This is a genomic window from Paeniglutamicibacter sp. NPDC012692 (assembly GCF_042901625.1).
Classification (GTDB): domain Bacteria; phylum Actinomycetota; class Actinomycetes; order Actinomycetales; family Micrococcaceae; genus Paeniglutamicibacter.
The window spans coordinates 1612615-1724169 of the sequence record NZ_JBIBDE010000001.1; the positions used below are offsets into that span (position 1 = coordinate 1612615).

The window sequence follows — 111555 nt, forward strand, 5'->3', positions numbered from 1 at the left end:
CCCCGATTTCCCCGCCGGCCGCATCGCCGATGCCTCGAAACCACAGCTCTCGGTGCTGGACCAGGGCGCCACCCGCGGGGACGGGGTTTTCGAATCCATGCTCTACACCGGCTCGGTGGTCCGCAAGATCGAGGCGCACCTGTCCCGCCTGCGGGTGTCGGCCGACGCCTGCGACCTGTCGATCCCCGCCGAGGAAGCCTGGCGTGCAGCCATTGCCACGGCCGTTGAGGTATTCGACGCAAGCACCCCGTGCGAGGAAGCCGTCGTGAAGCTGATCGCAACGCGCGGCACCGAGGGAACCGGCCACGGAACCTGCTGGGTCGTGGTCTCCGCGGCCCCCGAAATCGGGCGAGTCCAGCGCGAAAGCGGGGTCAGCGTGATCCTGCTCGACCGCGGCTACGACTCGATGGTCGCCGAGCGTTCGCCGTGGCTGCTGATGGGCGCCAAGACCCTTTCCTACGCCGTGAACATGGCGGCCCTGCGCCACGCCAAGAAGAACGGCGCCGACGACGTCATCTTCACCTCCAGTGACGGCATCGTCCTGGAAGGTCCGACCTCCACCGTGCTGCTGGCCCACCGCGACGGCGACATCAAGCGGCTGATCACCCCGACCCTGGAAACCGGCATCCTCCCCGGAACCACCCAGGGCGCAATCTTCGATGCTGCCAAGGCCGCCGGCTGGGAACTGGGCTACGGCCCGCTGACCCCCGAAAACCTCATGGACGCGGAAGGCGTTTGGCTGGTCTCCAGCGTTCGCCTGCTGACCCCGGTGAATTCCATCGACGGCGTCGGCATTGCCCGGGACGCGGAGCTTCACGCGGAGCTCACCGCCATGGTCAACTCGATCGGCTAAGGGCGGGCATGGGCAATGGATTCGCAGTGGTTCCGGCCGCCTACATTCTGCTGCTTCGCGGCGGCCGGGTCCTGCTGCAATTGCGGCAAAACACCGGCTTCATGGACGGGCATTGGGCCTGCGCCGCGGCCGGGCACGTGGAAGCCGGGGAATCGGCCCTCGATGCCGCGGTGCGTGAGGCCATGGAGGAAATCGGCGTTTCGATCTCGCCTGATGCCCTCACCCCGTTGACCACCCTGCACAGGACCAACGGCGGGACCAGGTTGTTGGACCAGCGCGTTGATTTCTTCTTCGCCTGCGACAGGTGGGAGGGTGATCCCGGCATCCGGGAACCGGAGAAATGCGCGGACCTGCGGTGGTTTGGCCTGGACGACCTTCCGGAGCTGATGCCACCCCATGAGCGCTATGTGCTCGAGGGGTTCCGCGAAGGAACCCTCGCACCGATCGCATCGCTCGGATTCGACGCCTAGCTTCACGCTGAGGCAACGCGGCCCGTCTGGATCCGGCGGCCAAACCGACAGGGGCCTTGGCCCGGGAAATCATGCCCGGGCCAAGGCCCCCTGTGGTTGGAACAGCTTGCTGGAACCGCGCGCGTTTAGGTCCAGACGAGGTTCCAGGTGCCCGTGAGCACCGCACCGAGAATCGCCGCGGTGCCGAGCAACAACCCGAAGATCACGATCCAGAGATCGCGCGCGGTGAAGACCGAATCGCGCACCCAGGTCCGTGCCGACGTGCCGAACCCCTTGGCCTCCATGGTCACGGCAAGGCGCGAGGCACGACGGATGGCCTGAACCAGCAGCCCGAAGACCTGCCCCAGGTTCGCCCGCACGCGTTGGCCGAGCGATCCGCGGCTTCCCACGCCGCGGGCCCTGCGGGCCATGCCCAGGGTCGTCCATTCCTCGATCAGCAGCCCCAGCAACCGCATACCGGCCAGCGCCCCGAGGACAAAGCGGTGCGGCAGTTTCGCTTTTTGCGCCAGGGCATTGGCAAGGTCGGTGGGGTCGGTGGTGAACAGCACCAGCACGGCCGGCACGGCGACTGCGAAGGCACGCAATCCGGTGGCGGCACCCGCGGCGGCCGAACCCTCGGTGATGGTGAAGATCCCCAGGTTCAGCAGCACATCCCCGGAATCGTTGCCCACCAGGGCGGTGCCCCAGGCGGCAAAGATCGCGGCCAACAGCAGCGGCCAGGCCCGGGAGAGGAACCGCCCCAGCGAAAGCCCCGCCAGCGGCAGGAGCAACACCGTCGCCACGACAACCAACCCGCTGCTGACCCAGTCCATGCTGGCAACCAGCGGGATGGTCGCCAGACCCACGGCCAGCAACTTGGACAGCGGGTTTGCCTTGCCCAGGAAACTGGCACCGCCGCGCGCATCGGCTTCCAGCAATCCGGTGCGGCCCTCAACGTTTCCGGCTTTGCGTGGTTCGGCGCTGATGAAGAATTCCTCGGCGCCCAAGGCCCTGGCAAAGTCCACGTCGTGGGTCACCGCAATGATCGCCGTGCCGCGGGCCAGCTCCTCGCGCAACAGCATGGCCAGTTCCCGCCAGGTGTTTGCGTCCTGTCCGAAGGTCGGCTCGTCGAGGATCAGGATGGCCGGGCTGGATGCCAGCACAGTGGCCACCGACAACCGCCGCTTTTCGCCGCCCGAAAGGGTGAACGGGTTCGCCTCGGCAAGGTGCTCGAGCCGAAGCCGCTGCAGGAGTTCGTCGACCCGCTGCTCGATGGCCCCGTCGTCGAAGAGCGGTTCCCTGGTTCCGGGTTTCACCGCGTGCCTTGGCCCGAAGGCCAGTTCCTCGCGGACCGTGGCGGCCACGAACTGGTGCTCCGGTTCCTGGAAGACCGAACCGATGCGGCCGACCAGCTCGGTTGCACGCCAGTTGTAGGGGCGGGCCTCGGTGCCGTCGGCAAGGTCGCCGGTGGCCAGCAGGACGCCCGAGGCCTGCGGCAGGAGTCCGCCCAGGGTCAGCGCAAACGTCGATTTGCCGGCGCCGTTGGCCCCGCGGATGCACCAGGCGTTGCCGCCCGTGATGCGGAGGTCCAGGTTGCCGGCGGCAACCGATCCGCCCTTTTTCCGGGTGACCGACAGGTCCTTTGCCTCCAGCAAGACGGGGGCGCCCGCCGGGGCCGAATTGATGGCCCCGATCGACGGCGAGTACCCGGGCACCCAGACGCCGGCCGCGACGAGTTCATCGCGCACCGGGCCCGGGGCAAAGAGCAGCTCCGGGCTCCCGTCGTGCGACACTCCCCCGCCGGGTTCCAGCACGATGACCCTGTCCATGTGCGGCGCCCAGGCATCGAGGCGGTGTTCGACGATCAGCAGCGTTGCCCCGGTGGAATCCAGCGCCCTGATGACCGCATCGCGGACCTCAAGGACCCCGGCCGGGTCAAGGTTTGCCGTGGGTTCGTCAAGCAGCACAAGTCCCGGTCCCATGGCAAGGATTCCGGCAAGGGCCAGCCGTTGCTTTTGCCCGCCCGAAAGCGCGCTGGTCGGATGATCCAGCGGAACTTCCAAACCAACCGCGTCGAGTGCCTCGACGATCCGTCGCTGGATCTCTGCGGGCGGCACCGACAGGTTCTCGGCGCCAAAGGCCACGTCGTCCCCGACCCGGGCCTGGACCACTTGGGTTTCGGGATCCTGCTGCATGAGCCCCACCAGCCCGCGGCCCTCGGACGCGGGTCGGCCGTCGAGCAGGAGCTCACCCGAGGAATATGCCTCGTCGTCTTCGTGGAGGACGCCGGCCAGGGCGTAGAGGAGCGTTGATTTGCCGGCACCGGAGGCGCCCGCCAACAGCACGCGTTGCCCCGCGGGAATCTCCAGGTCAAGTCCCCACAGTGCCGGGTTGGTCCGGTCGGCGTGGCGCCACCCCCAGTCCTTGGCGGTGACCGATACTGCTGCACCGTGCTTGTTCGGCAACGAGGTGCCGGATCCTTGGTGCAGCGTTGAAGGGGTGTTCATGGGTTCGGGCTTCCTAGCCGAATGTTGGTTCGGTTGCCGCCTTGCGGCTGGCCAATGCTCCCAGTGCACCGGTCTTGGCCAGGGCGCGGGTGGCGTAGAAGGACAGCAGGCCCGCAATGACCAGGCCGGAGACGGTCATGAAGGCGACGTAGGTCAGCTGCATGGCCACGGTGTACTCGGGGAACCAGCGGAAGATGAAAGCGTCGTTGATGCCGCCGAACAGGCCAGTGGCTGCGCCGGCCAGCAGTGCCACGGGCAGGTTCCAGCGGCGGTAGCGGAACGCGGCGAAGACGGCTTCGGCGCCGAGGCCCTGGACCAGACCGGAAGCCAATACCGTCAACCCGAATTCCGAGCCCAGCAGCGAGCTCACCATTGCCGCGACAAGTTCGCAGAAGAGCGCGGCTCCGGGCTTGCGGATGATGAGCGCTCCCAGGACCGCGGGGAACAGCCACATGCCCGCAACCAGTGCGGAGGATGGCGGGAATGCGAGGAACAGGAAATCCAGGACGTGGTGGGTGTTGTTCCAGGCCCAGAAGATGACGCCCGAGGACACCGCGATGACCGCGGCAATGACGATGTCGACGACACGCCAGGAACTGGTCTTGGGTGCTGCGCTGCTTTGGCCGTTGCGGCCTTCGATGGTGCTCATGATGATGATCCTCCTTGGATACAAGGAGGGGAGGGAATGCGTTTTTCTCAGCGCACCCCTGAGAACTCGACTTCCTTCGCCGGTACTAGCCGGGGCAGGTTCGAGGGTCTGCGGTTTTCCGCACTCTCAGCGCCTCGGCATGGCCTAAACCGTGCGGCGCTCCCCTGTCGTAAATGTTTCAGTCCTGTCATGCTACCGCAGGCTATGCTGGTGCAGGTACCGTTGCCGCAACATATTGGGAGTACCCGTGAACAGCATGATGAAACTAGTTGGCCCGCTGATCTCCATCGCCGCGGGATTCCTTGGCGGGAAAATCGTCGACAAGCTGTGGGTCGGGTTTACGGGCCAGCAGCCGCCCAAGCACGGGAACAAGGAAGCCCAAGCCGAGGCCACCATGCGCCAGGCCATCGGGTTTGCCCTCCTTTCGGCAGTCACCGCGGCGCTGATCCAGGTGCTCACCGACCGTGGCACCCAAAAGGCGATTGCAAAGTTCACAAAGAACTCGTAACTTACTGACTTCTAGGACCCGAAGATTCTTCTTCGGGTCCTTTGTCTTGCGCAGAAGCCTATGGGTCCGGCTGTCGCGAATCGGTGCCACCGGAGCCGACTCGTCGTCGGGATGTGCTTTATCCACCAAACGGGGTTGGCAGTCACGCCCCACGCGACAAGACGGAGGAGCACCCTAGGGTGCCCCTCCGTGGAGTCTGCCGGACGGGCCGGCGTTACCCGCCATCCCGGCTATGCTTGTTCCGCCTAGGACAGCTCGGCACAGAGGTCCCGTTGTGTCCCGGAAGCACTGAGCAGAGTAGTACGGCCGTCATCGAGGTCGAAGGTGAAGACGATGCGTCCCGTGTACTGGATTGCTGACGGCGCTTCTACGCCAGGAACATTAGAGGCATCCGGAGGCGGAAACAGGATCAGGCCGGTGCTTCCCCTCGACGTGATGGTCACGACGTTTTCAGCGTCGGGGGCCGACGTGTGCTCGGACGTTCCGTTGGTTTCGAAGGACACGGATTTCCCGGTGTCCGCGTTCGTGTAGGTCAGCAGATAGCCCTTGCCCGAGATGATCTGGCTGCCGTTTGCGAATGTCTTGATGCGCGCCTTGGCGCCGGTCCCGGCAATCCCCAGCGCAAAATCACAGGCAGCCCCGGCGGGAACCACCACCCCAGGCGGAAAGTCCGGCCGGGGCGGCGGAGGTGCGGCGACAGCTGCCGACGATACGGCGAGCAGTGCGGAGGTAAGCAGGGCAGCAGGTGCAATTCGACGAACGGTGGTGCGGTTCATGGGTCTCTCCGTTGTTCGGGGGGCCGTTGCAATAACCTGGCAGCCGGGCCCATGGAAACCTTGGGTTCCGAGGCCCTGGCATGCCCCAAAGTCAATCTCAGCGACAGTTCCCCTACAAGGGTGAGATGTACTCGTTTTTTTGTTTTCCCACGTGCTGGATCCAGCAAATGCACCCTACAAGCACTGAACTCCAAGTCATTGACTGGTACCACAGCTGTCCGGGACTTGGAGCGTCACTGCCTCGCCGCCGATGACGGTCTGGGGCATTTGTTTTCAGTTGCGGCTGGTCGCCGAAGACCAGCTGCATCCGCACTTAGTCCATGAAGTCGGTGCGGTCCGTGGGCGGGTTCTCGCCCTGGTCCCGGCTTTCGCGCCTGCCCGCTTCCTCGACCACCGTGGCCAGTTCGTCGGCGACAAGCGTGTCGCGCTTGAGGTGGCGGGTGCGGTAGCCGGCGCGGCCGACCATGTGCGCCGAGACCGGCGCGGTGAGCAGCTGGACGATCCAGGCCAAGAGCAGCACCGGGACCACGGCCCAGCTGCGGAGCTCCAGTCCCAGCGCGGAAAGCAGCAGGAACAGGCCCAGCACCTGCGGCTTGGTCGCCGCGTGCATGCGTGAAAGCAGGTCCGGGAAGCGGAGCAAGCCGATGCCCGCGGCGAGGGACATCAGGCACCCCAGGATCATGAAGACGCCGGCGACAATGTCGATGATCGTGTCGTGCATCAGGCGTTCCTTCGATCCGTGACATAGCGGGAAACCGTGACCGAGCCGATGAACCCGACGAGGCAGGCCAGGACCACGAACACCAGGTTGTTGGTGTGCTTGTTCACCGTCATCTCAAGGCACAGCGCCGCCGAAACGATCAGCAGCAGCACGTCGGTGGCGATGACGCGCTCGAGGATCGAGGGTCCCTTGACCAAGCGGATGATGGCCAGGAAAGCGGATACCGAAAGAATGGTCCCGCAAATCCACAAAACTACGCTCATCGCGTCCCTTCCTTGCCGGTTGCGGCGCTCCGTGTTTCGGCATTCAATGCGGCCAGTTCGTCCTTGCTGCCCATGATGCGGATCAGCTTGGCCTCGAGGTCCAGCACCTCGGTGCGCGCCCTGTCGACGCCGGCCTGGTCCTTGACGTTCAGCACGTGCAGGTAAAGCGTGGATGAGCGCCTGTCCACCTCCACCACGAAGGATCCCGGCACCAGCGTCAGGGCATGCCCCACCGCGGTGACCATCAGGTCCGATTCGGTGCGCAGCGACACGGCAACCACGGCGCTCTTGGTCTCCGGCCCGCGGAACACCGCAAGGAACATGACCTCGAAGCTTGCACGCACGACGTCCCACAGGAACGACACCGCAAAGGCGAGGGCCCGCAGCACGTTGAAGCGGCCCGACAGGATCACCGGCGGCAGCTGGAAGAGGTTGACGACGATCAGCGAGAGCAGCAGCCCGAACACCAGGTTCCCCGGCGCGAAGTCCTGCCACAGGGCGCCCCACACCAGGACCATCCAAACCAGCAGCGGGAGTTCCTGGCGCAGCGTGGCGCGCTGGCGCTTGCCGCTTTCGTTCTTGGCATCGCTCAGGCGCTGCTGTGGACTCATGGCGAGACCTCCGTCGTCGATCCGAGCACTGCCTCGATGTAGTTGCCGTTGTCCATGATCTGGGAAGCGGATCTGTCGCTGAACTCGAAGATCGGTCCGGCGAAGACGGTCAGCGCCAGGCCCACCAGGACCAGCGCGGCCGTCATGGCGACCATGCCGTTGGGTAGCAGCGCGGTGTCGCCCCGGTCGCTGTAGCGGCTGGCGGGTTCGTCCGCGACGATGTCGTAGGTGGCCCCGCGGGCGCCGTGCACGCCGACCAGCAGCAGCGGGTCGGGGTCGGTGGCGTCCTCGGCCTTGCGCCAGAACGCCCTGTTCCACACGCGTGCGACGGCCAGCAGCGTCAGCAGCGAGGTGAGCAGCGAAACGCCGATCAGCGTCCAGGCCAGCGGCGTGCCGGCCTCGGCGCCGCCCTGGACCAGCCCCAGCTTGCCCAGGAAGCCGGAGAACGGCGGGATGCCGCCGAGGTTCATGGCGGGGATGAAGAAGAGCAGCGCAAGCACCGGGGAGATCTTGGCCAGCGAACCGAGCCTGTCGATGTTCGAGGTGCCGCCGCGGCGTTCGATCAGGCCCACCACCAGGAACAGCGAGGTCTGGACCACGATGTGGTGCGCCACGTAGTAGATCGTCGCGGCCATGCCCAGCTGGTTGCCCAGCGAGACACCGAAGATCAGGAAGCCGATGTGGCTGGTCAGCGTGAAGGAGAGCATGCGCTTGATGTCCGTCTGCGCCACGGCGCCCAGGATTCCCACCAGCATGGTGAGCCCGGCCGCGACCATCAGCAGCGTCGAGAGCTTGTTCCCGGGGAACAGCAGCGTCTCGGTGCGGATGATCGCGTACACGCCGACCTTGGTCAGCAGGCCCGCGAACACCGCGGTCACCGGGGCCGGGGCTGTCGGGTAGGAGTCCGGAAGCCAGAAGGACAGCGGGAACACCGCGGCCTTGATGCCGAAGGCGACCAGCAGCATCACGTGCAGCACCATCTGGGTGCCCTCGGAAACCTGCGGCAGCTTCACCGCCAGGTCGGCCATGTTCACGGTGCCGGCGGCCGCGTAGATCATCGCGATCGAGATCAGGAAGAGCAGCGAGGAGGCCACGGAGACCACCACGTAGGTGGTGCCGGCGCGGATGCGCGCGTTGGTCCCGCCCAGGGTCAGCAGCACGTAGGAGGCGGTCAGCAGGATCTCGAAGCCCACGTAGAGGTTGAAGAGGTCCCCGGCCAGGAAGGCGTTGGACACGCCCGCGACCAGGATCAGGTAGGCCGGGTGGAAGATCGATACGGGACCGTCCTCGTCGCCGTCGGCCATGCCCTGGCTGGTGGCGTAGAGCAGCACGGCCAGCGAGACGATGGTGGAGACCACCAGCATGAACGCGGAGAACCCGTCGACCACCATCGAGATGCCGAACGGCGGGGCCCAGCCGCCCAGGGTGACGGAGTACGTCCCGCCGTTCCAGACGGTGGCGAGCATCCAGGATTCCAGGGCCAGCGTGAACACCAGGACCCCGATGGTGACAAGCCGCTGCGAACGCTTGTGGCGGCGCAGGATGAAGGCCAGCGCGGCGCCGAAGATCGGCAGCGCGACGGCAAGCGGTGCAAAGGACACCGCGGTGAGCGGGGCATCGATCATGCGCGGGCCTCCCCCGGGTCGGTGTTCGTCTCGGTGTTGGATGCGAGGACCGCTTCATCGCCCTCGAACTCGGTGGTGTCCTCGGGGACCGGCGAGTCTTCCTCGAAGTCGAAGGGCGACTGCTGGGAGACGCGCAGGTCCTCGTCGTCGTCGGCGACCACGTCGGCCCGGGAGATGACCCAGGACCTGTAGATGATGCCGAGCATGAACGCCGTCACCGCGAAGGTGATGACGATCGCGGTGAGGATCAGCGCCTGCGGCAGCGGGTCCGAGTACTCCGCCGGGTCGGTGCCCTTTTCGTAGAGCGGGGCCAGGCCGCTGCGCCCGCCCGTGGAGAGCATCAGCAGGTTCACCCCGTTGCCCAGCAACACGATGCCCAGCAGCACCCGGGTCAGGCTGCGTTCGAGCAGCAGGTAGATGCCCACCGCAAAGAGCACGCCCATCACTATGAGCAATGTGACATTGGTACTCATCGTCCCACTCCCGTGTCGGCGTCAGATACTTGGTCGTGCAGGTCGGTGGGGCTGCGGCCCTCGGAGCGCTCGTCGATCTCGGAGCCGAGCGAGCGCAGCACGTCGATGACCAGCCCGATGACCACCAGGTACACCCCGATGTCGAAGATCGTGGAGGTCACGAACTTGTGCGTGCCAAAGAGCGGCAGCGTGAACTCGAAGGCGGCGGAGGTGAACATCTGCAGGCCGAAGAGCAGCGGCGCCACGGCCGTCAGCGAGGCCAGGCCCAGCCCGACGCCCATCATGGTGCCGGGGCTGATCGGGGTCGATTCGGCGAGCTCCACGCGCCCGCCGGCCAGGTAGCGCATGGTCAGCGCCAGGCCGGCCAGCAGGCCGCCGGCAAAACCGCCGCCGGGGGTGTTGTGCCCGGTGAGCAACAGGTAGAGCGAGGCCAGCAGGATGGTGTGGAAGAGCAGCCGGGTGACGACCTCGAAGGTGATCGAGCGGCGCTCCGGGGCCAGCGTGTGGCCGGCGACCAGCCAGGAGTCGTGCGTGGAACGTGCGAAGTTCCGGGCCACGGCCAGCCCGGCCTTGCTGCGCCCGTGGCTGCCGATGGCCTCGGAGCCGAGGTCCACCGACCCGGTGGCGACGGCCGAGGCCCGCAGGCGCGAGTCCCCGCGTCCGCGCACGAAGATCAGCGAGGCGACGCCCGTGGCGGCCGCGGCCAGCACGGTGATCTCGCCGAAGGTGTCCCAGGCGCGCATGTCCACGAGCGTCACGTTCACGATGTTCTTGCCGGCGCCGCCCGTGTAGGCCAGCTCCGGGTAGGCCAGCGAGATCGGCTCGGCGATGCGCGAGGCCATGGCCGTCGCGGCGATGTACACCATGGAGGCGCCGAAGCCGATGCCGATCAGGGCGCGGCCCAGCCGGTGCCCGGTGGGGTTCTTGGCCCAGATCTCGACGGGCAGCGCGCGCAGCGCCAGCACGAAGGCGACCAGCACGATGGTCTCCACCAGCAGCTGGGTCACCGCGAGGTCCGGGGCGCCCTGCAGGGCGAAGATCGCGGCCATGCCGTAGCCGGTGACCGAGACCATGAGCACCGCCAGGAAGCGGCGGTCGGCCTGCACCGCGCCGATGGCACCAATGATGATGATCAGCCCGATCACCAGCTGCGCCGGGGAATCGAAGGCGACGAAGTTGCCGGGTGCCGGGGTGGTGAACCAGACCGAGACGAACGTCGGGACCACCAGCGCCACGGTCAGGATCACGACCAGGTAGAAGGAGAGCGAGCCTCGCTGGGTCCGGCCGGTGAGCCAGATCGCCAGGTTGTCCACGCCATTGACCAGGTGCTTGTAGTCGCGGTCGGCATCCAGCAGCGCCGGGACCTTGGACTGGACGGCAAAGACCCTTTCGCGGGCCAGGAACAGCCCGGCGCCGGCGAGCATGGTCAGCACGCTCAGCCCCAGAGCCGGGGTGAAGCCGTGCCAGAGTCCCAGGTGGATGGGGTGTGCGGCGGCCGGGAAGAGGCCCACGTAGGGGTCGATGATGTCCTCGAGCACGCCGGGCACCCAGGCGAAGACCACCGTGGCGACGGTGAGCACCAGCAGCGGGGCCAGGAAGAGCGCCGGGACCTTCGGGAAGGGCGTGGGTGCCAGGCCCTGCTTGGTGGCGAACCCGCCCCAGAGGAAGCGCGCGGAGTAGGCGAAGGTCATGATCGTGCCGAGCACCACGCCGACCAGCAGCAGCGTGCCCGTGGTTCCGTTGTCGGCCGCGTACTCGAGCAGCGCCTCGTAGACCGATTCCTTGGCGACGAAGCCCAGCAGCGGCGGGAAGCCGGCCATCGAGGCCGCGGCAAGCGCCGCGACAACGAAGAGCAGTGGGGAGCTCCTGTAGAGCCCGGAGAGCTGGTGCAGGTCGCGGGTTCCGGCCTTGTGGTCGATGATGCCGACCACCAGGAAGAGCGTCGCCTTGAAGAAGCCGTGCGCCAGCATCATGGCCATGCCCGCCAGCGCCGCGTTCGCGCCGCCCAGACCCAGGATGAGGATCAGGAAGCCGAGCTGGGAGACGGTTCCGTAGGCCAGCACCAGCTTCAGGTCGTGCTGCTTCAGGGCGCGCCAGCCGCCGATCAGCAGCGTCGCCAGGCCCAGGACCAGCAGCATCGGCTCCCAGAACGCGGTCTGGTTGAAGCCGGGCGCCAAGCGCGCCACCAGGTAGACGCCTGCCTTGACCATCGCGGCGGCGTGCAGGTAGGCCGAGACCGGGGTGGGCGCGGCCATGGCCCCGGGAAGCCAGAAGTGGAAGGGCACCAGGGCCGACTTGGAGACGGCGCCGACCAGGACCAGGAGGATCGCCACGTCGATGAACGTGCCCATCGAGACGAGGTCGGGGGCCATGGCCATGATCTCGGAGATGCGGTAGGTGCCTGCGGCCTGGCCCAACATGACCAGGCCCACGAGCATGGTCAGCCCGCCGAACGTGGTCACGATCAGCGCGGTCAGCGCCGAACGCCGGGCGCTCATGCGGGTGCGGTTGAAGCCGATCAGCAGGTAGGAAAGGATCGTCGTCAGTTCCCAGAAGATGAACATCAGGATCATGTCATCGGCCGTCACCAAACCGAACATGGCGCCGGCGAAGGCCAGCAGCTGGGCGCCGAAGGTGCCGATGTTCGCTTCTTCGCTCTTGAAGTACCTGGCGCAGTAAAACAGCACCAGGGCCCCGACGCCGAGCACCAGCAGGCAAAGGATTGCTGCGAGAGCGTCCATCCGGAAATCCAGGTGGGTGTTCAGCGGCCCGATCCACTCGTAGAGCTCGGAGGGAGGCGCGTTGGGGAGCCCGCTCGCGGCCGACTGTTGTGCGTTGGTGAAGGACGGGAAGTTGCCCAAGAGCCATACGAAGGCGATGGCAGGAACGGCCGCCAGGACGTAGAACGTTGAACGACCCAGTTTCCGGAAGATCAGCGGAGCAATTCCGGCCACGGCAAAGAGCGCGAACAGGACGAGGAGCACAGTATCTCCTGAGGTCGGCGCGGCCAGGATCCTGGCAACAAGTGGTCAATGTATGGCTTTTAACCCTACCAGCCGAGCCCTTCTCCCCCGTGCCCGACCGCGCCCCAACGACCCTTTTCAGGCGCGGGAATACTGCGGGCCCGAACGGTGTTAACCCGGCCCGACAAGGTCGGTGCGCGACACGGAAGCCGTCATGGCGCAGCATCGTTAACCCGGCGGAAGCCGGAAGCGGTTACGATGCAGCCATGAGCGAGTATTCCGTCGGGACGCCGGACCCGGCCATCAAACCCAAAGTTGTCAATAAAACCACGCTGGCGTGGGCTTCTTGGGACTGGGGCTCGGCCGCGATCAACGCGGTGATGACAACCTTTGTCTTCACGGTCTACCTGACGAGCGAGCTGTTCGGCGACAAGGACGCGAACTCCGTGGTGCTGGGCAACGCCCTGGCCATAGCCGGGTTCGCCATCGCGCTGCTGGCCCCCGTCATGGGGTTGCGCTCCGATGCGGGCGGCCGCCGGCGTTTCTGGCTCGGCGTCAACACCGTGATTGTCGCGGTACTCACGGCTGCCTGCTTCTTCGTCTTCCCCGAACCGCGCTTCCTGGTCCTGGGTGTCACGCTCATCGCCCTCGCCTCGGTCTTTGCCGAGTTCGCCGGGGTGAACTACAACGCCATGCTGCCGCAGATCTCCACCCCCGCGACCATCGGCAAGGTCTCGGGTTTCGGTTGGGGAATGGGCTACCTCGGCGGCATCGTGGCCCTGGCGATCGTCCTGTTCATGCTCGTCACACCGATCTTCCCGTGGGCAGGTGCCTCCGAGGAAAATGCGCTGAACCTGCGCCTGGTTGCGGTGTTCTCGGCGGTGTGGTTCATGGGCTTCGGGTTGCCGGTACTTTTTGCCGTCCCGGAAATTCCGGGCACCGCGGGTGGCCCCCGCTTCACGGTGCTACAGTCCTACAAGGAACTCTTCTACCGCGTGGTGGCTCTTGCCCGCGCCGACCGCCACACCGTCTACTTCCTGATCTCCAGCGCCGTGTTCCGCGACGGGCTGGCCGCGGTCTTCACCTTCGGCGGCGTCATTGCCGCGGGCACCTTCGGGTTCCCGCTGACCCAGGTGATCATCTTTGCCATTGTCGGAAACGTCGTTGCGGCGATCGGCGCCATGCTCGGCGGCTGGCTCGATGACAAGGTCGGCCCGAAGAACGTCATCGTCACCTCGTTGATCGGACTCGTTGTTGCCGGCCTCGGGGTCTTCTTCTCCCCCGACGCCACGGGATTCTGGATCTTCGGGTTGATGCTTTGCCTGTTCGTGGGGCCCGCGCAGTCCTCCAGCCGGGCCTTCCTGGCTCGGCTGGCACCGGCCGGGCAGGAGGGTGAGCTCTTCGGACTGTACGCCACCACCGGCCGCGCGGTGAGCTTCCTGGCGCCGTTCCTGTTCGCGACATCCATCGCGCTGGCAAAGCCGTTCGTCGACGACGCGCAGCGCTACGGAATCCTTGGCATCATCCTGGTCCTGCTGCTGGGCCTGGCGTTGCTGTTGCCGGTGCGCGCGCCCCGTCGTCTGGGCGTGGAGCAGCTCGCCTGACCGGGTGTCATGGCGCTCCCGATCGGGCCCCGGCTACTGACACCGGCTTAACCGCCGTGGTTCGATGGGACCATGAGCGCACACACCCCCGTGACAGTGACCGTGACAGGAGCGGGCGGACAGATCGGCTACGCCCTGCTTTTCCGCATAGCCTCCGGCGCCATGTTGGGCCCGGACACACCGGTGCGCCTGCGGCTGCTTGAAATCCCGGCCGGCCTCAAGGCCGCCGAGGGAACCGCCCTTGAACTGCAGGACTGCGCCTTCCCTGCCCTGCGCTCGATCGATGTCACCACCGACGTTTCCGCCGGGTTCGAGGGGACGAACATCGCCCTGCTGGTCGGGGCGCGCCCGCGCGGCCCGGGCATGGAACGCGGGGACCTGCTGCAGGCCAACGGCGCAATTTTCGCGCCGCAGGGTGCCGCCATCAATGCCCGGGCCGCCAACGACGTGAAGGTGCTGGTGGTCGGCAACCCGGCCAACACCAACGCGCTCATTGCCTCGGCGCACGCACCCGACGTCCCGGACGAACGGTTCACCGCCCTGACGCGCCTTGACCACAACCGGGCGCTTGCGCAACTGGCGCTGACACTTCAGGTGCCGGTCAGCGCGATCGGCAACGTCACCATTTGGGGAAACCATTCGGCCACGCAGGTTCCCGACATCGCACACGGCACCGTCACGGATTCCCACGGGGTGACGCGGGCCCTTCCCGAGGCACTTGCGGCGGTGTTGGGCAGTCCCGGTGAGGTCGAGGCCTGGCTGGATGAAACTTTCATTCCCCGGGTGGCCAAGCGCGGCGCCGAGATCATCGAGGTCAGGGGCTCTTCCTCGGCGGCATCGGCCGCGGCCGCGGCGGTGGACCACGTGCACGACTGGGTGCTGGGCACCGGATCTTCCTGGACGTCCGCCGCCCGGGTTTCCGACGGCTCCTACGGGGTCGAGCCGGGGCTGGTCAGCTCGTTCCCGGTGCGCAGCAACAACCAGGCCTGGGAGATCGAGCAGGGGCTGGCGGTTTCACCCGCGGTGCAGGCACGCATCGACAAGTCGGTCCGCGAGTTGCAGGACGAGCGCGACATGGTCCGAAGCCTCGGGCTGATCCCCTAGCCGGCTCCGTGCCGTCCAGTCCTGACCGTGGATCGCAAATGCCGACGACGATTAAGCAGCGAATGCCCGGACCAGGTGGTCCGGGCATTCGGCAAGGCGTACTAGTTTTCCAGCGTCGTCCGGTGGAAGTTCAGGTGGCTGCGCGAGGCGGTGGGCCCGCGCTGGCCCTGGTAGCGGTTGCCGTAGGCACCGGAGCCGTAGGGGTGCTCGGCCGGGGAGGAAAGCTTGAAGAAGCAGAGCTGCCCGATCTTGGATCCGGGCCAGAGCTTGATCGGGAGCGTTGCCATGTTGGAAAGCTCCAGGGTCACGTGGCCGGAGAACCCGGGGTCGATGAATCCCGCGGTGGAGTGGGTCAAAAGGCCGAGCCGGCCGAGCGAGCTCTTGCCCTCGAGGCGCGCAGCGATGTCGGTCGGCAGCGTGACGGTTTCGTAGGTCGAGCCAAGCACGAATTCACCGGGGTGCAGGATGAACGGCTCGTCGGGCTCGACCTCCACCAGGCGGGTCAGCTCCGGCTGGTCCAGTGCCGGGTCGATGTGGGCGTACTTGTGGTTATCGAAGAGCCGGAAGAACCGGTCGATCCTCACGTCAACGCTTGCCGGCTGAACCATCGCCGGGTCGAAGGGGTCCAGCTTAATACGGTCGGCCGCGAGTTCGCGTCGAATATCACCATCAGAAATCAGCACAACACCCAAAATATCCCATTTACCGCTCCTGTCAGGCATTGGCAACGTGGTTGTGCCGTAGATGACCCCGCCGCAGGATCCCTCCCACACCATGCAGGGGGTGGTCGCGCAAGGATTATCCAAGGTTCAGCGGTTATCCTGAAACTGTTCCTTGGTGTTTCAGTTCGTGAAAGGGCATCGTGTCTTCGTTTCGTCTTGGCGTTCCCGCGCTCCTGCTGGGCGTCAGCCTGCTGGTTTCCGGCGTCGCCGCAGCTCCGGCGGCCATGGCTGCCCCGGGCACCCCTTCGGTTGGCTCGGAGAAACAGCCCAAGGCGCCCACCGCGAATGAGCTCACCAAGGACCCGGCCTCGCTGCTGGTTTTGGTCAACCGCGACAACGCCCTGAAGCCGGCAAACTACAAGCCCAAGGATCTCCGCACGGTCGCGGGCAGCGACTCGCAACTGCGTGACGAGGCGGCCACGGCGTTGGAAAGCCTGCTCGATGCCGCCCGCAAGGATTCCCTTTCACCGACGGTCCTGAGCGCCTACCGTTCCTACGACCGACAGGCTGCCCTCTTCAACCAGTACAAGGCGCGCTACGGGGTCGAGTTCGCAACCCGCATTTCGGCTCCCGCGGGCACCAGCGAACACCAGCTTGGACTCGCAACGGACTTAGGATCGCGCAACACGGCCTGTGACCTGAAGGCCTGCTTCGGTGACACGCCCGAAGGCAAGTGGCTGGCCAAGAACGTCGAACGCTTCGGCTTCATCGTTCGCTATCCCGCCGACGGCGAAAAGGTCACCGGCTACAAGCACGAGCCCTGGCACCTTCGCTACATCGGAGTCGATCAGGCACTGGCCATGAAGGCAGCCAAGGCCACGACCTTCGAGGAATACCACGCGAGCTTGGTCAAGGCCACGAAGGTGAAGCCGTTGACCGCCGAGGAAATGAAGCAGCAACGCGAGTCCCTGCTGATCCTGCGTTTCCTTCCCCCGTACCGCGACTGGTCCATCGGCTACGACTTCGCCCGCTGACCTCCGGGGCAATTCGACACGGAGCGGCGCTTGCCCTGCCGCAAGGCGTCAGCCATCGTCGGAAACATGTTGCACAGACTGTTTTAGGCATGGCTAAAAAACGCTACTCTTTAGTCATGCCTAAAAATAATTTCGGCGCCGCCGTCGCCGCCGAAACAACCCACGCATCGACGGCGCTGCCGTCATCCCGGCGCCTCCTCTGGTTGCTTGGCCCGGCCCTGGTCGCAGGCGTCGCCTACCTGGATCCCGGCAACGTTGCGGCAAACATGAGCGCCGGCGCCCAATACGGGTACCTGCTGGTGTGGGTGGTTGTCAGCGGCAACGTGATGGCATGGCTGGTCCAATACCTTTCGGCCAAGCTGGGCGTGGTCACGGGCATGTCCCTTCCCGAGGCGCTGCGCGACCGCTTCGGGACCCGCGCGGGCAGGATCGCCTACTGGCTGCAGGCCGAGGCGGTCGCCATGGCCACCGACATCGCAGAGGTCATCGGCGGGGCCGTGGCCCTGTACCTGCTCTTTGACCTGCCGCTGTTGCTCGGTGGATTGATCACCGGCGTGATCTCCATGGGCCTTCTCTTGGTGCAGACCCACAAGGGCCCCTGGGTCTTCGAACGCATCGTGATTGCACTGCTGCTGATCATCGCCGTCGGGTTCTGCGCCGGGGTCGTGATCGCACCGCCCGAGGCCTCCAGTCTGGCCAGCGGACTGGTTCCGCGCTTCGCCGACGCCAACTCGGTGCTGTTGGCCGCGTCGATTCTCGGGGCAACGATCATGCCCCATGCCATCTACGCGCACTCCTCGCTAGCCCGCGACCGCTTCGGCCGGGCCCCGAGCCAGCTCAGCATTCCCCGCCTGCTGAAGGCGACACGCTGGGACGTCTCGATCGCCATGCTCATCGCGGGGTCGGTCAACGTGGCCATGTTGCTGCTGGCAGCCGTCAACCTCTCCGGGATCGAGGGAACCGACTCGCTGGAGGGAGCCCACGCCGCACTTGAGACTGCGCTGGGCCCGGTCATCGCCACGCTCTTCGCCGTGGGCCTGCTGGCCTCCGGCCTGGCCTCGACGGCCGTTGGCGCCTACGCCGGGGCCGAGATCATGGACGGGCTGCTGCACCGGCGCATCTCCATCGTCGTCCGCCGGCTCATCACCCTCACGCCCGCGCTGATCATCCTTGCCGCGGGCGTCGATCCGACATTCGCCCTGATCCTGAGCCAGGTCGCGCTGTCCTTCGGCATCCCGTTTGCGCTGATCCCCCTGGTGAACCTCACGGCCCGCCGCAGCGTCATGGGCCACCACGCCAACAAGTGGTTCACCACCGCCGCGGGCATGCTGGTTTCAGCGTTGCTGATCGCGTTGAACGTAGTCCTGATCGTGCTGACCATTCGCGGTTAGGCCACCGAGCCGAAGCCACGGGGAAGAACGAGATGAACCTTTCCGACGACATCTGGGATGCCGGCAGAAAGGTCCATCTCGTTATGGAGGGGGGTGTTTCACTACCCGTTCGGCATCAGGCCGATATGCTTTCCTTCTTCGTCCGCTCGGATTGGGCCTTTGTAGGATCAAGTTGCAGGAAACAGGCAGCCACGACGGCAATGAGCAGCAGCGCGATGGCGAACCACAGGCCGCCGAGTCCGCTTCCCGTCGTTGCTTCAACAGCGCCCATGATCGTCGGTCCGAAGAATCCGCCTGTGATGCCGATGGTGTTCATCAGGGCCAGGCCGGAGGCCAGAGTGACGCCGTTTAGCCGGGTGCCAGGCACGGAGAACATGATCGGTTGAACGACGAACCAGAACAAACCCGCCAGCGCGAATCCAACTAGGCTCAACACCGATCCGCCCAGCACACCGATGGTCGTGCCGACGCTCATGGCAATCAGGCCAATAATCACGAAGTTCTTGGTCTTCTGCGGTGTGTTGGCCCGCGGCGTGATCAGCAGAGCGCCCAGGGCACCGAAGAACCACGGGACCGAAGCCAGAGAGCCGACCAACCACGGGGCCATATCGCTGGACTTGGCGATGACACTGGGCAGGAAGTAGGTCACCGAGTACAGCGAAACCTGGTGGGCGAGATTGATGAAGATCGCCAGCATGACCGTCCGGTCTTTGAAGATCGCCCAGAACGAATGCGTGCCGGAGGCGCCGACGGATTCGGCTTGTTCAGCCGCGAGTCGCGATTCCAGTTCCGAAGCTTGCTCGACGGTCAGCCACTTGGCATCCCGCGGACGGTCCGGCAGCATCTTCCACACCACGACGGCCAGCAGCACCGCAGGAAGTCCCTCGATCAGGAACATCCACTGCCAGCCGTGCCAGCCGCCGACCCCGTCCATTTCCAGCAGCAGTCCACCCAGCGGTCCACCCGCGACGACCGCAATGCAGGCACCGATGAGGAAGTAGCCGTTGGCCCGGGCCCGCACGTCACGCCCGAACCAGTAAGTCAGGTACAGCATGACTCCAGGGAAGAGGCCCGCTTCGGCGGCACCCAACAGGATACGCATGATGTAGAACGAGATGTCATTCACAACGAAGGCCATGCAGGCGGACAAGATACCCCAGGTGACCATGATGCGGGTGATCCAGAAGCGCGCGCCGACTTTGTGCAGGATCAGGTTGCTGGGGATTTCCAGAGCGGCGTAGGCAAGGAAGAACAGGCCGGCGCCCAGCCCGTAGGCCGCGGCACTGATGCCGAGGTCGATTTCCAAACGGCCCTTGGCCATTCCGATATTGGTGCGGTCCAAGAAGGAGATGATGTAGGCCAGCATCAGCAGCGGCATCAACCGGCGGAAGTTGAGCTTGTTCATGGCTGCCACGTAGGCCGGGTTACCGGGCTTCAGTGAAGCGAGTGCTTTCATGAGATTCCTTATGTCCGGTGTAGGTGGCAACCACGCACACTAGATTCTATTTTCGGTTCGGAAGGGTTGACTAAAGCAAGATGGAGAGCGGATTTTCAATCCGTTCCTTGAATGCGGCCAACAGCCGCGCGGCGACGGCACCGTCGATCACGCGGTGGTCGGCGGAGAGCGTGCAAGTCATTTGTGTAGCGATGGCCAGCTCACCGTCGAGGACGACAGGTCGGGCCTCGGCGGCTCCGACAGCGAGGATTCCTGCCTGCGGCGGATTCAGGATCGCGGAGAATTCCTTGGTCCCGAACATGCCCAAGTTCGACACTGTGAACGTACCCCCGGTCAGCTCGTCCGGACGGATCTTCCCTATTTTGGCCCGCCGCGCATAGTCCTCGATGGTTGCCGAGATCCCGGTGATCGACGTGATATCAACGTTTCGCACGATGGGGGTCAGCAGCCCGGTTTCGGTGGCAATCGCAACCGCGATATCGGCATGCGCATGGCGGATGATCGAGTCCCCCGCCCAGACCGCATTGGCCTCGGGAACCTCGGTCAGGGCCAGACCGATGGCGCGCACTACCAAGTCATTGACCGTGATGTTGCGCGGCGCGCTGGTGTTGGCCTGCTTGCGCAAGGCCACTAGGTCGTCCATGCGCACGTCCACAGTGAGATAGAAGTGCGGAACGGTGGTCTTGGATTCCGTCAGCCTGCGGGCGATGGCCTGGCGCATCCGGGTGAGTTCGATGCGTTCGGCTCCGTTCGGGAGTCCGGAATGCTCAGCGGCAGGAGCTACGGGGGCTGCGGCGGGGGTTTCGAAGACGACCTCGGGGGTCTTGCGCGACGCGGTCTCCACGTCCTCGCGCAAGATTCGGCCAGAGGGGCCGGTGCCCACGAGATTGGCCAGATCGACATCCAGTTCGCGGGCCCGGCGGCGAGCCAGCGGCGAGCTGAAGATCCGCCGGCCATCGAATTGGGCTTGGGCATCGGCTGGCACCAGCACAGGTGCCTCCGCGGGCGCGTCGGAAGGCACTACTCCGGAGTCCGCCAGCAGCGCTTCGATGGCGGCCTCGTTGTCGTGGGCCAACGCCAGCACGGCGATGGGTGTGCCGACCTCGACGCTGCAGCCGGAGGGCACCAAAATCCGGGCCACAGTTCCTTCTGCGTCGGCCGCCATCTCCACGGTGGCCTTTTCGGTTTCGATTTCGGCCAGCGGATCCCCGGTTTTCACGGTGTCGCCAACCTGCTTGAGCCATGAGGCCAGGAATGCCGAATCGGCATCGGCAATGACGGCGGGCATTTTCACGAAGGTTGCCATGGGTTTTTCCTCCAGTTTTCGGAGGGCCTATCGGCCCAGATTGGTTGCGGCGGCGGCCAGTGCGGCGGCGATTTCCTCGCGGCCGGTATACGCCGCGCGCTCAAGGACCTTGGAAATGCTCGGCGAGGATTCGGCGCCGGTGAGACGCTGCACCGGCGAATCGAGGTGGTCGAAGAAGCGGCGCTGGATTTCGTCGGAGAGCCAGTCCCCATACGAGGTTCCGCGGGCGCCCTGTTCGACGATGAGCACGTTGTTGGTCTTCTTGAGGCTCGCCCCGATGGTGTCCCAGTCGATGGAGGCGCGGTCCAGCCAGCGCAGGTCAATGACTTCGCTGTCCAGGGCGGCGTCGGCAGCAGCGGCAAGAGCCGGCTCCACCATGGCCAGGTACGTCAGCACCGTCAGCTCGGTCCCCTCCCGGCGTATCGCCGCTTTGCCCAGCTCCAGCTGGTAGTCGAAGTCCGACACCGGAGCGACGCCAGTGGAGGCGTAAAGATCCACGTGCTCGATGATGACCACCGGGTCGTTTAAAGCGAGGGCCGCGTTCATGGCACCCACGTAGTCGAACGGGGTCGATGGGGCGATGATGCGCCAGCCCGGCTGCGTGGCGAACACGCCCGCCGGGTCCATCGAGTGCTGGGAGCCGTAGCCCGTGCCCAAGGCGACCTTGGAGCGAAGCACCAGCGGCATCGTGCCCTGGCCACCGAACATGTGGCGGGCCTTGCCGATCTGATTGAACAACTGGTCTGCAGCGACCCACATAAAGTCGGCGTACATGAACTCAACGACCGGCTTGTAACGGCCGTCCATGGCCAGGCCGCCGGCCAGGCCGGTGAACGCGTTTTCCGCGATCGGGGTGCCCAGAACGCGGTCCGGATGGGCGTCTACCAGCCCGCGGGTGGCGCCGTTGGTACCGCCCTTGAGCCGGTGCACGTCTTCACCCATGACCACGATCGAGTCGTCGGACTTCATCCGCGCGCCCATGACGTCGGCGACGGCGTCAATGAAACGGCGTTCGGCGGTTTCCCCGGTGAAGGTCGTTGCCTCGGCTGTGCGGACGCCGGACAGTTCACCGGCGTCTCCGCGGATCCCGACGTCCACGAACGAGGGGTCGGGCCACAGCCCGGGGCGGATGCGGCGGCGTTTTTTGGTTGATTCGGGGTCCTGTTCGGTCAGGGCGGCCACCGCATCGGCGCAAGCGGCACCAATCTTCGCCGCCATGGCAACGATCTGGTCGGCGTCCATAAGCCCGCGGCGCTGCAGCTCGGCGGCCACCCGCAAGATCGGGTCGCGTTCGCGCCAGGCTTTTTCCTCGTCCTTGGACCGGTAGCCGAAGGCGCTGCCCGGGAATGGGCCGTTCTGGTGGAAGTAGCGGTACACCTCGGCCTCAATGAGGGCCGGGCCCCGGCCGGAACGCATGTGCTCGGCTGCCTGGGCGGTAGCCAAGTGCACGGCCAGCGGATCCATGCCGTCCACGCGCCAGGAACGGATGCCGAAGCCGGGACCACGCCCGGAGAGCCTCGCCTCGCCGGTGACGTCCGTGACGTGAGTGGAGACTGCGTAGAGATTGTTTTCAATGAAGAATAGCAACGGCAGTTTCCAGGCCGCGGCGAGGTTCATGGTTTCCAGTGTGGAGCCGATATTCGTGGCTCCGTCGCCGAAGTAGGTGGCGGTCAGGTCGCTGGAACCGGCCCCGGCATCGGCGTGGCGCTGGGCCCAGGCGTTGCCTGCGGCCAGCGGGACGCCGCCGCCGACGATGGCGTTGGTACCCAGAGCCCCGGCCTCCAGCCATTGAAGGTGCATGGAGCCACCGCGGCCGCGGCTGAATCCCTGTTCCAGGCCAAGGATCTCGGCCAGTGTGCGCTGCAACAGATCCTTGAGCTCAGCGGAGACCGGATTCGACGGATCCATCCGCCCTTGTGTCCCACGGGCCAGGTAGGCCATGGCTTTCGCCAAGAACTGGTGGTGTCCGCGGTGGGTGCCGTTAACTCCATCCCCGGGGCGCATGTCGATGGCCGAACCTACTGCGCCACCCTCCTGGCCGATGCTCGAGTGTGCGGGTCCATGGACCAGGCCCTCGCCGGCAAGTTCCAGCACTGCCTCTTCAAAGGAGCGTATGACCTGCATCTGCACCAGCATGGTGCGCAGTAACGCCGGGTCGGCGGCGTCCCAGTCGGCCGTCGTGGTCGCCAGTTCGACCCATTCCGCGTCGGGTGTCAGCGGGTTTACTTCTGCCATTGGGTCTCTCCACAGGGTTCTGCCTGGCACTGTCCGGCCGGCTGGATGAATGAACGTGACTTCCGTCTCAAGAAACCAATGTAGCCGCAGATTGGATCCAACACAAACAAAAATCGCACTCAAATCGCATTTTGATGGCAAGATAGTGGAAGAATGGATCCAATCAAAACTTTTGATCCGAAAGCTGTCACTCGTCCACACAGGAGAATCAAGCATGTCAAGCCACCAAGTAGAACGGCCGGTTGCGGCCGTGACCGGCGGCGGAGCCGGCATCGGCCTCGCCTTCGCACAACGCTGGGTCGACGGTGGTGGCCGCGTTGTGCTCCTTGACGTTTCCCCGGAGCACTTGGCGGCTGGCGTAACTCAGCTTGGCGCGGACAACGCCCGGGCCGTCGAGGTTGATGTAACGGACGATGCCGCGGTTAGGGACGCATTCTCCTCGATCACGACCAACGAAGGTGCACTAGACGCGTTGGTGAATTCGGCAGGTCTCTCCCGTCCCGCACCCAGCCATCTGGTGGATCCTGCATCCTTCAATCACGTTTTGGATATCAATCTCACCGGCACTCTGCGCGCCTGTCAGGCCGCCTTCGGTCTACTGTCGGTCTCACCCCGAGGCGCCATCGTGAACCTCGCCTCGGTTGCGGCGCACTCCGGAATGCCCGGCCGTGCCAGCTACACCACCTCGAAGGCCGGCATCGTGGGCCTGACCAGGACGCTGGCCGTGGAATGGGCGCCACACGCGATCCGTGTCAACGCGGTGGGCCCGGGGTATGTCCGCACTGCGCTGACCGCCACCCAGATCGAAGCCGGACTGATCAAGACAGAGCCCATCGAAAAGCGCACCCCCTTGGGCCGATTTGCCGAACCTCAAGAAATCGCCGAAGTTGTCCATTTCCTCGCATCCCCCGCCGCCTCCTACGTCACGGGCCACCTGATGATGGCCGATGGCGGCCTGACCATAGACGGGAACTGGTACGCATGAGCATCCCCGCTTACGACTTCACCCATAAGACCGGCCTGATCACAGGTGCCACCGGTGGCATCGGCCGCGACGTGGCCCGGCTGCTCTTCGATGCCGGGGCCAACCTTGTATTGCTCGACCTGGACCCTGGATCTCTGAACGCACTTGCAGTGGAACTGGGCGACGACGCCCGCGTGGCTGCCTTAGCCGGGGACGCGTCCTCCCCGGAGATCATCGACGGGGCCCTGGCCCTGACCACAGCGCGCTTCGGGGCCCTGGACTTCGTCGTTCCGGCCGCCGGCATCTACCCGGAGTCGCCAGTCACGGAAACCAGTGACGAGCTGTGGCGCAAGGTCATGGACATTAACCTCGACGGAGTCTTCCGGCTGCTTCGCGCCGCAACGCCGGTAATGGCCGACGGTGGTGCCATTGTGAACTTCGCGTCGCTGGCCGGCCATCGGGGCAGCAAAAACCACGCCCACTATGCTGCAAGCAAGGCCGGGGTCATCGCGCTTACCCGCTCGTTGGCCCACGAACTAGGCCACCGGGGCATACGGGTCAATGCGGTCTCCCCGGGCACGATTTCTACCCCCATGGTCGAGGCGCTAGTGGCCGAACGCGGCGAATCCATGCTCTCGGGAACCCCACTGAACCGTTTTGGCAACTCGATGGAGGTCGCCCAAGTGGCAGCGTTCCTCTGCAGCGACGGCGCGAGCTTCATCAATGGGGAAACGATCCACGTCAATGGCGGTCTCTTCATGGCCGGCTGATCCACACCGTTGCCGACCGCGGGAGCGCGATTGAGCACGAAGCGCCCCCGCGCCTTAGGCTGGAGGGAATCCAGCACGTAAGAATTGGGGTCCTTTAGTGAAGAAATCAGCGAGCCTGCGCATTGCCACCTCACTGCGGGAGGAAATTCTCGATGGGGTGCGCCAGCCAGGCGAAAGGATCCGCCAGGAAATCGTCGCCGAGGAATTCGGCGCCAGTCGCTTGCCGGTACGCGAGGCCCTGCGCATGCTCGAATCCGACGGGCTGGTCACTCTGGTGGCCAATACCGGGGCTTGGGTCACCGCCATGGACCTGGCCGAATGCACTGAGACGTACCTGATCCGTGAACGGCTCGATTCTTTGTTGCTCTCCTGCGCCGTCGTCCGCTACACCGATGAGGACGTCGAGCACCTGCACCGGCTCCTGCTGGCGATTGAGCAGGCCACCGACGTGACTACTTATCTGGCCGCGGACCGCGAGTTCCACCTCGAAAGCTATAAGCCCGCCAAGATGGAGAACCTCTACTCCATGGTGAAGCGCATGTGGGACTCCACGCAGCACTACCGTCGCACCTACTCGCAGCTCATCGGCTGGGAGGGCCTGCAAATCACGCACTCGGAGCACAAGCTGCTCTTCGAGGCCTTCAAACACCGCGATGCCGAGGACGCTGAACGCCTCATGTTCTCGCACCTGCGCCGCACGCGCCTGGAACTTGCCCGGCACCCGGAGATCTTCGAACGCAAATCAAACTAGACAATTTGTAGCAGGGGCACAGGCAGCGCCCGCCTCCCGGGATTAAGCGGAAGGGCGGATGCGACCAAGCTTGGTCGCATCCGCCCTTCCTGTGTTCATGCAGCCGTCGCTCCCTCGCGGGGGCCGACTGCTACTTGGTGCGGATCGGCAGGCCGGTGAAGGTCGGCTTCGAGGATTCCGCGAAGAAGTCGTTGCCCTTGTCATCGACGACGATGAACGCCGGGAAGTCCTCGACCTCGATCTTCCAGATCGCTTCCATGCCGAGCTCCTCGTATTCGACGACCTCGACCTTCTTGATGCAGTCGAGCGCCAGGCGGGCCGCCGGGCCGCCGATGGAACCCAGGTAGAAACCGCCGTGGGTGTTGCACGCGTCGGTGACCGCCTTGGAGCGGTTGCCCTTGGCCAGCATGATCATGGAGCCGCCGGCCGCCTGGAACTGGTCCACGTAGGAGTCCATGCGTCCCGCGGTGGTCGGGCCGAAGGAACCCGAGGCCATGCCTTCGGGGGTCTTGGCCGGGCCTGCATAGTAGACCGGGTGGTCCTTGAGGTACTGCGGCATGTCTTCGCCGGCGTCCAGGCGTTCCTTGATCTTGGCGTGCGCGATGTCGCGGGCTACCACCAGCGGTCCGGTGAGCGACAGGCGGGACTTGACAGGGTGCTTGGTCAGCTCGGCCAGGATCTCGTCCATCGGCTTGTTCAGGTCGATCTTCACCACGGAGGATCCGCCGGTGCCGGAGACGCCACTGGTTTCCTCGTCGTGGGCGGCGATGGCCGGGTGGTCGGACTCCGGCATGAAGCGTGCCGGATCGGTTTCCAGCTGCTCCACGAACACGCCCTCGGGGGTGATCTTGGCAAGCATCTGGCGGTCGGCCGAGCAGGACACGGCGATGGCCACCGGCAGCGAGGCGCCGTGTCGCGGCAGGCGCACCACGCGCACGTCGTGGCAGAAGTACTTGCCGCCGAACTGGGCGCCGATGCCGAAGTTGCGGGTCAACTCCAGGACCTTCTCTTCGAGGTCGATGTCGCGGAAGCCGCGGCCGGTCATCGCGCCGGTGGTCGGCAGGTTGTCCAGGTACTTGGCCGAACCGTACTTGGCGGTCTTCAGCGCGAACTCGGCGCTGGTGCCGCCGATGACGATCGAGAGGTGGTACGGCGGGCAGGCCGCGGTGCCCAGCGAGCGAAGCTTCTCATCCAGGAAGCGCAGCATCGAGTTCTCGTTCAAGATGGCCTTGGTCTCCTGGTACAGGAACGACTTGTTGGCCGATCCGCCGCCCTTGGCCATGAAGAGGAACTTGTACTGGTTCTCGTGGCCCGGGGTGGTGTCCGCGTACAGCTCGATCTGTGCGGGCAGGTTGTTGCCGGTGGACTTCTCTTCCCACGTGGTCAGCGGGGCCAGCTGCGAGTAGCGCAGGTTCAGCTGGGTGTAGGCGTCGTAGATGCCCTTGGACAGGTCCTTCTCGTCCGGACCCTGGGTCAGCACCTGCTGGCCGCGCTTGCCCATGACGATCGCGGTGCCGGTGTCCTGGCACATGGGCAGGATGCCGCCGGCGGCGATGTTTGCGTTCTTCAGCAGGTCCAGTGCGACGAACTTGTCGTTCGGGCTGGCTTCCTCATCGTCGAGGATGTTGCGGAGCTGCTGCAGGTGCGCCGGGCGCAGGTAGTGGGAGATGTCGTGGAGCGCGGTGGTGGCCAGCAGCTCCAGTGCTTCGGGGTCGACCTCGAGGTACGTTCGGCCGCCCGGGCCCTCGACGGTGCGGACACCCTCGGTGGAAATCTGGCGGTAGGTTGTCTCGTCCGCCCCGATGGGCAGGAGGTCTTCGTACTGGAATTCGGGCATGAGGTTTCCTCGCAAAAGATTCAAAACGTATGCCCCCAGTTTAGGACGGTTGGGGGAACAACCGGGCATCGGGTTGCGCCGCCGGTCGTAAAGTCGACATGCTTGGGGGCATGAGCGAAGAGAACCAGCAATCCCAGAACGCCTCGGCCACCGAGGAAAACCCCGCCGCGACCGCAAGCGTCACGGATCCCAACGCCCCCGTCACCCACTTTGAGATGATGATCCGCGCCGGGCAGAACGACCCCGCCCTCAGCGGCCAGGTCATCGCGTCCTTCATGGCCTCCGAGGTCTTCTTCCTGAGCCGCGAGAAGGTCACCGGCGACAGCAAGAACGCCCAGCCGATGCTGTTGCAGAACGCGGCCGGCCAGCCCGTCATCGCACTCTTCACCCACCTGGCCCGCATTCCCGGAACCTACATCGACGCGGCCCCCTACGGTGTCCAGGTCCTGGGCGCGACGATCGTGCGCTCGCTGATCGACACGGGCTTCGTGATCAACCCGGGCCACGAGCTGAGCTTCGAGATCGACGCCGATGGCGTGAAGACCATCCGCGAGGACTTCAACCCCGACGGATCGCTGAAGAACCAGCAGGCATAATTCGTTACCCCGGTGCCCCGGCATCCGTGGTGCCGTGGTACTAGAGTTAAGCCATGAATTTTGAAGATACCTCGCTGCCCGGTCTCGGTGTCCGTCGTGAAATCACCCTCGCGTCGGGCCGCCGGGTTGGGGTGGTCATCCTGCGTGACGGATCCATGCAGCTGATCATCTCCCAGCGTGAAGATCCCGATGCGTGCGCCGCCGCGATTCCGCTGAGCGTGGATGAAGCGGGGGCCATAGGCGCCATGTTGGGCGCCCCGCAGCTGGTCACCCAGCTGACCGACCAACACCGGGACCTGCCGGGGGTCAATACCCAGCAATTCGTGGTCAGCCACGAGAGCCCCTACGTGAACCGGACCCTCGGCGACACCAACCTGCGCACGCGCACCGGTGCGTCGGTTGTCGCGATCTCCCGCAGCGGAAACGTCTTCCCCTCACCGGAGCCGTCCTTCGAGCTCAATGCCGGTGACGTGCTTGTCATTGTCGGCACCTCCAGCGGCCTTGACAGCGCCGCCCGCCTGATCAACGACGGATAAGGCGAAGGATCATGGGGGAAACAGCAGTCATTCTGATTGAGCTTGGAGCCGTCTTCCTTGGCCTTGGCCTCTTGGGACGCATGGCCGCCAAATTCGGGATGTCGCCGGTTCCGCTTTACCTCGTCGGCGGCCTGATGTTTGGGCACGGCGGGTTGATCGATCTGGGCGGAATTTCCGAATTCGGTGAAATCGCCAGCGAAATCGGCGTGATCCTGCTCCTGCTGATGCTGGGGCTTGAATACACCGCCCGAGAACTGGTCACGGGGCTCAAGGGGTCCTGGTTTGCCGGGATCGTGGATTTCCTCTTGAACTTCACCCCGGGGGCAGGCCTTGCCTTGCTCATGGGCTGGGGTGCCACCGGGGCCTTGGTCCTGGGCGGCGTCACTTATGTTTCGTCGTCCGGAATCATCGCAAAGGTCCTCTCCGACTTGGGTCGATTGGGTAACCGCGAAACGCCGGTTGTCCTTTCGATCCTGGTCCTCGAAGACCTGGCCATGGCCATTTACCTGCCCGCGCTCACCGCAACCCTGGCCGGCCTGAGTTTCTTTGGCGGGTTGCGCACGGTGGGCATCGCCCTGGCCGCGATTACAGTGGTGCTGCTCGCGGCACTTCGGTTCGGCCCGCAGATTTCCCGGCTCATACACTCGGCCGACCAGGAGAATTTCCTGCTCAAGCTCATCGGGGCGGCGCTGTTGGTTGCCGGTGTGGCTTCGGCCCTTCAGGTTTCCGCGGCGGTGGGGGCGTTCCTTTTGGGGATCGCCATTTCCGGGTCGACGGCGAGTTCGGCCACCAAGGTCCTCGAGCCCCTGCGCGACCTGTTCGCCGCCATGTTCTTCGTGGTCTTTGGGCTCAACACCGACCCGACAACGATTCCCGCCGTCTTGCCCATGGCCATCGGCCTCGCAGTGGTCACCTCGGCGACCAAGGTCCTCACCGGCGTCTGGGCCGCGAAACGCGCAGGCATCGGCGTTCCCGGCCGCTTGCGTGCAGGCGTCGCATTGATCGCCCGCGGCGAATTCTCCATCGTCATTGCCGGCCTGGCGGTTGCCTCGGGCGTGGTCACCGGCGAGCTGGCCGCACTGGCAACCGCATACGTGTTGCTGCTCGCCGTGCTTGGACCGGTGGCCGCGCGTTTCGTGGAACCACTGAGCAGGCCGTTCCTGCGCAAGCGGACCCGGCCGTCCCCGACACGCCCCGACACCCCCTTCGTCACCGATTAGGTTTCGGGGGCCCACTTTGGGATATGCTGTCTGTGCCCGGGCGGTCAATAGGCTTCTCGGCGCATCGCGGGCGTAGCTCAATGGTAGAGCGCCAGCTTCCCAAGCTGGACACGCGGGTTCGATTCCCGTCGCCCGCTCGTGATTGTTGAGACCCGGCCGTTGGCCGGGTCTCAATGCGTTAAACCGCAATGTGTTGGATTCACTGGGACAGGGAAATCCCCGACCTGCGGTTCGTTCCACACGGGAAGGTGCCACAACTCATGGTCGGTGTACTCTCTGGTTTTGCCGTGGTCTGGACGGTGATCGCCGTTGGCTACCTGGTGGGACGCACCGGGGTGCTGGGTCCCGATGCCCGGTATGTGTTGAACCGACTGACCTTCTTCGTCGCCAGCCCGGCCCTGCTTTTCACCACCCTGGCGGGCTCGGATCCGGTCGCGGTGTTGGGCCCCTATCTGGGCGTCGCAGCGATCTCCGCGACAGCCACCGCACTTGCCTTCGTGCTGGCCACCCGGTGGTGGCTGCGCCGCGACGTCACCGAGACGACCATCGGCGCCATGAGCGCTTCGACGGTGAATTCGGCCAACTTGGGCCTGCCCATCGCCCTATACGTGCTTGGCGATATTTCCTATGCGGCTCCGGTGATTCTGTGGCAGCTGGCCCTCTACTCCCCCGTTTGCCTGGCCATCCTGGATGCAAGCACCTCACGGCATCGCACGACGCCCCTGTCGATGCTGGTGCAAACGGTGAAGAATCCCATGATCGTGGGCTCCCTGGCCGGATTGGCGTGTGCGCTGTTCGACGTGCAGTTGCCCCAGCCTCTGGCGGACCCCATCGAACTCATCGCCGGTGCGTCCATTCCGGCAATGCTCATTGCCTTTGGCATTTCGTTAGTCGGTTCCAAGCCGCTGGAGGCTTCCGGCGGCCGCAAGGCCGACACCGTCGTTGCCACGTCGCTGAAATTGGTGTTCCAGCCTCTGGCCGCGTGGGTCGCGGCCCGATGGATTTTCGGGTTGGAAGGCAACGACGTCTTTATCGTCGTCATTATGGCGGCGCTCCCCACGGCCCAAAACATCTTTGTCACGGCCTCCCGCTATGACCGCGGGGTCGTCCTGGCAAAGGACACGGTGCTGCTCACCACGATCGTTGCGGTTCCTGCCATGATGCTGGTTCCGCTCTTGCTGACCTAGCGGCGACAGACCAAACCCAGGGGTTCCGCGCCTGCAAGGGGTCGGAAGTCATTCGGCATGTTTATCCCCTTCCGCAAAGTTGGTTTCCGTTGCGTACGGGAGGCGTCCCATTGTTACGAACATATCGGTCCTGGGTTGGCCATTTTCAACGGATCACGCCCACTCGGCAAACATTTTCGACGCACTTCGGAACATAGCACTTATGCCGACCGGGCCGCCGTGTTAGCGTCGCATCATGGTTCGCATCGGCAGGCGTTTTGTTCCACAAGACGCAGCCCGCCCTTGGTGCGGACATTTTTGTTTTCGAAAGGATCGTACCGCCCCATGAAACGTCAAATTTTTGCGTTGATGACCACCGCCGTGATCGCTGTGACGCTTACTGCCTGCGGAGGATCCTCAGGACCGGCCGCGACCTCGGGAGCTGCCGGCGCAACGGGAACAGCTAGTGGCCTGACCTTGCAGCAGGTCAAGGACGCAGGGGTGCTCAAGATCGGAACCGAAGGCACCTACAAGCCCTTCTCTTTCCATGAGGGAGGCACCGGCCCGCTGACCGGCTTCGACGTGGAAATCGCCACGGCGGTCGCCGGCAAGCTTGGCGTTGAAGCCAAGTTTGAGGAAACCCAGTGGGACGCCATTTTTGCCGGCCTTGAGGCCGGCCGCTTCGACGTGATTGCCAACCAGGTGTCGATCACCCCCGAGCGCAAGGCAAAATACCTCTTCTCCACTCCCTACACGGTGAGCACTGGCGTGATCGTGACCAAGGCCGACAACACCGATATTTCTTCCTTCGCCGACCTCAAGGGCAAGACCACTGCCCAGTCACTGACCAGCAACTGGTTCCAGCTGGCCAAGGACTCGGGCGCAAAGGTCGAAGCTGTCGAGGGCTGGGCCCAGGCCGTCACGTTGCTCAAGCAAGGCAGGGTGGATGCGACCATCAACGACAAGCTGACCTACCTGGATTCGCAGAAGACCAAGAACGATCCGAGCATCAAGATCGCGGCCGAAACCACCGACAAGTCCGAAAGTGCGATCACTTTCCGCACCGGCAGCGAAGACCTGGTCAAGGCCGTTGACGGCGCATTGGCCGAGCTGAAGGCCGACGGGACCCTGGCAAAGATCTCGGACAAGTACTTCGGGGCCGACGTCACCAAGTAGGTTTGATCATTGCTGTCGAATGTCTTGCTTCATAGGGTCTTCCGACTAGCTAAGGAGAACGGTCGATGAACATCGATTGGAACCTGTTCCTCGATTCTCTCGGGCCCATCGTGCTCGGCGGAATCTCGGGAACCATTCCGCTTTCCTTGGCCAGCTTTGCCATCGGGCTGGCCATCGCCCTGCTCATGGCGCTCATGCGACTGAGCAACAATCGCTTGGTTTCCTTCATTGCCCGGGCCTACATTTCGGTGATCCGGGGAACCCCGTTGCTGGTCCAGCTCTTCGTGATCTTCTACGGGATGCCTTCCCTCGGGGTGACCCTGAACCCGTGGCCCAGCGCCATCATCGCGTTTTCCCTCAACGTGGGAGGATACGCTGCCGAGGTTATTCGAGCAGCGATCCTCTCCGTTCCACGCGGACAGTGGGAAGCCGGGTACACCATCGGCATGTCCCGGGCCACGACGTTGCGGCGCCTCATTCTGCCCCAGGCCGCACGCGTTGCGGTCCCGCCGTTGTCCAACACCTTTATTTCCCTGGTGAAGGACACCTCCCTGGCGTCGCTGATCCTGGTGACCGAGCTCTTCCGCAAGGCGATGGAAATCGCCGCCTTCAGCGGGGAGTTCCTGCTCGTATACATGGAGGCCGCGCTGGTCTACTGGGTCTTCTGCCTGGTGCTCTCCACCGGCCAGTCGCGTTTGGAAGGAAGGCTCGATCGCTATGTCGCACACTAGACCCCCGGCGGACGCCCCGGTGATGCTGCGTGCCGACGGCCTGCAGAAGAGCTTCGGTTCGAACCAGGTCCTCAAGTCCATCGACCTTGCCGTGCGCAAGGGCGAGGTGCTTGCGCTGATCGGTCCTTCCGGGTCCGGCAAGACCACGGTGTTGCGCTGCCTGAACGGGCTGGAGATCCCCGACGTGGGTGCCGTGGCCTTCGACGGCGGCCCCGAAGTCACGTTTGACTCCAGGACCACGCAGAAGCAGGCGCAGGTCCTGCGCACGCGCAGTGCCATGGTGTTCCAGAACTACAACCTGTTCCCCCACAAGACGGTGTTGGAGAACATCATCGAGGGCCCGGTGCAGGTCCAGAAGCGCAAGCGTGCCGAGGCAGTTGCCGAGGCAACGGAACTCCTGGCGCGGGTGGGGCTGGCCGACAAACACGACCAGTATCCGCACCAGCTTTCCGGCGGGCAGCAGCAACGTGTGGGAATCGTCAGGGCGCTGGCGCTGAAGCCCTCGCTGTTGCTCTTCGACGAGCCGACCTCGGCCCTGGATCCGGAATTGGTGGGCGATGTCCTGAGGGTCATCAAGGAGCTCGCCGACGAGGGGTGGACCATGGTCTTGGTAACCCACGAGCTGGCCTTCGCCCGCGAAGTGGCCGACGAGGTGGTCTTTATGGACCAGGGTGTGGTGGTCGAACGCGGACATCCCGACGTGGTCCTGCGCGCCCCGGAGAACGAACGTACCCAGCAATTCGTTCACCGCCTGCTCAACCCGTTCTAAACGCATCTAAAACGCACGGAATCTTGGAATGGCCGGGCCGGCTGCATCTCGCAGCTGGCCCGGCCTTTCCAGTGTGTGGGTCATTAATCCTTGAGCCCGGGAGGGTTCAGTTGGGACTTGGGAATCGCTTCCTCGCCAAGCGCCCACTTGTCCAGGATCGTCTTGTAGAGACCGGATTCGATCAGGCCGTTGATGCCTGCCTGCGAGGCCTCGGCCAGACCGCTGCCCTTCTTCACCGTCACCGCGATGCTTGCGGCATCCGGCCAGCCGCCGGGCACCAGGCCCACGAGCCGTGTCTTCCCGTCGGTGCTGGCCTTGTAGGCACCCGAGGCGTTGGGGCCAAAGGAGGCGTCCGCGCGGCCCGAGGTCAGCGCGACGGCCGCCAGTGCGTCTTCGTCGTAGTACTGGAAGGAGACGGGTTTCAACCCTGCCTTCTTGTTCTGCGCATCCCACGAGAGCAGGATCTTCTCCTGGTTGGTGCCCGAACCCACCGTGATCCGCAGGCCCGCGACGTCCTTGGGCGCACGGATCTCCTTGATCTCGGAATCGACCGGGACATAGAAGCCAAGCTTGTCCTCGCGATAGGTGGCGAAGTCGTACTTCTGCTTGCGCGCCTGCGTCACCGTGACGTTGCTGATGACGGCCTCGTACTTCCCCGATTCGAGCCCGAGCGGCCAGTCCGCCCAGGAAACCGGCACGAGGTCCGCTTCCAGCCCCAGTGACTGGGCGAGCGCCACGGCGATGTCCGCCTCGTCGCCGATCAGCGTCTTGTTGTCGGTGGCAAACATGGCAAGTGGCGCGGATCCCGGGGCCATGGCCACGGTGAGCTTGCCGTCTTCCTTGATGTTTGCCGGAACGATCTTGGTTGCGGCGGCGACCGGCTCGGCCGCCTGGCGGTTCTGTTCCGGGGACAGGTTGAACCCCTGCTTGGAAACCGTTCCCGCCGTGGCAGAGCTTCCGGGGTCCGAGCAGCCCGTCAGCATGAGTCCCAGGGCAGCAGCCCCGACGATCAGTCCCGTGGTCGTTCGCTGGTTCATACCGCTACCTCGTATCGAGTGTTGTTTTCGTTCGACGCCGCGGGCGCGGCATCGGTTGGGTCTCCAAGACCCAGGTTTTCGCGCAGGGTGTCCCCCGCGTAGTCGGTGGGATAGATCCCGCGTTCCTGCAGTTCCGGGACCAGGTGGTTGACGATGTCGTCAAGCCCCGAGGGGATCAGCCACGGGGTGATGTTGAAACCGTCGACGGCGCCGGACTCCGCGTACTGCTCCAGCGTGTCGGCCACCCGGGCATAGGAACCCACGAAGGAACCGCCGACCCGCCCGGACTTGCCGCGCACGAACTCCAGGATGTTCAGTCCTCGATCCTTGGCCGTCTCGCGCCAGGCACGGGTCAGTTCGACGGCCTTGGCACCCTGGAAGCCGCTGCCTCGGGTCACATCGGATTCGCTGATCTTGGGGTCGAAGTCGGGCAACGGCCCTTCCGGGTCGAGACCTGCCAGGGACTCGCCCCAGAACTGTTCCAGGTAGGCAAGTGCCTGTTGCGGCCCGATCTGCTGCTCGCGAACCCAGCGGTGCTTTTCCGCAGCCTCCGATTCCGTGGCGGCCAGGATGAACTCGCTTCCAGGCATGATCTTCACTGCCGACGCGGGACGGCCGGCCTTGAGCGTCCGGGCCGTGATGTCGGCGCGGAACACCTTGGCCGCTTCCAGCCCGCCGTGGGCGGAGAAAATGACGTCTGCCTGGCGTGCCGCGAAATCGCGGCCCTCCGCGGAGTCTCCCGCCTGGAAGAGGACGGGGCGGATTTGCGCGCTGCGTGGCAGGCGCGACGCATAGCTGATGCTGTAGTGCTTGCCCGTGTGTTCGACGGGTTCCGGGGTGTCTCCGGCGAACCACGCCTTTTCGGATCCGTTGGCGGCGATGTCCTCGCGCCCCCAGGAATCCCAGATGCGCTTGGCGGTGTCCACGAAGGCCTCGGCGTGCGTGTAGCGGTCCGCATGGTCAAGGTACCCGCCTCGTCGGAAGTTCGCGCCGGTCCAGGCGTTGTCGGTCGTGACGATGTTCCAGGCCGCGCGACCGCCCGAGATCAGGTCCAGGGAGGCGAGTCGGTGGGCCAAATCGGCCGGGTCGTTGTAGGTGGTGTTCTGGGTGGCAACCAAGCCGATCCGGTTGGTCACGGCGGCCAGCGCGGCCAGCAGGGTCTGTGCGTCCGGCCGGCCGGCAACGTCAAGGTCGTGGATCTGTCCGAGGTGTTCGCGCAAACGCAGTCCTTCACCCAGGAAAAAGGCGGAGAAGATCCCGCGTTCCGCGGTCTGGATGAGCCTGCGGAAGGATTCGAAGTCCGTTTGCGAGCCCGCCTCCGGGGTTTTCCAGACGGTGCCGGAGTTGACGCCTTGAAAGAAGACGCCCAGTCGTAGTTGGTTTTTTGGTTGGTTCCGTGTGCTCATGTTGAAGACTCCAATGCGTGAAGTGGCGGTGGACGGGCTGTATGCCGTTAGCTGGCTGCGAACCGGTTCCGTGCGGCCGGCAAGCCCAGGGTTTCGCGCAGGGTGTTGCCGGTCCGGGTCGGCTTTAGCGCCCCGGCAAGACGCAGGGCCGGAAGCACGAGTGCCGCGAATTCCGGGGCATCCTTGTGGAGTTCGGCGGGGTGCAGGCGCACGCCGTCGGCATGGCCAAGCAGCTCGAGCAGGTAGTCGGTGAAGTCCGTTGCCGTGCCGGTGAAGCGGGCACGCGGCGATTGCCAGGGTTCCCGGCCGTCAAGTGCCTCCACCCGGTCCGCGGCCGGTTCCCCCGCGTGGTCCAGCACGAAATCAAGTTCGGCAATCCGGATCCCGGGGAAGCCGTTGCCTTGTGCTGCGGCAAGCGACCCCTCGAGGCCCGGGGCGCCAAAGAGTGTTGCGTCGCTGTCCGCATCCAGGGGTTGGGCGGCGAACACCGGGATCTGTCCCTGGATGGGTCGCGGGCTGATGGAGGATCCCCTGACGGAGAAGCGCTTTCCCACGAAGTCCGCGTAGTGCACCTTGGACCTGTCGAGGTAGCGGCCCGTCGCCACGTCCTTGATCACCGCGCCGTCCTCCCAGCTGTCCCAAAGACGGCGGCTTGCCTCCAGCACATCGGCAACTTCGCCGGGCAGCTCCCCCGAAGCCACGGCTTCTCGTCCCACCGCCGCGCCCTCGGCCGCGGTTCCGCCCGCCGAAACGATCCAACCGGCACGGCCGGCGGAGACAGCGTCGAGGGCCGAGAGCTGGGTGGAAAGGTGGAACGGTTCGGTGTAGATGGAATCTGCCACCGGGATCAGTCCGATGCTGTGGGTCAGCGGGCTCAGGAAGGCCGCACGTTGGATGGCATCGAGGCGTGCCCCCGGGCCGTTGCCCGGGGCCTGGCGGCTGTCCTCGATGCTGACGGCATGGAACCCTGCCGATTCCGCCGCAAGGACCGTCTTGGCGATTCGTTGCGCGTCAAGCACAGACTCCGGGGTTTGCTTGTCCAGCCGCCAGGCGGCGGGGTGCGCCCCTGCCCCGTCCACCTCGAGGATGAGGGTTGCGTTGCGTTGGTGTGCCGTGGTCATCGTGTGGCTCCTAGGGAATTCGTGTGGGCAATGCGGGATCGCTCGGCAATCCGGCCGATTACTTGCTGGTGTAGTTTTCCGCCGTTACAGCCTTGGAAGTTTTCACTGCCTCGTCCTCGAGGCCCCAGCGCTGGAGCACCTTGGCGTAGCTGCCCTCTGCAATGAGCTCGTTGATCGCGGCGGATATGGGTTCGGCAAGTCCGTTGCCGTGTTTGGTTGTGGCCGCCACGAGGGTTTCGGATGGCCAGCCGGCGTTGATCTTGCCCACCACCTTGGTGTCGTCCCTCGAATTTTCGCGGTAGACGGTGGTGGGGTACGGGGCAAGGTTCAGGTCCACGCGGCCCGAGGACAAGGCCAAAATGGTGTCGGCGTCCGAGGAGTAATACTGCAGGTTCGCCGGTTCCTTGCCCTGTGCTTCCAGTTCCTTGTTCCAGGCCAACAGGATTTTTTCCTGGTTGGTTCCGGCGCCGACGGAAACCTTCTTGCCCGATACGTCGGCGGCGTCCTTGACGGTTCCCTCGAACTTGGTGGTCGCTTCGAACCCCATGTAGGCCGCGCGGTAGGGAGCGAAATCGTATTTCTTGATGCGTTCGGCGTTGATCCCCACGTTGGAGAAGACGGCTTCCACTGCACCGGAGTCGGTTTGCAGGGGCCAGTTCTCCCAGCTCGTGAGCTGCAGGTCCAGTTCAAGGCCCAATTTGTCGGCGACGAGCTGGGCGATGTCGGTTTCGGTGCCGATGAGGGTGGCGTTGTCGCTGGCGTGGAAGGTCAGGGGAACCGAGCCGGCGCTTGTGGCCACGGTGAGTTTGCCGTCCTGGGCCAGGGCCGCAGGAACGCTGGCCGCAAGCTTGTCGTCCTTGGTGGAACGGATCCTGTCCTGTTCGGGCGAGGTGTTGTACCGGACACCGGCCGGGGTGGTTTGGTCCGAGGGGCCTTCGGCCGTGCCTGCATTGGCGCTGCCGGTCGGGTCGGCGCAACCCGAAAGGCTCAGCGACAGCACCGTGCCGAGGCCCAGCGCAAGGAGTGTCCGGTTGGCGTATCGATGGGTGGTGGCTTTCATTTGTAGTCAGTCCTTTGAGGCGGGGCCTCGATCGAGGCGGGTTCTTAGAGGTGGAAGGCGGGTTCGATGACCTTGGAGAGGAACTCCTTGGTGCGCCGGTGTTGCGGGGAACCGAAGATTTCCGACGGCGTTCCCTGTTCAATGACGTGCCCGTCGTCCATGAACACCACGCGGTCGGCCACATCACGGGCGAAGCCCATCTCGTGGGTGACGATGACCAGCGTGGTTCCGTCCTTGGCGAGTCCCCGGATCACGTCGAGCACCTCGCCGACCAGCTCGGGGTCAAGCGCGGAGGTTGGTTCGTCAAAGAGCACGACCTTGGGGTTCAGGGCAAGGGCCCTGGCAATGGCGACGCGTTGCTGTTGCCCGCCCGAAAGCTGGCGGGGATACGCGTCGGCCTTGTCGGCCAGGCCCACCCGCCGCAACAGCTCCAGTGCCCGTTCTTTCACCTCGTCGCGGTTGCGTCCCTGGGCGTGGATGGGGGCCTCGGTGATGTTGGCCAGTGCACTCAAATGCGGAAAGAGGTTGAAGTTCTGGAAGACCATGCCCACGTGGGTGCGTTGGCGCAGCACCTCGTGTTCCCGCAGTTCGTGCAGGCGCTGGCCCCGCACCCTGTAGCCCATGAGTTCGTCATCCACGCGGATGGTTCCCCCGTCGAGCTTCTCCAGGTGGTTGATGGTGCGCAGCAGCGTGGATTTCCCCGAGCCGGAGGGGCCGAGGATGGCCACGACCTCTCCGGGGTTGATGGTCAGGTTGATGCCCTTGAGCACTTCGTGGTTGCCGAAGGATTTGTGGACGTTGCGGATGTTCACAAGCCCGCGGGTCGCGTGCGTCGTGGCGGCGGTGCTCATCGGGTTCCGATCGGGTTCTGGGTGCGGATGGTGAAGAAGCGGCGCAGCTTTTGCAGCGGGGTTTCGGGCAAGGTGCGCACCGCCCCCTTGGAGTAGTGGCGTTCGATGTAGTACTGGGCGATCGAGAGCACCGAGGTGATCACGATGTACCAGCAGGTGGCGACCAGCAGCAGCGGCAGGACCTGTTGGGTGCGCGAGTAGATGACCTGCACGGTGTAGAAAAGCTCACCGTAGGCGAGCACGTAGACGATCGAGGTGCCCTTGACCAGTCCGATGATTTCGTTGAAGGCGGTGGGCAGGATCGCGCGCATGGCCTGGGGAAGCACGATGCGCGTGGAACGGCGCCAGGGCGGGATGCCCAGTGCCGCTGCGGCTTCGAGCTGGCCGTGGTCCACCGAGTGGATGCCGCCGCGGATGATTTCGGCCGAATAGGCGGCCTGGTTCAGGGTGAGCCCCAGGACCGCTGCGCCGAACTGACTGATCAGGGTGGTGGTGGAGACCTCGAAGAAGGTGATGTTGGTGAACGGGACGCCCACCGAAATCGTCTCGTAGAGGTAGCCGAGGTTGTACCAAAGGAGCATCTGGACCAGCAGCGGGGTGGAACGGAAGATCCAGGAGAAGGTCCAGGAGACCGAGGAAAAAAGCGGCGAGCTGGAAAGCCGCATCAGGGCCAGCACGAATCCCAGGACGAATCCGAGCACGCCGCAGATGACCGTCAGTTTGAGTGTCTCCCCCATGCCGCGGATCACCGATTCGGAGGTGAACCATTGGGCCACCACGTTCCATTCCCAGCGCGGGTTGGTGGTCAGCGAGTAGAGGATTCCGGCGAGCGCCAGCCCGACAACCACGGTGCCGACCCAGCGTCCGGGGTGCCTGGCCGGCACGATGCCCTTGGCGTAGTAGTAGTCGACGTCGTCCTCGCCGCTACCGTCGGCGTCGTTGGCTGGGACGGGCTTCCCCGAGGGCGCCTTCGGACCCGTTTGCCGATCCGGTGTTTCCTGCTCGTCGGCGGCCGGCGATGTGGACGCGGCCGTTGCCCCGGGCTCGTCATCGACTTCGGTTGTTGGTGTTGCGGCACCCATGTGCCACCTCCTTCGCGGTACACCGGTGGACGGTGTTGGGGTGATGTTTGGCTTTCGTGAACGGCTTGAATGATTCGTTCTGCCCTCACGCTAGGAGCCGAAACTCGACTCTCACAAGGCGCTAGTCCATGCCAAGCAACCTCGTGCAATGCGACGCAACAATGAAATTTCAGGGGCTTTCGTCCGAGGCGAACTGTGACGCTTCGTCACTTCCCATTGCGGTGTATCACGGCAGGTGAAGCGCACCTTTAGCCGCCCAAGCTTGGGTGCCTAGGCTGGCATTCACTTCACGGGGCGCAGTCAGGCGCGACGAAGCGAGAGATCAAGGGAGCACACATGAGCCTGCCACCGAGGACAACACACGGACCTGTCGGGCGTTCTTCGATCGACAACCCGGCGTCCAGTCTTCTGATCGTCGGCGGCGGCCCGCGTGCCGCCATGCTGCTGGAACGGGTGGCGGCAAACCATCGGGAACTCGGTGTCGACTCCCTGCATATCGACGTGGTCGATCCGTTCCCGCCCGGGGCCGGGCGCATCTGGCGCGGCGACCAGTCCCCGCTGCTGAAGCTCAACTCCATGGCCATGGACGTGAGCATGTTTACCGACGCATCCGTGACCTGCGAGGGGCCTGCGGTACCCGGACCCTCGTTGTGGGAATGGGTGTGCCAGGTGCGCGCCGGCACCTGCCCCGGGATCGACACGGCATCGTTCGCTCCCGGCAGCGCGCTGGGCGAGGAGATTGCAGCGCTCGGGGCCGATTCGTTCCCCACCCGCAAACTGCACAGCCACTACCTCGAATGGTTCCTGGCACGCGCGGTGGCGGCCCTCCCGGATGGAATCGAGGTGGCCTTCCGACAAGATACGGTCGTGGACATTCTTCCCGGCGCACCCGGTGCGCTACACCGCATAGAACTGGCATCCGGGGCCTCGCTGGAGGCGGACCAGGTGGTGCTGGCCCAGGGACACACCGATGCCCTCCCGGATGCCCCCTCCCGGCGCTTTGCCCGCTTCGCGGCCGACAACCAGGCACGGCTGACGTACATACCGCCCGACTACACCAACGACGTCGACCTGTCGGGGCTGCGGCCCGGAACCGACGTGCTGGTCTCCGGCATGGGCCTGGCGTTCGTTGACCTGTTTGTGCTGCTGATGCAGGGTCGAGGCGGCAGCTTCACCGCCCGGCCCGACGGTTCGTTGACCTATGAGCCATCGGGCAAGGAACCGCGCTTGTTGGTCGGCTCCCGGCGCGGCGTCCCCTACCTGTCAAAGATCCGCGGCGGGTTGCGCGGGGAACCCGGAAAGGGGCTGCGCTTCCTGACCGCACAGGCCGTCGACAGGCTGCGGCAGCGTCACGGGCTCCTGGACTTCAGGATCCATCTGTGGCCGTTGGTGGCCAAAGACGCCGCCTACGGGTACTACCGCGAATTGCTCACGGCGTCCCCCGAACGCGCGAATGTACCCTGGACGGAGTTCGCCGACCTGTTTGCGCCCCTGGACTGGTACTCCCCCGAGCGCGAAGCGCTGGTGGACCGGGCCATCCCGGATCCCAGGGACCGGCTCGATTTCGAGGCCCTGGACCACCCCCTGGCCGCACGGGAATTCGTCACTCCGGACCAGGTCCAATCGGCCGTGCGCGAGGCCGTGGCCACGGACATTGCCCTGCGCGACGGCGGAGAGAATTCCGAGACACTGGGGCTGTTCCTCGGCCTGCTCGGTTGCTACATGGAGTTGGGGCGCATCATCTCCCTGGACGACCTGCATGAATCGAGCCGGCGCGACGTCTCGGGCTGGTGGCACGGCTTCTTCAGCTACGTTGATTCCGGTCCCCCGGCGAGCAGGCTGCGGGAGCTCCTGGCACTTGAAAGGGCCGGGCTCATCCGTTTCCTCGGGCCCCGAACGACATTCGACATCGATCCGGACGGCCGCTGCTTTGTTGCCCGTGGCGCCGTGGACGGCCACGTGGCGCGGGCAGAGGCATTCGTGGAGGCGCGTCTGCCGGCTTCCACGCTGGAAACCACCAGCAATCCGCTCCTGCTCGCGCTCTTTGCCCGCGGCCTGATCACCCAGGAACCCAGCGGGACCGGAAAGCTGTTGGTGGATGACGAGTACCGGGCCGTGGACGGCCAGGGGTCGGCATGCCCCTGGCTGTATGCGGTGGGCGCCGGGATCTCGGGGTGGAGCGCGGGAGCGTTTTCTCGGCCGCTCTCCAACGCGGCGCCGTTCCGGGACACCGACGCCCTGGCCCGTCTGGTCCTCACAAGCATCCCGAAACCGGTTGCCCGTCCCGAACCCACATTCATGTCGGAAACGGCCTTGGCCGCCTGCATTGATTCAGTCCACCGCTACGTAGGGTAAATATCATGAGTACAACGTCCCCCCAGTCCAGCCGCAAACAGGTAGTCGTTCGGGCGTCCCTTGACGATCCGCGCGCCGAACCGCTCATCGCCGGCCTCACCCTCGAGTACACGCAACGCTACGGGGATTTCTTCGGCGGCACCGAGCAAGAGATGCAGCGCTACCCCGCCACCGAATTTGCCGCGCCGGTCGGCAGCCTGCTGCTCATGCAGGAGGGCGGCCGGACCATCGCCGGGGGCGCCTTCAGGCGGTACAAGGCGGGCGTTGCCGAATTCAAGAGGATCTGGACCCACGAAGACCACCGTCGCCGCGGGCTGGCCCACATGGTCCTGCACGCATTGGAAGAGGAAGCCCGAAACTACGGGTACCGGAGCGTGTACCTGACAACCGGTCCCCGCCAGCCCGAGGCCGTACGGCTGTATCTGAAGGCCGGATACACCCCTCTTTTCGATCTCGAGGCCGATCCCGAGACGGTTGGCCACCTCCCCTTCACCAAGGAACTTGTAGCCTCCGTCGCATGACATGAGCCGTCGTCAACACAATATTTGGCGTGCCAACCACACCTTGCGGCATCCAGAACGTAGGCTATGGGCATGGCCAAGATGACAACAGCTCAGCATGTAGAAACCATCGCCGCCGGCTACTCGTTCGAGGGGCTGGCAGTCAATTTGGGCGCGGCCCTGGTCGATGGCCAGGTCCATCCCGAGGCGCAGGTGCGATTGCCCGTCCGCATGATGAATCGGCACGGTTTGGTTGCCGGCGCCACCGGAACCGGCAAGACCATCACCCTGCAGCTGATGGCAGAACAGTTGTCCGGCCACGGCGTCCCCGTGTTCCTCGCGGACATCAAGGGAGACCTCACCGGGCTGTCCACCCCCGGACAGCCCTCCGAGAAGCTCCTGGCTCGCACCGCCTCGGTGGGCATGGAATGGTCCGCCAAGTCATTTCCCGTCGAGTACTTTTCCCTCGGCGGCGACGGGGCGGGCATCCCCATCCGGGCCACCATCTCATCCTTCGGCCCTTTGCTGCTCTCCCGCATCATGGAGCTGAACGAGACCCAGGAATCCTGCCTGCAGCTGATCTTCCACTACGCGGACACCAAGGACCTTGAGCTGTACGACCTCAAGGACCTGCGCGCCGTCATCCAGTACCTGACCAGCGACGAGGGCAAGCCCGAGCTGGAGAACCTCGGCGGCGTTTCCAAGGCCACCGCCGGTGTCATCCTGCGCGAGCTGGTGACCCTCGAAGCCCAGGGCATGGACAGCTTCTTCGGGGAACCGGAGTTCGACACGTCCGAACTCCTGCGCGTGGCCCCCGACGGCCGCGGCGTGATCAGCTGCCTCGAGCTGCCCACCCTGATGGAAAAGCCCGTGCTCTTCTCCACGTTCATGATCTGGCTGCTCGCCGACCTGTTCGCCGAGCTGCCGGAAGTCGGCGACCCGGAAAAGCCCAAGCTGGTGTTCTTCCTCGACGAGGCCCACCTGCTGTTCCGAGGCGCCTCCAAGGCGTTCCTGACCTCGATCACCACCACCGTGCGGCTGATCCGTTCCAAGGGCGTCGGAGTGTTCTTCGTGACCCAGACTCCCAAGGACGTCCCGTCGGACGTGCTGGGCCAGCTGGCCAACCGCGTGCAACACGCGCTACGCGCCTTCACCCCTGATGACGCCAAGGCGCTGAAGGCAACCATTTCGACATTCCCGACCAGCGACTACGACCTGGAAGAGGCGCTCACCCAGGCCGGGACGGGCGAAGCCGTGGTGACGGTGATGAACGAAAAGGGCGCGCCGACCCCGGTGGCCTGGACGCGCATGTGGAGCCCCGAATCGACGATGGGGCCCTCCAACCCCGCGACGGTTGCGGGAATCATCCAGGGCTCTGCGTTGATGCAGGTCTACGGCACGTCCGTGGATCGGGAATCGGCGTTCGAGAAGCTCACCGCGGCACCGGCAGCCACGTCCGTCCTGGCGCCGAACGCCCCCAGCGCGGGTTTCCCCGGCGTGACGGCCCCGGTGCCCACGGGCGGCTCGGTGGGCGGGCGGATCCCGGGTGCCGGCCAGTCCCAGGCCGACATCGATGCCGAGGCGCGCAGGATCGAGGAGTCCATCCTCGGCAAGCCCTCCTCGCTGCCGAGCTCGGCCCCGGGGCCTGGTGCCGCCGACTATTCCATGCCCGAATTCGAGGACGAAAAGCCTGCCAAGAAGTCGGCTCCACGCACGCGGTCCGCTCCCCCGGCGCAGCCAGCCCAAGCCGGGAACCCACTGCTGGACATGGCCTTGCAGGCGGCAAACGCGATCGGCAGCGAACTGTTGCGCGGAATGTTCGGAACCAAGAGGCGCAGGCGCCGCTAAGGACACGCAGGTCATAGCCGCTTCAGATTCCCGGTAGCCTAGAGGATCATGAGCGAACGACTTTCCCCCACCAGGGTCGCAGCCATTTGGGCGGCGGCCCTGGTGCTGCTGGCCGTAGCAGCAGTATCCGTCATCATCTTGGTGAACCACACGACCTTCGGACCGAGCCAGAAGGTCAGGGAGCTGCAGGCGCACCTGGTGGCCGGCGAGGGCGCGCAGGCCCTGGGCATGCTCAATGCGACGGTGCCCGAAGGCAACGGCCTGCTGCTCGACGGCGACGGGCTGCGTGCCGCCAGCGCCGAGATCAGGGACTTCACGGTGGGCAAGCCGGAGCATCTCCCCGGAAGCGGGAAGGTGGTGCAGGTGACGGCGAGCTACACCGTCCACGGCACGGAACAGCAGACCAGCTACAGCTTGCAGTCGGTCGGCCGCAGCTGGCTGTTCTTCGACCGCTGGAACTTCGTGCCCTCGATCCTGCCCACGGTGGAAGTCTCGGCGAGCACCACCAATGAAGTGGACATCAACGGCTTGCCCGCGCCGCTGGAGAACGGCAAGACGACGATCCCGGTGTTTGCACCCTCGGTGGTCAACGCCGGCTTTGAAACACAGAACTTTGCGGCCGATTCCCGCGGCATCGCGGTCACCGACCCGAACGCGCAGGGAACCGCGGTGAAGCTCCAAACCGAACCTACCAAGGCCCTGGTGGAAGAGGTCAACGGGCAAATCAAGAAGTACCTGGATGACTGCGCCAGCCAGCAGGTCCTGATGCCGGCAAGCTGCCCCATGAGCTACTCCACCTCGGCCCGGGTCCGCTCGGATTCGATCCACTGGAGCATCCTGGATTACCCGAAGGCCGAGATCGTCTCCTACAACGGGGAGTGGGCCCTGCGCCCGCTGACGGTCAAGACCCGGCTCCAGGTTACCGAACAAGACCTGCGCACCGGCGCCTCCTCCGAGCATTCGTTCGACGAGGCTTTCGGCTTCACCGCGGAGCTCAAGGCCGGCACCACCAAGGCCCGGGTCATCCCCGTGGCCAGCGAGTGACCCCGCTGCCTTAGTGGCCCATGGCCGGGACCAGCCGGTATCCGCGGCGACGCAGTTCCGCCGGCGTCCTCGACTTGAGGTGGCGCTGGTGCAGCACGATCGCCACGGCGATCAGCCCGGCGACCAGCGAAATGATCGCACCGCTTCCCACCGACCAGCGGGCGCCGAATTCGGTTCCCAGCCAGCCCACGAACGGTGCGCCGAAGGGCGTTCCGCCCTGCACCACCACAACGTAGAGCGCGATGACCCGGCCTCGGTAGGCGGGATCCACCGAAAGCTGGATGGTGGTGTTCGAGCTGTTCAGGAACGTCAGCGACGCCAACCCCACGGGAACCATCATGACCGCGTACCAGAAGAACGTCGGCATGGCGCTTGCAATCAGGGCGGCCAGCCCGAAACCGACGGCGCCGCCCAACAGGTAGCGCATGCGCGGCCGGGCGCGCCGGGCCGCCAGCAGCGCCCCGGCGAAGGTTCCGACGGCCATGAGGGTTCCCAGCAGGCCGAACTCGCCCGCGCCGACCCCGAAGACGTCGGTGGCCATCATGGCGTTGGTCAACTGGAAGTTCAGCCCGAAGGTGGAAACCACGAAGGCGAGGCCGAAGATCAGCAGCAGGTCGGGCCGCTTGCCGACGTAGGCGAGGCCTTCCCGGATCTGCCCCTTTTCCCGGGCCACCAATGTGGTCGGCTGGAATTGTTCCTTGCGCATCCGGCTCAGCGAGAAGATCACGGCGCCGAAGCTTGCCGCGTTGATCAGGAAGGCAGGTGCCGTTCCAAGCAAGGCAATGATTAGGCCGGCCACGCCGGGGCCCGCAAGCCGGGCGAGGTTGAACGATGCGCTGTTCAGTGCCACCGCGTTGGGCAGGTCGTCGGCGGGGACGAGTTCGGAGACGAACGCCTGGCGTGCCGGTGCGTCGAATGCGCTGGCGACGCCCAGACCCAGCGCCAGGAGGTACACGTGCCAGAGTTCGGCGGTGCCGGTGACAACCAGCAGGCCGAGGCAGAGGGCGAAGAACCCCATGGCCGTTTGGGTGATCACCAGCAGCTTGCGCTTGTTCATCCGGTCCGCGAGCACCCCGGCAAAGGGCCCCAGGAACAGGATGGGGAGGAATTGCAGGCCGGTGGTGACGCCGGCCGCGGTCCCGTCGTGGTTGGTGAGCACCGTGAGGACCAGCCAGTCCTGGGCAACGCGCTGCATCCAGGTGCCGATGTTGGACACCAGGGCGCCGGCCGTCCAGAGGCGGTAGTTGGGGATCCTCAGGGCGCGGAACATCTTGCTCATTTCGCGCTCATTTCCTGCAACAGGGCGGCGGCCCTTGCAAGGATTTGTCGGTCGTCCTCCCCCAGCTGGTCGATCCGACGGGCCAGCCACGCTGTGCGCTGGCTGCGGGCTCCGACGAAGGTGCGCATGCCCTCCTCGCTGATGTCGATCATCACCTGGCGGGCGTCCTGCGCGTTGGAGGTGCGGGTCACCCAGCCGGACTCGACCAGCGACTTCACGATGCGCGTCATGGAGGGCGCCGCGACCTGTTCGCGCTGGGCCAGCTCACCGATGGTGTGCCCCTCTGTCTTCAGCGCGGCCAGCACCGAGTACTGGGCAGGGGTCAGCATTTCGGAGCTGGATTCCGTGCGCAGCCGCCGGGAAGTCTTCATGATGGCCACGCGCAGCTCGGCGGCCAGGTCCCCGGTCTTGGTTGCGGGTTTCTTGCGTGTGGCGCTTGTTCGTACGGGTTTCGGTTCGTTTTCAGTTGCGTTCTCTTGATCCGGGGTGGTCACGGATCCTCCTTCGGCGAGCCCTGCGTGTGGGCGTCTTTGGTTTCGACCTCGATTAGTTCCTTAGCATTGCTAACAATACTTCGGCCGAATTATTCCCGCCATGACGCCGATCACCATCGGCGGATCATCCCGCGTGAGACGCCCAACAACGCGCGGCGGCAAGCGAAAGGCCCCCTGGGTGTCGACCGGAAAATTCCGGAAAACACCCAGGGGGCCTCGGCTCGACTGCTAGGCCGCAGGTCAGTCCATGCCGCGCAGGTCCAGGACCAGCTCGGTCTCGCCCTCGGCATCCAGGATCACCGGGATGCCCCAGTCCTGCTGGTACAGGTGGCAGGCGGCGTGGTCGGGGATTTCGCCGCCGGGCTCGCCGTCGCAGGCAGCGGCGCGCGCGGTAATGTGCAGCACGCCCTCGGAGACCTCCGGGTTGAGCTGCAGGGTGCGCTTCAGGCCGGTGGAGGTTCCGCCGCCGCCCAGCAGCAGCTCCTCCGGGGACGAGGAAATCTTCAGCTGCGTGGGATCGCCCCAGCGGTCGTCGAGCTTCTGTCCCTTGGGTGCGGAGAAGCGCACGGTCAGCTCGTGCGCCCCGGCTGCAACCTTCGTCTTGGGGCGCTGGGTCTGCGCCGCGCCCTCGTCGACCACCAGAGCCTCGGCCGGCAGCGGCAGTCGCACCAGCTGGTGGCTGTTGGTCTCGACGACCAGCAGCACCGGCTCGCCGTCCACGGTGTCGTCGAGCTGCACGTCCGCGGGTTCGTTCAGGCCGCGGGCCAGCGTGCTGACCATGGCGGTGGCCGGGTCGTAGCGGCGCACGGCGCCGTTGTAGGTGTCAGCGATCGCGACCGAGCCGTCCGGCAGCACGGCAACGCCCAGCGGGTGCTGGAGGCGTGCCTGGTCTGCGGCGCCGTCGCGGAAGCCGAAGTCGAAGAGCCCTGCGCCGATGGCCGACTCGACGGCCTCGACCGAACCGTCCTCGGCCAGCACCAGGCGGCGCAGCGCGGAGGTCTCGGAATCGGCAACCCAGATGTTTCCCTGGGCGTCGGAGGCCAGGCCCGAGGACTGGGCGAACCAGCTCTCCCCCGGCTTGCCGTCGGCCAGGCCCTCGAGCCCGGTTCCGGCGAAGACGCGCAGCGCCAGGCTGGACGGGTCGAAGGAGAAGATCTGGTGGGTTCCGGCCATGGCGATGACGACCGCGTTGGCCTTGTCGCTCCACAGCACGTCCCACGGCGAGGACAGCGAGGTGTTCAGCGGGTCGTTGCCCAGGTCGCTGATCCAGGCGTCCGCGTCGGCCGCGTTGTCAGCGGCGGTGCGGGCCTGTTCGGCGTCGAGCAGGCGCTGCACGCCGTTGCCCGCGAGCGTGCCCACGGCGCCGGTTTCCAGGTTGAGCGAGCGCAGGCGGTGGTTGACGGTGTCGGCGACGACCACGTGGTAGCCGAGGCTTGCGGCCAGTTCGGCCGGCAGCAGGGTCAGGCCCTGCGGCTCGTTGAACTGGGCGGTCTGCGCGTCGCCGTCGGCGAAGCCCTTGACGCCGGATCCGAAGGTGCGCACCACCGAGGTCAGGTCGTTGCCCAGTTCCACGATGCGGTGGTGGCCGGAATCACCGACCAGGAAGTTCCCGTTTTCCAGCGCGACGGCCTTGCCCGGGAAACGCAGGTCGCCCTCGCGTGCCGGGGGCGCCACGTAGGGTCCGTCCCCGCGGTGCAGGGTCCCCTTCTCGGTGTGCTCGGCGATGAGTTCCTCGATCAGCGATTCCATGCCGCTGGCGTGGCCCTCGCCGGAGAGGTGGGCGACGATGTAGCCCTCGGGGTCGACGACCACCAGGGTCGGCCAGGCGCGGGCCGCGTAGGCCTGCCAGGTGACGAGCTCCGGGTCGTCGAGCACCGGGTGGTGGATTTCGTAGCGCTCGACGGCCGCGGCTAGCGCCACCGGATCGGCCTCGTACTCGAACTTCGGCGAGTGGACGCCGACGGTGACCAGGACGTCGGAGTACTTCGCCTCAAGCGGGCGCAGCTCGTCCAAGACGTGCAGGCAGTTGATGCAGCAGAAGGTCCAGAAGTCCAGGATCGTGATCTTGCCGCGCAGGTCCTCGAGGGACAGCTGCTTGCCGCCGGTGTTCAACCAGTTCCGGCCGACGAGTTCGGAGGCACGGACCTTGTAGGAGGTGCGGACCGATTCGGTTCCGGTGTTTGAGGGGGCTGTCATGGGGGGTACTCCTTGAGCTTGTCGGCTGACGCGGTGCTGCACCCCATTATCCAGCTTTTGCGGCCCCGTCGGCGACATCATGACCCGATGCTACTTCCGGCCCCGGCAAGGGATCCGGCACCGGGCTGATTGCACGCTTTGCCTCACCGGGACAAGAACCGAAAGCAGCGCGGGAGCATGCCCTGCGGCTACAAGCTCTCCCCGGTGCTGGCCAGTTTGCCGTCGGCATCGACATACCGCTGAAGGCTTTCCTGCTCGTATGCGGGCCGATGCGCCCTGATTTCATCGGCGGTGGGAATCCATGGCCCGCCACCCCGCCGGATGATCTCCAGGGTCTGGGCAAGCTCGGTGGTGAAAAACGGATCATCCAAGACTTCGAGGGCAATGTCCGGGCATCTGTACATGTTGAGCATTGCAAAGTCCCGTGCACCGCCCCGAGGCAAGTCCATGATGATCGCCGGGATGAGCTCTCGCGCACACCGGAGCCTGCCAAGTGCAGTCTCCCCCTCGGCGAAAGATTCCGCAACGTCCAACCGTCCCTGTCCCACGAGCTTGTCGACGGTGGTGTCGGCCTCGGTGTTGTTTGCAAGCTCGGTCAGCTGCTTCAATGCCGGGTCGAAAAATTCCTTGCGCACAGTGTCAAGAATTGCATTCCGGTGTTGCCGCAATAGGCCGAACACCCGCGTGACCATTTGATCAATGGCTTCCTCAAGATGGTTTTCCACCACGGGCTGCAGCGCCAACGCGGCCACTGCAGCCATGTCTATGGCCTCCTGTTCAACGATGTTCTCGACGATTGCACCGGATAAGGCGCCGGCTCTTTGGGTCTCCGCCGCCAATGCCTCCAGCCGCTCCAGCTTTCCGATGGCGGAAGCGACCTCGTTCGGAAGCTTGAGGTCTTGATTGTTGCGTATGACGTGCACTGCTCGGGCAACCGGGTTGTATCCCATTCGCGACATTTTGATTGTTCTCCTTTCCGAATCCTGAATGGAGCAATTTTGGGAATGCCGAACAAAGAATCCGCCAGCCCCGACTTGACCGGCCCCGGGCTCGCAACGGCAGGCGTGGTCTGGCGTTCTACGGGTTGGCTGACCGGTGAAAGACGGACCCGCGATTTCGCTGATGCTATGCAAGAGGTCACGACGAATCAAGGGATCATTGTCTTTTGCTGACGTTGCGATTGCGACGTCGCGGATCCCTGAAGATGGGCGTGGCCGATTCGCGGGGCCGGTTGCGGCGTGGCCGGCGCATCCACGCCACGGCGTCAACCACACGGACACGTGCCCAGGGGCCGCTGATGTCAGGGACGATACAGCACCGTCGCCGACAGGGGCCCGCAAAAACCGTCCGTCAAGGCGCGCGGGCATCCCGCAACATCTACCCGTTGGACCTCCCGGCCGGCAACATCGCGACCCGATGCTACTTCCGGCCCCGAACGGGGCCCGGAGCCGACCGTCCCTAGCGGGCCTGGGTCAGTGCCGCGTTGAGGATTTCGCCGGCCATCTGGGTGAACTCGGGCGAGTCCAGCCCGTCGGAGGCGATGAACGAAACCATGCCGACGTAGTCCCCCTGTGTCTTGACCAGCACCAGGGCCTGCTGACGCATGGCGTGTCCCGGCTTGGCGCGGGTCCACAGGATGGCCGAATCGGCCTGGTCCTCCTTCACCGCGGGCTTCTGCGTGGTGAACGGGACGGTTTCCGATTCCTGGTGCAGGGAGATCTTGTTGCATTCGGTGAGCATGCGCAGCACCGTGCCGTAGTGCTTCTCCAGCGCCGGCTTATCGGTGATCTTTGCGACCTCGACCGATCCGGTGGCCGCGATCTTGTCGGTCAGGAAGTCGGTGCGCGCGCCCTCGGCCCCCATCTGCACGGGAGACCAGTTCAGCGACTCGATGACCTCGGAGCACTGCGAGGGGATGACGACCACGCCGTTGAGCGAGTCCTGCGGGGCTTCCTTGAGGGATTCAAGTTCCTGGCCGTCGATGACGCGTGCCTGGTCGAAGCCCAGCCGAGCGGCCATGGAGATGCCCGAGGCGACGGCCAGCTGCGCGGTGGTCAGCTGATCCTGGGCGCCGGACGAGGCTGCGGGCGCGCTGGGGCTGGCGCCGGCGCTGGAGGGGAGCGGCGCGTGGCCCGCCGGGAGCTCGAGTCCCGGGTCCTTGGCCGCGCAGCCGCCCAGCAACAGGCCCAACGACGCGGTCAGGGCGAGGGCGCGCAGGGCACCCATCTTGTTCTTAGCGGCCACGTCGTTCAATCTCCTGGTCTTGTTGTTTCAGCTGGGCAAACATCTGGTTGTAGGCCTGCAGCTCCGCGTCGTTGTCACGGTCCGCCTTGCGGTCCGAGCGCTTGGATTCCCTCGCGTCGTCGCGGCTCCAGGCCACCATCACGCCCAGTGCCAGCAGCAGCGTGGGGACCTCGCCGATGCCCCACATCGCGGCGGCCCCCAGTCGCTGGTCCTCCATCGCGGGCTCGCCCCACGGGCGACCCAGGTTGCCGAACCAGTCGGCCTGGATCAGCGAGGTCGACCCCATCAGGGACACGCCGTAGAACGCGTGGAAGCTCATGGTGGCCAGCAGGATCACCAGGCGCAGCGGGTAGGGCGCGCGCTTGGGCACCGGGTCGGTGCCGATCATGCTCAGCGCAAAGAGGTAGCCGGTGAGCAGGAAGTGCACGTTCATCAGCTCGTGGCCCACGTGCTGGCGCAGCGCAAAGCCGAAGAGGTCCGTGTTGTAGAAGATGATGATCGACCCGGCGAAGTTGGCGGCGGCGAAGATCGGGTGCGTGATGATCGCCGAGTACTTCGAGTGCACCAGCACCAGGATCCACTCGCGCGGGCCGCGGGTGCCGTCGGTGCGCGATGCCAGGGCCTTCAGCGCCAGCGTCACGGGGGCGCCCATGACCAGGAACAGCGGGGCGACCATGGTCAGGGCCATGTGGTCGACCATGTGCATGGAGAAGAGCACCATGCCGTAGACGGCCGGGGCGCCGGAGGTGATGTAGAACAGGGCGGCCAGGCCGACCATCCAGACGGCCAGGCGCAGGATCGGCCACTTGTCGCCGCGGCGGCGCACCTTGACGGTCGCAATCACGTAGAGCGCGGCCAGGATGATGATGATGGCGACCCACAGCCAGTCGAGGCGCCATACGGTGAGCCAGCTGTCGCTCGTGAGTTCCGGCGGCAGCTCGTACCCGCTGAGCAGGCGCGCGGGGCTCGGAACTTCCGGCGGGGAATCCGGGGTCGGCGGCGCGGTGCGGCCCAGGACGGTGCCCAGCGACATGACCACCGCCATGATGAGCGCTTCGATGCCGACCACGCGCCATGCGGCATTCAGCGCGCCGACCTGGCCGGCCTCGAGGCGGGGAATGACGTAGCGGCGGTGGGCCAGGCCGAGCGCGCCCAGGCCGATGGTTGCGATCGCCTTGGCGATGACCAACCAGCCGTAGGGGCTGTTCAGCTGCTCCCAGCTGGTGATCCGGATCGTGGCGCTGACAACGCCGGAACCGGCGACCAGGAAGATCGAGATGGTGGCCAGCGCGGAGAACCTGCGCAGGACGGTGCCGGCCAGGATGGGAGCGGTTCCGCCGTGGCGTCCCGGGGCCTTGCCCTGCAGCAGCGGGGCCAGCGCGGCGAGCACCGCGATGCCGCCGAACCAGAGGGACACGCCCACCAGGTGCAGGCCTATCGCGTTGACGGCTCCCCAGTGGTCGTCGCCCCCGGCGGCGTGGCCGATCAGCGACATCGGCAGCACCCCCGTCATGGAGAATGCGGCCGCGGCGCCCACCCATGCCGGGGAGCGCACGCCGAAGGCCAGCGAGGAGGTGATCGCCGCGATGACGATCATCCAGGCCCAGGCCCGTCCGACGGAAATCTGCAGGACGAAGTCGAGCATTGCCGTGGTGTAGGTGGGGTCCAGGCTCATCGGCTTGCCGACGAGGTCCCAGAAGCTGAAGACCAGCACCGCGGCGGCCGCGAGGGTCCAGACCATGCCCGAGGCTGCCGCGAGGTTCATGGCGCGCACGAACGCCGGGTGGGCCTCGCCGCCGTCGGTGTCGTGCTCTCGCTGGGCGGGGCGCTTGGGTTTGGTGGAGCGCGGCAGGATCGCCGCGGCGAAGACCAGCGCTGCGATGGTGATCGACATTGCCGTGTGGTGCATGGCCTTGGCGATCGGAAGCGCCCAGCGCACGAAGGCACCCGGGTCGCCGAGCTGGCTGGCCGCGGAGGTGCCCGCAAAGACGCTGGCGGCCACCAGGGCGATAAGCCCCAGCAGAATGGCGGGAAGGGTCAGGACCGGCCAGAGCCTGCCGACGGAGCCCCCGGAGGTCTTTGTTTCATCCCGGAGTCCGGTGTTCTGTGACTTGTTCACAATGTCCTTTCAACTTCCACGCTTGATCATTCTCCCATCGTTCGGCGCCCGCCGTGGTGCCGTGGTGTTGTGCGCCACCACGGCACCACGGCACCACGGCGGGCACGCAATCAACCGGCGAACAATTCCTTGCCCAGGTACGAGCCCTCCGCGCACCCCGGAAGGATTGCGTAGACCGCCGACCCTATGGCCGTTGTCCATTCGTTGAGCATGTCGGACTCGGCCAACCGCCTTTGGATGGGCAGGAACTGGCGGTCGACATCGCACTGGTAGGAGGCGAAAAGCAATCCCGCGCTGTCCGGTTCCAGGTAGTTGTAACCGCGGCGCAGAATGATTTCGTCGGCCTCGCGCGGCTGGGCACGCGCAACGTGCGAATCCGGGGAGATGACGGGCAACCCCAGCTCGTCCGTGGCGCGCAGGTCCGGCGAATCGAACTCGTGGCTGCCGGTCAGCGGAGCACCGGTGTCCTGCCGCCTCCCCAGGGAGAAGTCCCGCCCCGGACGGTCCACCTGGTCCCAGGTGTCGAGGTCCATCTCGATCCGGCGCAGCACCAACGAGGTGCCGCCTGGAACCCAGGGTTCCAGGTTGTCGCCGCCCCAGAGCGCTCGTTCAAGCATGTCACCCCTCGGGTTTCCGGTGCCGTCCAATTGCCCGAAGAGGTTGCGCATGGTGGCCGCCTCGTCCTGGGAACCACGCGAATGGCGGAACCCCTCCTGCACCCAGTGGGGCGTGGCAAGAGGCTTCAGGTCCTTGAGCAAGGCGCGCGAGGCGTGGGCCAGCGACATCCTGTCGTCCCCGCAGATCTGCAGGATCAGGTCGCTCTGGCCCCATGCGGAGTCCAGCTTGTCCGCGGGGAATGCTTCAAGGTCCTTGAGCCAGCCCGGCAGCAGACCGGGGTTCAAGGTTTTCACCGCGAGCGGCCCCAGTCCCATGGTGACCGTCAGCCGGGCCGGGTTGGCCGCGAGTTCCGGTTCCGTGTCGGCCAGGATGCCCCTCCCGGCCATGAGCCGGGACGCATCGTCGCTGACGAGCCGGAACACACGACGCAGGATCTCGCGTTGCTCGACCTGGCTTGAGGCCTCGGGCAGGATCAGGTTCAGTGCCAGGAAGGAAACGAAGGCCGGGGCCGGTGTCTGGATTCCCGGCTGCCTGTCACCGTGGAAGGCAATGGTTTCCTGCCCGTGCAACGGGCCGCCGGGCTGCGTTTCGGCTGCCTGCGCGGTTCCTGCGCCGGATCCGGCGGCAAACCCCGCGGCGGCACCGGCGACGGTGGCCGCACCGCCAAAGAGCAAGGCGCGCCGCGACGGGGCGCTTGTTTGGTTGGTTGTGGTTGTCACCACGATCAGTGATCCCCGTGCTCGGAGTGCTCTGCCTCCGGTGCATAGGATTCCTTGGCCCCGCCGAACTCCTTGATCTCGAAGTCGACCTTGTCGGTGCTCTGGTCCGCGTAGGTGAAGACCACGGTTGCAGTGGAACCGGCCTTCAGTTCCTCCTTCAGGCCCATGAACATGATGTGCTTGGCCCCCGGTTCCAAGGCGACCGTCGAGTTGGCCGGAATGACCAGCGGGCCGTCGAGCTTTTCCATGGTCATGGATGTCCCGGTTCCCTTCATGTCATGCAGTTCGACGCTCTCGGCCACGGCCGAGGAAACCGAAACAAGGGCCTTTTCCTGGCCCGTGGTGTTGTGCAACTGGGCGAAGCCGCCGGTCATTCCCTTCGGCGCGGCCTTGATCCAGGCTTCACTGACGTGAACCGCGCCTTCCTGGGCTGTTGCATGCGTGCCGTGGCTTGCCGCATCGGGAGTGTTGGCGCTGGCGCAGCCGCTCAGCAGGGCCGCCACGACGGCCGCCACGATGCCTGCGCGAGCGAAGCGGGAGGTCGGGTTGTTCAGAATGCTGGTGTTCAAGGACATGGGAAATCTCCAGGGTACGGGCGGAGCATCCGGGCTCTGCCTCAGGGGCCGCCAACGGAATCCGCGCGGCATCCAGCGGGCGCGGTTCGCAGGGCTCGACCGCAAGAGAGCATGCGGCGGCCCGGGAAACGGGACACGCGTGGGTGCCAAAAAATGTGTGTGTACGTTCGGCGACGATCGTTCGCCGGGACGTGTGTGGGGTGCCGTTGCCGCACTACGTTTGTGGCAAGGACTCCCTGATGGCCTACTTGCCTTGGCGGCGAACCTTCAACAGGACCATGAGCACCGAGCCGAGAACGACGACACCGGCGATGAGCCAGACAACGGCCGTGGGAAGCCCTGCCAGCTGCTTCGCGGGGCTTTGCTGCTCGGTCGCCGGAACCGTTGCGGCTTCGGAGCTTGGGGCCGCGCTGGGGGCCTGCGTGGCGGCGGGGGTCGGTGTAGCGGAATCGACGGCCTTCGGATCCTTCACGCTGAACGTCAGCTTCTTGTCGATGGGGTGGCCGTCGGAGGAGACGACCCGGGTCACCAAGGTGTAATCGCTGTTGGGCAGGGTGGCTGCGGGCGTGACGGTGAGGTCCCGGCCGGCGATTTCGAAGCTCGTCTGGATGCTCCGGCCCTTCTCGTCCTTCAGCTCAACGATGGTGCCGATTTCCTTCAGATCCCCGCTGAAGGTCAGTACGAACTTTTCCGGGGAGGTCTTCAGCTCCGCACCGTTTGCCGGCGTTGTGGCCACCAATTCGTCGTGGGCCTGGGCGCTGCCGACTCCGAAAACCGTCATCAGGCTGAGTAGTGCAATGGCAAGCAGGGCGGCAAAGCGTGCCTTGGAGCCCGCATTCTGGGTTGAAACGTTCATGGTTTTTTGGTCCTTGTCCACGCCGTACATGGCGGGGTTCCTGTGTCGAGGGTTCTGCGATTAGCAATAAGCGAAAGCAGGACCGACAGGAGGACCGCGACGGCGCAGTGCGGGCAACAAGACGTCCAGGCGAGCCACGGGCATCGGGGATGAGACAACCCGGGACCGCAGCGCAACAAGTGGCTGCCAGGCGCGGGCATAGAGGATGCGTCGCGGAACGTACAGCAAAATGCCGTCCACGAGGGAGCGGACAGCCAGCTCACCCTTGCGCAGGGCCGCGATGGTCAGCAGCGCGGCAAGCAGGTGCGAAACCGGCATGAGGTAGCCCAGCGGTGATTCGGCAACAGCGCTGGGCGGCAGGACCTCTTCAACGTTCAGAACCATGGAATGCGCACCGTGTCCGGGCATCGCCCCGGATTCCTGCAGGTGCCCCGTTGCAGACTGGTGCCCGAAAAGGCCGAAGACCGCGTGATAGAGACCCTGACTCAGGACGACGGCAATCGTCGTGCGAATCAGCGAAAAGTTGGTCGAGGCCAGTGCGGTGCACACGGCACCCGATACCGCCAGGACAAGGCCGACAATCGCCAGGGGCGGCATCATGCCGTCGGCCACGGTGTGGGAGGCAACGGCAAGGCACGTGCACACGAGCGCACCAATCCAGCCACGCACAATGCGCAGGCCGCGATCTTCCATGCCTAGTCCCTCCAACCGGTTTGTCCGTGGGCGTTCGCGCCCTGGCAGCCCATTCTACGCGATTCTACGAAACGTAGAACTCAAGGCGCCATTCGGACTTCCTTCATTAAACCAAACGGCCCCGCGCAACAGGTCCGAAGACCCATCGTGCGGGGCGGTTAGAAAGCTTCTGCGGGAGCGCAGACTACTTGCCGGTAACGGCAGCCTTCAGCTTGGAGCCAGCGGTCAGCTTGACCGAGTGGCCGGCTGGGATCTGGATGGCTTCGCCGGTCTGCGGGTTGCGGCCGGTGCGAGCTGCACGGTCGGTGCGCTCAACTGCGAGCCATCCCGGGATCGAAACCTTTTCGCCCTGCGAAATCTGGGAAACGAATACCTCGAACACGGCATCCAGAACGCCGTTGACGGCTACCTGGGAGTTGCCGGTCTTCTCGGCGACGGCTGCAACAAGTTCACTACGGTTCATAGCCAAAGTATGTCCTCCTGGACTTTTCTTCCCGACCGATTTCGGTTCAGGACGCCTCGCATTCGCGGGGACTTCTGTGTGAGAACTTACCAAATGTTCAGACGCGAAACGCCCGAAATGGGGCGAGTTCCCGGGATTTTTTTGAACTTTGGCAGGTTTTTCACGTTCAACGGCCAGTTTTAAGCCCAAAGAGAGATGAAGGGCACTTTTTTGGGCCGGATCCGACCACGCCGCGCACACCCGTTTTCGTGGTGTTTCGAGGCTCGATCCGGACCCGGTTTTCGGATCGTTCCGTCCAGGTGTCTCCCTGCGCCGGGGTGTACTTCACTCAAGAAAGCAGAGTGATTCCCGTTGCATTTTCGGCCTCTTTCCAGATGGCTGCGGCGGCCCGTGGATCGGTCGTGATTCGTGCCGGTTTCGATCGGACCGGCGCCCCCTTGAGCCAACCCTTGGGACCGAAGAACACGGCTCCGTCGTTCCGGAATGCCTGTGGATCCAGCGCAGCGCGCACGATCGGCAACGCACCTCGGTTCTTGCCCTGGGTAAATGGCGCCTGCAACGAGTCCGCGAACAGCTTTCCCCTGCTTGGTTCATTGACACCGGGAACCACCGGCGTGCGGCCCGAAATCGAGTAACCGGGATGCGCGCTCAACGCACGCACCGGGCTCCCGGCGGCCTGCAGCCTTCGGTCCAGTTCGAATCCGAAGGACTGCATCATGATTTTCGACTGCGCATACGCTTGCCAGCCCGAATACCCCTTGCTCAGCTGCAGGTCATCCAACCTCGGCTTGACCATGAGGGTGGACAGCGAACCCAGGGTGAGCACACGGCTTCCGGGAGTCCGTTCCAGCACGGGCAACAGGCCTGCAACCAGCGCGAAGTGTCCAAAGAAGTTGGTGGCAGCGACCAGTTCCAGCCCGTCCGCGCTTTGCTTACGTGCCTTGGGCGTGTGGACCACGCCTGCGTTTGCAATGAGCACGTCGAGGCCTTCCAGCTCGCTAAGCCGTTCGACCGACCCTGCGACGGACTCGAGGCTTGCCACGTCCATCGTCACCGAAGACACCTTGGCGTTCGGCACCCGCGTACGGATGGCTTGCACCGCGGCATCTGCCTTCGACTGGTTCCGGCATGCCAGAATCACCTCGGCACCCCGTTGGGCCAATTGCAGGCTGGTCCAGAAACCGATGCCGGCGTTGGCACCCGTCACCAGGATCCGTTTGCCCGAGGCATCCCCCACAGCGCGGCGGCCGTGCGCCGTGGAATCGCCAGGGTGCGGATCATGGTTTGTGGTGCCGAATGGGTGTGTGCTCATGGAGATCAAAGCTACCCCTTCCTCCCCCGCGCCGTCAGGAGTCTTGGGAAAATTCGGACACTGACTTCCGTTCATTGCCGCCGCGCCGCCCTGCTCGTTAAGGTTGAGATGGAGGACAAAGAGAGGCCGGTCGATTCAGATGACACACCGCAACCACGAAGAAAACCGTGATGCGTCGCTGCATGCCGCACGATACCGCTTGGCGCAGGAACTGGAGACCGAAGATATTCCGGTTGATGAATATGCGCAAGCCACAGGCCGAAAATTTGCCGACGAGAAAGACGAGCCCGCCGAAACTCCGCACTTCCATGCCGACGAAGAGGTCTGGGAGGTGGCCAACAGCGCCCTCGACGCGGCCTTTGCCCGAGGCGACTTCGACAACCTTGCCTACGCGGGGAAGCCCATCCCGGGATTGGGCAACAACACCGACCCCGACTGGTGGGTCAAGGGGATGATGGAGCGGGAGAAGATCAGCGGCGTTGGTCCGCCGGCCTTGATGCTGCGCAAGGAGGACGCGGAGCTCGAGGCAACCATGGACGACTTGCATTCCAGGAGCCAGATCAGGGATCTGCTAGAGGATTTCAACGCGCGAATCATCAACGCCCGCCGCCAACTCAACGGCGGCCCGCCGGTGATCACCAGGTTGCGGGACATCGAAGCCGAGCTCGAGGGGTGGGAACTGCGCCGCGCCCAACGAGCGGCAACGTCCGCGTCCGAGCTGGACCCCACAGCCCCGGCACGCTCGCCGTGGTGGAAACGGTGGTTCGGCGGCGCCTAGCCCATCCGGACGGCGCGCAGCCATCCGATTCGCCAGCGCCGTGGAAAGCCGCCGGTAAAGAGGCCCGATGCCGCCAAGCACCGGATTCGATCCAGCCGTTAAATGGCCAAAGGCCCCAACCGAATCGGTTGGGGCCTTTGACTGCTTCTGGAATTTACCAGGAAGACTTGGTGATGCCCGGAAGCTCGCCACGGTGTGCCATGTCGCGGAAGCGAACACGGGAGATACCGAACTTCTGGAAGGTACCGCGCGGGCGGCCGTCGATGGCGTCGCGGTTGCGAACGCGGATCGGGGATGCGTTGCGGGGCAGCTTCTGCAGGCCCAGACGAGCCTCTTCGCGTGCCTCGTCGGTTGCGTTTGGGTCAACCAGGGTCTTCTTCAGTGCGGCACGCTTTTCGGCGTAGCGCTCAACGATGACCTTGCGCTGCTCGTTCTTAGCAATCATAGACTTCTTAGCCATGTTTAGCGCTCCTCTCGGAATTCGACGTGCTTGCGGACTACCGGGTCGTACTTCTTCAGTACGAGGCGGTCCGGGTCATTGCGGCGGTTCTTGCGGGTCACGTAAGTGAAACCGGTACCGGCGGTCGACTTGAGCTTGATGATCGGACGTACGTCCTTATCCTTAGCCACTAGAGCTTCACACCCTTCGCAATGAGTCCAGCTACAACGGCGTCGATGCCGCGGACGTCAATGAGCTTGATGCCCTTGACCGAAAGGGTCAAGGTAACATTGCGGCGCAAGGACGGAACCCAGTAGCGCTTCTTCTGGATATTCGGGTCGAACCGACGCTTGTTGCGGCGGTGCGAGTGGGAGATGCTGTGTCCGAAGTTCGGAACTGCACCGGTCACCTGGCATACAGCTGCCATGATCACTCCTCAGTTGTAGTAAATATTGGCGGTACTCGTTTACAGATACAGCGGAAAACTGCTGCCTCTGAATCTGCGATTAAGAGTCCCGCCACCAGTTGTGACACCGTATATTACTGCACACTTTGAAGGTAACCAGGCTGGGTGAGAACCAACCGAAGCGCCTTTATTAGCGTGAAAGACGGTGAACCTCGCGACCAGGTGAGTATTTTTCCCTACTCGGTTGATCGCGATATTCGGTTTTACGGGTAAACGTGCACACCCATAGGCATGCACGACTTAACGCCTTACCATCCTAGGCGATTAACACATGCGCGGACAAATCGAAGCCAACCAAAACCGTGTCTTTAATTGCGATCTGCCTCACGTTGCTCCTCGCACCGCCGAATCGCACACCGGCCAACCGGCTCTGCGACGGGCAGAATCAGCGAAAAATCCAGTGCTCAGGGTCGAGCTGGCTGGTGAGTTTGCGGCCAATGCGAGCCAATTCCGCCACGTCGCTCTCATCAAGCCCGTCGAAGATAAACTGCCGCACCGAGGCGACATGCTCCGGGGCCACGTGTTCGATCATCTCCCAGCCCGCGGCGGTAAGCCTTGCGATGGTGACCCGTGCATCGGATTCCGAGCGGCTGCGTTCCACCCAGCCCCGGGCCTCGAGCTTCTTCACCACGTGCGACAGCCGCGACAACGAAGCACTGGTGCGCGAGGCCAATTCGCTCATGGGCAACGTCCGGTCCTCCGCTTCGGAAAGCATCGCGAGCACGTTGTAGTCAAAGAGCGTGATCTTGGCCTGCAGCTGCAATTCACTGTCCAGGGCCGCCGGCAACAGCGTGGTGACCGACAGCAGGGCCAGCCAAGCCTCTCGTTCAATGGGGCTCAGCCACTTCGGTTCACTCATGGGAACCATCTTTCCATAGCCACGCATCGGCTCACCTCACCGGCGTGTTTTGGATCTTGCCGGGAATACGCCGATCCCGGATTCCGCGACGGGTGTCCGTCAAGGAATCCGGGATCGACGTGGGCATACCGGTGTCCGGCTTGCGGCTCCCTACCTCGCGGCGAGGGCCTTGCGCCTGCGGTACGCGATGACCTGCGAGGCGACCACGACGACCAGGGCCAAGATGAACATGGCCGAACCTATCACGTTGGCCTGCGCCGGAATGCCGCGCGTTGCCGAAACGTAGATGAACTTCGGGAAGGTCGTGAAGTTGCCGGAGTTGAAGTTGGTGATGATGAAGTCATCGAAACTCATGGCGAAGGACAACAGCGCCGCAGCAACGATGCCCGGAAGCAACAGCGGGAAGGTGACCTTCCAGAACGTGATGAACGGGCTGGCGTAGAGATCCGAGGCGGCCTCTTCCAGACGCGGGTCCAGCGAGGAAACCCTGGCCCGCACTGTCACCACCACAAAGGACATGCAGAACATGATGTGGGAGATCACGATGGTGGTGAAGCCGAGTTCCCACCCCAGGTTCAGGAACTGGGCCAACAGGGAGGCACCCAGCACGACTTCCGGGGTCGCCAGCGGAAGGATGATCAACAGGTCCGCCGTGTTGCGGAACTTGAACTTGTAGCGGACCAGACCCAGGGCCACGCAGGTGCCCAGGACGGTAGCGAAAAGTGTTGCCACAACGCCGATCTGCAGCGAGTTGGCCAGCGACTCGCATACGTTCGGTGCACCGCAGGGATTCTTCCAGTTGTCCAGTGTGAAACCGCGCCATTCAAGGTTGGTGCGCCCGGCATCGTTGAAGGAAAAAACAAAGATGTATGCGATGGGAACCAGAAGGTACACGAAGGCGAGGCCTCCAACGACGGGGATGAACCAGCGTCCAATTTTTTGTCTCATGCCATAACCTCCTAGAACAGTTCCTTGGTGCCGAAGCGCTTGATGTATATGAGGACCAAAGCCAGGATGAGGATCATCAGGATGAAGCTCAAGGCCGAGGCGCCCGGGTAGTCGACAACCTTGAAGAAGCGCGAATCGATGATCTGGCCGATCATCGCCGTGTCTCGGTTGTTGCCCAGCAGTGCCGCGTTCACGTAGTCGCCGGCCGCCGGGATGAAGGTCAGCAGGGTGCCCGCAAAGACGCCGGGCATTGACAGCGGAAGCGTGACCTTGAAGAACGTCGTGATGGGGTTGGCGTACAGGTCCCCCGAGGCTTCGAGCAGGTTGGTGTCCAGCCTGTCGAGGTTGGCGTAGATCGGAAGCATCATGAACGGCAGGAAGTTGTAGGTCAAGCCACAGACAACCGCGAACGCGGTGGCCGTGAGGTGCCCGTCCGGCGGCAGGATCGCAATCGCCCGAAGCACCGTGACAACAGGCCCCTCGTCGGAGAGGATCTGCTTCCAGGCCTGCGTGCGCAGGATGAAGCTGGAGAAGAACGGGGCGATCAGCAACACGAGCAGGATTCCCTGCATGAGCTGGCGACCGCGCAACCTAACCGCCACCAGGTACGCCATGGGGTACCCGATCAGCAGCGCCGCAACGGTGGCGATCAGCGCAAAGAAGAAGGAACGCAGGAAGACGTCCCAGTAGGCGGTGATGACCGTGGTGTAGTTGCTGAACTGCAGGGCCGGCACGAACTCGCCGATTTCGGCGCCCGGCGGCTTGGCGTACAGGGACATGGAAAGCAGCACCAAGACCGGGGCGGCGAAGAACAAGGCCAGGAAGGCCATGCCCGGAATGATCAGGTAGAGCCCAACCCGTCCCTTGCGCTTCTCCGCAGCGATTTCCTCGTCGCTGCGGAAGTCCTCGGGCTCGCCGCGCTTCTTGCCGCGGGGACGCGTGGCGGTGGTAGTCATACCGCGTCCTGCCCCTCGGTTGTTTTCTCCGCTCCGTCCAGTCCGAACGAGAACTCGGGTTCCCAGGTCATGCGGACGGTGTCGCCACGCTGGGCGGGGTGCTGGCCCATGTTCTGGGAGAACGTGCCGATGGTGCCGATGCCCGGGACCTCGACGAGGTACTCGGTGCTCACGCCGGTGAAGGACGCATCCAGGACGGTTCCGGTGAGCATGTTGGCGGTGTGCGAGTAGTCATCGGGCAGGTTCAGGATGCGCATCTTTTCTGGACGCACGCCCACGATCGCGGCGCCGCTGTGGGCCACCGAACGGTTCTTGGGCATCACCAGCCGGTGGCCGGAGACGTCCACGGCAACGGCGTCGCCCAGGTCCTCGGTCACCGTGCCGTGCATCAGGTTGGACTTGCCCAGGAAGTTGGCCACGAACGCCGTCTTGGGAAGCTCATACAGGTCGCGCGGGGCGCCCATCTGTTCGATCTTGCCCTTGTTCATGACGGCGACGGTGTCGGCCATGGTCATGGCCTCTTCCTGGTCGTGGGTCACGTGGATGAAGGTCAGGCCGACCTCGGTCTGGATCGATTTGAGCTCCACCTGCATCTGGCGGCGCAGCTTCATGTCCAGCGCACCGAGCGGCTCATCGAGCAGCAACACCGCAGGCCGGTTGACCAGCGCACGGGCGAGCGCCACGCGCTGCTGCTGACCGCCGGAAAGCTGGCTTGGCTTGCGCGAGGCCAGGTGGCCGAGCTCCACCATTTCCAGTGCGGCCTTGGCGCGGGACAGCTGGTCCTTCACGCCCTTGCGCTTCAGGCCGAACGCCACGTTGTCCAGCACGCTCATGTGCGGGAACAACGCATAGGACTGGAACACGGTGTTGACCTGGCGCTGGAACGAGGGCAACTTGGTGACGTTCTGGCCGCCGATGCTGATGCTGCCGCTGGTTGGCTGCTCCAGCCCGGCGATCATGCGCAGCGTGGTGGTCTTTCCGCAGCCGGACGGGCCGAGGAGCGCGAAGAACGTCCCGCTGGGGACGGTGAGCGTCAGGTCATCCACCGCGGTGAAATCCGTGAATCGCTTGGTCACATTGCTGAGGTGAAGGTCGGCCCCCGAGGACTCCCCGGTCATGGCCGGATCCTTCAGGGTTGTTGGAGTGCTCAATTTAGGCGCCAATCACTTGCTGGAACATGTTCTGGAATTCGGTTTCTTCGTCAACTGTCATTTCCCGTTCGGCGGTTGCCAGGCTCAGGAATTCCTCGGTGGGGAAGATCAACGGGTTGTCGACGAGCTTGGGGTTGATCTCCTTCATGGCCTCGCGTGCCCCGACAACGGGGCAAACGTAGTTCACGTACGCCGCAACCTCGGCGGCGACCGCGGGGTCGTAGTAGAAGTCCATGAGTTTTTCCGCATTGGTCTTGTGCGGCGAGCCGATCGGGACCATGAAGTTGTCGCTCCAGATCAGGCCCTTTTGTTCGGGCATGACGAACTCCCACTTGTCGCCTTCCTCGAAGTTCAACTGGGTGATGTCACCCGAGTAGACGAGGCCGGCAATGGCGTCCCCAGAAATGAAATCCTGCTTGTAGGAGTTGCCCTTGACCTGGCGGATCTGTCCGTTCTTGATATTCTTGTCGAGCACGTCGAGGGAGTTCGAATACTCGTCGACACCCCAGTCACCCGAGACGTCGATACCCGCGTCGAGCATGAGCATCGGCATGGTGTCGCGCATTTCATCCAACACCGTGACGCGCCCCTTCAGGGCGGGATCCCAGAGGTCCGAAACGCTCTTCAGACCCTTGGGGAAGGCTTCCTTGTTCCAGGCCAGGCCCGTGAAACCGGACTGCCAGGTGAGGGACTTCTTGCGTCCCGGGTCGAATCGCACGCTTTCCAGTTCCGGCAACAGGTTCTTGATGTTGGGGATGTTGTCGTGGTTCAGTTCCTGGACATACCCCTGGCGGATCAGGCGCTCGGACATCCAGTCGCTCGGTGTGATGATGTCCTGGCCGATGTCCTTGCCCGAGGCAAGCTGTGCCTGGATCTTGCCGTAGTAGGTGTCGTTGGAATCGATGTCCTCGGAGTACTTTGCCGTGATTCCGCTTTCCTTCATGAACCGTTCAAGGGTCGGGTACTTCTTGGACTTGTCGTCGTAATCCAGGTAGAGGGTCCAGTTGGCCCAATTGACGATCCTTGAATCCGCCGAGAGATCGGCAGCCGCACTCGGCCCAGCGGCCTTGCTGGCACCCGAGGTGCCGCAGGCCGCCAAGAATCCGGCCAATGCCAATCCCCCGGCGCCCGCCAACACTCCCCGTCGAGATACCTGGGCCGCGGCAATGCCCCGGCCCAGGCGTTGCAGGGAATTACGTTGATGGTCGCTGCGAGACATTATGCTCCGATTGCTGTCTGGAATTGGCTGTTGAACTTGGTTTCTTCGTCGGCGCTCAGGCTCCTGAAGACGTGTGCCTTCGCTAGATCCTCATCGGACGGGAAAATCAGCGCATTGGTGACCAAACTCGGGTCGATCTTCTCCATGGCTTCCCTGGCCCCCTGGACCGGCGAAATGAAGTTCACGTACGCGGCGACCTGGGCCGCGATTTCCGGTTCGTAGTAGAAGTCCATTAGCTTCTCCGCGTTGGTCTTGCGCGGGGAGGCAACCGGAACCAGCATGTTGTCGCTCCACAGGGTGCAGCCGGCCTCGGGGATGATGAACTCCCACTGGTCGTTGTTCTCGAAGTTCATCTGCACGATGTCGCCGCTCCAGACGATGCCGGCGATGGCGTCCCCGGAGATGAAGTCCTCCTTGTAGGAGTTGCCCTTCACCTGGCGGATCTGCCCGTCGTTGATCTGCTTGGCCAGAGTGTCGGAGGCCTTGGCGAATTCGGCGTCGCCCCACGAACCCGAAATATCCACGCCGTCATCGAGCATCAAGAGACCGATGGTGTCGCGCATTTCGTCGAGCACAGTGATGCGGCCCTTGAGGTCCGGGCTCCAGAGATCCGAAACCTTTCGCAGCCCCTTGGGGTACTTCGCCTTGTTCCAGGCGATGCCCGCGTAACCGCTCTGCCAGGTCAGCGAGTGCTCGCGTCCAGGGTCGAAGTCGACCTTTTGCAGGGCGGGGAGCAGGTTCTTGGCGTTCGGGATGTTGGCGTGGTCCAGCTTCTGGGTGAAGCCCTGGCGGATCACGCGCCCCGCCATCCAGTCGGTCAGGGTGATGATGTCCTGCCCAATATCCTGGCCCGCGGACAGCTGGCCCTGCACCTTGCCGTAGTAGGTGTCGTTTCCGTCGATGTCTTCGACGTAGTGCACGTCGATGCCGGTGCGCTTGGTGAATTCCTGCAACGTCGGATACTTCTTGGTCTTGTCGTCATAGTCGAGGTAGAGCGTCCAGTTGGCCCAGAAGACGTTCTTGTCGGTTGCCGAGATGTCCGTGACCGCGGGAGCGCTTCCGGCGGCCCCGCCGGTGGCGCCTCCGCCCTTGCTTCCTCCGGTTCCGCAGGCGGCCAGCAGCCCGGCAAGGCCCAAGCCGCCGGCGCCCGCCAAAAGCCTGCGACGGGACATCTGCATACGTTGCGCCTGCGCGATCAGCGCCCGAACCCCCGGATCACTGGGCAGTTCGCGATGGTGTTGACTAGACATGGCCGGATTCCCCTTCAGCTGATGCTGCATACACGACTATTCACGCCCTTATGACACGGGTCACAAACAACGCGTGACATGGATCATGTCAGGGATTCCGTTTTCTGACAATAGTTTTCGGCTGAAATGCTTTCTTAACAAACGAAATCCATTGCACAAGACCTCTTCCACAACCGATTCCCTCGGGATACGCTCTAGTGAAGCGACGTGGTGCCCACCATGTTGAAAGATTTCAGTGCTATCAAAAGGCTCAATCAGGAGGTCGATAAGCAGTGACCCACTCCGCGCACACCGGCGCCGGCAACGGATTCACCATGGACGCCACGTCCAAGGCGATCATTGAGCAATTGCAGGAAGACGGACGCCGTTCCTACGCATCCGTCGGCAAGGCCGTTGGCCTCAGCGAAGCGGCGGTGCGCCAGCGGGTCCAAAAACTCGTCGACAGCAAGGTCATGCAGGTAGTCGCGGTCACCGATCCACTACAGCTTGGTTTCAAGCGGCAGGCCATGCTGGGCATTCGGTCCACCGGCGACATCATCGCCACAGCGGACCGGATATCGGCCCTCCCGGAGGTCGACTACTGCGTTGTGGTCGCCGGACCTTCGGACATCATTGCGGAAGTCATTTGCGCCAATGATGAGGACCTACTTCGTATCATCACTGAAATTCGAGCCATCGAGGGCGTACGCGAAACAGAAACGTTCATGTACCTCTCGTTGCGTAAACAGGAATACAACTGGGGTACCCGATGAGCATTGTCAACACCACTCCGCGTGGCACCGATCGCCAGATCGCAGCCCGCGACCACCTATGGATGCACATGGCACGCTATTCTCCGCTGGAGAATGGCGCCCGCGTCCCGATCATTACCCGCGGCGAGGGCCACACCCTCTGGGACGACCAGGGCAAGAGCTACATTGACGGTCTGGCAGGCCTGTTTGTGGTCAATGCCGGCCACGGCCGCGCCGAACTTGCCGAGGTCGCAGCGAAGCAGGCCGAAAAGCTTGCCTTCATGCCGCTCTGGTCCTACGGCCACGAACCGGCAATCGACCTGGCGGAGCGCCTGGCGCACTACGCCCCGGGCGACCTGAACCGCGTCTTCTTCACCACCGGCGGCGGCGAAGCAGTCGAGTCGGCCTTCAAGCTTGCCAAGCAGTACTTCAAGCTGAAGGGCCAGCCGGGCAAGCACAAGGTCATTTCCCGCGCACTGGCCTACCACGGCACCCCGCAGGGCGCCCTGGCCATCACCTCGCTGCCGGGCATGAAGACCCCGTTCGAGCCGCTGGTTCCGGGCACCTTCCGCGTCCCGAACACCAACTTCTACCGCGCACCCGACCAGTTCGAGGACAACGAGAAGGACTTCGGCTTGTGGGCGGCGGAGCGCATCCGCGAGGCCATCGAGTTCGAGGGCGCCGAGTCCGTTGCGGCCGTGTTCCTCGAGCCGGTGCAGAACTCCGGCGGCTGCTTCCCGCCACCGCCGGGCTACTTCCAGCGCGTGCGCGAGATCTGCGACGAGTACGACGTCCTGTTGGTGTCGGACGAGGTCATTTGCGCCTTCGGCCGCATCGGCTCGATGTTCGCCTGTGACGACTTCGGCTACGTGCCGGACATCATCACCTGCGCCAAGGGCATCACCAGCGGCTACTCGCCGCTGGGTGCAATGATCGCCTCGGAGAAGCTGTTCGAACCGTTCAAGCACGGCGACACCACGTTCTACCACGGCTATACCTTCGGCGGACATCCCGTGTCCACCGCGGTCGCCATGGCCAACCTGGACATCTTCGAACGCGAGGGCCTGAACCAGCGGGTGAAGGACAACGCGCCGATCTTCAAGTCCACCCTGGAGAAGCTCAAGGACCTGCCGATCGTGGGCGATGTCCGCGGCGCCGGATACTTCTACGGCATCGAGCTGGTCAAGGACAAGGCGACCAAGGAGACGTTCAACGACGCCGAGTCCGAGCGCCTGCTGCGCGGCTTCCTCTCCACGGCACTCTACGACGCCGGCCTGTACTGCCGCGCCGATGACCGCGGCGACCCCGTCATCCAGCTGGCCCCGCCGCTGACGGTGGGCCCGCCGGAGTTCGACCAGATCGAGTCGATCCTTCGCTCGGTCCTGACCGAGGCGGAGAACCACCTCTAGGGGGATTTCCCTCAAAGCGGTGAGAGGGTGGCGGTGAAGAAATTCACTGCCACCCTCTCTTTTTGGTGCGGGAATGGCCGCGCGTCCGACGGGCGCCCCTGGAGCAGCTGCTTGTATCCGTCTCTCGCGTCCTGTTGAATGTTCCGACATCAGGCTCGGGAATGACGAGAGCGCCAGACGCAGAGGAAGCCGCAACCGCCATGGAAACGAACGACCCCCAGATAGTCTCCCCGGGCCGCGACCAGGCGGGCCCCGCACCCAAACAGCCAGGCAGGAAACTCCGCATTTTTCTCATGGTAATCGCCATCGTGACGCTCGCATTTGCCGTCTTCAGCATCTTCGGGGCAACCGTGGGAACGACGGACAACGCCCCCTATACGACGAGTTTCCTGCTCACCTGGATCATGCTGCCTTCGTTCGTGCTCGGCTTCGTGTACCTGGCCTTGTACTTCCTCGTTCGACGACGCCAAGCACGGTAGTCCAGCGGGGCCCGGCGCATCTGCCAGCCGATTTCCAGGAGTCCTTGCAACGTTGAGAATGCCTGGCATGAACCCGGGCGCATCGGTTGACACCACTCCATGCATGCGGCCGACTCTTCGCGAAACAACGGCTTTCAGCGGCCCGCAGGATTCCTACAGCTCCGCCGGTTTCAGCTCGATTTCCACAAACACGAACTCTGTATCCGCTGCGTTGAGGACGTTGTGTTCGCTGCCCGCAATCCGGGTGTAGGAAACACCGGCGGTCAATTCATTGGTCACCGCTCCTTCAACGGTTTCCAGAACCAGTTCGCCGGTCGTCATGGGAACCACCACGTAATCCACGGGGTGGACATGCCAACCGGTTTCGGTGCCGGGCGCAAAGCGCCATTCTGTGACCCGAACGCGCTCATTGTCGATCTGGACCGTGGCGGTGGCAGGGGTGCGTGTCATGGGTTTCCTCTGGCTTCCTGGTGTCTTGAAGTCCGCGAAACATGCATTTCGCCTGCATCGTTTTGAAGCGGATGGCACTAAGGGAAGTGCCGTGGTTTCATCGTGGCAGCGGACCGGTCCAGCGCCAAGAAGATGACACGGCCTACTCATGACACGTTGGCACGCTATCCACACAGCTCCATGCCTTGACGTCCCTTGTACCGGTTCAGGTTCTCGCATAGGGTCGCCAGTACAAAACCTGTCAGCGCCACGGATTGGACAATGGGACTATGGAAACACTCACGGGAATCCTGAAAGACGATGAACTTGATTTGATCCGCGAGGTTGAGGCCGAGCGCATGGAATCGCTTGATGAAGACGAACTGTTGGCGCTGCACAAGCGTGTGCGCCGCGCCCGCAAGAAACACACAAAGAACTACAGGCGACTTGCCGCCGCCGGCGTTGCGGAGGAAGGTGCCCGGGGAGCGGCCCGCCCTCGACATGGCAAGGCCGCACAGCGTGCGGAGATCTTTGAAGAAGCGCTGTCCCGAGTCAGTAACCGACTCGCCGCCGTCGCACAGGAAACATATGAGAACCTGAAGGCCGAACGTCTGGAGCGCGCCGGGGCAGGAAAGTCCTCGGGTCCCGAGGGCTCAGCCGTTCCCGCGGCCGGGGGCGTTGGCCCAGGACGGGCCGCCGAGCACCATACTTCCCCCGGGACCAAGAAGGTTCGGGCTTCGTCGCAGGCTGCCAACACCCAGCGGCAGGCAAAGCGGGATTCAAAGTAGCCTCAATTCATGCATCAATGGTCTGAACCTTCACCACGGCGAAGGTTCAGACCATTGTTTTTTGCGGAAGCCTACGACGCGGGCAGCTCCTTCGTTCCCCCTGCAGGACTTAGCGCCCGCGCGCCGTGGCCAGCCGGTTCAGCGCCAACGCGCCCACGAGCAGTCCGAAATCGCGAAGCGCAACGTCGAAGTAGTTGGGGATCATCAGCAGGTTGACGATGATGCCCAGCAGCCAGAGGGCGACGACCAGCGAGCCGATCTTCGGACGGAGCGCCACGAGGATGCCTGCCGCGATTTCAACGATTCCCACGCCGTACATGAAGACTTGCGGGGAAACGGGGATGATGTCGGTGGCGATGGGCGCAAGGTAGTGCGTCCAGTCAGTGAGCAAGTTGGTGAACTTGTCGAGGCCGAAAACGATCGGCGCAACGGTGAAGATCGTGCGCAGGAGCATGAACGCCTGGTGGTTGAGCTTGGTGCTCTCGGCCGTTGCGGCGCTCACTGTGTTCGTAGCCATGATCCCTGCCTTCTTTCTAAAGTTGAGATGTTTTATTTTAGAATCGCCCGAATCTCTAAGTCAACACTTTCTCGTTTTAGATTTACACTGGGTGCATGAGGTTGCTTCCAAAGGGTCAAGAAATCAACGCCCTCTCGGCACTTGCCGATCCGGTCCGCGGTGCCGTCTACGAATTTGTGCGCACCCGGGACGCCGCCGTCGGGCGCGACGAGGTTGCGACGGCGCTGGGCTTGCCTCGAAACACCGTTGCTTTTCAGCTCGACCGGCTGGCCGATGAAGGCCTCCTTTCCGTAGAGTTTCGGCGTCTCAGCGGCAAGGGCGGCCCGGGTTCGGGACGCCCCTCAAAGCTTTACGCGCCACGTCATGTCGAGATCTCCGCCAGTGTCCCCCATCGCGAGTATGGTCTGGCTGCGGAATTGATGGCCAAGGCCATCGAGCGCGCGAGCGCCGAGGGACGTCCCGTTGCACAGGTCCTGGCCGAGGTCGCTCGTGAGGCGGGCGAAGAAATCGGCGCCAACGCCCCGTCGCTCACCCAGGCCCTGACCGACCACGGATACCGCCCCGAGGAACGCGCAAATGGATCCCTCGGACTGTTGGACTGCCCCTTCCACCAGCTCTCCACGAATTACCGGGAAACCGTGTGCTCCATGAACCTGGAGTTGCTCAGTGCCGTCGTCGACGGAACCAAGGCCCCCTACCGGGCCTGCTTTGAAACGCCGAACCGCGACGGGCATTGCTGCGTTCGCTTGGATCCGGAGATCCCTGCCGGATAGGCCCGTTCGGTGTCGCTTACGCGGAGCCCGGACGACTGCTCCTAAGGCCCTGGTCCCGGAGTCCGCGACACGACAGGTGCGCACGAGCAGTTCCTCCTCGCCTGTCCATCAGGGCCGTGGTAGGAATGACCCATGAACCCTTTAGGGCGAGTCGCAACCGCATCGGCAGCCTTGTGCTTGCTGGCCATGACAACCGCTTGCGTGCCGGAGGCGAAGGCGCAACTTTCCCCCACCGAGCAGGCCGCTTTGGACGCCGGAGTGTCCGACTATGCCCAGCTCTTGTCCGCGACGCTTGAGGGCAAAGACTCCACTGCGAAGACCAACGAGATGAGAATCGCGGAAGAGTCCTTCGGTTACATGCGAAGCACCTACCGAAATGCCGGAATGAAAATTGCCGATTCGCAGGTCGTGGTCACGGTTCGGGACGCGACCATGCAAAACGGCCAGATCGTCGCGAAGGTTGAAGTGGCGGCCACCATGGTCACCAGGGAAAGCGGCAACAAGGCGACCGAGGAGTCGGAGTTCACCGAACCGCACCAGCTGACCTTCCATCCGAAGGACAGCGGCTACGCGCTGGTTTCGGATGAGCTTGCACCGCCTCTCGACTGAAACCGGGCGATTCACCGGCGCCCTGCCAATGCACGTCCGGCACCCCGCCGTCTTCGTCACCGCTCAAGTCACCGCCCCTATCGGGAACAAGACTCCGCGGCTAGGCTGACCAGTATCCGTCTGGGTCTGCACAACCCACAGTGGCAGGCTCTTCGTATACGACAGAGGATTCGCCATGAGTATTGATGATCGTCTCTCCACTGAACGCGTCGACGAGAAGGCAGCCCGCCAGGTTGCCGAAGATGCCCGCGAACAGGCATGGGAACGCCCGAGCTTTGCCAAGGGCCTCTACATGGGCGACTTCAACTGGGCGCTGATCCACCCGCAACCGCAACCTGATGCTGAGGTCGCGGCCCGCGGTGCGGCCTTCCTGAAGGAGCTGCGTGCGGCGCTGGAAGGATTCGACGCGGCGTTGATCGAGCGCGAGGCCCGCATTCCCGACGCCTACATCCGGACGCTGCGGGAGATCGGCGCATTCGGCATGAAGATCCCGCTGAAGTACGGCGGCCTGGGGCTGAGCCTGTTGGACTACGGCCGGGCCCTGATGCTGGTGGGCACCGTGAGCCCGAGCATGGGCGCGTTGCTGTCCGCACACCAATCCATCGGCGTGCCCGAACCGGTGAAGATGTTCGGCTCCGAGGAACAGAAACAGGCCTTCCTCCCCCGCTGCGCGGCCGGCGCGATCTCCGCATTCCTGCTGACCGAAAACGACGTGGGATCGGACCCGGCCCGACTGGGAACCACCGCGACGCTGTCCGAAGACGGGAAGAGCTACAGCATCAACGGCGCGAAGCTCTGGACCACCAACGGGGTCGTGGCGGAACTGCTGGTTGTCATGGCCGCGGTGCCCGGTCACCGGTTGCCGGACGGATCCATGGCCCGCGGCGGTATCAGCGCCTTCGTGGTGGAGGCGGACTCCCCCGGCATCACGGTCGAGAACCGCAACGCCTTCATGGGCCTGAGGGGCATCGAGAACGGGGTGACCCGCTTCCGCGATGTGGTGGTCCCGGCCGAAAACCGCCTGGGCAAGGAGGGCGCCGGGCTGAAGATCGCGCTCAGCACGCTGAACACCGGGCGCCTCTCGATCCCTGCCATGTGCGCGGGGGCCGGCAAGTGGTCGCTGAAGATCGCCCGCGAGTGGTCGAACGCCCGCGTCCAATGGGGCAAGCCGGTGGGCGAGCACGAGGCGGTGGGCCAGAAGATCGCCTACATCGCCGCCAGCACCTTCGCCCTGGAGTCGGTCTTCGAGCTTTCGGCAGGCCTCGCGGATGCTGGCATGAAGGACGTGCGCATCGAGGCTGCACTGGCCAAGCTGTTCTCCTCGGAGGTGTCCTGCAAGATCGCCGACGAGCTGGTGCAGATCCGCGGCGGTCGCGGTTATGAGACAGCCGATTCCCAGCGCGCCCGCGGCGAACGCGTCGTTCCGGTGGAGCAGCTGCAGCGCGACCTGCGCATCAACCGCATCTTCGAAGGTTCCACCGAAATCATGCACCTGCTCATTGCCCGCGAGGCCGTCGATGCCCACCTGAAGGCCGCGGGCGACCTGGCCAGCAAGGACGCCGACCTGCAGGCCAAGGCGAAGGCCGCACTGGGAGCCTCCGGCTTCTACGCCAAGTGGCTGCCCACGCTGGCCGTGGGCACCGGCCTGCTGCCCAATTCCTACTCGGCACACGGACGGCTGGCCCCCTACCTGCGGCTCATCGAGCGTTCCTCGCGGCGGCTGGCCAGGCACACCTTTGCCGGCATGGCCACGTGGCAGGCGGGCATGGAATCGCACCAGGCCTTCCTGGGCAGGGTCGTCGACATTGGTGCCGAACTCTTTGCCATGGCGGCGTGCATCTCGCGCGTCGAGCTCATGCGTGCCACGGATCCCGGCCACGCTGACTCGGCCGAGCTGCTCGCGATCGCCTTCTGCGAGCAGTCGGAGCACCGCTGCGAGGCCCTGTTCAAGGAACTGTGGGCCAACAGCGACAAGACCGACAGGAAGCTGACCAAAAGGGTGCTCGCCGGGGACTTCGAGTGGCTCGAATCCGGGATCATCGACACCTCTGAAGGCACCGGCGAATGGATCGCCGGCTGGTCGGACGAACCGCTGCCCGACCGGCGGCGGCCCTATGGCGGCTGATCGTGGCCGCCATAGGACCCGTCGCTCAGCGTGACAATTCGCTGGCGCCGATGTTCGTCTGCTCGGGTATCCCCCACTTGGCGTTGGTCCGTCCATACGTTCCGGATTCAACGAGCCCCCGCATGGCTTCTTCCAATGCCGGCCCGATCCCGGAACCCTTCGGCAAGGCCAGACCGATCAATTCCGGCTGGAAGTCTGCTCCCGGCGCGAGCTCGATGCCCCCTGCCGCTTTCCCCTGGTAGTCCATGGGCACGCTGGTGGCTGCAACAGGCCGGGGCCGCCCATGTACTGCGGTAGCTGTTTATTGTCGGGGTTGTCGGCGACTTAAACGGACGTTGCCCCCATCTGGATGAGCGGCAGCGTCGTTTGCTGATGGTGGCCGGGGCCCGGGTGCGGGGGCATGGCGGGATCAAGGTGGCGGCCCGGGCCGCGGGGGCCTCGGAACACACGGTCTCGCGGGGAATGCACGATCTGGAGGCCGGTGAGACGCCGCTGGGCAGGACGCGGGTGCCCGGCGGGGGCCGGAAGAGGCTGTGGGAGGTGGATGCCGGGCTGCTGCCGGCGTTGCTTGCGTTGGTCGGGCCGGACGAACGCGGGGACCCGTGCGCGGGAGGAGCAGCTGGCCGCGCTGGCCACCGAGGCCGAGATGGCCAAACACGCAGCCAACGCCGGCGCCGACATCCCGGAAACACCCAAAGACGCGGGTTAAAAATCGTTAGCTCCTTAAGAGTCCCCGCCCGAAGTCAAACCCGTAACACGGTGGACCGCTTAGGGCTATTCTGACAACCCTCCAGCGGCGAAACCTTGCATCGCTTGGCTTGGCTTGGCTTGGCTTGGCTTGCAATTTCACGCCATTACTACGGAAACCCCATGGATGACGACCAACCTCATGAAAAAGGCAGGTTAGTGGAATGATGCGTGCACGGTGCCCAGGCCAGTGATTTCCGCCGTCGCGGTGGTGGCGTCACCCAACGGTACGGGGACGTTCATTGAACCGCTGAGCACAATGTCGCCAGGCTCCAGCCCCGAACCATTCTCCGCCAGATGGCGGGCAAGCCAGACCACGGCTTCAAGCGGATTGCCCAATACTGTTTCGGTCGATCCCGGGTGTTTCCCTGAGCCCACTGTTAACAGGCTTATGGCCTCGGCGAGGTTGGCTGGCAGGGCGACTGGCGCACCGAGCACGGCCGCTGCGGCATTGGTATTGTCGGCGACCAACATTGGCAGGCTGGCCGCTCCGCCGATCCATCGACTGTCGACGATTTCAATGGCCGGTGCCACCGCCCTGGTTGCCGCGATGACATCTTCAACTCCGATGGTGGCACTATTGAGTGCTTCTCCGATGATAAATGCGATTTCCGCTTCCACCAGCGGTTTGCTCATATGCCCCGTAGCTATGGAGCCTCCGGCCGGCGCAAGGGTGCTCTCTAGTAGATAACCCTGGACCGGGCTGTCGGCGTTGAATGATTCGCGCGCAGCAGCGGCAGTGAGCCCAATCTTGTATCCGACCACGCGTTCACCTTCAGCTACGGCGATTCCTCTGCCAATGTCGGCAATATCGGCTGCAAGATTCAAATCCAGAATTTCGATTCCGGCAGTAGGCAGTGGCGAACCGTTGCTCGTTGCAAGGCGCAGATTGCGTGCGATGGTCTGAATGTTGGACGCTTTCATATCTTCCTTCTTTTGAACGAAAAACTGAACGGCAGGTCCGGTTGGGGGATCTATCGAATTTTTCGCATGGGCATTAAGGTGACCGTTGGGTTCACGGCTCCGGCGAGACGCCACCATTGGAGTGTGATCCACAATACATTGTCACGAACCACATTGCGGAAAAATATTTTCATTAAGCGGAAAATGTCATGTTTCACCGCTGAGCGTGGTGCTGTGTAGGATGAGTGGTCAATCTTATTCGCCATCTTCGCCGCAGCTGACACGGCCCCCGGGCATCCGCCCGAGGCCGTGTCAGCCCAAGTCCAGCACCAGGCGCGTCCCGCGGCAGCGCGACACGCAGATCATCATGGTGTCCCCCGCCGCGCGTTCGTCCTCCGAAAGCAGCGAATCGCGGTGGTCGACCTTCCCGGAGAGCACCGTGGTCTCGCAGGTCCCGCAGATGCCCTCCCGGCAGGAGTTCAGCGGGGCCATGCCGGCCCGTTCCAGGGCCTCGAGGATCGAGGCCCCGGCGGGGACTTCGACCTCGATGCCGCCGTTGGTTTCCACGATGAACGCGTGGTCCCCGACTTGGGGCGCATGTACCTCGGCCGCGAGTCGCGGATCGGCGGCAAAGCGTTCCAAGTGCAGCCTGGCGGGGTTCTCCCATTCGTCTGCCAGCTTCTGGATGACGTTCAAGAGCGGGCCGGGCCCGCACGCATACACCTCGAAGTCCCCGGCGGGGTCTTCCAGCAGTCCAGCCAACGGGTAGATTCCCGACTCGTCGTCGGCATGGACGTGTACGGCGTCCCCGTAGGTCGCCAGTTCACCCAGGAACGCCATCGAAGTGCGGCTGCGCCCCAAGTAAACAAGCCTCCAGTCGGCCCCGGCGGCCGCGGCGGCCCTGACCATCGGCAGGATCGGGGTGATGCCGATGCCGCCGGCCAGGAACACATACTTGCCGGCAGGATCCAGGGCGAAGTTGTTCTTCGGGCCCCTGACTTGGATCTTGGTTCCCGGGCGTAGCTCGTCATGCACGTAGGCCGAGCCGCCGCGGCCGGCAGGTTCGCGCAGCACCGCTATCCGCCAGGTTTTCGCCGCCGGGTCTGAGCAGAGGGAATACTGTCTCACCAGGCCGTTGGGCAGTAGCACGTCCAGGTGCGCCCCGGCACGCCAAACAGGGAGGTCCTCCCCCAGCGGGTGGCGGAGGGCCAGCGAGAGGACCGAGTCCGATTCGCGGGTCATGGAGTGGACTTCGGTTTCAAAGAATTCCAGCGTAGACATCGTTGTTTTCCCTTTCCTGGATGCGTGGGTGGGTGTGCTCAGAGCACGGAGGCAAGGAATGCCCGGGTGCGTTCGTGTTGCGGGTTGCCGATGACTTCGCCGGCGGGTCCCTGCTCGACGATGTGCCCGTCGGCCATGAACACCACGCGGTCCGCGACGTCCCGGGCAAAGTTCATTTCGTGGGTCACCACCACCATGGTCATTCCCGTTGCGGCCAGGTCCTTCATGACCTTGAGCACCTCGCCGACCAGTTCCGGGTCCAGGGCAGAGGTCGGCTCGTCAAAGAGCATGACCTTCGGGCGCATGCAGAGGGCACGCGCGATCGCCACGCGCTGCTGCTGCCCGCCCGAGAGCTGGCGCGGGTAGGCACCGGCTTTGTCGGACAATCCCACCGACTCCAGCAGTTTCAAGGCGCGCGCCGTGGACTCGGAACGCTTTTCTTTCAGCACCAGGCGCGGGGCCTCGATCAGGTTCTCCAGCACCGTCATGTGCGGGAAGAGGTTGAAGTGCTGGAAGACCATGCCGATCTCGGTACGCGAGCGGCAGATTTTCGCGTGCGGCTGCTCGTGCAGCTTGGTGCCCTTGATGTCGTAGCCCATGACCTTCCCGTCCACCCACATCCGCCCGCCCTCGATGGACTCCAGGTGGTTCATGCAGCGCAGCAGCGTTGACTTGCCCGACCCGGACGGGCCGATCAGGCACACCACCTCGCCGCGGTCCACCTGCAGGTCAATGCCTTTCAGGACCTCCAGCCGTCCGTAGTTCTTGTGGATTCGATCGGCCTTGATCATGGGCTCCTCGTCTGCACGTGTGGTCTCTGGCATGGCCGTCATTTCACTGCCTCTTTCCGGGTCAGCGGGTCGTGGACCCGCATCATGCGCTTGAGCTGCTGCCACGGGGTTTGGGGCAGCGAGCGCTGCCCGCCCTTGGCGTAGCGGCGTTCCAAGTAGTACTGCCCGATGCTCAGGATCGAGGTCACCACGATGTACCAGATGCTGGCGACCATCAGCAGCGGGATTGTCTCGAAATTCCGCGCGTAGATGATCTGCGCGGAGTACAACAGCTCGGGCACCGAGATCACCGAGACCAGCGCGGTGGTCTTGAGCATGCCGATGGTCTCGTTGCCGGTGGGCGGGATGATCACGCGCATGGCCTGCGGCAGGATGATCCTCCGCATGGTCTGCAGGCGGTTGATGCCCAGCGCCCCGGCGGCTTCGGCCTGGCCGTGGTCCACCGAGAGGATGCCCGCGCGCACGATCTCCGACATGTAGGCCGCTTGGTTCAACCCCAGGCCCAGGACGGCTGCGGTCAGCGGCGTGATGATTTCGTTGGCATCCAGGTCCACCCCGGGGATGCCGAAGCTGATGGAGGGGTACAGCGCGGCCAGGTTGTACCAAAACAGCAGCTGGACCAGCACCGGGGTGCCACGGAAGAAGTTCACGTAGGCGAAGGCGGCGGTGCGCACCACCGGGTTCGCGGCGATCCGCATGACGGCCAGCACCACGCCCAGCACGATGCCGATCGCCATGCAGATGGCGGTGAGCTCCAGGGTGATGGCGATGCCGCGGACGATTGACACGTCGCGGATGTACATGCCCACGGTGTGCCAGCCGAAATTCGGGTTGGTGACCACCGAGCGCAGCATGAGCAGCCCGAGGAAGACGATGACTCCCGCGGAAATCCAGCGCCCGGGGTGCCGGGCCTTGACGATGCTGTAGGCGTCGCTCGCCTCCGCGGTTTGTTGCGGTTCTTTTGTGAGTGTCATGGCGTGGGCACCGTCGCTACTTCAACACGACGTCGGCAGGGGTGATCGCGGTGCTGGCCGGAAGCCCCCACTTGGCGTTCATCTCCTGGTAGGCCGGGGACTCCAGCACCGCGGCCGTGGCGGCCTGGATGGCCGGCAGCAGTTCGCTCTTCTTGCCCAGCGCCGTGCCGGTCAGTTCCGGTTCGTAGTCCGGGCCCTCGGCAACCTCGAACTTCCCGCCCGCCAGCTTGCCCTGGTAGGCCAGGGACACCGAGTCGGCCATGACGCCCTGGACCCGGCCGGAGGTCAGGGCGAGGTTCGCGTCGTTCTGTGTGGGGAAGAACTGCATGTCGATGGCGGGGTTCCCGGCCGCGATGCATTTCTTGGAGAATGCCGGCAGGATGTCCAGCGACTGGATCGAGCCCTTCTGTGCGGCGACCGCCTTGCCGCACAGGCTCGCGGCGTCCACGGTCAGCCGATCCGGGTTGCCCGGGGCCACCGCCAGTCCGGTGCCGCCCTGCAGGTAGGGGACGAAGTCCACGGCCTTGCGGCGTTCCTCGGTGACGCTGAAGGTGGACATGCCCAGGTCGTACTTTCCCGACTGCAGCCCGGGCAGGATGGTGTCGAAGGTCGCCGGCACGTGCTCGACCTTCAGGCCCAGCACCGCCCCGATGGCGTCGCCCATGTCGGCGTCCCACCCGATCAGGGTCTTGTTGTCGGTGTCGAAGAACTCGAACGGCGGGTAGGTGGGATCCGAGGCGATGCTCAGCACGCCCTTGTCGCGGATGGCCGTCGGCAGCAGCGCGCGGGCGGCCTCGTTGACTTGGAGGCCGGCGGGTGCGGCGGCACCGGTGCCGGCCGCCGGGGCCGCCGTGCCCTGCGGGCTCCCGGTCTCCGAGGCGTTGGTGCAGCCGGTGGCAGCGAGGGCGAGGAGCATGCCGCCGGCGAGCAGGCGGGCGTTGTTTTTCTTCAACATGGCGAGTCGTTCCTTCGTTGGTTTCCGTGCGGGAGGGCACGGGTTGGGAGGGGATAACTAGATGGTGGAGATGTCGAGCGGCGGTGCGATGTGCAGCAGGTGGGCGCCGGGGGCAACCAGGGTGGGGCGGCGCAGGATCGCGACCACCCCGTCGGTGCGGGCCGCGAAGCTGCGCGGCGGCCTGTCCAGTTCGTCGATGAAGTGCACGCGGGCCACCGGCTGCCCGGCGACCACGGTGTCCCCCAGGTCGACAAGCGGCTCGAAGAGGCCCGCCGCGGTGGAGGTCACCGGGGATTCGGGCACCAGTTCCAACCACTGCGGTTCGGCGCAGGGTTCGGCACCGGTTTCGGCGCCCGGCCCGGCGATCCCCAGCGAGGCCAGCAGCGCCGGCAGTCCCCTGCGCATGGTTTCCAGCGCGGAGCGGTCCACGGTCCCGGCCCCGGAGAGTTCGGTGGAGATGGTGGGGATCCCCGCCAGGTCGCCCGCGCTGGAGAGCGAACCGGGTTCCAGCAGCGGGGCGACCACCATGGCGTAGGGAAGCCCCAGGTGGCGCACCGCCCGCAACTTCCGGCGCCACAGCGCTTCTTCCGGGCCGCGGTAGATGAAGCTGCTGGGCAGGTAGGTCGAGTTCGACCCGCCCGAGTGCATGTCGATGACGAAGTCGGCACGCGGCAGCAGCTGGCCGGCGATGAGCGCCGCCACCTGTTCCGTGGGGCCGCCGGCCGGGTTGCCCGGGTAGCTGCGGTTGAGGTTGCCCGCGTCGATGGGCGAGACCCGTGCGGCCCCGCGCACGGCCGGGGAATTCGCGGCCGGCACCACGATCACGGTGCCGGTCAACTGCGCCGGGTCCAGCTCGCGGATCAGCTCGTGGGCCAGGATCTGCCCCTCGTACTCGTCCCCGTGGGTGCCTGCCACGACCAGGGCGACAGGCCCGGGCCCCGAGGAGATCACGGCCACGGGCACCGGGATGACTGACCCGTCGTGGACATTGTCCGAATGCACGACGTGCCCGTAGCCCAGCTGCTTTCCCGTGGCGGAGAAGTCGATTCCGGTGAACTCCGCCGGGCTGGTGCCCTCGCGGGTGGCCGCGGCGCTCACGGGACCCACCGCAGGGCTGCGGCGCGGCGCGGCGCCAGCTTGGTGGCCGAGGCCCGGGAGCCCGGGGCCGCCAGTGAAATGCGCAGCGTCTCGTCGTCCTCCCCCTCGACGACGAACACGTCGCCCGGGTTCAGCCAGCGTTCCCAGGGCCCGTCGACCGCGGCCACGAGGACCTGGCCTTCCAGCGCAGCCATCACCAGCTGGTGGCCGGAGGTGCGTTCGATGGTCCCCGTGTACCCGTCGGTGTACACCGTGGTCTCGACCCCGATGAAGTCCGGGTCGGCCTCGATGAGCACCTCGGAACCGTTGGCGTGTTCGGCCAGCCGCGCCGTCCAGCGCCAGGGGTCCCCGCGCTCGTCGGTGTCGGGGCAGGCGGCCAGCGTGCGGATCCCCTCAGCGGGATCCCAGTACTCGTCCAGCGAGTCGGCCCGTACCAGCAACCACATGGCGGCCTACGCCTTCACGCCGGCGACCGGCTGCGCCGTGGCCGCGGCTGCGGCTGCGGCCTGTTCGCGTTTGACCAGGGCGGACATGATGCGCCGGGCCTTGGCCACGCCGCCGTCCTGGGCGATGAGCACGTCGAACTCGCCGGCCGGGCGGGTCTGCATGCCGATTTCCTGCGCCTCGAGGGCCTCGGCGTCCTCGCGCAGCACCGTCTCCAGTCCCACCCGCAGGTCCTCTGTGGCCTGCGCGTCGTCGACCGCGAAGTTGCGACTGAAGGCGTAGTAGTACCAGGAGTTGTGCGCGTCGATGGGGGTGATCCCGTTAAGCACCTTGATGAGGTAGCCCTCGGCGCGCGGCTTGCCCTCGCCGGTGATCCCGGAGTGCAGCACGTGCAGGTTCGGGACGAAGAACTCGGTGCAGTGGAAGCGGTCGAAGAGGCCGCGGGCGTCCATGGTTTCCGCATACAGCGGCGGCGCCTCGACCGAGGGCATCAGCCGGTCGACGCTGACCACCGACCCCTCGACCTCCACCGTGATGCCGTGCTCGTAGATGTAGTCGTCGCCCACGGTGGTCTTGTGCAGGAACGACTCGTGGGTAAGGTCAAGCAGGTTGTCGTGGATGAGGTCGGCGCGGCAGGCAAAGGGCACCGAGTGCGTGACCGTGGCCCATTCGGGGTCGTTCATCCAGTGTGTGTCCGGCACGTCCGCCGGATCGGCGAGCTCCGGGTCGCCTGTCCAGACCCAGATCCATCCGTCCTTTTCCACCAGCGGGTACTTGCGGACCTTGGCCCGCTCGGGGATGGTGCTCTGTGCCGGCACCTTGGTGCACATGCCATCGGCACCGTAGGTGAACCCGTGATAGCCGCACTCGATGGAGTCGCCGATGGTGCGCCCCGCCGAAAGCGGGAAGGCGCGGTGTGCGCAGCGGTCGGCCAGCGCCACCGGCGCCTCGTTTTGCGTGCGGAACAGCACGATCGGCTGTTCGCAGATCACACGCCGGACGGGCTTCCGACTGACCTCGCTGCTCCATGCCGCAACGTACCAAGTGTTCAGGACATACATGAATTTCTCCTCTTCCAATGCCGGGTCGCGCTGAATTGTATTCACCGTATACAGTGAATACATCGGGGTCAAGGGAATTTCGTGACCACCACCACAACTTGAATATCAAGGCCTAGTCAGCACGGGTTAGACTGCTGGCAAGTGCTGCAAATTCTTTGAGGGAGAGACATGGCTACGGGAGTCCACGACACACGGCCATTGGCAGTTCGCGTCCACGAGAGGATCACCTCGGAAATCGTCGATGGCACGCTGAAACCGGGAACCGCGCTCGTTCAGGAACAGGTTGCCCTGCAATACGGCGTTTCCCGGACCCCGGTGCGGGATGCGCTGGCACAGATCGCCATGGAGGGATTGGCCACCCTGGTTCCCGGCAGCGGCTATGTTGTCAACGATCTCACCGTGCAGGACGTGCACCATGTCTTCGAGGTGCGCTACGCCCTGGAGCAGCTGGCCCTTCGGCAGGCGATCGGCCACCACACCCCCGCGCAGCTGGTGCGCCTGCGTGCGCTGATCGACGAATTCGAGACCGTGGAGGCCACCGACGCGGGCGAGCAATTCCGCCTCGGCAGGGAATTCCACCTCAAGCTCATCGAGCCCTGCCCCAACAACTACTTGCGCGACACCCTGCAAAACATCTGGGACCACCCGATCCAGCGCCGAATCACCCGCACCTACCCCATTGGGGCGGAGCACCAGGCAACCGTCGCACGCGAGCACCGGGAAATCCTTGCCGCACTCACGCCCGGGGACACGGAAAAGATCATTCGCCTGCTGGGGTCGTGCCACGACGTCGGCGACATTGACCCGGAAGCGCTGGCCGACAACCGCTAAGGGCGGGCTTGGAGCAGGTCCCGGGCCCCGGCGGTGCGCCGCCCGCGTTTCACGACGGCCGCTTGCAAGAAGTCCCCCAGCAGCGCCTCGAACTGCCCCGCCGGGGTGCCGGTTTCCTCGGGATGCCACTGCACGCCCAGGATCCACTCGCCGTGCTCCGCCCCGGGCACCTCGATGGCCTCGACGATCCCGTCCTCGGCGAGCGCCGAGACGATCAGCCCCTCGCCGAGCTCGTCCACGGCCTGGTGGTGCGAGGACTTGACCGTGGCGTGGCCGGCCCCCAGGATGCCTTGCAGCCGCGTTTCGGCCACCAGCATCACCGCGTGTTCGACCATGTCCTCGGCCGGCGTGTGGTCCTTGTGGAAGGAGTCCGCCCCGAGGTCCTCGATCAGGGTTCCGCCGAAGGCCACGTTGAGCAGTTGGGTGCCGCGGCAGATCGTGAAGATCGGGCGATTGGCCGCGCGGGCCGCCCGGATGAGTGCCAGCTCGAGGTCATCGGCCCGCCGGTCCACCCCGTTGATGCTTGGGTGACCGGTGCTTCCGTAGAGGGCCGGGTCGACGTCCCCTCCCCCGAGCACCAGCACCCCGTCGACCGCGTCGATGTCCACCAGCACCTCGGCATCCGCCGGGAGGTTGGACCCCGAGGCGTCCAGCAGCAGGGCACGCCCGCCGGCGGCCTCGATGCCCGCCACCGCCAGGGCCGCGAGCCTGCCGATGTCGGCGCCGTAGGCCTCGTCGTAGGAGCTTGAGTGGATGGGGGCCGTCAGCGCAATCAACGGGAGTTCGTCGGTCATGGGAAAACCCTACCGCCGGGACCCGGGCCCCGGCTATTGGTTGCCGTTGAGCCGGTACCAGAGCATGGCCACGTGCAGGGAAGTGCGCGACTCGGCGTCCTCGAGGCTGACCCCCAGCTTGTCCTCGAGCTTTTCCAGCCGGGCATACAGCGCGGGCCGGCTGAGGAACCCGGTGCGGGCCAGCGCCGATTTGTTTCCCCCGTGCTTGAGGTAGAGCTCGAGCAGCTCGAGGGCCGCGGTGTCCGGTGGATCGATGATCCCCGCCAGTTCCGCCTCCGCGAATGACCTGACGCGCACATCGCCCTTTGTCAGCGCCAGCAAGCCGTGCAGCCGCACATCGGTGAACCGGTAGAAGGGGCGGGCCTTGGTGTCGAAGGTGGCGACGATCTCGGCGACCTGCGCGGCCTCGTCCAATCCGCGCGCCGCGTCCTTGACGCTCCCCCGGCCGTGCCCGACCCCCACCGACCAGTCGATGCGCACCTGCCCCCGGGAGAGCTGCCGGAAGATGCGCTCAAGCAGCGGCTCCTCGAGCTGCCTGGCGCTCACGCCCAGCACCATGCCGATCTGCCCCGATTGCAGGCTGGCGCTGAGCGCCGTGGCCCTGGCGGATTCCAGCACCGCCAGCAGCGCCTCCAGCAGTTCCCGTTCGCGCAGCTGCAATCCGGTGGGGGTCTGCCCGCCGTGCGTATCCAGGCGCAGGACCACCGGGACGTAGTGCGCCACGTCCGCCAGCCCCAGCGCCATGGAGCGCACGAGCACCTCGTCGGCGCTCAGCGCGTGGGCCTGGCGCAGCTCGTGAAGCAGGCCGGCCCGCGCCTGGTGCAGCAATTCCTTCTGGTCCCTGCCGGCCAGCCGGGCGATGGACAGGGTTTGGCCGGCGCGTTCCAGCACCATGGCCGCATCGTCGTCGTCGGCCAGGGCACCGGGCACCACCAGCCTGCCCCAGCGCTGTCCTCGCACCCCCACGGGGGTCTGCAGCCAACTCTCCTCCCCCGCCCCGCGACCGGTGGATTCCAGGTAGCCGACCCGGCGGGAGCGCTCGGCCCAGCGGGCCAGCAGCTCCGCTCGTTCGGTATCCGAGGCGTCGAAGGCCAGCACCAGGTGCGCAACGTCCTCGAGCACCACCGGCGCCCCGATCAGCCGTGCCGTGCGGGAGACGATCTCTTCCTCGTCCGCGTTCTCCAGGCTCAGCGCGGTGAACACCTCGTGGATGGTGCGCGAGCGCTCGAGCGCAGCGAGCTGGTCGGACACCAGCATGCGGTGCGCCACCTCGGTGATTTCGACGAACCTGACCCGCCGGTGCAGCAGCACCACGGGAAAGTCCATGCGGCTTGCGGCCTCGCGCAGGGCGGAGATCGTGGCATCGACGTTGCGGCTCACCCCCGGAACCAGTTCCACCAGGATCCCCACCGCGCCGGCGTCCCGGACCTGGCCGAGGAAGCCCCGCACGCCGGCGCCGCCCTCGCCGAAGGCCATGCCGGTGGTGAGCACCAGCTCCCCGCCGGTCAGCAGTTCGGCGAGGTCCGGGGTTTCGGTCACGTGGACCCAGCGCACCGCGGTGCCCAGCCGCTCGAACCCGCTGAGCACTTCCGGGTCGCCCGCACGCACCACGGCCAATTCCAGGATGCGGGCAATGCTCAGGACGGCCGGGACTCCCGGGGCTTCAACACTTGAGACATGGTTCACACGACACAGTGTATTGCTTCGGGCAAAAGAACTGACACATTGCCAATGTCGCCGGCGTGACCCAGCCGACACAATTGAACCAGGAACACAGTGAAACACCGTTTCACCACCATGTCTTGAAAGGACACCCACGTGCAGACTCTCGCCCACTGGTCCAACGGCACCACCCTCGAAGCCCCGGCCGACTCCCGCTACGCCGATGTCATGAACCCCGCCACCGGCGAGGTCAGCTCCCGCGTTGCACTGGCCAGTGCCGAAACCACCGCCGAGGTCATCGCCGCGGCCCACGCCGCGTTCCCCGGATGGCGCGACACCTCGCTGACCCGCCGCGCACAGGTCCTGTTCAACTACCGCGAACTGCTGAACAAGCGCAAGGGCGAGCTTGCCGCGATCATCACCGCCGAGCACGGCAAGGTGCTTGACGACGCACTGGGCGAAATCGCCCGCGGCCTCGAGGTCGTCGAGTACGCCTGCGGCATCCCGCACCTGGTCAAGGGCGGCTACACGGAGAACGCCTCCACCAAGATCGACGTCCACTCGATCCGCCAGCCGCTCGGCGTCTCGGCCATCATCTCCCCGTTCAACTTCCCGGCCATGGTGCCGATGTGGTTCTTCCCGATCGCCATCGCCGCCGGCAACTCCGTCGTCCTGAAGCCCAGCGAAAAGGACCCGACCGCAGCGCAGTGGATGGCCGAGCTGTGGAAGGAAGCAGGCCTTCCGGACGGCGTCTTCAACGTGGTGCACGGCGACAAGGAATCCGTCGACACCCTGCTGACCGACCCGCGCGTCTCCTCGGTCTCCTTCGTGGGCTCGACTCCGATCGCCCAGTACGTCTACGCCACGGGCACCGCCCACGGCAAGCGCGTCCAGGCCCTCGGCGGCGCCAAGAACCACATGCTGGTCCTCCCGGACGCGGATCTGGACCTGGCCGCGGACGCCGCCGTCAATGCCGGCTTCGGCGCCGCGGGCGAACGCTGCATGGCCATCTCCGCCATCGTCGCCATCGACTCGATCGCCGACGAACTGGTCGAGAAGATTGCCGAGCGCACCCGCACCCTGCGCGTCGGCGACGGCACCCGCGGCTGCGACATGGGCCCGCTGGTCACCGCCGCGCACCGCGACAAGGTCGCGGGCTACATCGACGCCGGCGAGGCCGCCGGCGCCACCATGGTGCTCGACGGCCGCAAGGTCAACCCGGACGCCGACGGCGAGGGCTTCTTCCTGAACCCGACCCTCTTCGACAACGTCACCACCGACATGTCGATCTACACCGACGAGATCTTCGGCCCGGTCCTCTCCGTGGTCCGCGTCGAGTCCTTCGACCAGGGCATCGAGACCATCAACGCCAACCCGTACGGCAACGGCACCGCGATCTTCACGAACGACGGCGGCGCGGCCCGCCGCTTCGAGAACGAGATCCAGGTCGGTATGGTTGGCATCAACGTGCCGATCCCGGTACCGATGGCCTACTACTCCTTCGGCGGCTGGAAGAACTCGCTCTTCGGCGACACCCACGCCTACGGCGCCGAGGGCATCAACTTCTTCACCCGCGGCAAGGTCGTCACCTCCCGCTGGCTCGACCCGAGCCACGGCGGCCTGAACCTCGGCTTCCCGCAGAACGCCTAAGCGCCAGCGACGAACCTTAGAAAGGGACCTACTCACATGAGCATCGACGTGAGCACCGAATCCATCACCGCCGACCAGATCGCCGCGGGCGCGCGCGCCCACGAGCTGGACCGCGCGCACGTCTTCCACTCCTGGCAGGCGCAGGGTCCGTTCGACCCGATGACCATCCTCAAGACCGAGGGCTCCTGGGTCTGGGACGGGGCGGGCAACAAGCTGCTCGACTTCTCCTCGCAGCTGGTCAACACCAACATCGGCCACCAGCACCCGAAGGTCGTCGCGGCGATCCAGGAGCAGGCGGCGCAGATCTGCACCATCGCCCCGCAGTACGTCAACGACGCACGCTCGGAAGCCGCACGCCTGATCGCCGAGCTGACCCCCGGCGACCTGAACCGCATCTTCTTCACCAACGGCGGCGCCGACGCCAACGAGCACGCGATCCGCATGGCCCGCGTGCACACCGGCAAGCACAAGGTGCTCTCGGCGTACCGCAGCTACCACGGCGGCACGCACCTGGCGGTGAACGTCACCGGCGACCCGCGCCGCGTGGCCTCGGACAACGCCACCGACGGTGTCGTGCACTTCTTCCCGGCCTACCCGTACCGCTCCTACTTCAACTCCACCACGGAGGCCGAGGAGACGCAGCGCGCACTTCGCCACCTGGAAGACACCATCATCCTGGAGGGCCCCGGCAACATTGCGGCGCTGATCCTCGAATCGATCCCGGGCAGCTGCGGCATCTACGTGCCGCCGGCGGGCTACATGGAGGGCGTGCGGGAGCTGACCACCAAGTACGGCATCGTCTTCATCGCCGACGAGGTCATGGCCGGCTTCGGCCGCGCCGGAAAGTGGTTCGCCGTGAACCACTGGAACGTCACCCCTGACCTGCTCACGTTCGCGAAGGGCGTCAACTCCGGATACGTTCCGCTCGGCGGCGTGGCCATCTCCGATGCCATCTTCGAGACCTTCCGCGACCGCGTCTTCCCGGGCGGCCTGACCTACTCCGGCCACCCGCTGGCCTCCGCCGCGGCGGTTGCGACCATCAACGCCATGAAGGAAGAGGGCATGGTGGAGAACGCCGCCCGCATCGGCGAGGACATCATCGGCCCGGCGCTGAACGAGATCAAGGCCAAGCACCCGTCCGTGGGCGATGTCCGTGGAACCGGCTGCTTCTGGGCCGTCGAGCTTGTCGCCAACCGCGAGACCCGCGAGCCGCTGGCACCGTACGGCGGCTCCTCGCCGGCCATGGCCGCAGTGACCGGCGCGTTGAAGAAGGCCGGCATGTTGCCGTTCGTGAACTTCAACCGCATCCACGTGGTTCCGCCGCTGAACATCAGCGACGAGGACCTGCGCACGGGTCTGGCCATGCTTGACGAGGCATTGTCGGTCGCCGACGCCTTCGTCGAAGCCTAAGCAACACCGCACCAAACGGCTGGCCTGGTGCCCGGGGTTTTCCCGGGCACCAGGCCAGCCGTCGTTTACGCTGCCAACGGGGACGCGCTATGTAGAGCGGGCCGCGTGTCACCGTGGATGGCATCCCTCTCCCGCGCCTGGGGTATTGCCCATGCCTCGGATAAAAATGCACCTCACCACCGGATTCATGGCAGCACTTGTCCTTGGCCTGGCGGGGTGTTCGACCCCGGTTCCGACCCCCGAGCCGGAGCACGGCCAGGCGTGGTTTGATGCCGTCTTCGACGACGAGTACCCGGGCGACGAAAACGTGTCCTCCGGAGGCGGGACCGCTGGCACCACCATCACCATCACCATCACCGACGTGAAGGCCGGATGGTACGCCTTCGACAGCGCATGCCAGGGAGCCGAGGATGCAACGTTCACCGTCAGCCACGCGGAAGAAACCTTGGGCGAGGGACAGGGCGGTTGCGACGGTTCGGGATTCGTCACCTCGACGATGGAGCTCCCCGCAGGCGAGATATCGGTGACCGCCACCAGCACCGACCCTTCCACCTGGTGGGCGGCCCGCCTGCGCCCAACAGCCGCACCGACCCCTTAGCGCCGACCAGGCTTCGACCCCCGCTGCCACCGCGTCCGGACCGTGGCGGGAGGAAACACTCGTTGGGGGCGTTCCGGATATGAACCCAAGTCACGGGAACAGGCGAGTCCATACGCCTAAAGGTGCATATGGAAGCAGCGTGTGTGCAGATAATATGGGCAGATGTACCTGCCCGTCGATTTCCTGACTCCGCTGCTCTACGTGGCTGCTGCCGGCATCTTCGCGGTCTTCGCAATCCCGTTGGGCATTAGCGCCATGGTTCGCTGGAAGAAGTTCCGCGCCGACGCCGATGGCTTGCAGACCTATGCACGCCGCAGGGATCTGCGGATCCAGTCCGGCGTGGCAATCTTTGGCGTGGCCCTGATGCTTGCAGCTTCTGCCACCGCGGCCATCGGCTGGGACGAATCGCGCCGGAACCTCAGCGCCAATGTGGAAGCACGCTACGAGGTCAGCGAAGTGACGATGACCAGCTGGAACGGCACGTGGGCCGAGGTCGACCTGGTCGACGGCAAAGGCCGCCCCGCAAGCGGTATCGAAGTGCTCCTTGGCCCGGACCACGAACCGGAGCTCTTGGACCCAGCGTTTGAGACCGGCTCTCCCGCCGATCCCGAGCCCTCCCTGGATCTGCGCTAGGCCCCGGCCGTGCGGGAAATCTTCAGGGCCGCCGCCGCCAGAAACAGGCAACCGCCTGCCACGACGGAAACAAACAACGATGCCGCCACCGAGATGCCCAGGCTCCCGGTCAAGGCTCCAAGGCCGACGACCGGAGCTGCGCTGCCGAGGTATGTCACCACGTAGACGGAGCTGAACACCCTAGCGCTTTCCTGTGCGGGCAGGCTCGTCGAAAGGCGGTGGAAGGCGGATTGGAACGCGATGCCTTGCGCAATGCCGGCACCCAGCATGGCGAGGCAGAGCATCCACAGCTGCCCGGATTCGGCAGCAACCACGATGAGCACCGCAAACACAGCCATCATGACGAGAGCGCCTGGCAACGATGAACCACGAGCGGGTGCCACCAGCTGGATTCCTGCGGATCCCAACAGCACCAAGGAAGCGAGCGTCCCCGTGCCCACGGCGGAATGGACGCCCATTGCGTGGGCAAAGTACCCGGGGCCGAGCGACAAGCAAAAGCCGAAGAGGGCGAAGCTGAGGAATCCCACGAGTGAAGCCACCCAGAATTGGGAGCGGACCGTCTGGCTGAGGCGCGGTCTTTGCGGTTTCAACACGGCATACTCACCGGGGGTCGGCGCGATGGCCGGGCGAGCGCGGACCAGGCACAGGGGAACGAGCATGGCCGCCATGAGCAGCGCATGCACCATGAACGGAGTCCGTGTGGGCTCTCCGTAGGCTGCAAGGAATCCGCCCACTATGGGGCCCAGCGCCACACCGCCCGTGGAGGCCAGGAGCGTGAATCGGCTGGCCCAACGCGGATGCCTGGGCAACAATTCCCGAAGCGCGGCACCGCTTGCGCCGATGGCCATGGCCACGGCCGCACCTTGAAGCGAACGGCCAACCATCAGTGCGCCCAAACCGTCTGCCATGGCAAAGACGACTTCACCGCCCAACCCCACGACCACGGCAAGCACCAAAGCGGCACGTCGGCCAAGGTGGTCGGACCAGTGGCCGTACAGCACCAGGCCCAGGATCAGGGCGAGGACGTAGGAGGAAAACGTCAGCGTCACGGCGAAGGGTCCCAGCCCCAGGCGTGCCTGCAACAACGGATAGAGCGGTGTTGCAAGGTTGGCTCCCACCAACAGCAATGCCGTGGCAAAGATCGTCAAAACCAACCGTGCCGGAATGCTCGCATTCCATCCGCGGACGCCGGGAACGTCCGCAAGCGGACGCATGGCAAGTTCACTGAATACCGTCATTGCGCATCTCCTGGAGTCTTGGCTCGCGCACCACACGCCGAGGATCGCCCAACGCACTGTCACAGAGATTCTGGCAGTACTTGATGCCTATAATTCAACTAATCGGCAATCATTGATCATCATGATCAGATTTGGTGCTTCGACGAGCAGAATGGGATGCAGCGTGAGCGTACTGGATGAGATCGAAGTCGGGATTCTGCTTCACCTGCTCGAAGACCCCCGAAGCCAAATCGGCGATATTGCCGATTCACTCGGGGTTGCCCGAAACACCGTTTCCTCGCGCATGCGTCGCCTCGAGAGCCGCAACGTGCTCCGATCCGGCGGGCGTGACGTAGACCTGAGCGCCCTCGGATTCGACGTCCTGGGCTTCATCACCCTGGAAGTGGCGCACCGCGAACTTGACCCGGTGCTCACGGCACTGAGGTCCTTGGACCGGGTGCTGGAAGTCCACGAAATCTCGGGACGCGGCGATGTATGGTGCCGCGTCGTCGCCCAAGACACCAAGGACCTGCACCGCACCCTGCGTTCGATCCTGCGCATCCGCGGCGTGCTTCGCACCGAGACATCACTGGCACTCAAGGAACACCTCCCCTACCGGATTCAGCCGCTTCTCCAAGGCCTGCTCAAGCCCGCTCGGTAAACGGAGGCAACGTTTTTCATGAGCTAACCACGCTGGATAGGGCCGTTCCATGTGCAGGCCCGGCGGATGGAACGGCCTTCGAAGCTGGCAATCGACGCGGTGCCGGCACCCGATCGATAGTTTCAGTCGGTCGAAACCACAGATGTTTTTGAACTGGCCAGTGCCAGCTGACTGGCCTCGAGAATCACGCCCACGGCGCGGTCCAAGGCCGAATGATCAAAGCTCATCCGCGGGTGATGCAGACCGGGCTGGACATTGGCGCCGACGGCGAGCATGGAAGCCTGGAGACTCGGGCTGCGTCGGGTGTAGAAGTGGAAATCATCGGATCCGGAGGTGACGACCCTGGGGCGCAGGTACTCGCTGCCAAGCGTCGTGGTGATGGCCTGCGCCAAGATCTCCTCGGCCTGGATTCCGATCACCGCGGCCGGCACCTCATCGCGGAAGTCGAGCTCGATCGTCGATCCCGTTGAGGCCTCCACCGAACGGCAGACCCGGACCAGGCCATCCCGAAGTACAGACATGGCCTCGTTGGTTTGGGCCCTGAGGTCCAGACCGAAAGTTCCGTTGCCCGGGATGACATTGAGGTTCTCGCCCCCGGCCCGGAGCATGGTCATCTTGGCCGAACTGGGGATTTGCGGATCGACCTTGAGTCGCTGCACCCCGGCGGAGATCTCCAGCGCGATGTCCACGGCATTCGCCCCGAGGTGCGGCCTCGCCCCGTGGTGGTCCTCCCCGGTGATCGTGCCGACGGCAAAGAGGCAGGCTCCGTGGGATATGGACGGGGCCAGACAGGGGGCCGGGAGTTCGTTCTGCGGCCGCAGGTGAACGCCGAATAGATATTCCAATCCGTCGGTGACACCCAGCCGCGCCACGAGCTCTGCCCCGTTGCCCAACTCCTCCGCCGGTTGGAAGACCGCGCGGACCGCACCTTCCAGCCGTTCCGCCTTCTCGGCCAGCTCGAGCATCACCGTGGCCACCACGGCCATGTTCGCGTCATGCCCGCAAGAATGGACGGCCTTGGTGGTCTCTTCCACTACCTGTTGCAGGGCGTCCATATCGGCCCTGAACCCGACCCGGGGCTCGCCCTCTCCCACATCGGCGGTGAAGCCGGGGAACGAAGCAAATCTGGTGATCCGTATGCCCGCTCCACCCAACAACTCGGCAAGGTAGTCCGCCGTGGCGAACTCCTGCATGCTGGGCTCGGGATGGTTATGCAGCTGGGTCCATATTTCGTGGATCCGGCGGCGCCGGAGTCCATCCCCCGTCATCGGCTGATTTCACATTCATTCACCGTCAGCTCCGCAAGAACACCCCGATCCACCTCGATACCCAGGCCTGGCCCCTCGGTGATCTGGACCTCGGGCAGGATGAATTGGAGGTTTCCGGGTTCCTTGGTGAACTTCATCGGTCCCGAGAGCTCGGTGGAAACGATGTTGGGGTGGCTGAGCGCAAGATGGAATCCGGCCGCGGAGGCGATGCTGGTCTCCAACATCGATCCGATCTGCACCTTCAGCCCACCCAGTTCAGCCTGCGTGGCCAAGCGGTGGCAGGGAGTGATCCCGCCGCTCTTCATGAGCTTGAGGTTGACCATGTCGACCGAGCGGTCGCGGACGAATCGAACCAGGTCGTCGGCGTCGACCACTGCCTCGTCGGCCATCAGACGGGCGCTGGTGTGCTGGCGCAAATGCCGGAAACCATCGATGTCACCTGCACGGATCGGCTGCTCCACCCAGTCGATCCGGTACGGTTCGAGGGCCTGGATCATTTCCCGGGCTGTGGCAATATCGCTCCACCCCTGGTTGGCATCCACCCGGATGTCCAAGTCATCGTTGATCGCGGACCGCACCGCGCGCACCCGTTCAATGTCCAGCCCGTCCTTGCCGCCGAGCTTCATCTTCAAGTGCCGGTATCCCTGGCTGCGGGCTTGGATGGCCTGTTCTGCAAGGACTTCCGGTGCAAGGATGCTCATCACCTTGGCGATGGTCGGCTGTTCGGGCCGGCGCCCGCCCAGCAGCGCATAGATGGGTCGTTGCGCGGCCTTTCCGGCCAGGTCCCAGCAGGCAATGTCGATTGCCGCCTTCGCCGCGCCGCAACCATGCAAGACCCCATCGAGCTGTTGGTGCACCGCTGTGATGTCGCGCGGGTCCATGCCCAGAATCGCCGGGACCAGCTTGGTTTTCAGGGCCTCGACCACGCCGGTGGGGGTTTCTCCGGTGATCATCTCATCCGGGACGCTTTCGCCATACCCAACCAGACCGTCATCGGTTTCGAGCCTCAGGATAATACTCGGCATCGAATCATACGAGGCATAGGAGACCACGAATGGTTCAAGCAGCGGTACATCGATCAGGGTGACTGTGGCACGGGAAATCTTCATGGAAAAGGGCTCTCTATTCGTCTCGGGCGGCCGTTTGGCAATCGTTGGCAAGGGAAAAGGGGGCGGTGGCACACCGCCCCCTTTGACTACATGACGCTTTCGAGGAAAGCGATGGTCCTCGGGTTCTGCGGGTTGTCCAGCACCTCTTGCGGTGCGCCGGATTCAACGACGACCCCGCCGTCCATGAACACCACCGAATCCCCGGCGCTGCGGGCAAAGCCGATCTCGTGGGTCACGACGATCATTGTCATGCCGTCGGCGGCCAGCTTGCGCATGACATCCAGGACATCGCCGACAAGTTCCGGGTCCAGGGCGCTGGTTGGCTCGTCAAAGAGCAACAGCTGCGGGTCCATTGCAAGTGCGCGGGCAATCGCCACGCGTTGCTGCTGCCCGCCGGAGAGCTGGGCGGGATACGCCTTGGCCAGGTGGGCGAGCCCCACGCGGTCCAGCAATTCGATGCCGCGCTGTTGTGCCTGCTGCCTGGGCAGCTTCTTGACCCCCACGGGGGCCGCGCAAATGTTTTCCAGGGCCGTCATGTGCGGGAAGAGGTTGAAGCGCTGGAAGACCATGCCGATGCCGCGGCGCTGCTTGGCAACTTCCCGCGGGGTCATCTCAAAGATGCGGTTCTGCCGCCGGGCGTAACCGATGAGTTCGCCGCCCACGGAGATCCTTCCGCCGTCGATCCGCTCCAGGTGGTTGATGCAGCGCAGGAAGGTGGACTTGCCGGACCCAGACGGGCCCAGCAGGCACATCACTTCGCCGGGGTTCACTGTCAGCGAGATACCCTTGAGCACCTCGACGCCCGCATAGTGCTTGCGGACATTGCTGGCAACAAGCAAGGGTTGGACGGGTGCCGGGGCCTGCTGAAGCCCGGGGAAGGTGCTTGCCTCGGTCATGGCTTGGTTCCTTTCACGGCTGCGTGGGTCGGGGTCGGGCGGAAGGCTGCCTTGAGCCAACCGATCGGCGTGGGCGCCTGCTGGCGGGAGTTGCCCTTGCCGTAGTGGCGTTCCAGGTAGTACTGCGGGATCGAAAGCACCGAGGTGAGGAAAAGGTACCAGCAGCTGACAACGATCAGCAGTTCCACCTGGCGCAGGTTCTGCGAGGAGATCTGGGTTGCCACCGTGTAAAGCTCCAGCACGGCGATGACCGAAAGCAGCGAGGTGTTCTTCAGCATCGAGATCGTCTCGTTGCCCATGGGCGGGATGATCACGCGCATGGCCTGCGGGAGCACCACCTTGAAGAGCGTGAACGTCGGGGACATGCCAAGGGAGGAAGCGGCCTCGTGCTGGCCGGTGTCCACGGAGATCATGCCGCCGCGGATGATCTCGGCCGAGTATGCCGCCTGGTTCAGCGTCATCGCCAGCAGGCCGGCGGTGAAGGCGGGCACCAGGGTGTTGGTGTCAATGGAAAACACCTTGAAGTCGGTGAACGGGATGCCCAGCGAAATTTGAGCGTAGAGCAGGCCCAGGTAACCCCAGAAAACAATCTGGATCAGCAGCGGGGTGCCGCGGAAAACCCAGACATAGAACCAGGCGAAGGCGTTCATCACCGGGTTGTGCGACAGCCGCATGATGGCCAGCAGGACGCCGAGGATGGTGGAGATGACCATTGCGACGACGGTCATCAGGATCGTCAGACCCACGCCGTTGATGATCCGCGGGTTGAAGATGTAGTTGGTGATCGTGGCGTGGTCGATGTTGGGGTTGATCCACAGCGAGATTGCCAGCAACACAAAGCTGGCCAGGAGCAACGCCGCAACGACCCAGCGCCACGGGTGGCGCAACGGGATGGCAACGATGTCTTCGGTGCCGTCCGCATCCCCGGTGTTTGTGCCGGGCCCCGCCGGGACCTCGCGCTGCGAGGTTGGTGCGGTGACCTGTTTCATTTCTTGTCGGCTTCCAGGTTGATGCCGGCTTCCTTGACGGCGTAATCCGTGAGCTCGTACTTGGCCAGGATCGTTTCGTAGCTGCCGTCGGCGATGATTGCCTTAAGCGCGGCAAGCAGCGCTTCGGAAAGGTCCGAGTCCTTCTTCAGCACACCGATTCCGGTGTGGACCGGCTCGTAGCCGGCGGGGTTTGCCGGATCGTTGATGATGTCGAAGATCTTCCCGCCGCCAGCGGTCTGGGCGGCGTAGGCCGCAACAGCGGAGTCCACGACGTCGGCAATGGCCTTGCCGGAGCGGACCGCGGTCTGCACGTCGGTTTCGATGGGCAGCTCGGAGATTTGGATCGGCTTGGAGCCACTGTCGATGCATTTCTGGTCGTAGCCGCGCAGGATCTTGGCCTGGATCGTGGATTTCTGCACCGCCACAGGCTTGTCGCACAGGTCAAGGACGGTGGTGATGTTCCCGGGGTTTCCCTCGGGGACCAGGATGGAGAATCCGGCGTGGAAATAGTCGACGAAGTCCAGCGTCTGCTGGCGCTCAACCGTGTCATTCATGCCGGAGATGATGATGTCGTTTTTGCCCGATTGCAGCGACGGGATGATGCTGTCGAAGGCCTGGGTCTGCAGTTCGAGCTTTACGCCGAGCTTTGCGCCAAGGGCCTGGGCCAGGTCGTAGTCGAGGCCGGTGAGCTGCTGGTTCTCGTCGAACATCTCCATCGGCGGGTACGGGATGTCGGATGCTACCTTGATGACTCCGGCGTTCTTGAAGCGCTCGGGAAGCAGGGCCGCAACGGCCGGGTCGGCCTTGACCTCGGGAAGTGCCGGTCCGCTCGCGGCCGGAGCTTCGGCCGTCGAACAGCCCGCCAATCCAAGGGTGAGGGCCAGTCCTGCCGTGGCAAGGACCGTCAGGGACTTTACTGCGCGAAATTTGGGGTGCATTTGGTGCTCCTTCGGATGGGTTATGCCTGATCGGTCTTGCTTAGCCGGTACCAACCGCTACGGGTCACGCCGTCTGCAACATGGCCGGAGGCGAGTGCGGGTTCCAGGATCCCGCGCAGCTGGTGCCGCCATTGGGCGGCTTGTTTGTTGTCTCTGGCACGCAACTCGACGATGTCCCCTGGTGCACGGCACCACATTGCTTCATCGGTTTCGTAGAGGAGCGGTGCTCCATCGGGTCCGTGGGCCCGTGCCTTGCCCAGCGTGGCTTCGTCGAATTGGATCTCTTCCACGATCCCTTCGCTGGCCTTGATGCTGCGCTGCGAGGTCAGCGGCCAGAGGGCAACCAGCCGATCGCTCTCGTCGTTCGCATTGACTTCGTCTTCCATCACGCCGTAGAAGTTTTGCGTGTACTCCGATGCCACGGCCCCGAGCTTGGTGAGGTTGAATCGGGCGTTTCGGCTGACTAGCGGATCGAAGGTCCAGGTCATGGATTCGATCCCGCGGGCCAGGGACCAGGCGCGCTGGTGTTGCTTCAGGGCAAAGCCGACTCCCTTGTCACCGGTTCCCGGAAGGACGCCGGCGATCAGCGAGTATGACGCTGCCCCGCCGGGTGAAACGATTGCCACCGCCGCCCCGCACAGTTCTCCCGCATTGTCATAGGCCGCCGTGACGTTGCAGCCGGCGTGTGAAATGCTACGCAGCAAATCAAAGGGAATCGGTGCCCCGTGCGGTGACATGCCCCAGATTCTGACGAGGAGTTCTTCGATCTCCCTGAGCTTGTCGTGTTCGTCCACAACCGTGACGCCGGCTTTGGCTGCTGCTGCGGCGGCGGCCTTGGCCGCTTGGGATGCGATGGGGCCTGCATCAAGAATGAGTGACATGCGTCTACTCTCCATGCATTCCAAAGCCCTGGCTTCAGTGCGCGGCATGAGCTTTTGGGCGAACCATTGTGCTTGGCCACAAGATGGAATAGTTTGTGGCCCATGACTTCGATTGCCACGGCCCCCGACAGCATCACCATCCATGCCCTCTTGCGGGCCATGGCGAGCCCGGCAATCACCCTGCGTTCCCATGGCGCTCCCCCGAAACTTTCGCTGGTTTCCCCCACATTGCACGACCCCCACACCGAACTTGAGGCACCTGCGGGTTCGATCCTGCTGGGCTTGGGGCTCCATCCCGCCGAGCCAAAGACCATGGAGGTCATCCGCAAGGCGGCAGTGGCAGGCTTCGGCGCGGTGATCATCAAGCAATACGGCCGGGAACTGGGGGCCACCATCGCCGCGGCGGACCAGGCAGGCATTGCCCTGCTGACGGTCGACGATGAAATGGGCTGGCTCCAACTCGACGCCCTTGTCGGTTCGGCGCTGAATGCCTCGGCCGAAGCCGACAGCTCATTGTCCACGCTCGGCGTCGGCGACCTCTTTGCCTTGGCCAACGCCATAGCCGCAATGGTGGGCGGCGCGACGACCATCGAAAACCTGCAGGAACAGATCCTTGGGTATTCAACGCTGCCACATCAGCCAATCGACGATGACCGCCGCCAAGGCATCCTTGGACGCCAGGTCCCCTTTCTTCCGGAAAATGCCGCGCAATATGCATCGGTCTTTCGTTCCCGTGGCGCCGTGCGGGTCAAGGGGGTGGACGATGCAATGGACCGGCTGGCCATAGCCGTGCGGGCAGGTAAGGAACCGCTGGGTTCAATCTGGGTGGTCGATGTCAACGGCGATTTGGACTCGGCGGCCGAACGGGCGTTGGTGCGGGCCGCGGACATTGCCGCACTGCACATGCTGCGGGCCCGCAGCGCCTACGATTTGGCCCGCCAGCAGCGCGCGGATTTGCTGCGCAAGCTCATGGAAGGCGGCGACGACGCCACCCTGGTCGCCGAACAACTCGGGCTGCGTCGTTCGGGCCCGTTCGTTGTCGCCGCCTTCCAACCGGCCATGGGACAGGCCTCGGAGATGGCATTGACCAGGCTGCTGGACTTGGTCACAACCGAGTGCGAGACCTACCGCGGGGGCGCGCACTGCGTGCTTGTGGGCACCACGGTCTACGCGCTTTTCGCAAGCACCGATCCCTCCCCCTTCGGGCCCGTCGAGGCGCTGGCCCGGCGGGTGACCGAACGTTCCCGGGTTTCTCTCGCCGTTGATTTGCGCGTGGCAACCGGTTCAGCGGTCATGACGGTATCGGACATCAACCGCTCACGGCACGAGGCCGACATGGTGTTGTTCATGCTCACTTCGGGAAACGATTCAAGCTCCTATGCGTGCGCTCAGGATGTCCGCAGTCGGCTGGCCCTGCTGGAATTAGCTTCCCACTTCCGCAAGCTGCCCCACCTGCTCTCGCCTGCCGCCGGGAAAATCGCGGCCCACGATGCCGAGTCGAACACCGAGTACGCGAAAACGTTGCGGACATACCTCGACTGCTCCCGTGATTCGGCCCGAACCTCAGCTGCACTGTCATTGCATCAAAATACGTTGCGGTACCGCCTCAAGCGGCTCCGCGACCTCTTCGGCGTCGACCTTGACCAGCCCGAGGATACGCTGCTGCTCTGGTTGAGTCTCCATGTGCTGGAGTTCAGCTGACCTGATACGACCAACCGCGGGCGAATCGAGGGCCGGTTCAACCAGGGGAAAACCCTTGCTTATGGAGTGCCGTCGGCTTCATCACTCGTTTCCGCACCACCTCGTCGCAAGCACTCAAGCACGCTTGAATTCAAGCTGACCCGCCCCCAGGGTGGCGCCATGGAAGCACAGTTCCCGGCCGGCAGGGCTTCCATCGGTACCATTTCCGGACAGTCCGGGGTCAGCGTTTCGGCCCTGCATCACTAGGAGGAGCAGGGCCTGCTTGCCTCGTCGGGTCGGTTGAACAACCGGCACTTCTTCAGGCGCACCGGCCTGCGCCCGCGGGTCTTCACCAACGCCGCGCCAAAGCTCGGGTTGGGCATCGGCGAAATCCGCGAGTCGCTGAGCACCCTCCCGATGCAGACCGCGCCGTCACCCGCCGAGGAACGCGGGAATCACCCGGCGTGATGTCCGTTTTTCCCCTGCACCCGGACAACAACCCGTCAAAGTCGAGGCCCGGGGCTCCGTGTTCTGTACCTTGCTTTGGTACCTGCGGATGGGGAACGGGTGGGCGAACTCCTCCCTGGGACTTAGTTCGGCCTCCGGAACATGAACCCCAGGTCCGATGTGCCCGGCGTCCCGGTGTTTCTAGGCTGGAAGCATGACAAGTATCGCTCTGCGCTCCACCGTGGCCTCCAACCGATTCAAGATGCTCGGGTTGGTATCCACAACAGTATTGGCGGGCCTCGCCATGACAGGCTGCTCGGCCTTGGGCATCGAAACGAAGTACGACAAGACCTCCAGCTACGAATTCGCGACCGGAACCGAAGGCAAGGAAAAGGACGTCGTCCCTGCTTGGGTTCCGGATCAGGCAACGGAGTTGAAGGAAGTCCAGCGGACCACTGGCAACGAACGCATCCTGCGCATGAAATATGCCGGCGCGTTGCCCGAAACCTGCCACGCACTGGGAACCGCCGGAAAGCCGACGGCCGAGGAACTCGCATCTGGCTTGAAGACCGAGCAGGGCGTCAAGCCCGGTGACATCGACGACGTCGTGGCCAAGCAATACCAAACGCCGTTGCTGAGCGCCGACTGGTGGCCAACGGGCCAGGAAAACCAGAGCACCCATCTATGCGGCAAGTGGTGGGTTTCCCAGAAGTCGGGAGTTCTCTACGCCTTCTCCCCCGAACAGCAGAGCATCGCCGAACCGGTATTGGCTGAGCAGGCAGCGATACAGCGTGCGGAAGTGAAATAGCAGAGGCGTTGCCCTCGGTGTCGCAATTGAAACGACGGCGAAGACAACGCCTCTGCTGGCATGGAACGGAGCAGCTAGCCGTTGATGACCTGCGGCTGGCCCAGGGCCTTGAGTCCGTCGACGCCGAACTCGACGCCGTAGCCCGAGGTCTTGGCGCCGCCGAACGGGATGCGCGGATCCACGCCGCCGTGGCTGTTGATCCATACGGTGCCGGCCTGCAGGCGTGCGGCAACCGCGCGCGCAGCATCGCGGTCGGAGGACCACACGGAGGCACCCAATCCGACGTCCAGCCCGTTGGCCAGAGCCACCGCCTGCTCGATCGAGTCGACCTTGACGATCGGGAGGACCGGGCCGAACTGTTCCTCGACCACCAGCGGGTTGTCGGTGGCGATGTCCGCGATCAGAGTGCTCGGGTAGAAGTAGCCCGGCTGTTCCGCCTGCGGGTCGGCACCGAGCAGCACGCGGGCACCGGACTCGGTGGCCTTGCGGACCAGCGAGTCGACGATGTCGTACTGGGCCTTGTTCTGCAGCGGACCAAGCACGTTGGCCTCGTCCAGCCCCACGCCCATCGGCATGTTCTTGGCGACCTCGGTCAACGCCTGGCACACGTCTTCGTAGATGTCGGCATGCACGTAGAGGCGCTTGAGCGCTGCACAGGTCTGGCCGGTGTTGATGAACGCGCCCCAGAACAGGCCCTCCGCGATGGCCTTCGGGTCCGCGTCGGGCAGCACGATTCCGGCGTCGTTGCCGCCCAGTTCCAGGGTCAGGCGCTTCACGGTGTCGGCGGAGGACCTGATGATGGCCTTGCCGGTGGCCGTCGATCCGGTGAACATGACCTTGTCGATGTCCTTGTGGGTGCTCAGCAGCTGCCCCACGTCGCGGCCGCCCGCGACAACATGCAGGACGCCCTCTGGCAGCACCTGGTTGATGACGTGGACCAGGGCCAGCACGCTCAGCGGGGTGTATTCGCTCGGCTTCATCACCACGGTGTTGCCCATGCGCAGGGCCGGGGCCAGCTGCCAGACGCTGATCATCATCGGCCAGTTCCACGGGCCGATGGCGCCGACGACGCCGAAGGGGCGGTAGTGCATCTCGGCGTAGGTGGTTCCGTCGTCGACGATGACCTCAGCCTCGAGGTCGAATGCGGCAGCGGCACGCAGCCAGGCCACGGCTCCGCCGACCTCGAAGCGGGCGTTCGGCCCGTTAAGCGGCTTGCCCTGTTCGCGCGAGAGCAGGTGCGCCAGCGCCTCGGCGTTTGCCTCGATGGCGTCGGCAGCCTGGTTCATCAGGGCGCGGCGGGCATCGTGGCCCAGCGCGTCCCACTCCGGCTGTGCCGCATGGGCGGCGGCGATGGCCGCCTCAAGGTCGGCAACCTCGTGTTCCGGCGCACGGCCCACCAGCTCACCGGTGGCCGGGTCAAGGATTTCGCGCCCACCGGTGGCCGGTTGGATGGCGGCCAGCAGTTCGTCGGCAGTGGCGTAGGTGGCAACGGTGTTGGTTTCGGTGCTCATGGATCGTTCCCTTTTCTTGTCTCTTGGATTGCCGGAAGTCTTGATTGTTGAAGCGGTCGTTGAACGCTCGGTGGTTTAGGGCTGCACGACATCTTCGTCATCGGCCAGGTCGCCGCCGTGCCCAACGCCGGCGTAGATCGCCGGTTGGGTGGAGCGCAACCTGAACGCCCACAGCAGGCCGAGGACGCCGGGGGCCACCACGAGTGCCGGAAGCAGCCAGCCCAGGACGCTGGCGCCTTGAAGGCCGATCAGCACGTCGAAGTTCGCCACGATCGCCCCGAAGAGGACGACGAGCGCGATCCCGGCGATCGACGGCGCCACCACTGTGGTCCACTTTCCGAGCCCGTGTGGTTCGCTGCGGAAGTAGCCGATGACCGCGAAGCTGGTCAGCGCCATGAGCATCACCAGCCCGAACGCACCGGTGTTGGTGAGCCAGGTGAACAGCGTGAACACGGGGAACATGACGTCGGCTCCGGCGCCGGCGATGGCGAAGACCACCAGGACCAGCAGGGCCAGCGCCGACTGGGTCAGCGAGCCGACCACCGGTGCGTGGGTGCGCGGGTTGGTCTTGGCCATGGCCGCGGGCAGCACTCCCTCGCGGCCCAGAGAGAAGAGGTAGCGGGCAACCACGTTGTGGAAGGCGATCAACGCGGCAAGCAGGCTGGTGATGAAGAGCAGGTTCCCGAGGGTGACGAACCATCCCGGGGTGTGGGCGGCCAGGAACCCGAAGACCAGGCCGGGCCCGGCCGCGGAGTTTTCGATGACGGCGCTGTGCCCCTCGCCAACGGCCATGGCCCACGCAGAGAGCGCGTAGAAGACGGCGATAATGCCGATCGCGATCAGCGTGGCCCGCCGCGGGGTGTTCTTGGGGTCCTTGACTTCCTCGCCGTAGATGGCGCCTGATTCGAAGCCCATGAACGCGGCGATGCTGAAGGCCAGGGCGGCTCCCGCGCCGGCGGTGAAGAGGCTTGCCGGTTGCAGCGACTCGGTGGAGATTCCCTCGGGAGCGACCTTGAAGGCCAGCACGTCGTAGACGATGACAACGAGGAATTCGCAGGCCACGACGATGCCCAGCACCTTGGCGGACAGGTCCACCTTGTTCACGCCCAGGATGGCCACGACGGCCCAGCCGATCAGGGCGCAGACCCACCACGGGACCGGGAGCCCCAGGGACGTGCCCAGGAAATCGGCGAGCGCGAAGCCGAACATCCCGTAGATGCCGATCTGCATCGCGTTGTAGCTGACCAACGCCACCCATGCGGCGCCGATCCCGGTGGGCTTGCCCAGGCCGCGGGCCACGTAGGCGTAAAAGGCGCCGGCGTTCTGCACGTGCTGGCTCATGGCCGTGTATCCCACGGCGAACACCAGCAGGACCAAGCCGAGCACGACGAAGGACAGCGGGATGCCGAGCACGCCGGTGACCGCGTAGTTGCTGGTGACTCCCCCGGCGACCACCGTCAGCGGCGCGGATGCCGCGATGATCATGAACACCAGCGCAGGCACGCCGAGCGTGCGCTTGCCCAGGCCCGGTGCCCGGGTGTCCGTTGATTCGATCGATGTTGCCATGGGGATTCCTCCTTGAAGCGTGTGTACCTACAGCCTGCGCTTTGGAGGGCACCGGAGGCTTGGCTTTGCGTGAGCGGCACTTGGCGATTCGTGCAGGGTTATTCGGCGGCCTCCGGTTCCGGAGTGCGGGACACGGTCCTGAACCCGCAGTGGCTGCTCGAGGAATCGGGTGAATTCCGGCTCCTCGCCGCCACCCGGTAGCGGTTGCAATACGACTCGTGGCAGAGGAACGATCCCCCGCGCATGACCCGGCCTTCGCCGAAGGGAGGGCCCTGCGGATCAAGTACCGGGCTCCGCTTGTAGTAGCGGGGAAGGAACCAGTCGGCGCACCATTCCCAGACGTTTCCCGACATCTGCCACAACCCGTACCCGTTGGGTTCGAAGGAACGTGCCGGCGCCGTGGCGCCGTACCCGTCCTCCCCGGTGTTCAGTTGCGGGAAGCTGCCCTGGAAGATGTTGCATTGGTGCCCGCTGCCGGGGGTGAGTTCGTTGCCCCACGGATAGCGTGCGCCCTCCAGGCCGCCGCGGGCCGCGTATTCCCACTGGGCCTCGGTGGGCAGGGCCCGCCCGGCCCACGCGCAGTAGGCCATCGCGTCATTCCAGCTGATGTGGACCACCGGGTGGTCGTCCTCGGCGGAGGAGCCTGCGCCCAGGGGTTCGCGCCAGCTGGCACGGGGAACGTTGACCCACCACTGCAGGCCGGCCAACCGGCGGCTATCGGCGGGCCAGCTGGCTTCGTCGCCCAGCTGCAGGTGGAACACGGCCGAGGAGCCAAAGCGTTCGGCCTCCGTCATGTGGCCGGTCTGCTCGGCGAACTGCGCGAACTGCAGGTTGGTGACGGCGACGGCGTCCATCCCGAATTCGGCGACCGCCACCCGGTGCACCGGGGTTTCCCCGTCGGCCGGGTAGCCCTCCGCGAAGTGGTCGCCCATCAGGTAGCTGCCTGCCGGCACGCGGACCTGTTCGATCCCGTGCCGCGGCCCGCCCTCGGGGGTGCGCCCGAGGCCGGATTCGCGGCCCGCGCTTGGGAGCACGGCCTGGCCCGCTGTTTGGGCCACGGATCCTCCGGCGTTCGGTGCGGGCTGGCAGCACGACACGTGGTTCTCCTTGTTTCGGGGTGGACGGCTGTTGGTTCGGCTATGCGGCGAAGGTCGGCGTGGGTGCAAGGTCGCACACCCGCGCCATTTCCTCCAGCAGCGCGCTCTCCAGGACACGTTGCAGCTCGGCCGCCTGCGGCTGCCCGGCAACGTTGTGCAGTTCCCGGGCATCGGTGCGGTGGTCGTACACCTCGATGCCGGGGGCACCGAAGTACCTGGTCAGCCGCCCCTCGGCGGTCACCACGCTGCGCATGCGCACCGGCGCCGGCAGCCCGTCGATGGAGAAGGGTTGGTCCTCCTCGATCAGCACCGCGTCCCGTATCGTATCGGCCGAACCGTCCAACAGGGGTTGCATGCTGCGGCCCTGGATCCCGTGGAACGCACGGACCCCGGCCAGGTCGAGCATGGTGGGGGCCAGGTCTGCCGTCGAGACCAGGGCGTTGCTGCGACGCTGCCCGCCGCCGTCCCTCCCCGGGATGCGGATGACCAGCGGCACCCGGGTCACCGATTCGTAGTGGACGAAGTGCTTGAGCATCAGCCCGTGGTCGCCGAACATGTCCCCGTGGTCGGAGGTGAAGACGACGATGGTGTCCCCGTCGCGTCCCGAGTCCTCCACGGCCTTCAGGATCCGGCCGACCTGCGCGTCCATGAGCTCGATCAGCCCGTACTGGGCGGCCGCGGCCCGGCGGTACTGGTCCTCGGAGACGGCGAAGGCCATCGTGGCGTCGCTGTTCGGTGTTCCGCGCTCGGCGATCATCCTGCGGATGTGTTCGGGCGAGCCGCTGTGGTCCTGCTCGAACCCGTTGGGCAGGTCCATCGCCGCGGGGTCGTACAGGCCCGCGTATTCCTTGGGCGGGGCAAAGGGGTGGTGCGGGTCGGGGAAGGAGACGAAGAGGAAGTACGGGTCCCCGGACGCGGCGGCGTCCGTGATCCTCTCGGCAGCCCGCTCCCCCACGTAGGTGCTCGGGTGGACGTCGACGGGAATCGAGGTGGTGTACACCTGGTCCCAGCCGGTCGGCGGCTTGGCGCTGGCCTCCGGCCCGCCGGCGACGCGCGGGTCGACCCCGTGCTCGCGCGCCCAGTGCACCCAGTGTCCGCCCGGGGCGTCCCCGTGGCCGATCACCAGGTCGACCTCCTGGTAGCCGTAGTAGTCCTCCGGCATGGACACGAAGCCGCGCTCGTGGCGCGCCCGGTTTTCCCACTGGTCCCATCCGGCCTCCCGCGTGCGTCCCACGGCCCGGGCCGTGCGGGCGTCGATGAGCCCGGGGTCGGTGTCCCGGATCTGCTCGGCCTGCTCGGGCTCGAAGTCCCACCCCATGTTCTGGTGGTGCAGCTTGCCCACGGCGGCGGTCCGGTATCCGGCCTGCGCGAGCGAGCGCACAAAGGTGGAGCTGTCCGGGTCCAGCGAGATCCCGTTGCACCGGGTGCCGTGCACCGAGGGCCAGCGCCCGGTCAGCAGGCTGGCGCGGTTGGGCATGCAGGTCGGGTTGGCCACGAAGGCGCGGTCGAACACCGCTGCGTCGCCGGCCAGCCGGTCGAGGTTCGGGGTGCGCACCTCGGTGTTGCCGTTGAAGCCCAGGTGGTCGGCGCGCAGCTGGTCGGCGATGATGAAGACGATGTTGGGCCGGCCCGCGCCGGTGTCCTGGCCTGCGCTCATGACTGGGCCTGGCGGATCAGCGAGAGCGTGCGGGTGCGCAGCTCGGCGAAGCGCGGCAGGGCGCGGGTGCCGATCTGCTCGCGCTCACCGGGCAGGTCCACGTCGATGACGTCGAGCACCCGGGCCGGCTTGGAGCCGATGGCCACGATCCGGTCCGAAAGGTACACGGCCTCGTCGATGTCGTGGGTGACCAGCAGGATCGTCATGCCGAAGTCGTCGCGGATCTTCAGGCACAGGTCCTCGAGCTCGAATCGGGTCTGCGCGTCGACCGAGGCGAACGGCTCGTCCATGATCAGGATTTCCGGGCGGTAGGCCAGGGCGCGGGCGATCGCCACGCGCTGCTGCATGCCGCCGGAAAGCTGCCACGGGTACTTGTGGTCCGCGGCGCCCAGCCCGACGGCGGCCAGCGCGGTGTCGCAGCGGGCCTTGAGCTCGGCCGGGTCCAGGCGCAGGTGGCGCAGCGGCAGCACCAGGTTCTTGCGCACGGTCAGCCACGGCATGAGCGAGCGCGAGTAGTCCTGGAAGACCAGCGCCATTTCCGGCGGCGGCCCGGAGATGGCCCGGCCGTCGATGCTGATGGTTCCGCCGGTGCTCGGGTGCAGGCCGGCGAGGCACTTGAGCAGGGTGGTCTTGCCGACGCCGGAGGGGCCGACGATGCACATGATCTCGCCGGCCTCGGTGGAGAACGTGAGGTCCCCGATGACGTGCGCGGCGGCCGGGCCGGAGCCGTAGCTCTTGGCCAGCGACTGGACCGTGAGGCGCGGTGTTGCAGTTGAGGTTTCCATGGGTTCCTCCGAACCTAAGCGAATCGAACGGCGGGAAGCGGGGCGGGGCGGGGTGTTTTCGGGGGCCGTATTTTCCGGTGCCAATGTGCTCATGCGGCACGCTCCACCCGGCGGGACCCGATGTACCAGCGCAGCACCCGTCCCTTGACGAGCTCGAACCCGATGTTCACCAGGAAGCCGATGGCGCCGAGCAGCAGGATGCCCGCCCACATGTCCGCGGACATGAAGGACTGCTGCGCCAGCAACGTCATGGCCCCGATGCCCTGGGAGGACCCGAGCATCTCCGAGGCGATCATGACGACGAAGCTGACCTGCAGGCTGACCTGCATCCCGGAGAAGATCTGCGGGCCGGCTGCGGGCAGGTACACGCGCAGCATCCGCTCGGCCGGGGTAAGCCGGTAGACCGAGCAGACGTCCTTCAGCGAGCCGTCGATGCCGCGGATCCCGTCCATCGTGGCGATGAGCGTGGGGAAGAACGCGGCCAGCGCGATGTTCGCCACGCGCATCTCCGGGCCGAAGCCGATCAGCGTGATGACGATCGGGATCATCGCCACCGGCGGGATGCCGCGGAAGAAGTGGATGGTCGGCTCGAACATCCAGCGGACGGTCGGGACCATCGCCAGCACGAACCCGACCAGCACGCCGGCCGCGATGCCGATGAGGAACCCTGTGAACAGGTTGCCCATGCTCAGCAGCACGTCGGACTTAAAATGCTCGAAGAGCCACAGGTCCGCGAAGCGCTCCGTGATCCGGCCCAGCGGCGGGAAGAAGGCGTTCGTCGAGTTCTCCGAGAGCGTCCACCAGGCGGCCAGCGCCGCCACCGGGCTCGCGATGCCCAGGATGATGAGCAGCATCTTGTTGTTCGAGAATCCGGTTTTCACAGCGACACCTCCCGGTGTGACGGGTGCCAGTGCAGGGCCTTGGCCTCGGCCCACGAGCTGGTCCAGTGGAAGACGAGTCCCAGCAGGCCCAGCACGAGCACCAGGGCGTAGAGCGTGGAGAAGTTTCCGGCGGCCTGGGCCTGGTAGATCGAGCGGCCCAGGCCCGGGGCGCCGCCCAGCAGCCCGGCCACCACGGCGATGACCAGCGCGGTGGGCGCGGCAACCCGCATGGCGGTGCCGATGAACGGGCTGGCGCTGGGCAGCACGATCCGCGCCTTGATTTCCAGCGGCTTCATGCCGAAGGAGCGGGCCGTGGCCAGCGCGACGGGATCGGTGTCCTGGACGCCGGAGGCCGTCTGCATGACGATGGCCAGCGAGCAGCCGAACGCGACCAGCACGAAGGCCATCGGCCAGGTGGGGCCCAGCACCATGACGGCCAGCGGCAGGATGACGATCGGCGGGATCGGCTTCAGGAACTCGAAGACCGCCAGGGTCAGCGACCGGATCAGCGGCGAGGTGCCGATCAGGACGCCCAGCAGGATCCCCAGCACGGCGCTGAAGACCAGGCCCGCCAGCGCGATGCCGACGGTGACGGACAGCTCGGCCCAGAACTCCCGGGTTCCCAGCAGCGCGGCCAGCTTGCCGGCGGTCGCGAACACCGTGGGAACCGCGGTGCCGAAGACCTGTGCCGCGGCGACGACCTGCCAGACCACCAGCACGACGACGGCGCCGAGGACGCCCAGCAGGGTCCGGGTCTGCCGGGAATCGCGCTTGGGCAGGACCAGCAGGCCGTTGGGCGTGCGGCTACTTGTCACTGAGGATGAGGCTGTCATCGACCTTCACCTCTTTCGGCAGGAACCCGAGCTCGGCCAGGCGGGCGTCGACGCGCTGGATGTCCGCGATCCGGACCTCGGTCGGCCAGAAGGTCAGTGCCGAGTTCTTCAGGACCTCCAGCGGGGTGTCGGTCAGCTTGGCCGCGACCTCCAGGGCCTCGTCGTGGTGCTCGTTCGCGTAGGCGTTGGCCTTGTTGATGGCGCGGGCAAAGGCCTTCAGCTGCTCAGTCTTCTTGGTCGCCGTGGATTCCCCGGCAACGTAGAGGCCGACGGCGCCCTTCTCGAAGAACTCGACGCCGGGCGAGGAAACGACCTTGCCGCCGTCGGCAACGGCCTTGGAGGTGAACGGGGCCACCAGGCCCGCGGCGTCGATGCGGCCCTGCTTCAGGGACTGCACCGCGGAGGAGAAGTCCAGCACGATCCAGTTGATCTTGGACGGGTCCCCGCCGGCCTGCTTGACGGCATTCGAGATGGTGACCTCAAGCTGGGCCTTGCGCGCCGGCACCGAGATGGTCTTGCCCTCCAGCTCGCCGACCGAGGCGATCGGCGAGTCCTTCCCGACGATCAGCGCGGTGTCGTCCACCAGCGTCAGGTCGCTCTTGCCCAGCGCCTCGTCGCTGTAGCCGTCGGCGGCGGCGACGATCTTCAGCGGCACGCCCTGGGACAGGGCGTTGAACATCGGGATCGAGGGGGTGTAGGTCAAGTCCAGCTGGCCGCTCTGGGCCGCGGCGACGCCGGCGGGAGGGTTGGCCACCACCGAGGTTTCGACGGTGAGGCCTTCGTCCTTGAAGTAGCCCTTCGTCTTCGCCAGTTCGATCGCGGCGTCGGAGGTCAGTCCAATGGTGCCCACCTTCAGGGTGGTGCTGCCGCCGGGGGTCGGGGCCGCGGAAGTCTCGTTTCCGGTGCTGCAGGCGGCCATCGACAGGGTCAGCGAGCCCACGGCCAGCAGGGCCATTGAACGTAGGGAAAGTTTCACTTTTGCTCCTGGAGTATTT

The 111555-nt window shown here is 65.1% G+C and carries 108 protein-coding genes, 1 tRNA gene, 1 pseudogene and 1 riboswitch (1 of these 111 only partly in view); of the genes and pseudogenes, 41 read left to right on the forward strand and 69 right to left on the reverse strand.

What is annotated here, in order from left to right; all coding sequences use genetic code 11:
* Together ACFY5D_RS07525 and ACFY5D_RS07530 are read left to right on the forward strand one after the other, a co-directional pair.
* On the forward strand, positions 1-853 hold the 3' portion of the coding sequence (locus tag ACFY5D_RS07525; protein ID WP_387527155.1) for an aminodeoxychorismate lyase. 23 nt of this gene lie to the left of the window's left edge; only the last 853 of its 876 coding nucleotides appear in the window; its start codon lies beyond the left edge, outside the window; its stop codon occupies positions 851-853.
* A gap of 8 nt (positions 854-861) precedes the next feature.
* Positions 862-1323: an NUDIX domain-containing protein gene (locus tag ACFY5D_RS07530; RefSeq protein ID WP_387527157.1), complete on the forward strand. Its 462-nt coding sequence runs from the start codon at positions 862-864 to the stop codon at positions 1321-1323.
* A 125-nt stretch (positions 1324-1448) separates the two neighbouring features.
* On the opposite strand, the gene ACFY5D_RS07535 is transcribed toward ACFY5D_RS07530, so the two are convergent.
* Together ACFY5D_RS07535 and ACFY5D_RS07540 are read right to left on the reverse strand one after the other, a co-directional pair.
* Complete coding sequence (locus ACFY5D_RS07535) at positions 1449-3809, reverse strand: ATP-binding cassette domain-containing protein (protein ID WP_387527159.1); 2361 nt, start codon at positions 3807-3809, stop codon at positions 1449-1451.
* 13 nt (positions 3810-3822) lie between these two features.
* Positions 3823-4458: an ECF transporter S component gene (locus ACFY5D_RS07540; protein WP_387527162.1), complete on the reverse strand. Its 636-nt coding sequence runs from the start codon at positions 4456-4458 to the stop codon at positions 3823-3825.
* A 54-nt stretch (positions 4459-4512) separates the two neighbouring features.
* A riboswitch (TPP riboswitch) is annotated at positions 4513-4634 on the reverse strand.
* A gap of 80 nt (positions 4635-4714) precedes the next feature.
* Between ACFY5D_RS07540 and ACFY5D_RS07545 the strand changes: the two genes are divergently transcribed.
* Entirely contained in the window at positions 4715-4966 is a 252-nt protein-coding gene (locus tag ACFY5D_RS07545; RefSeq protein ID WP_387527165.1) for a DUF4235 domain-containing protein, read from the forward strand.
* A gap of 245 nt (positions 4967-5211) precedes the next feature.
* Here ACFY5D_RS07545 and ACFY5D_RS07550 read toward each other — a convergent pair whose 3' ends face one another.
* The 7 genes from ACFY5D_RS07550 to ACFY5D_RS07580 all read right to left on the reverse strand — a co-directional run bounded on the left by ACFY5D_RS07550 (position 5212) and on the right by ACFY5D_RS07580 (position 12419).
* Positions 5212-5742 (reverse strand): hypothetical protein, encoded by a 531-nt coding sequence (locus ACFY5D_RS07550; protein WP_387527168.1) that lies wholly within the window; start codon positions 5740-5742, stop codon positions 5212-5214.
* 313 nt (positions 5743-6055) lie between these two features.
* The gene (gene mnhG, locus ACFY5D_RS07555) at positions 6056-6463 is read right to left on the reverse strand and encodes a monovalent cation/H(+) antiporter subunit G (protein ID WP_387527171.1); all 408 of its coding nucleotides are present in this window, start codon (positions 6461-6463) and stop codon (positions 6056-6058) included.
* Complete coding sequence (locus ACFY5D_RS07560; RefSeq protein ID WP_209999345.1) at positions 6463-6726, reverse strand: monovalent cation/H+ antiporter complex subunit F; 264 nt, start codon at positions 6724-6726, stop codon at positions 6463-6465. Before ACFY5D_RS07560 ends, mnhG begins: the two co-directional genes overlap by 1 nt.
* Positions 6723-7337, reverse strand: coding sequence for a Na+/H+ antiporter subunit E (locus ACFY5D_RS07565; RefSeq protein ID WP_387527175.1), 615 nt, complete (start codon positions 7335-7337; stop codon positions 6723-6725). The genes ACFY5D_RS07560 and ACFY5D_RS07565 overlap by 4 nt, the downstream gene beginning before the upstream one ends.
* The gene (locus tag ACFY5D_RS07570; protein WP_387527178.1) at positions 7334-8962 is read right to left on the reverse strand and encodes a Na+/H+ antiporter subunit D; all 1629 of its coding nucleotides are present in this window, start codon (positions 8960-8962) and stop codon (positions 7334-7336) included. Before ACFY5D_RS07570 ends, ACFY5D_RS07565 begins: the two co-directional genes overlap by 4 nt.
* Entirely contained in the window at positions 8959-9435 is a 477-nt protein-coding gene (locus ACFY5D_RS07575) for a Na(+)/H(+) antiporter subunit C (protein ID WP_387527181.1), read from the reverse strand. Before ACFY5D_RS07575 ends, ACFY5D_RS07570 begins: the two co-directional genes overlap by 4 nt.
* Positions 9432-12419: a Na+/H+ antiporter subunit A gene (locus tag ACFY5D_RS07580; protein WP_387527184.1), complete on the reverse strand. Its 2988-nt coding sequence runs from the start codon at positions 12417-12419 to the stop codon at positions 9432-9434. Before ACFY5D_RS07580 ends, ACFY5D_RS07575 begins: the two co-directional genes overlap by 4 nt.
* A gap of 245 nt (positions 12420-12664) precedes the next feature.
* Between ACFY5D_RS07580 and ACFY5D_RS07585 the strand changes: the two genes are divergently transcribed.
* Positions 12665-14002, forward strand: coding sequence for an MFS transporter (locus ACFY5D_RS07585; protein ID WP_387527187.1), 1338 nt, complete (start codon positions 12665-12667; stop codon positions 14000-14002).
* A 72-nt stretch (positions 14003-14074) separates the two neighbouring features.
* Positions 14075-15106, forward strand: a complete 1032-nt coding sequence (locus tag ACFY5D_RS07590) for a malate dehydrogenase (RefSeq protein ID WP_387527189.1) — start codon at positions 14075-14077, stop codon at positions 15104-15106.
* Positions 15107-15207: 101 nt separating this feature from the next.
* Here the strand turns inward: ACFY5D_RS07590 and dcd are convergent, their stop codons facing one another.
* Entirely contained in the window at positions 15208-15789 is a 582-nt protein-coding gene (gene dcd / locus ACFY5D_RS07595; protein ID WP_387527192.1) for a dCTP deaminase, read from the reverse strand.
* 179 nt (positions 15790-15968) lie between these two features.
* On the opposite strand from dcd, the gene ACFY5D_RS07600 reads away from it, so the two are divergent.
* Both ACFY5D_RS07600 and ACFY5D_RS07605 read left to right on the forward strand, forming a co-directional pair.
* Complete coding sequence (locus tag ACFY5D_RS07600) at positions 15969-16802, forward strand: D-alanyl-D-alanine carboxypeptidase family protein (RefSeq protein ID WP_387527195.1); 834 nt, start codon at positions 15969-15971, stop codon at positions 16800-16802.
* 116 nt (positions 16803-16918) lie between these two features.
* A complete protein-coding gene (locus ACFY5D_RS07605; protein ID WP_387527198.1) occupies positions 16919-18193 on the forward strand; it encodes an Nramp family divalent metal transporter in 1275 nt (424 codons plus the stop codon).
* Between the two features lie 115 nt (positions 18194-18308).
* Here the strand turns inward: ACFY5D_RS07605 and ACFY5D_RS07610 are convergent, their stop codons facing one another.
* The 3 genes from ACFY5D_RS07610 to ACFY5D_RS07620 form a co-directional block, all read right to left on the reverse strand.
* Positions 18309-19649, reverse strand: coding sequence for an MFS transporter (locus ACFY5D_RS07610; RefSeq protein WP_387527200.1), 1341 nt, complete (start codon positions 19647-19649; stop codon positions 18309-18311).
* A 70-nt stretch (positions 19650-19719) separates the two neighbouring features.
* A complete protein-coding gene (locus ACFY5D_RS07615) occupies positions 19720-20955 on the reverse strand; it encodes a dihydrolipoamide acetyltransferase family protein (RefSeq protein ID WP_387527203.1) in 1236 nt (411 codons plus the stop codon).
* A 27-nt stretch (positions 20956-20982) separates the two neighbouring features.
* Complete coding sequence (locus ACFY5D_RS07620; protein ID WP_387527206.1) at positions 20983-23190, reverse strand: thiamine pyrophosphate-dependent enzyme; 2208 nt, start codon at positions 23188-23190, stop codon at positions 20983-20985.
* Positions 23191-23404: 214 nt separating this feature from the next.
* On the opposite strand from ACFY5D_RS07620, the gene ACFY5D_RS07625 reads away from it, so the two are divergent.
* The 3 genes from ACFY5D_RS07625 (at position 23405) to ACFY5D_RS07635 (ending at position 25675) form a co-directional block, all read left to right on the forward strand.
* Positions 23405-24175, forward strand: a complete 771-nt coding sequence (locus ACFY5D_RS07625; RefSeq protein ID WP_387527208.1) for an SDR family NAD(P)-dependent oxidoreductase — start codon at positions 23405-23407, stop codon at positions 24173-24175.
* Positions 24172-24924 (forward strand): SDR family NAD(P)-dependent oxidoreductase, encoded by a 753-nt coding sequence (locus ACFY5D_RS07630; RefSeq protein WP_387527211.1) that lies wholly within the window; start codon positions 24172-24174, stop codon positions 24922-24924. The genes ACFY5D_RS07625 and ACFY5D_RS07630 overlap by 4 nt, the downstream gene beginning before the upstream one ends.
* Positions 24925-25021: 97 nt before the next feature.
* Positions 25022-25675, forward strand: a complete 654-nt coding sequence (locus tag ACFY5D_RS07635; RefSeq protein WP_387527214.1) for a GntR family transcriptional regulator — start codon at positions 25022-25024, stop codon at positions 25673-25675.
* Between the two features lie 130 nt (positions 25676-25805).
* Here ACFY5D_RS07635 and ACFY5D_RS07640 read toward each other — a convergent pair whose 3' ends face one another.
* The gene (locus ACFY5D_RS07640; protein WP_387527217.1) at positions 25806-27512 is read right to left on the reverse strand and encodes a fumarate hydratase; all 1707 of its coding nucleotides are present in this window, start codon (positions 27510-27512) and stop codon (positions 25806-25808) included.
* Positions 27513-27622: 110 nt separating this feature from the next.
* Here ACFY5D_RS07640 and ACFY5D_RS07645 point away from each other — a divergent pair, with 110 nt between their 5' ends.
* The 8 genes from ACFY5D_RS07645 (at position 27623) to ACFY5D_RS07680 (ending at position 33706) form a co-directional block, all read left to right on the forward strand.
* Positions 27623-28108 carry an SseB family protein gene (locus ACFY5D_RS07645; protein WP_387527220.1) on the forward strand — a complete coding sequence of 162 codons (486 nt, stop codon included), beginning with the start codon at positions 27623-27625 and terminating at the stop codon, positions 28106-28108.
* A 53-nt stretch (positions 28109-28161) separates the two neighbouring features.
* The gene (locus tag ACFY5D_RS07650) at positions 28162-28644 is read left to right on the forward strand and encodes a cation:proton antiporter regulatory subunit (RefSeq protein ID WP_387527223.1); all 483 of its coding nucleotides are present in this window, start codon (positions 28162-28164) and stop codon (positions 28642-28644) included.
* Positions 28645-28655: 11 nt separating this feature from the next.
* Positions 28656-29864: a cation:proton antiporter gene (locus ACFY5D_RS07655; RefSeq protein ID WP_387527226.1), complete on the forward strand. Its 1209-nt coding sequence runs from the start codon at positions 28656-28658 to the stop codon at positions 29862-29864.
* 66 nt (positions 29865-29930) lie between these two features.
* A tRNA-Gly gene (locus ACFY5D_RS07660) sits at positions 29931-30001 on the forward strand.
* Between the two features lie 123 nt (positions 30002-30124).
* A complete protein-coding gene (locus ACFY5D_RS07665) occupies positions 30125-31051 on the forward strand; it encodes an AEC family transporter (RefSeq protein ID WP_387527229.1) in 927 nt (308 codons plus the stop codon).
* Positions 31052-31375: 324 nt separating this feature from the next.
* A complete protein-coding gene (locus tag ACFY5D_RS07670; RefSeq protein WP_387527232.1) occupies positions 31376-32206 on the forward strand; it encodes an amino acid ABC transporter substrate-binding protein in 831 nt (276 codons plus the stop codon).
* A gap of 65 nt (positions 32207-32271) precedes the next feature.
* Positions 32272-32937 carry an amino acid ABC transporter permease gene (locus tag ACFY5D_RS07675; protein ID WP_387527234.1) on the forward strand — a complete coding sequence of 222 codons (666 nt, stop codon included), beginning with the start codon at positions 32272-32274 and terminating at the stop codon, positions 32935-32937.
* The gene (locus ACFY5D_RS07680) at positions 32924-33706 is read left to right on the forward strand and encodes an amino acid ABC transporter ATP-binding protein (RefSeq protein WP_387527237.1); all 783 of its coding nucleotides are present in this window, start codon (positions 32924-32926) and stop codon (positions 33704-33706) included. Before ACFY5D_RS07675 ends, ACFY5D_RS07680 begins: the two co-directional genes overlap by 14 nt.
* A gap of 83 nt (positions 33707-33789) precedes the next feature.
* Here ACFY5D_RS07680 and ACFY5D_RS07685 read toward each other — a convergent pair whose 3' ends face one another.
* From ACFY5D_RS07685 to ACFY5D_RS07710, 6 genes are read right to left on the reverse strand one after another with little or no spacing between them, the layout of a single operon-like run.
* On the reverse strand, positions 33790-34743 hold the full coding sequence (locus ACFY5D_RS07685; RefSeq protein WP_387527240.1) for an ABC transporter substrate-binding protein: 954 nt from the start codon (positions 34741-34743) through the stop codon (positions 33790-33792).
* Complete coding sequence (locus tag ACFY5D_RS07690; protein ID WP_387527243.1) at positions 34740-36149, reverse strand: NtaA/DmoA family FMN-dependent monooxygenase; 1410 nt, start codon at positions 36147-36149, stop codon at positions 34740-34742. Before ACFY5D_RS07690 ends, ACFY5D_RS07685 begins: the two co-directional genes overlap by 4 nt.
* Before the next feature lie 47 nt (positions 36150-36196).
* Positions 36197-37270 carry an LLM class flavin-dependent oxidoreductase gene (locus tag ACFY5D_RS07695; RefSeq protein WP_387527245.1) on the reverse strand — a complete coding sequence of 358 codons (1074 nt, stop codon included), beginning with the start codon at positions 37268-37270 and terminating at the stop codon, positions 36197-36199.
* Between the two features lie 58 nt (positions 37271-37328).
* On the reverse strand, positions 37329-38330 hold the full coding sequence (locus ACFY5D_RS07700; RefSeq protein WP_387527248.1) for a transporter substrate-binding domain-containing protein: 1002 nt from the start codon (positions 38328-38330) through the stop codon (positions 37329-37331).
* A gap of 44 nt (positions 38331-38374) precedes the next feature.
* Entirely contained in the window at positions 38375-39181 is an 807-nt protein-coding gene (locus ACFY5D_RS07705) for an amino acid ABC transporter ATP-binding protein (RefSeq protein WP_387527251.1), read from the reverse strand.
* Positions 39178-40263 carry an amino acid ABC transporter permease gene (locus ACFY5D_RS07710; RefSeq protein ID WP_387527254.1) on the reverse strand — a complete coding sequence of 362 codons (1086 nt, stop codon included), beginning with the start codon at positions 40261-40263 and terminating at the stop codon, positions 39178-39180. The genes ACFY5D_RS07705 and ACFY5D_RS07710 overlap by 4 nt, the downstream gene beginning before the upstream one ends.
* A gap of 336 nt (positions 40264-40599) precedes the next feature.
* Between ACFY5D_RS07710 and ACFY5D_RS07715 the strand changes: the two genes are divergently transcribed.
* From ACFY5D_RS07715 to ACFY5D_RS07730, 4 genes are all read left to right on the forward strand, one after another.
* Positions 40600-42618, forward strand: coding sequence for an FAD/NAD(P)-binding protein (locus tag ACFY5D_RS07715; RefSeq protein WP_387527257.1), 2019 nt, complete (start codon positions 40600-40602; stop codon positions 42616-42618).
* 5 nt (positions 42619-42623) lie between these two features.
* Positions 42624-43139 carry a GNAT family N-acetyltransferase gene (locus tag ACFY5D_RS07720; RefSeq protein WP_387527260.1) on the forward strand — a complete coding sequence of 172 codons (516 nt, stop codon included), beginning with the start codon at positions 42624-42626 and terminating at the stop codon, positions 43137-43139.
* Between the two features lie 72 nt (positions 43140-43211).
* Positions 43212-44966: a helicase HerA-like domain-containing protein gene (locus tag ACFY5D_RS07725; RefSeq protein ID WP_387527263.1), complete on the forward strand. Its 1755-nt coding sequence runs from the start codon at positions 43212-43214 to the stop codon at positions 44964-44966.
* 48 nt (positions 44967-45014) lie between these two features.
* Entirely contained in the window at positions 45015-46010 is a 996-nt protein-coding gene (locus ACFY5D_RS07730) for a hypothetical protein (protein ID WP_387527267.1), read from the forward strand.
* 10 nt (positions 46011-46020) lie between these two features.
* Here the strand turns inward: ACFY5D_RS07730 and ACFY5D_RS07735 are convergent, their stop codons facing one another.
* The 12 genes from ACFY5D_RS07735 to ACFY5D_RS07790 all read right to left on the reverse strand — a co-directional run bounded on the left by ACFY5D_RS07735 (position 46021) and on the right by ACFY5D_RS07790 (position 59578).
* Complete coding sequence (locus tag ACFY5D_RS07735) at positions 46021-47280, reverse strand: MFS transporter (protein WP_387527625.1); 1260 nt, start codon at positions 47278-47280, stop codon at positions 46021-46023.
* A 5-nt stretch (positions 47281-47285) separates the two neighbouring features.
* On the reverse strand, positions 47286-47783 hold the full coding sequence (locus tag ACFY5D_RS07740) for a MarR family winged helix-turn-helix transcriptional regulator (RefSeq protein ID WP_387527270.1): 498 nt from the start codon (positions 47781-47783) through the stop codon (positions 47286-47288).
* A 240-nt stretch (positions 47784-48023) separates the two neighbouring features.
* On the reverse strand, positions 48024-49979 hold the full coding sequence (locus tag ACFY5D_RS07745) for an NHL domain-containing thioredoxin family protein (protein ID WP_387527273.1): 1956 nt from the start codon (positions 49977-49979) through the stop codon (positions 48024-48026).
* 188 nt (positions 49980-50167) lie between these two features.
* The gene (locus ACFY5D_RS07750; RefSeq protein ID WP_387527276.1) at positions 50168-51130 is read right to left on the reverse strand and encodes a hypothetical protein; all 963 of its coding nucleotides are present in this window, start codon (positions 51128-51130) and stop codon (positions 50168-50170) included.
* Between the two features lie 307 nt (positions 51131-51437).
* Positions 51438-52223, reverse strand: coding sequence for a hypothetical protein (locus ACFY5D_RS07755; protein ID WP_387527278.1), 786 nt, complete (start codon positions 52221-52223; stop codon positions 51438-51440).
* On the reverse strand, positions 52213-54342 hold the full coding sequence (locus ACFY5D_RS07760; RefSeq protein WP_387527281.1) for a cytochrome c oxidase assembly protein: 2130 nt from the start codon (positions 54340-54342) through the stop codon (positions 52213-52215). The genes ACFY5D_RS07755 and ACFY5D_RS07760 overlap by 11 nt, the downstream gene beginning before the upstream one ends.
* A 110-nt stretch (positions 54343-54452) precedes the next feature.
* Positions 54453-55679 carry a Dyp-type peroxidase gene (locus ACFY5D_RS07765; RefSeq protein ID WP_387527284.1) on the reverse strand — a complete coding sequence of 409 codons (1227 nt, stop codon included), beginning with the start codon at positions 55677-55679 and terminating at the stop codon, positions 54453-54455.
* 5 nt (positions 55680-55684) lie between these two features.
* Positions 55685-56254, reverse strand: a complete 570-nt coding sequence (locus ACFY5D_RS07770; protein WP_387527286.1) for a copper chaperone PCu(A)C — start codon at positions 56252-56254, stop codon at positions 55685-55687.
* Between the two features lie 244 nt (positions 56255-56498).
* A complete protein-coding gene (locus ACFY5D_RS07775) occupies positions 56499-57110 on the reverse strand; it encodes a copper resistance protein CopC (RefSeq protein WP_387527289.1) in 612 nt (203 codons plus the stop codon).
* 60 nt (positions 57111-57170) lie between these two features.
* Positions 57171-57803 carry a hypothetical protein gene (locus ACFY5D_RS07780; protein WP_387527292.1) on the reverse strand — a complete coding sequence of 211 codons (633 nt, stop codon included), beginning with the start codon at positions 57801-57803 and terminating at the stop codon, positions 57171-57173.
* A gap of 184 nt (positions 57804-57987) precedes the next feature.
* Positions 57988-58272, reverse strand: coding sequence for an HU family DNA-binding protein (locus ACFY5D_RS07785; RefSeq protein ID WP_068733068.1), 285 nt, complete (start codon positions 58270-58272; stop codon positions 57988-57990).
* A 322-nt stretch (positions 58273-58594) separates the two neighbouring features.
* Complete coding sequence (locus tag ACFY5D_RS07790; protein WP_387527296.1) at positions 58595-59578, reverse strand: SDR family NAD(P)-dependent oxidoreductase; 984 nt, start codon at positions 59576-59578, stop codon at positions 58595-58597.
* 139 nt (positions 59579-59717) lie between these two features.
* On the opposite strand from ACFY5D_RS07790, the gene ACFY5D_RS07795 reads away from it, so the two are divergent.
* A complete protein-coding gene (locus ACFY5D_RS07795; RefSeq protein WP_387527299.1) occupies positions 59718-60356 on the forward strand; it encodes a DUF1992 domain-containing protein in 639 nt (212 codons plus the stop codon).
* Positions 60357-60510: 154 nt separating this feature from the next.
* On the opposite strand, the gene rpsN is transcribed toward ACFY5D_RS07795, so the two are convergent.
* The 9 genes from rpsN to ACFY5D_RS07840 form a co-directional block, all read right to left on the reverse strand.
* Complete coding sequence (rpsN, locus tag ACFY5D_RS07800) at positions 60511-60816, reverse strand: 30S ribosomal protein S14 (RefSeq protein WP_209999415.1); 306 nt, start codon at positions 60814-60816, stop codon at positions 60511-60513.
* A gap of 2 nt (positions 60817-60818) precedes the next feature.
* Positions 60819-60986, reverse strand: coding sequence for a 50S ribosomal protein L33 (rpmG, locus tag ACFY5D_RS07805; RefSeq protein WP_068733060.1), 168 nt, complete (start codon positions 60984-60986; stop codon positions 60819-60821).
* On the reverse strand, positions 60986-61222 hold the full coding sequence (gene rpmB, locus ACFY5D_RS07810; protein ID WP_209999416.1) for a 50S ribosomal protein L28: 237 nt from the start codon (positions 61220-61222) through the stop codon (positions 60986-60988). The genes rpmG and rpmB overlap by 1 nt, the downstream gene beginning before the upstream one ends.
* Before the next feature lie 424 nt (positions 61223-61646).
* A complete protein-coding gene (locus ACFY5D_RS07815) occupies positions 61647-62120 on the reverse strand; it encodes a MarR family winged helix-turn-helix transcriptional regulator (protein WP_387527304.1) in 474 nt (157 codons plus the stop codon).
* Positions 62121-62270: 150 nt separating this feature from the next.
* The gene (locus ACFY5D_RS07820; RefSeq protein WP_387527307.1) at positions 62271-63068 is read right to left on the reverse strand and encodes an ABC transporter permease; all 798 of its coding nucleotides are present in this window, start codon (positions 63066-63068) and stop codon (positions 62271-62273) included.
* Positions 63069-63079: 11 nt separating this feature from the next.
* Positions 63080-64024: an ABC transporter permease gene (locus tag ACFY5D_RS07825; protein WP_387527310.1), complete on the reverse strand. Its 945-nt coding sequence runs from the start codon at positions 64022-64024 to the stop codon at positions 63080-63082.
* Positions 64021-65142 (reverse strand): ABC transporter ATP-binding protein, encoded by a 1122-nt coding sequence (locus ACFY5D_RS07830; protein WP_387527628.1) that lies wholly within the window; start codon positions 65140-65142, stop codon positions 64021-64023. The genes ACFY5D_RS07825 and ACFY5D_RS07830 overlap by 4 nt, the downstream gene beginning before the upstream one ends.
* Before the next feature lie 34 nt (positions 65143-65176).
* Positions 65177-66394, reverse strand: a complete 1218-nt coding sequence (locus ACFY5D_RS07835) for a PotD/PotF family extracellular solute-binding protein (RefSeq protein ID WP_387527313.1) — start codon at positions 66392-66394, stop codon at positions 65177-65179.
* On the reverse strand, positions 66394-67644 hold the full coding sequence (locus ACFY5D_RS07840; protein WP_387527316.1) for a spermidine/putrescine ABC transporter substrate-binding protein: 1251 nt from the start codon (positions 67642-67644) through the stop codon (positions 66394-66396). Before ACFY5D_RS07840 ends, ACFY5D_RS07835 begins: the two co-directional genes overlap by 1 nt.
* A 314-nt stretch (positions 67645-67958) precedes the next feature.
* Here ACFY5D_RS07840 and ACFY5D_RS07845 point away from each other — a divergent pair, with 314 nt between their 5' ends.
* The 3 genes from ACFY5D_RS07845 (at position 67959) to ACFY5D_RS07855 (ending at position 70263) form a co-directional block, all read left to right on the forward strand.
* Positions 67959-68396 carry an Lrp/AsnC family transcriptional regulator gene (locus tag ACFY5D_RS07845; protein ID WP_210001671.1) on the forward strand — a complete coding sequence of 146 codons (438 nt, stop codon included), beginning with the start codon at positions 67959-67961 and terminating at the stop codon, positions 68394-68396.
* Positions 68393-69784 (forward strand): aspartate aminotransferase family protein, encoded by a 1392-nt coding sequence (locus tag ACFY5D_RS07850; protein WP_387527321.1) that lies wholly within the window; start codon positions 68393-68395, stop codon positions 69782-69784. Before ACFY5D_RS07845 ends, ACFY5D_RS07850 begins: the two co-directional genes overlap by 4 nt.
* Positions 69785-69945: 161 nt before the next feature.
* Positions 69946-70263: a hypothetical protein gene (locus ACFY5D_RS07855; RefSeq protein WP_387527322.1), complete on the forward strand. Its 318-nt coding sequence runs from the start codon at positions 69946-69948 to the stop codon at positions 70261-70263.
* Between the two features lie 153 nt (positions 70264-70416).
* On the opposite strand, the gene ACFY5D_RS07860 is transcribed toward ACFY5D_RS07855, so the two are convergent.
* Complete coding sequence (locus ACFY5D_RS07860) at positions 70417-70713, reverse strand: cupin domain-containing protein (protein WP_387527325.1); 297 nt, start codon at positions 70711-70713, stop codon at positions 70417-70419.
* Positions 70714-70982: 269 nt separating this feature from the next.
* Between ACFY5D_RS07860 and ACFY5D_RS07865 the strand changes: the two genes are divergently transcribed.
* Complete coding sequence (locus tag ACFY5D_RS07865) at positions 70983-71480, forward strand: hypothetical protein (protein ID WP_387527327.1); 498 nt, start codon at positions 70983-70985, stop codon at positions 71478-71480.
* A gap of 109 nt (positions 71481-71589) precedes the next feature.
* On the opposite strand, the gene ACFY5D_RS07870 is transcribed toward ACFY5D_RS07865, so the two are convergent.
* Positions 71590-71997 (reverse strand): hypothetical protein, encoded by a 408-nt coding sequence (locus ACFY5D_RS07870; protein WP_387527328.1) that lies wholly within the window; start codon positions 71995-71997, stop codon positions 71590-71592.
* A 95-nt stretch (positions 71998-72092) separates the two neighbouring features.
* On the opposite strand from ACFY5D_RS07870, the gene ACFY5D_RS07875 reads away from it, so the two are divergent.
* The 3 genes from ACFY5D_RS07875 (at position 72093) to ACFY5D_RS07885 (ending at position 75504) form a co-directional block, all read left to right on the forward strand.
* Positions 72093-72770, forward strand: coding sequence for a helix-turn-helix transcriptional regulator (locus ACFY5D_RS07875; protein WP_387527331.1), 678 nt, complete (start codon positions 72093-72095; stop codon positions 72768-72770).
* A 132-nt stretch (positions 72771-72902) separates the two neighbouring features.
* Positions 72903-73379, forward strand: coding sequence for a hypothetical protein (locus ACFY5D_RS07880; protein WP_387527334.1), 477 nt, complete (start codon positions 72903-72905; stop codon positions 73377-73379).
* Between the two features lie 175 nt (positions 73380-73554).
* Positions 73555-75504, forward strand: coding sequence for an acyl-CoA dehydrogenase family protein (locus tag ACFY5D_RS07885; RefSeq protein ID WP_387527337.1), 1950 nt, complete (start codon positions 73555-73557; stop codon positions 75502-75504).
* Positions 75505-75529: 25 nt separating this feature from the next.
* On the opposite strand, the gene ACFY5D_RS07890 is transcribed toward ACFY5D_RS07885, so the two are convergent.
* A complete protein-coding gene (locus ACFY5D_RS07890; RefSeq protein WP_387527339.1) occupies positions 75530-75751 on the reverse strand; it encodes a hypothetical protein in 222 nt (73 codons plus the stop codon).
* 125 nt (positions 75752-75876) lie between these two features.
* On the opposite strand from ACFY5D_RS07890, the pseudogene ACFY5D_RS07895 reads away from it, so the two are divergent.
* Together ACFY5D_RS07895 and ACFY5D_RS07900 are read left to right on the forward strand one after the other, a co-directional pair.
* A pseudogene (locus tag ACFY5D_RS07895) lies at positions 75877-76107 on the forward strand (ISAzo13 family transposase); the annotation flags it as partial.
* The gene (locus ACFY5D_RS07900; RefSeq protein WP_387527631.1) at positions 76073-76213 is read left to right on the forward strand and encodes a hypothetical protein; all 141 of its coding nucleotides are present in this window, start codon (positions 76073-76075) and stop codon (positions 76211-76213) included. The pseudogene ACFY5D_RS07895 and the gene ACFY5D_RS07900, both read left to right, overlap by 35 nt.
* 194 nt (positions 76214-76407) lie before the next feature.
* Here the strand turns inward: ACFY5D_RS07900 and ACFY5D_RS07905 are convergent, their stop codons facing one another.
* From ACFY5D_RS07905 to ACFY5D_RS07940, 8 genes are all read right to left on the reverse strand, one after another.
* Positions 76408-77175: a 2-keto-4-pentenoate hydratase gene (locus tag ACFY5D_RS07905; RefSeq protein WP_387527342.1), complete on the reverse strand. Its 768-nt coding sequence runs from the start codon at positions 77173-77175 to the stop codon at positions 76408-76410.
* A 291-nt stretch (positions 77176-77466) separates the two neighbouring features.
* On the reverse strand, positions 77467-78435 hold the full coding sequence (locus ACFY5D_RS07910) for a PDR/VanB family oxidoreductase (RefSeq protein WP_387527345.1): 969 nt from the start codon (positions 78433-78435) through the stop codon (positions 77467-77469).
* A gap of 38 nt (positions 78436-78473) precedes the next feature.
* Positions 78474-79268, reverse strand: a complete 795-nt coding sequence (locus ACFY5D_RS07915; RefSeq protein WP_387527348.1) for an amino acid ABC transporter ATP-binding protein — start codon at positions 79266-79268, stop codon at positions 78474-78476.
* The gene (locus ACFY5D_RS07920; RefSeq protein WP_387527351.1) at positions 79265-80200 is read right to left on the reverse strand and encodes an amino acid ABC transporter permease; all 936 of its coding nucleotides are present in this window, start codon (positions 80198-80200) and stop codon (positions 79265-79267) included. Before ACFY5D_RS07920 ends, ACFY5D_RS07915 begins: the two co-directional genes overlap by 4 nt.
* Before the next feature lie 16 nt (positions 80201-80216).
* The gene (locus ACFY5D_RS07925; RefSeq protein WP_387527354.1) at positions 80217-81155 is read right to left on the reverse strand and encodes an ABC transporter substrate-binding protein; all 939 of its coding nucleotides are present in this window, start codon (positions 81153-81155) and stop codon (positions 80217-80219) included.
* A gap of 57 nt (positions 81156-81212) precedes the next feature.
* Complete coding sequence (locus ACFY5D_RS07930; protein ID WP_387527357.1) at positions 81213-82253, reverse strand: succinylglutamate desuccinylase/aspartoacylase family protein; 1041 nt, start codon at positions 82251-82253, stop codon at positions 81213-81215.
* Positions 82250-82699 carry a hypothetical protein gene (locus ACFY5D_RS07935; RefSeq protein WP_387527360.1) on the reverse strand — a complete coding sequence of 150 codons (450 nt, stop codon included), beginning with the start codon at positions 82697-82699 and terminating at the stop codon, positions 82250-82252. The genes ACFY5D_RS07930 and ACFY5D_RS07935 overlap by 4 nt, the downstream gene beginning before the upstream one ends.
* Positions 82700-82705: 6 nt before the next feature.
* The gene (locus ACFY5D_RS07940) at positions 82706-83803 is read right to left on the reverse strand and encodes a Rieske 2Fe-2S domain-containing protein (protein ID WP_387527363.1); all 1098 of its coding nucleotides are present in this window, start codon (positions 83801-83803) and stop codon (positions 82706-82708) included.
* A gap of 123 nt (positions 83804-83926) precedes the next feature.
* Between ACFY5D_RS07940 and ACFY5D_RS07945 the strand changes: the two genes are divergently transcribed.
* Positions 83927-84589, forward strand: coding sequence for a GntR family transcriptional regulator (locus ACFY5D_RS07945; protein ID WP_387527365.1), 663 nt, complete (start codon positions 83927-83929; stop codon positions 84587-84589).
* Here ACFY5D_RS07945 and ACFY5D_RS07950 read toward each other — a convergent pair.
* Both ACFY5D_RS07950 and ACFY5D_RS07955 read right to left on the reverse strand, forming a co-directional pair.
* Positions 84586-85383, reverse strand: a complete 798-nt coding sequence (locus tag ACFY5D_RS07950; protein ID WP_387527368.1) for a gamma-glutamyl-gamma-aminobutyrate hydrolase family protein — start codon at positions 85381-85383, stop codon at positions 84586-84588. The two genes, ACFY5D_RS07945 and ACFY5D_RS07950, sit on opposite strands and share 4 nt — an antisense overlap.
* Before the next feature lie 33 nt (positions 85384-85416).
* Complete coding sequence (locus tag ACFY5D_RS07955; RefSeq protein ID WP_387527371.1) at positions 85417-87069, reverse strand: PucR family transcriptional regulator; 1653 nt, start codon at positions 87067-87069, stop codon at positions 85417-85419.
* 132 nt (positions 87070-87201) lie between these two features.
* Here ACFY5D_RS07955 and ACFY5D_RS07960 point away from each other — a divergent pair, with 132 nt between their 5' ends.
* The 4 genes from ACFY5D_RS07960 to ACFY5D_RS07975 all read left to right on the forward strand — a co-directional run bounded on the left by ACFY5D_RS07960 (position 87202) and on the right by ACFY5D_RS07975 (position 91336).
* Positions 87202-88695 carry a CoA-acylating methylmalonate-semialdehyde dehydrogenase gene (locus ACFY5D_RS07960; protein WP_387527374.1) on the forward strand — a complete coding sequence of 498 codons (1494 nt, stop codon included), beginning with the start codon at positions 87202-87204 and terminating at the stop codon, positions 88693-88695.
* Between the two features lie 36 nt (positions 88696-88731).
* Complete coding sequence (locus ACFY5D_RS07965; protein ID WP_387527377.1) at positions 88732-90105, forward strand: aspartate aminotransferase family protein; 1374 nt, start codon at positions 88732-88734, stop codon at positions 90103-90105.
* A 151-nt stretch (positions 90106-90256) separates the two neighbouring features.
* Positions 90257-90703, forward strand: a complete 447-nt coding sequence (locus tag ACFY5D_RS07970; protein WP_387527380.1) for a hypothetical protein — start codon at positions 90257-90259, stop codon at positions 90701-90703.
* Between the two features lie 162 nt (positions 90704-90865).
* Positions 90866-91336 carry a hypothetical protein gene (locus ACFY5D_RS07975; protein ID WP_387527383.1) on the forward strand — a complete coding sequence of 157 codons (471 nt, stop codon included), beginning with the start codon at positions 90866-90868 and terminating at the stop codon, positions 91334-91336.
* On the opposite strand, the gene ACFY5D_RS07980 is transcribed toward ACFY5D_RS07975, so the two are convergent.
* Entirely contained in the window at positions 91333-92574 is a 1242-nt protein-coding gene (locus ACFY5D_RS07980; RefSeq protein WP_387527386.1) for an MFS transporter, read from the reverse strand. The genes ACFY5D_RS07975 and ACFY5D_RS07980 overlap by 4 nt on opposite strands.
* Before the next feature lie 163 nt (positions 92575-92737).
* Here ACFY5D_RS07980 and ACFY5D_RS07985 point away from each other — a divergent pair, with 163 nt between their 5' ends.
* Positions 92738-93214 carry an Lrp/AsnC family transcriptional regulator gene (locus tag ACFY5D_RS07985; protein WP_387527389.1) on the forward strand — a complete coding sequence of 159 codons (477 nt, stop codon included), beginning with the start codon at positions 92738-92740 and terminating at the stop codon, positions 93212-93214.
* A 122-nt stretch (positions 93215-93336) separates the two neighbouring features.
* Here ACFY5D_RS07985 and ACFY5D_RS07990 read toward each other — a convergent pair whose 3' ends face one another.
* The 6 genes from ACFY5D_RS07990 to ACFY5D_RS08015 all read right to left on the reverse strand — a co-directional run bounded on the left by ACFY5D_RS07990 (position 93337) and on the right by ACFY5D_RS08015 (position 99295).
* Positions 93337-94482 carry an amidohydrolase gene (locus ACFY5D_RS07990; RefSeq protein WP_387527391.1) on the reverse strand — a complete coding sequence of 382 codons (1146 nt, stop codon included), beginning with the start codon at positions 94480-94482 and terminating at the stop codon, positions 93337-93339.
* Complete coding sequence (locus ACFY5D_RS07995) at positions 94479-95591, reverse strand: mandelate racemase/muconate lactonizing enzyme family protein (RefSeq protein ID WP_387527394.1); 1113 nt, start codon at positions 95589-95591, stop codon at positions 94479-94481. Before ACFY5D_RS07995 ends, ACFY5D_RS07990 begins: the two co-directional genes overlap by 4 nt.
* Positions 95592-95677: 86 nt before the next feature.
* Positions 95678-96487, reverse strand: a complete 810-nt coding sequence (locus ACFY5D_RS08000) for an amino acid ABC transporter ATP-binding protein (RefSeq protein ID WP_387527397.1) — start codon at positions 96485-96487, stop codon at positions 95678-95680.
* Positions 96484-97476 (reverse strand): amino acid ABC transporter permease, encoded by a 993-nt coding sequence (locus ACFY5D_RS08005; RefSeq protein WP_387527400.1) that lies wholly within the window; start codon positions 97474-97476, stop codon positions 96484-96486. Before ACFY5D_RS08005 ends, ACFY5D_RS08000 begins: the two co-directional genes overlap by 4 nt.
* Entirely contained in the window at positions 97473-98414 is a 942-nt protein-coding gene (locus ACFY5D_RS08010) for an ABC transporter substrate-binding protein (RefSeq protein ID WP_387527403.1), read from the reverse strand. The genes ACFY5D_RS08005 and ACFY5D_RS08010 overlap by 4 nt, the downstream gene beginning before the upstream one ends.
* Before the next feature lie 20 nt (positions 98415-98434).
* Positions 98435-99295 carry a hypothetical protein gene (locus tag ACFY5D_RS08015; protein WP_387527406.1) on the reverse strand — a complete coding sequence of 287 codons (861 nt, stop codon included), beginning with the start codon at positions 99293-99295 and terminating at the stop codon, positions 98435-98437.
* Between the two features lie 102 nt (positions 99296-99397).
* Here ACFY5D_RS08015 and ACFY5D_RS08020 point away from each other — a divergent pair, with 102 nt between their 5' ends.
* The 3 genes from ACFY5D_RS08020 (at position 99398) to ACFY5D_RS08030 (ending at position 102230) form a co-directional block, all read left to right on the forward strand.
* On the forward strand, positions 99398-100996 hold the full coding sequence (locus tag ACFY5D_RS08020; protein WP_387527409.1) for a PucR family transcriptional regulator: 1599 nt from the start codon (positions 99398-99400) through the stop codon (positions 100994-100996).
* Positions 100997-101275: 279 nt separating this feature from the next.
* Positions 101276-101443 carry a hypothetical protein gene (locus ACFY5D_RS08025; protein WP_387527412.1) on the forward strand — a complete coding sequence of 56 codons (168 nt, stop codon included), beginning with the start codon at positions 101276-101278 and terminating at the stop codon, positions 101441-101443.
* A gap of 193 nt (positions 101444-101636) precedes the next feature.
* A complete protein-coding gene (locus ACFY5D_RS08030; protein WP_387527415.1) occupies positions 101637-102230 on the forward strand; it encodes a hypothetical protein in 594 nt (197 codons plus the stop codon).
* Between the two features lie 74 nt (positions 102231-102304).
* On the opposite strand, the gene ACFY5D_RS08035 is transcribed toward ACFY5D_RS08030, so the two are convergent.
* The 8 genes from ACFY5D_RS08035 to ACFY5D_RS08070 form a co-directional block, all read right to left on the reverse strand.
* On the reverse strand, positions 102305-103741 hold the full coding sequence (locus ACFY5D_RS08035; RefSeq protein ID WP_387527418.1) for an aldehyde dehydrogenase family protein: 1437 nt from the start codon (positions 103739-103741) through the stop codon (positions 102305-102307).
* Between the two features lie 75 nt (positions 103742-103816).
* Positions 103817-105307 carry an APC family permease gene (locus ACFY5D_RS08040; protein ID WP_387527421.1) on the reverse strand — a complete coding sequence of 497 codons (1491 nt, stop codon included), beginning with the start codon at positions 105305-105307 and terminating at the stop codon, positions 103817-103819.
* 98 nt (positions 105308-105405) lie between these two features.
* Positions 105406-106365, reverse strand: a complete 960-nt coding sequence (locus ACFY5D_RS08045; RefSeq protein WP_387527424.1) for a formylglycine-generating enzyme family protein — start codon at positions 106363-106365, stop codon at positions 105406-105408.
* Between the two features lie 79 nt (positions 106366-106444).
* Positions 106445-108061: a sulfatase gene (locus ACFY5D_RS08050; protein WP_387527427.1), complete on the reverse strand. Its 1617-nt coding sequence runs from the start codon at positions 108059-108061 to the stop codon at positions 106445-106447.
* The gene (locus ACFY5D_RS08055; protein WP_387527430.1) at positions 108058-108846 is read right to left on the reverse strand and encodes an ABC transporter ATP-binding protein; all 789 of its coding nucleotides are present in this window, start codon (positions 108844-108846) and stop codon (positions 108058-108060) included. Before ACFY5D_RS08055 ends, ACFY5D_RS08050 begins: the two co-directional genes overlap by 4 nt.
* An 89-nt stretch (positions 108847-108935) precedes the next feature.
* Positions 108936-109727, reverse strand: a complete 792-nt coding sequence (locus ACFY5D_RS08060) for an ABC transporter permease (RefSeq protein WP_387527433.1) — start codon at positions 109725-109727, stop codon at positions 108936-108938.
* Positions 109724-110542, reverse strand: a complete 819-nt coding sequence (locus ACFY5D_RS08065) for an ABC transporter permease (protein WP_387527436.1) — start codon at positions 110540-110542, stop codon at positions 109724-109726. Before ACFY5D_RS08065 ends, ACFY5D_RS08060 begins: the two co-directional genes overlap by 4 nt.
* On the reverse strand, positions 110532-111536 hold the full coding sequence (locus tag ACFY5D_RS08070; protein WP_387527439.1) for an ABC transporter substrate-binding protein: 1005 nt from the start codon (positions 111534-111536) through the stop codon (positions 110532-110534). The genes ACFY5D_RS08065 and ACFY5D_RS08070 overlap by 11 nt, the downstream gene beginning before the upstream one ends.
* Between the last annotated feature and the right edge of the window lie 19 nt (positions 111537-111555).

What these genes read in the sequence shown, in the direction of transcription:
- ACFY5D_RS07530 (WP_387527157.1), top strand. Translation starts at nt 862, where the DNA reads ATGGGCAATGGATTCGCAGTGGTTCCGGCCGCCTACATTCTGCTGCTT.
- ACFY5D_RS07535 (WP_387527159.1), bottom strand. Translation starts at nt 3,809, where the DNA reads ATGAACACCCCTTCAACGCTGCACCAAGGATCCGGCACCTCGTTGCCG.
- ACFY5D_RS07540 (WP_387527162.1), bottom strand. Translation starts at nt 4,458, where the DNA reads ATGAGCACCATCGAAGGCCGCAACGGCCAAAGCAGCGCAGCACCCAAG.
- ACFY5D_RS07545 (WP_387527165.1), top strand. Translation starts at nt 4,715, where the DNA reads ATGATGAAACTAGTTGGCCCGCTGATCTCCATCGCCGCGGGATTCCTT.
- ACFY5D_RS07550 (WP_387527168.1), bottom strand. Translation starts at nt 5,742, where the DNA reads ATGAACCGCACCACCGTTCGTCGAATTGCACCTGCTGCCCTGCTTACC.
- mnhG (WP_387527171.1), bottom strand. Translation starts at nt 6,463, where the DNA reads ATGCACGACACGATCATCGACATTGTCGCCGGCGTCTTCATGATCCTG.
- ACFY5D_RS07560 (WP_209999345.1), bottom strand. Translation starts at nt 6,726, where the DNA reads ATGAGCGTAGTTTTGTGGATTTGCGGGACCATTCTTTCGGTATCCGCT.
- ACFY5D_RS07565 (WP_387527175.1), bottom strand. Translation starts at nt 7,337, where the DNA reads ATGAGTCCACAGCAGCGCCTGAGCGATGCCAAGAACGAAAGCGGCAAG.
- ACFY5D_RS07570 (WP_387527178.1), bottom strand. Translation starts at nt 8,962, where the DNA reads ATGATCGATGCCCCGCTCACCGCGGTGTCCTTTGCACCGCTTGCCGTC.
- ACFY5D_RS07575 (WP_387527181.1), bottom strand. Translation starts at nt 9,435, where the DNA reads ATGAGTACCAATGTCACATTGCTCATAGTGATGGGCGTGCTCTTTGCG.
- ACFY5D_RS07585 (WP_387527187.1), top strand. Translation starts at nt 12,665, where the DNA reads ATGAGCGAGTATTCCGTCGGGACGCCGGACCCGGCCATCAAACCCAAA.
- ACFY5D_RS07590 (WP_387527189.1), top strand. Translation starts at nt 14,075, where the DNA reads ATGAGCGCACACACCCCCGTGACAGTGACCGTGACAGGAGCGGGCGGA.
- ACFY5D_RS07605 (WP_387527198.1), top strand. Translation starts at nt 16,919, where the DNA reads ATGCCTAAAAATAATTTCGGCGCCGCCGTCGCCGCCGAAACAACCCAC.
- ACFY5D_RS07610 (WP_387527200.1), bottom strand. Translation starts at nt 19,649, where the DNA reads ATGAAAGCACTCGCTTCACTGAAGCCCGGTAACCCGGCCTACGTGGCA.
- ACFY5D_RS07615 (WP_387527203.1), bottom strand. Translation starts at nt 20,955, where the DNA reads ATGGCAACCTTCGTGAAAATGCCCGCCGTCATTGCCGATGCCGATTCG.
- ACFY5D_RS07620 (WP_387527206.1), bottom strand. Translation starts at nt 23,190, where the DNA reads ATGGCAGAAGTAAACCCGCTGACACCCGACGCGGAATGGGTCGAACTG.
- ACFY5D_RS07625 (WP_387527208.1), top strand. Translation starts at nt 23,405, where the DNA reads ATGTCAAGCCACCAAGTAGAACGGCCGGTTGCGGCCGTGACCGGCGGC.
- ACFY5D_RS07630 (WP_387527211.1), top strand. Translation starts at nt 24,172, where the DNA reads ATGAGCATCCCCGCTTACGACTTCACCCATAAGACCGGCCTGATCACA.
- ACFY5D_RS07640 (WP_387527217.1), bottom strand. Translation starts at nt 27,512, where the DNA reads ATGCCCGAATTCCAGTACGAAGACCTCCTGCCCATCGGGGCGGACGAG.
- ACFY5D_RS07645 (WP_387527220.1), top strand. Translation starts at nt 27,623, where the DNA reads ATGAGCGAAGAGAACCAGCAATCCCAGAACGCCTCGGCCACCGAGGAA.
- ACFY5D_RS07650 (WP_387527223.1), top strand. Translation starts at nt 28,162, where the DNA reads ATGAATTTTGAAGATACCTCGCTGCCCGGTCTCGGTGTCCGTCGTGAA.
- ACFY5D_RS07655 (WP_387527226.1), top strand. Translation starts at nt 28,656, where the DNA reads ATGGGGGAAACAGCAGTCATTCTGATTGAGCTTGGAGCCGTCTTCCTT.
- ACFY5D_RS07665 (WP_387527229.1), top strand. Translation starts at nt 30,125, where the DNA reads ATGGTCGGTGTACTCTCTGGTTTTGCCGTGGTCTGGACGGTGATCGCC.
- ACFY5D_RS07670 (WP_387527232.1), top strand. Translation starts at nt 31,376, where the DNA reads ATGAAACGTCAAATTTTTGCGTTGATGACCACCGCCGTGATCGCTGTG.
- ACFY5D_RS07675 (WP_387527234.1), top strand. Translation starts at nt 32,272, where the DNA reads ATGAACATCGATTGGAACCTGTTCCTCGATTCTCTCGGGCCCATCGTG.
- ACFY5D_RS07680 (WP_387527237.1), top strand. Translation starts at nt 32,924, where the DNA reads ATGTCGCACACTAGACCCCCGGCGGACGCCCCGGTGATGCTGCGTGCC.
- ACFY5D_RS07685 (WP_387527240.1), bottom strand. Translation starts at nt 34,743, where the DNA reads ATGAACCAGCGAACGACCACGGGACTGATCGTCGGGGCTGCTGCCCTG.
- ACFY5D_RS07690 (WP_387527243.1), bottom strand. Translation starts at nt 36,149, where the DNA reads ATGAGCACACGGAACCAACCAAAAAACCAACTACGACTGGGCGTCTTC.
- ACFY5D_RS07695 (WP_387527245.1), bottom strand. Translation starts at nt 37,270, where the DNA reads ATGACCACGGCACACCAACGCAACGCAACCCTCATCCTCGAGGTGGAC.
- ACFY5D_RS07700 (WP_387527248.1), bottom strand. Translation starts at nt 38,330, where the DNA reads ATGAAAGCCACCACCCATCGATACGCCAACCGGACACTCCTTGCGCTG.
- ACFY5D_RS07705 (WP_387527251.1), bottom strand. Translation starts at nt 39,181, where the DNA reads ATGAGCACCGCCGCCACGACGCACGCGACCCGCGGGCTTGTGAACATC.
- ACFY5D_RS07710 (WP_387527254.1), bottom strand. Translation starts at nt 40,263, where the DNA reads ATGGGTGCCGCAACACCAACAACCGAAGTCGATGACGAGCCCGGGGCA.
- ACFY5D_RS07715 (WP_387527257.1), top strand. Translation starts at nt 40,600, where the DNA reads ATGAGCCTGCCACCGAGGACAACACACGGACCTGTCGGGCGTTCTTCG.
- ACFY5D_RS07720 (WP_387527260.1), top strand. Translation starts at nt 42,624, where the DNA reads ATGAGTACAACGTCCCCCCAGTCCAGCCGCAAACAGGTAGTCGTTCGG.
- ACFY5D_RS07725 (WP_387527263.1), top strand. Translation starts at nt 43,212, where the DNA reads ATGGCCAAGATGACAACAGCTCAGCATGTAGAAACCATCGCCGCCGGC.
- ACFY5D_RS07730 (WP_387527267.1), top strand. Translation starts at nt 45,015, where the DNA reads ATGAGCGAACGACTTTCCCCCACCAGGGTCGCAGCCATTTGGGCGGCG.
- ACFY5D_RS07735 (WP_387527625.1), bottom strand. Translation starts at nt 47,280, where the DNA reads ATGTTCCGCGCCCTGAGGATCCCCAACTACCGCCTCTGGACGGCCGGC.
- ACFY5D_RS07745 (WP_387527273.1), bottom strand. Translation starts at nt 49,979, where the DNA reads ATGACAGCCCCCTCAAACACCGGAACCGAATCGGTCCGCACCTCCTAC.
- ACFY5D_RS07770 (WP_387527286.1), bottom strand. Translation starts at nt 56,254, where the DNA reads ATGTCCTTGAACACCAGCATTCTGAACAACCCGACCTCCCGCTTCGCT.
- ACFY5D_RS07775 (WP_387527289.1), bottom strand. Translation starts at nt 57,110, where the DNA reads ATGAACGTTTCAACCCAGAATGCGGGCTCCAAGGCACGCTTTGCCGCC.
- ACFY5D_RS07780 (WP_387527292.1), bottom strand. Translation starts at nt 57,803, where the DNA reads ATGGAAGATCGCGGCCTGCGCATTGTGCGTGGCTGGATTGGTGCGCTC.
- ACFY5D_RS07790 (WP_387527296.1), bottom strand. Translation starts at nt 59,578, where the DNA reads ATGAGCACACACCCATTCGGCACCACAAACCATGATCCGCACCCTGGC.
- ACFY5D_RS07795 (WP_387527299.1), top strand. Translation starts at nt 59,718, where the DNA reads ATGACACACCGCAACCACGAAGAAAACCGTGATGCGTCGCTGCATGCC.
- rpsN (WP_209999415.1), bottom strand. Translation starts at nt 60,816, where the DNA reads ATGGCTAAGAAGTCTATGATTGCTAAGAACGAGCAGCGCAAGGTCATC.
- rpmB (WP_209999416.1), bottom strand. Translation starts at nt 61,222, where the DNA reads ATGGCAGCTGTATGCCAGGTGACCGGTGCAGTTCCGAACTTCGGACAC.
- ACFY5D_RS07815 (WP_387527304.1), bottom strand. Translation starts at nt 62,120, where the DNA reads ATGAGTGAACCGAAGTGGCTGAGCCCCATTGAACGAGAGGCTTGGCTG.
- ACFY5D_RS07820 (WP_387527307.1), bottom strand. Translation starts at nt 63,068, where the DNA reads ATGAGACAAAAAATTGGACGCTGGTTCATCCCCGTCGTTGGAGGCCTC.
- ACFY5D_RS07825 (WP_387527310.1), bottom strand. Translation starts at nt 64,024, where the DNA reads ATGACTACCACCGCCACGCGTCCCCGCGGCAAGAAGCGCGGCGAGCCC.
- ACFY5D_RS07830 (WP_387527628.1), bottom strand. Translation starts at nt 65,142, where the DNA reads ATGACCGGGGAGTCCTCGGGGGCCGACCTTCACCTCAGCAATGTGACC.
- ACFY5D_RS07835 (WP_387527313.1), bottom strand. Translation starts at nt 66,394, where the DNA reads ATGTCTCGCAGCGACCATCAACGTAATTCCCTGCAACGCCTGGGCCGG.
- ACFY5D_RS07840 (WP_387527316.1), bottom strand. Translation starts at nt 67,644, where the DNA reads ATGTCTAGTCAACACCATCGCGAACTGCCCAGTGATCCGGGGGTTCGG.
- ACFY5D_RS07845 (WP_210001671.1), top strand. Translation starts at nt 67,959, where the DNA reads ATGGACGCCACGTCCAAGGCGATCATTGAGCAATTGCAGGAAGACGGA.
- ACFY5D_RS07850 (WP_387527321.1), top strand. Translation starts at nt 68,393, where the DNA reads ATGAGCATTGTCAACACCACTCCGCGTGGCACCGATCGCCAGATCGCA.
- ACFY5D_RS07855 (WP_387527322.1), top strand. Translation starts at nt 69,946, where the DNA reads ATGACGAGAGCGCCAGACGCAGAGGAAGCCGCAACCGCCATGGAAACG.
- ACFY5D_RS07860 (WP_387527325.1), bottom strand. Translation starts at nt 70,713, where the DNA reads ATGACACGCACCCCTGCCACCGCCACGGTCCAGATCGACAATGAGCGC.
- ACFY5D_RS07865 (WP_387527327.1), top strand. Translation starts at nt 70,983, where the DNA reads ATGGAAACACTCACGGGAATCCTGAAAGACGATGAACTTGATTTGATC.
- ACFY5D_RS07870 (WP_387527328.1), bottom strand. Translation starts at nt 71,997, where the DNA reads ATGGCTACGAACACAGTGAGCGCCGCAACGGCCGAGAGCACCAAGCTC.
- ACFY5D_RS07875 (WP_387527331.1), top strand. Translation starts at nt 72,093, where the DNA reads ATGAGGTTGCTTCCAAAGGGTCAAGAAATCAACGCCCTCTCGGCACTT.
- ACFY5D_RS07880 (WP_387527334.1), top strand. Translation starts at nt 72,903, where the DNA reads ATGAACCCTTTAGGGCGAGTCGCAACCGCATCGGCAGCCTTGTGCTTG.
- ACFY5D_RS07885 (WP_387527337.1), top strand. Translation starts at nt 73,555, where the DNA reads ATGAGTATTGATGATCGTCTCTCCACTGAACGCGTCGACGAGAAGGCA.
- ACFY5D_RS07890 (WP_387527339.1), bottom strand. Translation starts at nt 75,751, where the DNA reads ATGGACTACCAGGGGAAAGCGGCAGGGGGCATCGAGCTCGCGCCGGGA.
- ACFY5D_RS07905 (WP_387527342.1), bottom strand. Translation starts at nt 77,175, where the DNA reads ATGAAAGCGTCCAACATTCAGACCATCGCACGCAATCTGCGCCTTGCA.
- ACFY5D_RS07910 (WP_387527345.1), bottom strand. Translation starts at nt 78,435, where the DNA reads ATGTCTACGCTGGAATTCTTTGAAACCGAAGTCCACTCCATGACCCGC.
- ACFY5D_RS07915 (WP_387527348.1), bottom strand. Translation starts at nt 79,268, where the DNA reads ATGACGGCCATGCCAGAGACCACACGTGCAGACGAGGAGCCCATGATC.
- ACFY5D_RS07920 (WP_387527351.1), bottom strand. Translation starts at nt 80,200, where the DNA reads ATGACACTCACAAAAGAACCGCAACAAACCGCGGAGGCGAGCGACGCC.
- ACFY5D_RS07925 (WP_387527354.1), bottom strand. Translation starts at nt 81,155, where the DNA reads ATGTTGAAGAAAAACAACGCCCGCCTGCTCGCCGGCGGCATGCTCCTC.
- ACFY5D_RS07935 (WP_387527360.1), bottom strand. Translation starts at nt 82,699, where the DNA reads ATGTGGTTGCTGGTACGGGCCGACTCGCTGGACGAGTACTGGGATCCC.
- ACFY5D_RS07945 (WP_387527365.1), top strand. Translation starts at nt 83,927, where the DNA reads ATGGCTACGGGAGTCCACGACACACGGCCATTGGCAGTTCGCGTCCAC.
- ACFY5D_RS07950 (WP_387527368.1), bottom strand. Translation starts at nt 85,383, where the DNA reads ATGACCGACGAACTCCCGTTGATTGCGCTGACGGCCCCCATCCACTCA.
- ACFY5D_RS07965 (WP_387527377.1), top strand. Translation starts at nt 88,732, where the DNA reads ATGAGCATCGACGTGAGCACCGAATCCATCACCGCCGACCAGATCGCC.
- ACFY5D_RS07970 (WP_387527380.1), top strand. Translation starts at nt 90,257, where the DNA reads ATGCCTCGGATAAAAATGCACCTCACCACCGGATTCATGGCAGCACTT.
- ACFY5D_RS07975 (WP_387527383.1), top strand. Translation starts at nt 90,866, where the DNA reads ATGTACCTGCCCGTCGATTTCCTGACTCCGCTGCTCTACGTGGCTGCT.
- ACFY5D_RS07980 (WP_387527386.1), bottom strand. Translation starts at nt 92,574, where the DNA reads ATGACGGTATTCAGTGAACTTGCCATGCGTCCGCTTGCGGACGTTCCC.
- ACFY5D_RS07990 (WP_387527391.1), bottom strand. Translation starts at nt 94,482, where the DNA reads ATGACGGGGGATGGACTCCGGCGCCGCCGGATCCACGAAATATGGACC.
- ACFY5D_RS07995 (WP_387527394.1), bottom strand. Translation starts at nt 95,591, where the DNA reads ATGAAGATTTCCCGTGCCACAGTCACCCTGATCGATGTACCGCTGCTT.
- ACFY5D_RS08000 (WP_387527397.1), bottom strand. Translation starts at nt 96,487, where the DNA reads ATGACCGAGGCAAGCACCTTCCCCGGGCTTCAGCAGGCCCCGGCACCC.
- ACFY5D_RS08005 (WP_387527400.1), bottom strand. Translation starts at nt 97,476, where the DNA reads ATGAAACAGGTCACCGCACCAACCTCGCAGCGCGAGGTCCCGGCGGGG.
- ACFY5D_RS08010 (WP_387527403.1), bottom strand. Translation starts at nt 98,414, where the DNA reads ATGCACCCCAAATTTCGCGCAGTAAAGTCCCTGACGGTCCTTGCCACG.
- ACFY5D_RS08015 (WP_387527406.1), bottom strand. Translation starts at nt 99,295, where the DNA reads ATGTCACTCATTCTTGATGCAGGCCCCATCGCATCCCAAGCGGCCAAG.
- ACFY5D_RS08020 (WP_387527409.1), top strand. Translation starts at nt 99,398, where the DNA reads ATGACTTCGATTGCCACGGCCCCCGACAGCATCACCATCCATGCCCTC.
- ACFY5D_RS08030 (WP_387527415.1), top strand. Translation starts at nt 101,637, where the DNA reads ATGACAAGTATCGCTCTGCGCTCCACCGTGGCCTCCAACCGATTCAAG.
- ACFY5D_RS08035 (WP_387527418.1), bottom strand. Translation starts at nt 103,741, where the DNA reads ATGAGCACCGAAACCAACACCGTTGCCACCTACGCCACTGCCGACGAA.
- ACFY5D_RS08040 (WP_387527421.1), bottom strand. Translation starts at nt 105,307, where the DNA reads ATGGCAACATCGATCGAATCAACGGACACCCGGGCACCGGGCCTGGGC.
- ACFY5D_RS08050 (WP_387527427.1), bottom strand. Translation starts at nt 108,061, where the DNA reads ATGAGCGCAGGCCAGGACACCGGCGCGGGCCGGCCCAACATCGTCTTC.
- ACFY5D_RS08055 (WP_387527430.1), bottom strand. Translation starts at nt 108,846, where the DNA reads ATGGAAACCTCAACTGCAACACCGCGCCTCACGGTCCAGTCGCTGGCC.